The sequence below is a fragment of the Desulfovibrio sp. ZJ369 genome (genome assembly GCF_011039085.1).
Lineage (GTDB): Bacteria > Desulfobacterota > Desulfovibrionia > Desulfovibrionales > Desulfovibrionaceae > Desulfovibrio.
In genome coordinates this window covers 1-97,323 of record NZ_JAAKEI010000010.1, presented here as the reverse complement: position 1 = coordinate 97,323, position 97,323 = coordinate 1, and the positions used below count along the sequence as shown (strand labels likewise).

Sequence of the window (97,323 nt, the reverse complement as noted above, 5' to 3'; positions counted from 1 at the left end):
GAAAGCAAAAACATGTGATGAACTGTATAAATCCATTGGAAAAGCATTAAGTTGTATCACACAAAAAGACGCTGAAGGATGGTTTAAATCCTGTGGATATGTAAAAAGTTAAAAGCAAAATGCTCTAATACAAATCCGCGTCGGCAGGCATTCTTTCCCAGTAAATACGCCCTTTTTTACGATACTTGCGCAAAAGCACATACACGCTGCCCGGGCCGCCGTCATGGGGCTGGGCTGTGCAAAAAGCCAGCACCACGCGCTTGAAGGGCTCCTGCGTCAGCCAGCTTTGCAATTTCTCCCGCAATACTCCCATGCCGTCCGGGGAATTGCGGCCCCGGCCCGGCACCACCAGCACCGTGCGCAAGCCCTTGTACCAGCAGCCGCGCATAAATCCGCGCAAGGCCTCAAAGGCCTGCACGGCATTGAGACCGTGCAGATCGAGATGTGCTTCCGGGCTCAGCAGGCCGGCACGCAGTTTGTCCATGATCATCTGATCCAGGCCTACCACATGCCCTTCCAGATATTCATCAGTGAAGGAAAGAGCAAACTCCAACTTCCCGTCCAGAAAATCCTGCAAGCTCAGTCCGGCCTGGGGCGGCGGCATGGTGCTCGGCGACGGCTCAGGCACAACTTCCCGCCCGCGTGCTTGCAGAGGCCGCACCTGCCGCATGGCGCGCAAAAAAGCCTCAGCTTCCTCGTCTTCGACGGAAAGAGGGTTTTCACTGTCCAGCGGAGAGCGCGGGATGGTCGATCCGGCAGGCGCTGCTTTTTCCCCGACAACGTCTTTGGCGCTGCTGCCCTGCGCTTTGTCCGGCGCAGCAGAAGGGGATTGAGACCCCTCCCGCGCCTTTTTCCGATCTGTGCCTGTGGGCAAGGCACAGTGCTCTGCCAGGGAAAAACCCCGCCTTTTCCTGGATTCGCGCGATGCAGGCGACAGCACGCGGCTCATGGCCTGCAGAAACAGGCGGTTTTCTTCCGCGTCCGGCGCCTGCGGCGCTTGCCGGGCGGCATTGGAAGCCGCTTTGCCCGGCACCGCGCCGCGCCCCCCGCTTTGCTGTTTTGTTCGTTCCAGGGCCGAACCGGGCAAAGACGCCGGAAGCGTTGCGCCGTGTCTGCTCTTTTCGGGAAAGAGTTTGGGGTTCAGGGCTCGAAAAGGGTTTTCCGTGAATGAGGCATTATCGGACATGGCGAGGGGCATCCTGCTGGAGGTAAAGCATTCCAGCGTTGAAAATAGTAAAATACTCTGGTGGAAGCAAGAGGGCGTGCTTCTCTGGCAGCAACTCACGGCGTTTCACTGCGGATTTCTTCCGGAAGAGAAAGAAAAACCGCGGCAATGCCGCGGTTATGACGCCTTTCAAGGACAAGGGATTATTGTGCGCCGCCTGTGCCGTTGCCGGCAGGGGCCGGCGGCGATTGGACGTCAGAGGCAGCCGCGGGCTGCTGAGCCGGCGCAGCCTGTTCGCTCTTCTGTTCGGGCTTGGCAGGCGGTGTCACGGGAGCGGCAGGCTCTTCGATGGTGACGTTCAGAATAGTGGAATCATTGCTGGGACGCGAGCTTGTCACATAGGTATAGCTCAGGGAAGTAATGACAAAAATAACCGCCATCAGGGTCGTCAGCTTGGCCAGGATACTGCCCGCGCCGCTGCTGCCGAAGACGGAGGTGTTGCCTCCTCCGAAAATGACGCCCATGCCTTCCTTGCCAGACTGAAGCAAAATCAGAATGACCAGCAATATGCACACGATAATATGCAGCGTAAGAATGAGAGTTTGCACGATTTCCTCCTGGCTGCCCGGCACTGCCCGACAGCGCCCCGGAAACGGGCCCAGAGCCCGATGTTCATGAAAAAAACATTGTGTATGCAATCGACCCATAAAAAAGCAAGGGCATAAGGCAATGCAAAGTCAACGGAAAACTGCCCTGCCCGCTGAAAAGCCAGAGCATTTTGCCCTTGAAAAGCTCTCAGGCCGGATCGGTGCGGTCCATAGCGTTGCTGTCGCCAGAGCGTTCAGCTAATTTCATTAGCAAACCGCTCTAATTTCATTGGCAAAACGCTCTCAAGGAGCCTAAACCCCTGCGATTTGCGCAAAACTTTGTGCCTCCAGCGAGGCGCCTCCTACCAAAAGACCGTCCACATTGTCAAGTCCGATAAGCATCCTGGCATTGTCCGCTTTGACGCTGCCGCCGTATAAAATGGGCAGGCGGCTCCCGTCCGCTCCCGCAAATTCCGTGAGCAATCTGCGGGTTTCGGCGTGGGCTTCCAACACTTCTTCAGGCCCGGCCACCTTGCCGGTGCCGATGGCCCAAACCGGCTCATAGGCAATGGCCAGACGTCCGGCCAGACGCTCCTGAGCAAGCGGGCCGACGGCTGAGCCAAGCTGGCGGGAAAGTACCTCATGCAGGCGGCCTGCGACGCGTTCATCCAAGGTTTCCCCCACGCAGAGCATGACCTTGAGGCCGTGAGCCAGAGCAAAAGCCGTTTTGTCGGCCACAAAAGCGTCGCTTTCGCCAAGGACGTGCCGACGCTCGGAGTGCCCGGTCAAAACCCAGCTTGCCCCGGCATCGCGCAGCATTCCCGGAGAAATTTCGCCGGTGTACGCGCCCTGTTCCGCAGGGTAGCAGTTCTGGCCGCCTACGGCCAGAACCTCCTTGCCTGCAAAAGCCGCGGCCACGTCGGCGATGGCCGTGAAAGGAGGAAAGACCAGCACTTGCCGGCCTTCAAGATTTTTCTCCGCCAGGGCCGCCGCCAGATCTTTCGCTGTTTGCGCGGCCTCGCCGCGGGTCTTGTGCATCTTCCAATTGGCAGCGATGATCTTCTGCATAAAAAGCCTCTGAGATGTTTGAGACGAAGGCGTACATGAGGAGCTCGTCAGGATGCCAGCGCACAAGCGTAAATCAGCGCGTCTTCGCCGGAATCGGTATAGTAACGGGGGCGCAGGCCGATCCGCTGAAAGCCGCTGCTTTCATAAAGGCTGATGGCGGCGTGATTGCCTGCGCGCACTTCAAGCAGAACTCTATGCATACCCATTTTACGCGCCACTTGCAAGGACAGATGCAGAATGCGGCGGCCCAGACCCTGGCGGCGCGCCTCCGGGACAACGGCCAGGTTAAGTATTTCCAGCTCATCCACGGTATGATAGACGGAAACATAGGCCACAAGCCCCTGCCCGCCAAGCAGGCCAAAGGCTGCGAATGCCGGTTGCGCAAAAGCCGCGCGGCACTGCTCTTCAGACCAGGGGAGCGGAAAACAGCGCCGCTCCAGTTCATGCATCATGCCGACATGACGCACGTCAAGACGCTGGAACTGCACTGCGCCGGAAACAGGATCACTCATGGAGAAAAACCTTTTTTATCCGGATTTGAAAAACGCCCCGCGCTATCTTGAAGTAGTGGACAGGCACAATGCGCCCCTCTGCGTCATGAACTGGGAAGATGTTTTGCGCCAGCGGCTCCGGCATCGCGCCACGGCCCTGCTGATTCGCGACAGCACAGGCAGGGCGCTTTTGACGTTCCGGCCGGGCCTGGGCTGGGGCTTTTCGTCCTTTGGCCTTGTGCAGGCTGGACAATCGTTTGAGGATCGGGCCCGCGCCCTGCTCCGTGATGACTGGGACAGGGCAGGCAGCCGCCTTTTGCCCCTGGGGCTTTGCCCTCCCCATGCGGAAGGCCGCCAGGCCTTTGTGGCGATTTTTGAGGCCCGCTTGCCCGCCGTGCTGGCCGCAGAAAAAATTTTTGACCCTGACAGGCATATGTTGTTGGACTATGACGAACTCAAAGGCTTGAGCGCGCACTTTACGGATTTGCTCTCGCCCTTGCTGCGCATTGCCGTACAAGGGGGCTATCTGCGGCCAGGATAATAATTTATGTGCGCCGTGAAGCGCCGGAGCGAGCGTTTCAAAAGCAATATACGCTACTGAGGGCTGATCCCGGCAAACAAATCCGCCAGAGCATCGTGCAAACGGCCATTGCTGGCCAAGAGCGCATCCCCGAAGCGCAGGGCGCCCTTGCGCAAGTTGCTGACCCGGCCGCCGGCTTCCTCAACCAGCAGCCAGCCCGCCGCCAGATCCCAGGGCTTCAGTCCGGCCTCATAAAAAGCATCCAGACGCCCGCAGGCCACATACGCCAGGTCGATGGAAGCGGCGCCGATGCGTCGCAAGCCCTGGGCGGCAGGCAGGACGACGGCCAGACGGGCCATGATTTCCGGCAGGTGATCGGCCACATCGTAGGGAAAACCGGTTCCCACCAGAGCGTCATTGAGTTGGGAGGCCCTGCTCACGCCCGCGGCTTTGCCGTTGCAAAAAGCGCCTTGCCCGCGTGCGGCCCAAAAGCATTCGTCCAGCATGGGCACGTTGACCACGCCCAGCACGACCCGCCCGCCCTGCCACAAGGCCACGGAAGTGCCCACCTGCGGAATGCGGTGCACAAAGTTGGTGGTTCCGTCCACGGGATCGATAATCCAGCAAAGCTCTCCGGGTTCCTGATCCGCCCGGCTGCTCTCCTCGGCCAGAAAGGTGGCGCCGGGCAGAAGCCTGGCCAGATTTTCCTTTAAAAAGGCTTCCACCGCCAAATCCGTTTCCGTGACAAGATCAATGCTGCCCTTGTGACGTACCTGACTGGCTTGCGACCAGTGCGAGCGGATAATCCCGCCGCTTTGGCGAACGATGGCCACGCACTCCTGCAAAAGTGACGACGCTGGGGACATATTTTTCTCTTTTCAGTTGATGAAGACGGAATGGTACGTCCGGCGGTCGAGCATGGCGCGAGCCGTACCGCGCAAAACTGTCGTGAGCGGATCTTTGTCCACAAAGACTTTCAGGCGGGTTTCGCGGGAAATGAATTGATCCAGCCCTTTGAGCAGAGAGCCGCCCCCGGCCATGAGCATGCCGTTGCGGTAAATGTCGGCGGAAAGTTCCGGCGGCGTTTTTTCCAGAGCGCGCAACACCACATTCAAAATGGCCTGTACCGGTTCGCGCAGGGCCTCGCGGATATGCCCTTCCGTGACAGTGACCACTTTGGGCGCTCCATGGAGCATATCCTTGCCGGAAACCTCCAGCACGGGCGCATGGGGCTGCGGAATGGCCGAACCCAGAATTTTTTTGACATTTTCAGCCGTATTGTCGCCGAGCTCCATGCGAAAGACATCGCGCATAAAACGCTGCACGGCCATATCCATGGCGTCCCCGGCCACGCGGACCGACTGGGAGCCGGCAATGCCGGCAAGAGAAATGACCGCCACTTCGCTGGTGCCGCCGCCGATATCCAGCACCATATTGCCCAATGGCTCATGGATAGGAAGATCCGCGCCGATGGCAGCGGCCATGGGTTCTTCCACCAGGGCCACATCCGCGGCCCCGGCCAGGAGAGCGGAATCAATGACCGCCTTTTTTTCCACCTGCGTAATGCCCGTGGGTATGCAGATTACCATCGAAGGCCTGGCCAGCCGCAGCCCGGTAATGGCTTTGCGCACAAAGTAGGCGATCATGTCGCGGGTCACGTCGAAATCGGCAATAACCCCGTCCTTCATGGGGCGAACGGCGCGGATGCGCTGGGGCGTCCGGCCCAGATACTCCTTGGCCGCGGCGCCCACGGCCAATACTCTGTTTTTCTGCACGTCGATGGCCACCACCGAGGGCTCATTGATCACAATGCCCTGAGCCCTGGTGTACAGCAGGGTGTTGGCCGTGCCCAAATCCATGGCGATGTCTTTGGAGAGAAAGCGGAAAAGACGCGGCAAAAGCATGATCAGAATTCTTTGCCGGAAGGCACGGGCGCGCTGTCGGGATCGTAGACCTGCGGGCCGTGGCTGTGCACCCGGGCTTTGGGCAGCAATGAGCGCAGACGGGTTTTAAGATACAAATTCTCCAGAAAGAGCGCCAGATGGTCCACGGCCTGACGGACAAAGCTGCGCATGGTTTCGTCTATCTGGCGTGGGCTGGTATGGGCAAGGCAGAGAACTCCGCGCGTGCTTTTATTGACCATGACCGGCATGCAGACGGCCGCCTGAAAGTCGGGCATGTCCGGAAGCTTGCCGAAAAGCACTGAGGCGGGGGCCCCTTCCACGCCTTCGGCCACCACAGGCTGATCATTGCGGAAAACCCAACCGGCAATGCCGCTGCCCATGGGCAGAACCAGCGGCTCGCCTTCCGCCAGCAGCAAACGGGTTGATTCGCACTCCACGCAATAGGTTTCGCCGGGCGTGTCCACTGAAGCGAAGGCGCAGTAATCAAAGCCGGTGGCCTCGGTCATGGTGCGCAAATAGTTCTGCAGAAATTGCGGCCAGCGTTTGTAACGGAAGCGCAGATCCTGAATCACGCCCAATTCCGCAAAATAGCGCGGAATATCCCCTGCAAGTTCCTGACGGCCGCGATTGCTCTGCTGGCGAGAGACAAGCTCCGCAAAAAGCTGGAGGATTTTATGATCCTTGTCGGAAAAGGAGTATTGACGCTTGCTGTCCACGCACAACGCCCCGCCCGTGGGCACCGGACAGCCCATGAAGGCCTTGATGCTGGCTTCCTCATTAACCGTGTAATAGCCAAGATTGCTCTGGCACTGATCGAAATTGGGCACCAGCAGAGGTTGGCGGTTGCGGATGATCCAGCCCACAAGCCCCTTGCCCGGCAAAACGGCCGCCGTGGAGGATATTTTATCGCCCAGGCTGAAGAACGCGGCCAGATGATGGGTTTCGCCTTCTTCATCCGGCAGAAAAAGCACGGACGAATACGCGTCAAAAACACTGCAAACAATGCTCAGAATATGTTTTTCAAGAGTGTTGGCGGTCATGGCGCATGGGGTTGAGGGTGATGAGGTGCGACGGACCGAAAAACACTCGCCCGCAAAAAAGATTGTAACAAAGCGGCCCAGGCGTCGCAACTGCTTTTGCGCGCATCGCGGTTTGCGGGCGGACGGCGCATGGCGGGCAAGCCATAAAAATCTTCGGGAGTTGAACAGGCCTTGGCAAGTATTGGCCGAAACCATAAACTGCGCTGGAAGTTGGGGCGGCTTTGCGCAGGCTGCATGCCAACCTTGCGATATTTTTACATATATTTCAGGAGTCCCGGCTCGTTGCGCCGTATCAGGGCTGCCGCATAAGATGCGTCTGCCTTTTGCGCCGGGTCAGGGCTGACGCAGTTAAATATTAAGTACAATAATTTTGCTATGTTATCACAAGCGATGGGAAGAGCCGCTTCGGCGGCGGAGCCGCACTTCGCTCCCACGAAGCCTGCGGCTTCGGGCGATGCTGTCGCATCGCCGCCAGAGCAGACGCATTTTATGCGTCTGCTCTGGGCGCCGGATGGTTCCTACTGGAAAAAAGTTTAAAAAAATGCTAAAAGAGCAAAAAAAGAGGCGCGGGATTTACCAGATGATTAAATGGCAAGAGGTTTTCAGCAAAGACGGTCTGCCCTGGCGGAACGCCATGACTCTCTCCGAGCCTATTGCCGTCAGGGATCTGCTTGAACTCAAACGCTTTCTGGACGCGGTGCACATCCGCTTCTGCCTCGTCAAACCCTATCAGGAAAACAAGAACTATCCCCTTGTGGAAGCGCGCGAGCTTTTGCCCTCCTTTGACAATGACATGTTTGAATACAAGAACCTGCCGGGCTTCGCGCTTGTGGCCTTTCCCCGCCAGCTGGATTATTTTTCCGAAATTTTTCAGTTCGACAAGCTCCATCCCGTGATCACGGAGGGCGATGGAGCCTGCTGCCCGCTGGAACATCAGGTCATTGAGCAGAATCTTCAGACCCTCTCTTCACGGTTGCCCCGCGTGCTTCAGGAGGCGTTCCGCCAGGAGTTTCGCTACACGGACACTGCGCTGCTGGACAATTACCCCGCGCTCATGCCCTATCTTCTGAATATGGACAGGGCTCAGGTTCTGGCCTGGGACGCGGATCGGCTTTTCCACCTGGCCGGGGTCTTCGCTTCTTTCCCTTCGGACATCGACAGCGAGCTGAAGCGCTTTGGCATCCGCATCGGCAAGTTCGTCTATGGCGACAGCGAGCTTTATGAACGCAACCGCATGTTTGTCTATCAATATCTCATGGAGCTTTACGGCTTTCCTGTTGTCTCGGAGCGCCGCACCTCCAGCGCCCTTTTTGCCCGCAAACTGCACAAAATGGGCGAGCGTTTCCTCTTGCGGGTCATAGGCCAGACGGATCGCACCCTGACGACCTATACGTCAACCGGTGAAAACAGGCGCTATCCTCTCCTGGAAAAAATCGCCCTTGTGGCTGTGGATGCGGATCAGGAGGAAGCCCTGAAAAGAATCGGCGATGACGGATTTTTTCTGGACAAGCCCAGGCGGGTGGTCATTATCCGGATTCTTTACAGGCAGCACCGTTTTGACTCCAGCAATGTGCGTCAGGATCGCGCTCTTTCCGTGGCCGGTCAGGAAGTGCTCCACCCGCTCACCGGCGAAGCGCTGCGGGGGCTGAACATCATCAAGGATGCCAGCAATATGTTTCTGCGCCTCAACGACATCGTTCGAGGCGAGTTCACCGGGCGCATCATCTACAAGCGAACCGAGGTGGTTGAAAACACCGACACCGACGAGAAACGCCTTAAATTTCTTTATACCTGGCTGACCAAGCATCAACGCAGGATGATCAGCTACAGCGACGAGTTTTTCTCCAATGTCAGCAAGGTGGTTTCCGGCTACCTGTACGCGCCGGAAAACAGCGATATTTTTGACGGCATGCGTGAGCTCTACCAGGAAGTGCGCACACGTTTCAGCTATATTCAGCAGGCTCGCAGGGTGCGTATTCTTGAAGACCTCTGTCAGCGTGTTTTCAAGGGCGCGCGCATCACCTACCGCCAGATGATGCATGAAGCCGTGGATCTTCTCAACGATCTCAAGTTTGAAATCGTCAACTTTTTTCCCGCCCTTGTGGACGATGTCATTGAATGTATGGAAAAAATCCTCCAAAACCGCTATTTGCGGCGCAACTATCTGGACGTGCCAGAGGAAAACCTGACCAAAGCCGGTATGGAGATACGCAAAAACTACGGGAGGCTGGTCTCCCTGCTGGATGGCTTCAAGGCTGTCCGCAAGGCGCGCCTGGGCCCTGAAACCAAGGCTTTGAAAGAAGCGATGCCGGTATGAGCGTGCCTTTTTTTTACCTTTCGCCCGATGAATGGGGGCAGGAAGTCTGCCTGGAAGGCCAGGAAGCCAGACATCTTGCGCAGGTCTTGCGGCTTGAAGCCGGACGCGAAGTCGGGCTGCTTGATGGGCAGGGCCGTATCGGCCGCTTTGTCATCCGCAAGGTGAGCAAAAAAAACGCCTGGCTGGAGCAAGTGCGCGAGGAGCTTTTTCCCCGCCCGGCTTCGCTGGCCGTCATGGCTCTGGCTTTCAGCAAGGCGGTGCGGCGCGGCTTTTTCATGGAAAAGGCCGTGGAACTCGGCGCCCATGCCGTTTGGCTCTGGCAGGGCGATCACAGTCAGGGCAAATTGCCTGCCGATGCGCAAGCTTCCTGGCAGGGCCAGATGATCGCCGGGGCCAAGCAGTGCGGCAATCCCTGGCTGCCAGAGGTGCGTGCTCTCTCTTCGGGCGTGGGGGAGCTCGTCGCCCTCTCCGCAAAGGCTGATTACCGTATTCTGCCATGGGAAATGCAGACAAATGTGCCCATGCTTACTCCGGATATGGCGGGCAGAGCGGGGATCACCGTCTATGTCATCGGCCCGGAGGGAGGTTTTTCCGGCCGCGAGCTCGCGGCGCTGCGTGAAGCTGGATTTACGCCGGTGAGCCTTGGCGCCCGCGTTCTGCGCTGCGAGACAGCGGCCACGCTCTGTCTGGGCATTCACTGGTGGGCTTCACAGTTGCCCGCAAGAGCCGGGAAAATCAGAGGGAACTAAGCATGGCGATCAGCAAACCTCTGCCGGAGCGCATGCGCCCCGATGATCTGGCGCTTTTTCTGGGCCAGCCGCATCTGGCGGATCGCCTGCGTTCTCTGATGCAGGCCAAGCGCCTGCCGAGCCTGCTTTTTTTCGGGCCGCCCGGCTGCGGCAAATCCACGCTGGCCATTTTGCTGGCCAAATCCACCGACAAAAAATATCTGCGCCTCAGCGCGCCGGAAGCGGGCCTGCAACATTTGCGACGTGCGCTGGCTGGCGTGGAAATTCTGGTTTTGGATGAGCTCCACCGCTTTTCCAAGGCGCAGCAGGATTTCTTTTTGCCTCTGGTGGAATCGGGCGAGTTGACGCTGCTCGCCACCACCACGGAGAATCCCTCATTCAGCGTCACCCGGCAACTTCTCTCCCGCCTGCATGTCCTTCGCCTGCGCCCTTTGGGCCGGTCGGAACTCGTGCAGCTGGCGCGACGCGGCGCGCAGGAGCTGAGCGCCCCCCTGCAGGATGACGTGCTGGAGCTGCTGGCGGGCGTTTCTCACGGCGACGCGCGCACCCTGCTCAATCTGGTGGAGTATGTGGCTGCCCTGCCCGGCGATCGCCAGAATCTTGAGCAGATCAAGGCCGCGTTGCCCGAAGTGCTGATCCGTCACGACAAGGACGGCGACAACCATTATGAGCTGGCCTCGGCCCTGATCAAATCCATCCGCGGCAGCGACGTGGACGCCGCCCTCTATTACCTGGCCTGCCTCCTGGAAGGCGGCGAAGATCCGCGTTTCGTCTGCCGCAGGCTCATTCTCTCGGCTTCGGAAGACGTGGGCCTGGCGGATCCCGGCGCGTTGCCCCTGGCTGTGGCCTGCCAGCAGGCCGTTGAGTTCGTGGGCATGCCCGAGGGCTTTATTCCTCTGGCTGAAACCGTGGTCTACCTGGCCCTGGCGCGCAAGAGCAACGCTTCTTACGCTGCGTACCTCAATGCGGCGCGCGAGGTAAAACTCAACGGCGCGCGGCCTGTGCCCCTGCATCTGCGCAACCCCTCCACACAGTTGCAAAAAGAATGGGGGTACGGCAAAGAATACAAATACCCGCACAACTTCCCCGATTCCTGGATAGAGCAGGCGTATTTGCCGCAGGAACTGGAGGGCCGACGTTTCTACCAGCCGCGCGATAACGGCGAGGAGCCGCGTCTTTCCCAATGGTGGCGCAAACTCCATAAAATCAAAAAGACGGAAGATCCCGCATGATCCCGCATGTTGACGGCGTATTCGCAACAAAGTTTCTCAGCGGCGATTTTTACAGAAGCCCTGTGCTCCACGCGGGCCCGTTCCGCCGTATGTTCCCCTCCCTGAGCTTCTACAGCCGGCTTTTTCTGGGGCCGCTGCGCTGGCTGTGCCGCAGAGCCGCCAAGGGGCAATGCGACGACGCGGCCTGGGTCTATGCCAGTGTCTGGGTGGCCGAGCTGATGGAAAGCCTGGGCTGCCCCATTGACGTGCAGGGCATGGATGCCGTCACTGCCGTGGACGGCCCCTGCCTCTTTGTGGCCAACCACATGAGCACCCTGGAAACATTCATGCTGCCGGGCATGATCCGCCCGCGCAGGCCCGTCACCTTTGTCGTCAAAAAGAGCCTGACCACCATGCCTTTTTTCGGCGCGGTGATGCGCTCGCGCGACCCCATTGTGGTGAACCGGGTCAATCCACGCGAAGATCTGGCCGCAGTGCTGGAGGGCGGCGTGGAGCGGCTCAAAAAAGGCATTTCCATCATTGTCTTCCCCCAGAGCACGCGCTCTGCTGTTTTTGACGCGCAGCGCTTCAACAGCATCGGCGTAAAACTGGCCCGGCGGGCCAAAGTGCCCCTGGTGCCGCTGGCGCTCAAAACCGACGCCTGGGGACAGGGCAAAAAGATCAAGGAACTCGGCCCGATCAAGGCGGGCATGGCCATACGCTACCGCTTTGCAAAGCCCATCCGTGTGCAGGGACAGGGCAAAGAAGAACATGCGGCGGTCAGCGAGTATATCGCCACGACCCTGGCGGCCTGGCAGGAAAAGGACGGCGTGAACCGCTAGAGCATTTTTTGATTGAACCTATTCATTTTCAATCAAAAAATGCTCTGGAAGGACCAGCGGTTGCTCTGCAAAAAACAAGCAAAGCCCCTCCAGGCTTTCAAAAAAAAGGACTTGCGGCAATTGTCGCAAGTCCTGTTTTTCCTGGTCGGGATGGCGCGATTTGAACGCGCGGCCTCAGCGTCCCGAACGCTGCGCTCTAGCCAAGCTGAGCCACATCCCGTTAAGAAGGAGACCTTACCCCACCTCCTTTTTTTTTGCAAGTTATTTTTGTATTTGTCAAAAGTCCGCTCCTGGCGTAACATGCCCTAATCCGCTTGAACGATACGGGGAAACATCATTCCGGAGTGAGCATATTTATGATTCGTGTTCTTGTCGTGGACGATTCAACCTTTATGCGCAACGCTCTTGTTGCCCTGCTGGAGCAGGACCCGGATATCAAAGTCGCCGCCACTGCGCGGGACGGGCAGGAGGCGCTTAAGAAAGCCGCGGAACTGGATGTGGACATCGTGACCCTGGATGTGGAAATGCCTCGCCTTGACGGGCTGAGCACATTGCAGGAACTGATGCGGACCAATCCTCTGCCGGTGATCATGGTCAGCTCTCTTACGGAAAGCGGAGCGGAAACCACGCTCAAGGCTATGGAACAGGGGGCGCTGGATTTTATTCCTAAAACCATGAGCAATGATCGCGATCGTTTTGGTGTGGAATTGCGCCGCAAAGTCAAAGCTGTGGCCCGCAAAAAAACCATCATTAAAATGAAGTACCGCCGTATCAACCATATCGTGCCCCCTGTTGTGCCCCGCCCTCCCAGCCAGCCCGCGGACTATGTGCAGACGCCCTGCCGCGGTCCGCGCGATTTGGTGGTCATCGGCGTTTCCACCGGCGGGCCGCCTGTGGTGCAGAAAGTGCTGGCCGCCCTGCCCGCGGATATACCCGCCTGTATTCTTATTGCCCAGCATATGCCGGCCGCGTTTACCGGGCCTTTTGCCAAACGCCTGGACAGCGTGTGCAAAATTTCCGTTTCCGAAGCGGAGAACGGCGACAAATTCAAGAACGGCCATGCCTATGTCTGCCCCGGCGGCAAGCATATCGGGGTACGGATGCGCGGTCCCCTGCCTGAAGTGGTTGTGACCGAAGAGCCCCGTAAGGCCCTGTACAAGCCCACCGTCAATGTTCTCATGGAAACGGCCGGCCGCGCCATGGGGCGGCGCACCCTCGGCGTCATGCTCACAGGCATGGGCTCTGACGGCTGCGACGGGGCTAAGGTGCTCAGGGAAAAGGGCGGTTGCCTCATTGCCCAGAGCGAAGCCTCCTGCGTGGTCTACGGCATGCCCAAGGCCGTGGTGGACGCGGGACTCGCCAATCTGATTCTGGATGCAGAAGATATTGCAAAAGCCATCATCGCAACGGTCAAAGGCTGAATCGCAGCTCAGCAGGACATGAAATTATGACAGTGGAAACTCTGCAACAAGACGTGGCTCAGATTCTTGCGGCTCTGCAATCCGACGACAATGATGCCGTGCGCAGCGCCGCTTTCAGCGCGGGCGACATGCTCCTCGAAGAGGCGGTGCCCCTGCTTTGCGAACAGATCAAGAGCAAGAATACCGGCGTGCAGGAAGCCGCCGAGTACGGCCTGCGCAAAATCCGGGGGGCGCGGACAGTTGACGCCCTGCTGCCGCTGCTGCGCAGCGACGAGGCGCCGGTGCGCAATGTGGCCATGGACATCTTGCGGGAAATCGGCCTGGACAGCATTGAAAGCATGCAGCCCTATCTGCATGACAACGACCCTGATTTGCGCATCTTCATTACCGATATTCTCGGCCATTGCAGCAATCATCAGGCAGCGCTGCTGCTCTGCGACGCCCTGCTCAAGGATCCGGAAGTCAATGTGCGTTATCAGGCGGCCGTCAGCTTGGGCACTCTGGCATATCCAGAGGCTGTGGGCGCTCTTTGCCAGGCCATGCACGATGAAGAGTGGGTTCAGTTCGCCGTGGTGGAAGCCCTGGCGAAAATCAAGGATCCTTCGGCCACCACTGCTCTTGTGCAGTTGTTGCCGCAATCCTCGCCTCTGGTCAGTTCCGCCATCATTGACGCCCTGGGCGACATGGGCGATATCAAAACCATTCCTCTGCTTTTCAACGCGTTGGAAAACGTCAGCGTGGCGTTGCGCCACAAGATCGTCAAAGCCATCGTGCAGATCCTGAGCGGGCGTTCTCTCTCGCTGCTGGCGGCCAAGTCCCAGGAACGCCTGCGGACCTACTTGCTGGATGCCCTTTCGGACAGTGACGAAGATATTCTGCTGGCCGCGCTGCAAGGCCTGAGCGGCATCGGCAAGGAAGATGCCAGCAGCGCCATTCTGGAGCTGGCCGCGCGCCTTGATCCGGAACGGAAAGCCGAGCTGTACGAAGCCGCCATTCGCGCCATTGCCTCTATCGGCTATAATGATACAGTGCGGGACGCATTGCGCAGCGAGGACGAAAACCGGGTTATGATCGCCATGGAAGCCTGCCAGCTCATGGATGATCGTCGCCCCGTGGAAGAAATTAAAACGGCTTTCTGGCGCGTAAACCCTGATCTGCAACGAGCCGCCGTAGCGGAAGTTGCTCAACTGGGTAATTGCGACGACATGCCTTTTTTCCTCTCGGTCATTGACGAATGCGAAGATACTGAAGTACTGAAGAGCGCGCTGTTTTTTTTCGGCAACCAACACACCTGCCCGGATGTGGAAGATGTGGTTTTCAGCCAATTGGATCATCGCTCTGCGGATGTTGCGGAGATGGCTCTGGAGGCCTGCATCAATCTGCACAATCCCACGCTGAATGTGCGCTTTAAGGAGCGCTTTCACAGCGACGACGCCATGCAGCGCATGATGTCCGTCTATGCCCTGGGCCGTTACAGTGTTGCGGAAAATCTTGCGGAGCTGACCGAAGCCCTGAAGGACGAAGATCCCGGCGTGCGACAGACGGCCGTAGAGGCTTTTTTGAATCTGGGCGGCAATGCGGAACGCTATCTGCCCCGGCTTTTGCCACGTCTTTCTGACGAAAACAAAGACGTGCGCACCGCTCTGGTGAATCTGCTGGGGCAAATCGGAACGTCCGCTGTTATCCCGCATCTGATCACCGCGCTGCGGGATGAAAACGACTGGGTGCGCATCCGCGCCATTGAGGCTCTGGGCGTCAATAAAAATGCTGAGGCCGTGCCTACCCTGTCGCAAATGCTGGAAGATGCAAGCCCCATGGTTGCCTTTAAAATTATTGAGGCATTGGGTAAAATCGGCGGCAATGTCGCTTTCAGCGTCTTGCTGGGCATGATGGATCATGAAGATCCCGAAATTCAGCATGCCGCAGCTGAAGCCGTTGCGGCCATCCAGGCGGAACAGGAGTAGGCATGTCAATCCCCCCCAGTTTTTTTTCCAAAATCCAGACGTCGAAAAACGCCTCTGATGCCGATCCGCAGGCCACACTCAACCCCGGCTCCGTCGGGCAACCGGCGTCCGCAGGTCCGGCCCAGCAGCCCGGCTCCGCATTCAGGCCTGCCGGGCAATCGCCGCTTTCTGCCGGCAGCGGCCTGAATCCCTCGGCATCCAGATTTTCAACACAGCAAACCACGCCCGGCACTCAGCCCGCGTCCACGTTCAGACCCGCGGCGCAAGCCGCGCGCCCGGCTCCCGCATTCCGGCAGCCAGCGCAGGCTTCCCCTGCGGCACAAAATCAGCCGGCTTCCACGTTCCGCTCTTTTGCCCGAACAACCGGCACAACAGAGGCAGGCGCGCAAGCCGCGCGCCCGGCTCCCGCATTCCGGCAGCCGGTGCAGGCTTCCCCTGCGGCACAAAACCAACCGGCTTCCACCTTCCGCTCTTTTGCCCGGACAACCGGCAAAACAGAGGCAGGCGCGCAAGCTTCGGCGTTCGGCACGCCCACAAGCGCGCCGCGCCCTTCGTTCCGCAGTCAGCAGCAGCCTGCTGCGGGCATGAGCCAGACCGGGCAGCCGGCTTCGGCCTTTCGATCGCAGGCTCAGACGGCTCCCAGCTTCCGGGGCGCCTCGCCCTTTCGCAAGGATTTGCAGATTTCCGATGAAGAATTTCTGCAGCTCCGCGACTTTATCTACCAGCAATGCGGCATTTTTATTGCTGAACACCGCAAATATCTTGTGGAAAACAGGCTTTCCATTCGAATCAAGGAATTGAACCTCAAGAGCTATAACGAATATTACAACTTTCTGCGCTTTGATGCTAACCGGCGCAACGAGTTGAACAAGCTCTTTGAGGTGGTCACCACCAATGAAACGAGCTTTTTTCGCAATCCTCCGCAGCTTGAAGTTTTTCAAAAAAGCGTTCTGGCCGAAACACTGGAGCAGTGTAGAAAATCCGGGCGCAAACGGCTGCGGATCTGGTCCGCCGGATGTTCCACAGGTGAAGAGCCCTATACGCTGGCGATCATTCTGCATGAGGTGCTGAAAAGCGACATCCGCCTCTGGGACATTAAGATTACGGCTAACGATCTGTCCGAAGCGGTGCTGGCTGCGGCCAGGCGCGGCGTGTATAATGAATACGCGCTGCGCACCACCCCCAAGGAGATTGTGAACGCCTATTTCACCAAGGAAGGCAATGTTTACAAAGTCAACCCCATGCTCAAAAACCTTGTCTCCTTCGGTCAAATCAATTTGAGCGACAAAGAGCAGCTCAGACGCGTGGAAAAATCGCAGATAGTCTTTTGCCGCAATGTGATCATTTACTTTGACGATGAAATGAAACGAAAGGTGATCAACGCCTTTTACGATAACCTGGAACCCGGCGGGTCATTGCTCATCGGCCATTCGGAATCATTGCACAATATCAGTCGCGCTTTCCAGCTTGAGCATCATAAGGGGACTATTGTCTATCGTAAAATGGCTTGATGCCGGGTGCCCATGAGCGCGAAAATTCTGGCCGTAGCCAATCAGAAAGGAGGCGTGGGCAAAACGACCACATCCCTGACTCTGGGCAGCGCCTTGTCGCGCAAGGGGAAAAGGATTCTTTTGCTGGATCTGGATCCGCATGCCTGCGCTACGCTGCATGCCAGAATTTATCCGGAAGAACTGACTGCCAGTCTGCACGATATTTTTCTGGCCGAGGACGCAGCCTGGCCGGGCCTCTGGCCGACCATAATCCGGCCCAACGCGCTGCAGGGCATGGATCTGGCGCCGGGCAGCATTCGCCTCTCGGAACTGGAGGTGGATTTTGGAGAACGCAAGTCCAAAGGCAGCGTGCTGGCCCGGAGCCTGCAATGTATCTCCGGCCACTACGATTTCGTCGTTCTGGATTGTCCGCCGCATGTGGGCATTTTGCTGATTAATGCCCTGCTGGCGGCTGATTTGCTGATTATTCCCATCCAGACGGATTTTTTGGCACTGCATGGGCTCAAGCTTTTGTTCGATACGCTGCATACACTGAATAAGGTGCTGCCCCGGCCCATTCGCTACAGAGCGGTGCCGACCATGTACGACAAGCGGGCCAAAGCCTGCACGCGGGTTCTGGAACTGATGCAGCGCAAAATGGGTCATGCTCTGTTTTCAACGATAATCGGCGTGGATACGCACTTTCGCGAGGCCAGCGCCCTGGGCTGCACTGTTTATGATATCGACGCTCATTCACGCGGGGCGCTCTGCTATGACGCCCTGGCGGAAGAAGTTCTCAGATTATGGTAAAAACTCCTGAAGAATATTTTGCCGATCAATGCTTTGATCAGCCTGCTTCCCAAGGGTCTCAGGGGTTGAGCGCTGTGGAGCAGGCCTTTGTTCGCAAATATCTGGGTGAAGACGCGTTGCCCGGCTTGCCGGTGCTTGAGCCTGAAGCCGCTCTGGATCCGGAGCCGGATCGGCAATCGACTCCCGCGGTTTTATCAAAAAATCTGCTGCGCAACGAAGCGCGCATCCAGATGGTCTCTTTTTTTGTGCGGGATCAGATTTTTCTTCTGCCCGTGGCGGCTATTCATGAGGTGCTGCGGCATTTGCCGCTGATCCGGCTGCCCCTGGCCCCGCCCTTTGTTGCCGGAGTGGTCAACCTGCGGGGCCGTGTGACCCCTTTGCTGCACCTGGACGCCCTGCTGACCAATGAGCGGCAGTACCGGTATACGCCGCAGCATTTCATCATTGTCTGCGCGGGCGATGAAATGCAGTTGGGCTTGATCGTCGACAAGGTGCATACCATGTACATGGTCGAGCAAAACAAGATCACCTGGAACGCAGAGGCCCAGTTGGGAGCCGGCGCCGAATTTCTCTGCGGCATAGCCGATATTGACGATCGGGTCTGCGGCATTGTGGCGCCAGACATGATTGTGCAAAAACTGTTGGAAAGTTGAGAGGGGCTGCCTCCATCGTTGCCGTGAGCAGTGCCGCTGCGGCATGAGCGTTTTACAGTCAAGATGCTCTGAAGCTGTGGTTAACTCCAGATTTATTGATGACATCCAGACTTTGACTGACAGGAACGGAAATTATGAGCAAACACATTATGGTCGTCGATGATTCCAAAACCATCCGCAACCTGGTGGCCTTCGTGCTCAAGGCAGAAGGCTTTAAAGTCAGCACAGCCGAAGACGGCTTGGACGCCATTGAAAAACTCTATGCTCTGGAGCCGGTGGATTTGATCGTATCCGACGTCAATATGCCGCGCATGGACGGCTTTACGTTCATCAAGACCATTCGCACCCAGGAGGCCTATAAGGACATCCCCATCATCGTGCTTTCCACCGAGGGCCAGGAACAGGACATTCAGACCGGCATGAGTCTCGGCGCCAATCTGTACATGGTCAAACCGGCCCAGCCGGAAAAAATGGTCCGGAATATAAAGATGCTTCTTGGCTAGCCGATAAGGAAAGCAGTATATGCCTGACTTCAGGCGTCTATACTCTTTCAGCCAAACGAAGGTACGAGTATGAGCCAGGAATTCTTTGATCCGGAACTTTTTGCGGATTTTATCGCGGAAGCCAAAGAACACCTCGAAACCATCGAGCCGAATCTCCTGGAGCTTGAAAAAACTCCGGACAATCTTGCTCTGCTCAATGACATTTTTCGCCCCATGCATTCCCTGAAAGGGGCTTCCGGCTTTCTGGGGCTCAATCGCATTAACCAGCTGGCCCATAAATCCGAAAATATTCTGGATGAATTGCGCAAAGGCAGCATGGTGGTGACCTCCGAAATCATGGATGTCATCCTGGCTTCCACGGACGCGCTGCGCCAGATGATCGACAACCTTGAAGCCAATAATTCTGAAGGCGATGTCGAAATTGATCATATCATGGCGCAGATCGATGCCATCATGGCCGGTGAAAGCGCGCCTGCTCCAGCGGCCGCCGAGCCCCAGCCAGAGCCTGAGGCGCCGGCAGAAAGCGCGCCTCCTCTGGCCGCACAGGCAGATCCGGAAGTACCCTGCCCGGCGTCGGCCGAAGAATCTGCCGAAGAATCCCCTGCCCCGGCTCCGGTACCTGAAGAAGGAGAAAACAATGCCGGCCAGGGTATGAGCACCAAGGACTGGGTTGCCGGTCTTCCCGCTACCGGAGCCTATGAGCTCACTGCCTTCGGTGAAGGACATCTCAAAGATTTCATTGATGAATCATCTGAAATCATTGAAAATCTTAACATGGGCCTGCTGGAATTGGAAGAAAATCCCCTTGGCCAAGACGGCCTGGTCAATGACCTTTTCCGTTTCTTCCACAATATGAAGGGCAACAGCGGCATTATCGGCTATACTGAACTGAATGCGCTGACCCATGAAGCGGAAACCCTGCTGAATAAGGTTCGCCAGGGGGAAATTACGCCCAGCCACGAGCTCATTGATCTTCTCCTCCTGGTTGTGGATGTGATGGAAGCGCTGGTGCAGAAAATCGACGTGACCAGCGGCCAGGCATCCCCCTTTGACACCAGTCTTGTCCTTAAGCAATTACAGCAGGTTCTTGCAGGCGGCCCCATTTCTCTGCCCAGGGAAGTTCTGGCGGCCAAGAGCGCAAGCCCTGCCGCCCCTGATCCCACTGCGGAAGTTGAGGCCGCCGCACCCGAGGAGCAGGCCAAAAACCAACCTGTGGAAGTTGTGAACCCCACAATCATCCCGGTAGGTTCCGAAGGCGACGACGCCGATGTCTTTCGCGTAACCGTGCGGCAGCAAATTGAAATTATTCATGCCGCCCTGCAAACACTGAAAAAGGACGGCACGCATAAAGATTCCATTGACGCGGTTTACCGCTGCCTTATTGCCGTCAAGAACGCCTGCAACTTCGTGGGCCAGAACGACATCAAAGTCTATGCCGAGCGCACGGCCGGCATTGTAGAGCAAGGCCGGAAAACCAACCTGGATTTCGGCCTGATGGTGGACTTGCTGCAACAGGAAGTGGGCATTATTGACGATATGGTGCAAAAGGCCTTGAGCGAAGGCAAAATCGGGGCCGCCACCGAGCCGGGAGCCGCTCCTGCCGCAGCGGAGGAACCGGCCAAACCCGCTCCTGCGGCTCAAACAGAGAAAGCCCCCGCGCCGCAAGCTCAGCCGTCGACCCCGGCAAATCCGGCTGTAACCGCGCCCAAGCCCTCGGCCCCGGTGCCGGCTGCCGCATCTGCCCCGACACCGGCTGCCGCAGCTCCGGCAGCCAAGCCGTCGGCCGCTTCCGCGCCTTCCAAACCCAAGTCTTCCACGGCCAAAGCCGCAGCTCCCGCTGCGCCGGCAAACGACGCGCACAAAAGTTCCTCTACCATCCGCGTGGATCACGAGCGTCTGGATCATTTGATGAATCTGATCGGCGAACTGATCATCAATCGCAACCGCTATACCATGATTGCGCGCTCTCTTGAGGACGGCGGGCCTGAAGTGGATATTTCACATGTGGCGCAAAGCCTCTCGGAAACCACCTACGCCATGGCCCGTATTTCCGACGACTTGCAGGATACCATCATGAAAGTGCGCATGGTGCCTGTTTCCTCGGTATTTTCCCGCTTTCCGCGGCTGGTGCGCGATCTCTCGCGCAAAAGCGGCAAGGAAGTGGATTTGATCATGGAGGGTGAGGAAACCGAACTGGACAAGAGCGTGGTGGAAGTCATCGGCGACCCACTGGTGCATCTGATCCGCAATTCCGTGGACCACGGCATTGAATCCGAAGAGGTGCGCGTTGCTGCCGGAAAACCGGCCAAGGGAAAGGTGACCTTGCGCGCTTTCCACAAAGGCAATTCCGTTGCCATTGAAATTGAAGACGACGGCAAGGGAATTGATCCGGAAAAGATGCGCGAAGTCGCGATCCGCAAGGGCGTCATCACCCCTGAAGAAGCCTCGCAGCTGGATGATCGCGAATCCATAGAGCTGATTTTCGCGCCCGGTTTTTCCTCCGCCGAAAAGATTACCGATATTTCGGGACGCGGCGTGGGCATGGATGTGGTGCGCACCAATATCAAGAATCTCAAGGGCAGCGTCAATACCTATTCCGAAGTGGGCAAGGGCACGCGCTTCACCTTGAGCCTGCCCCTGACCCTGGCAATTATTGACGCCCTGATGGTCAATGTCTCAGGGCAGATGTATGCCATACCGCTGGACGCGGTATCGGAAACCACCAAGATCGAGTCTGTGCGGCTTACCGACGTCAAGGGCCGCAAGGCTGTTACCCTGCGCGGCGAAGTCCTGGGCATTGTGGAGCTTTCCGAAATGCTCGGCCTGCCGCGCACCGACCCGCTGCCCGATGTGCTCTCCGTGGTAGTTATTCACGATAATGAGCGGCGTCTGGGCCTGGTGGTGGACCGCCTCCTGGAGCGCCAGGAAATTGTGATCAAGCCTCTGGGCGCCTATCTGGGGGATCTCAAGGGCATTTCCGGCGCCACGATCATGGGTGACGGCTCGGTCATTCTGATTCTGGATCCGCACGAAATTTATGTCATGTCCACCTCCAAGGCCGCCAGCATGGGACCGGACGGCGATCCCGCCAAACCCCAGGCCGGCATGTCTGCTGCGGCAGCGGCAGCCAGGCAGTAACTGCCTGAGGGAGCGCACGCTCCCTTTTTTTACCAGCTCATGGCTTTTTCCGGCATAGAAAAACGGCCTGCATTCCATGTGGAATCCAGGCCGTTTTTTTATGCCTTACTCGGCAATTCAAGCATTCAGCTGGCGGGAACGCTCAAGCGCCTTGCTCTGCTCTTCAAAATCCTTGAAGCCGGATTGATGCAGCGCGTCCAGCACGGTATCGTCCCAGTTCCAAGTGGCATAAATGACGGGTTTATGAAACGTGGAGCGGAAGCTTTGCAGTTCTGCGCGGTAAAAGTCTTCCTTGGGCGTGTCCAAGTGTTCGCGCAACTGTTCATGCCGCCGCTGCAGCTCGCCTTCATACCACTCCTGAATATCCTGCGGCTCGGTGTATTTTTTGAGGATATGCCCGTAACCGGCAGTTTCCATGAGGTCTGCCAAGTGTTTGTGATGCTGCCGGCCAAGCCATTTGCCCAGCTCGGAAGTGGGAATATTTTCTTTTTCCACAGCAGCAATGTCAAAAACGGTCTGGAAGTACGTATCGGGCACCACAGACGCCGAAGTGATGCCGGCAATGGCCACCAAGCCCCGTAAAATAAGGCTGTTGGAAACCCCCTGCCCACAGAAGCCGACCTTTTTGCCGTATTTCTGGCCGGTAAAGATACTCACCAGAATAGCCCAGACAACAGCGGGGTCCTCTTCATCATAGATGTGGGAAAGCCGGGAGTTATCGCGATCCGTCGCCAAAACCATCTGCGTCATGTCATTGGAGCCAATGGAAAAGCCGTCGAATTCAGATAAAAACTGCTTGGCAAGGATGGCATTGGAAGGCAGCTCGGACATCAGAATGATCTTCAGACCGTCCTGCCCGCTCTTGAGTTTGTGCACCTGATCCAAATAGCAGCGCATGGAGCGCGCTTCCTCCAGCGTGCGCACAAAGGGCAGCATCATGCGCAGATTACTGCCGCCATAGACGCCGCGCGCCAGTTTGAAGGCCTCGATTTCCCAATCATGGATATTGCGGGATACGCCCCGGTAACCCAGCATGGGGTTGGCTTCCTGGTGCTCGAACAAGTTGCCGCCCAGAAGATTGCGGTACTCGTTGCTCTTGAAGTCCGTGGTGCGATAGGTGATCGGCTTGCCGTAAAAGGCCATGGCAAAGAGCGCCAGGTTTTGCGCGAGCGTTTGGACGTAGTGCTCCTTGCCGGTACGGAAGCCGCGGGACTTGATGATCCCACGGATCTTTTCCGGCAGATTGCGCACGTCGTCCATTTCTTTTTTCAAGCCGGTGCGCAGGCCCACCTCTTCCCTGAGGCGCGAGATATTCTCCAGCAGCTTGAGCACAGCAGGCAGATCCTTGATCCGCTGCACATGGGCATCAACGCTGGCTTCAATCTCCGCGGCGCGTTTGGCAGACTCGGGATCAGTGGAGGAAAGCAGGGCCAGCTCATCATCGTAGCCCATGATGATCCGCACATGATCCGCGAGATTGGGGGAAGTCTTCAAGATCTCAATGCGGCGGGAAGCTATTTCCAGATGCTGATCGATTTTATGATCCAACTCGCGCATCTTGCGGTGGTGCAGAAGCACATCTTCCGAGCTCTGGCCCTTGTCGGCGTCTGCAAGAGCCGACACTTCCGCCGCCAGACCCGTGACCTCGCCCACATAGTCCCGCAGATTGAAATTAAAGACAATCAGGCCAGCGGCCATCTGCTCGCGCAACACCTTGGAAAGACGATCTTCCAGTTCCTTGAGCTTGGACTGGACAACGCCGTCCAGTTCGCCGTTGTCAAAGGCTTCCAGGGCCTGAGGATGAATGCCGATATTGCCGAGCATGAATTCCGCGCGCAACAGGCCCACTTCAAACTGTTCATAGCTGCGCAGACGGGAAAGAAAGAGCGCCTGGCCCACGTCGGCCAGCACCAGGCCGACCTTGGTTTTGGTCTGCGGCAGTTTGGCCACATCCATTTCGCCGCCCACCTGCTTGAGCGGCAAAAGCCCTCTGTAGACGCGGCCCCGTGTGCCGTCGACGGTCACTTCCACCCCGTCCAGGGCGCGCAGCACTTCCAGGCGCTGAATGCCGATGACCGCTGCGATGCCCAGTTCCCGGGAGGTAATGGCCGCATGGCTGGTGTCGCCGCCCACGTCGGCCATGATCGCTGAGGCCACGCGCATGCCCGGAACCATGTCCGGATCCGTGCGTTCGGCTGCCAGCACGTCGCCCTTGGCAATTTTGTTGAGCTCAAGAGCCGAGCGCAAAAAACGCACCGTGCCCTGCCCCGCTCCGCGCGAAGCGCCGTTGCCTTCCACCAGGATCTCGGCTTCCGCGGCGGCCTTGGGGTCCACTTCGCGGCGGCGCATGAAAATGGTGCTGGGGTGCAGCTCCAGATCTTCATTCCAACGGGTTTCGGGGCGGGCCTGCACAAACCAGAGCTTGTCGTTGGCGTCAATGCAGAATTCCGTATCCATGATCATCCCGCCGTAGGCCTTGCTCACGGCGCGCACGCCCCTGGCCACGCGCTCGGCCTGGCTCAGCGAGAGAGCCCAGCGCAGGGCTTCCAACTCAGGCACCGGCACTTCGCGCGTGCCGCCCTTTTCGTCATAGACGATCTTCATGTCTTTGCAGCCCATCTGGCGGATAACCACCTCGCTGCCGTCATCGCGCTGAAAGACGTACAATTTGTCGGGCGTGACCTTGCCCCCCACCACAGCCTCGCCAAGGCCGTAGCTCGCGTCAATGCTGACCAGATCCTTGCGATCCGTGCCCCGGCAGCCCGTGGCCGTATCCGCTGAAAAAGCCGTGCCGGAAATCATGGGATTGATCATCTGCATCATACAGACCGAAAGAGAGGTGTGCTCAATGGCCCACTCCTGCTTGGCGGTCTCGGCAATGGATTCATCCCCGGTTTCCTCGGCCCTGGCCAGCGCGTCCAGAATGGCTTCGCGCCGGTAGGTCATGGAACGCAGATTGTAGGCCGAGGCGCAGTCCCAGTGATAGGCTTCCGCAACCCTGTCCGCGCCGACCATGTTCAAATAGGTATCCTGCAGGCCCGCAAAGGCCTTTTTGCGCGAATCCTCGCCGGCGGCCGAGGAACGCACGGCCACAGGCGTCATGTCGTCGCTGTTTTCCTCGCAGATGGCCTTGTACGCGCCGCGCACGGCCGCATCCACTTCCTCGGGCAGATCCACGGACAAAATGGCGGCCTGGACCATGACCGAGCGTTTGCGCAACTGGTCAATGCCCTCTGGCGAGGTGGCAAAGCCCTCAACTATATTATTGATAAAGGTGCGGAGTTTGGTATGCGATTGCTCGCCCTCGGCCTTGGCTGCATCATGACTCTGCTTGCCCAGTTGGCGCACGAACTTTTGCAGAAAGTCGGGGTCCTGGTTGATCTCGGGATCATTCCAGTCAATACGCGTGTACTCACGATCCACCACGCTGCGCACCACCCGGCCGTTGACCCTGGTCTCATCCAGCAGGCGATGGAAGGCCACGGAAGAAATGGCGCGAAAGTGCGGGGCCTGGATGCCCTCAATCTGACTGATCAAAGCGGTATTATAGTTTTTACCGCCCACAAGCAGCTCTGCCTCGGGACCGAGCTTTACAATATCCGCGCCGGCAAGCACCAGCTTTTTCTGAATGATTTCAGAAGAATCGGTTTTGGACTTTGCCTGCGCTGTTTTGGCAGCCGGACTTTTAGCCATGACTTCCTCCGGTTTGGCGGGAAAGAGAAGCATTGCAACTGCGATATGTATATACTGCTGCCGGGAAACTGTCCACAGATTCCCGGACTGCGCGGCGGAAACGAGCGCCATGCGCCACAAAAAATTTTCTGTCACGCGGCAGGAGCGCTACGCCGGAAACCGCGGCTAGAGCGGTTTGCTGTTGAAAACGGCAACCGCTCTGGCGGCCGCGGGAGCGGACGCCCGCGCCGAATGAGCCTGAAAACCACGCTTTTCAGGCGAAATGATGGCAGCGCCGCTTTTGAAATTGAATAATTTCAAAAGCAAAATGCTCTATTGTTGCTGACGCTCGCCGTATGACTCCTTCTTTGCCAACAGGGGCAGCCCCCTGAAGGGGCTGCCTCCGCTCGCTTTTCGCGGGCGGCGCTGTACTGAGGGCTGGCCCTGGAACATTTTCTCTTTGAAAATGCTCTAGCAAAACGCTCTACCCCACACGCGAGCCGCAGTAGGGGCAGAATGCCGCATTGTCCATGGGAATGGGTTGTCCGCAGGCTTCGTTGGAGCACACGCGCGGCACCGGACCCAGTTCCACAATCAATTCCCCTTCGCGCACTGAAACCATCTGCTTGTTTTCTTTAAAATCAGCCGTCTTGAGCACGCGTTTGACAATGCCGTCCACCGGGGCCAGCACCGCTTTTTCCTGTTTCATAATGGAAACATTGAAAAGTTCTTCTCCGGCCTTTACCACATCACCGGGGTGCGTGTACATCACCCACAGGTCGCCATTGCTGGGCGCGGCCACATGGTAGGGATTGGCGGGGTCGGCCATCAGCGTGCCTTTGGCGCTTGAGCCTGAAGGCTGGCTGACCTGCACTTCGCAACTCATGATTTCGGAATCCAGCACATAGCGGCATACGGAAACGCCCAATTCATTGGGGCGGGAAATGCTCAGTAAAACCAGATGGTGCGGTTTGCCGCTGCTGTCGTTGAAATAGAGATCCTGCCCCACTTTCAGGCCTTCAAACCAGACATGCAGCGGCAGATTGTTGGGATCCCCGTATTTGGCCTTGAACTGGATAGTTTTCAAGGCATCGCCCGGATGGTTCAGATAAAGAACAAATTCTTCGGCATTGGGCCGCCGCTTGAGGATCTCGGTGCAGCTTTTTTCCTCAGAGGCCAGATTGATTTCCGCCAGGGTATCCAGGGGCGAATTTTCAGTGCGGTTGGCAATGGCGCTTTTCCAATCCAGGCCGAATGCGCTTTCATAAACCCAATCTGCCGGAAATCCCAGAGGGAGTTTGCCGAACTTGCCCAGCAAGAGATTGCGGAAGGCGTCATTGCAATCCTGATAGATGCCCAGACGCGCTTTGCGCATTTCCGGCGAAAGCTCGGCTTCGGGTGTGCGGGTTACTTCGCCCAGCACTTCAAGAAGATAACGCACCTCTTCTTCGCCGCCTCGCCTCCAGGCTCCGCTCACGGCCAGAAAAGCCGTATTCCAGGTAATCTGCGAACCCGGCGTCACATCATGGTAGCGCACGATTTTGCGCGTTCCTTCCAGAAATTTGAGCATGTAGGGCAAGAGGTGGATATAGCCCTGCTTCATGGCTCCTTCCTGGGAGGAGGACGTGGCCCCGCCGGGCATGCCGTGCAGGGTGACGTCATAGTCTATGCCCTGGAAATACGGCGCGCAGTAGCGATCGTAATAGGGCATAATCTGTTTGCAGACAAAATTGGCGTCACGAATGGCGCTTTTGTTCAAGCGGCAGGTGAGCCCCAGCTCGTCTTCCACATAGGCCATCATGGACAGCACGTCTCCCTGCCCGTAGGAGCGCACGGCCGAGCCCAGGCCCACGTCAAGAATGTGCGCTCCTGCCTTGGCGGCCGCGCCGCAGGCGGGCACAAACAGCCCGTCCGTGTAGTGGCGGTGATAGTGGAGCACCAGTTCGGGCCGGCTCTTGCGCAGCGCGCCGACCAGTTCGGCCATGAAGCGCGGCGGGCAAACCCCGCCCATGTCCTTAAGGCCGAGAATGATATGGCGCGAGGCCTCTCCGGGATCCACGCCCATGACGTCGCCCACCATGCGCAGGATCGCTTCCGTGACGCTCAGATAATGGGGAACGTCAAAACCCCTGGCCCACGAGAGAGAAATGGCCGGTTGAAAAATAACGTCGCGACGCGACATGACCACTTCGGCAATGGGCCGCATGTTCTCAACATGGTTGAGAAAATCGAAACAGCGCACCACCTGGTAATAATCGCAGATCATCTCGCCGGTTTTGCGCATCAGATTGCGCGGCTGCGGCGTGTAGCCCAGCACATTGGTGGAGCGGACCAAAAGCTGCTTGAGCGTCTTGGGCGCAAAGCTGTTCCACTCTCTGGCTTCGCTGAAGGGATAGGTCATGTTGGCCATCATGGCCACATGAAAATGAGCGCCGCCGCCGTTTTCAATGGAAAAATAGCCCACATTGTCCAGATAGGGGCCGATCAGCCTGTCCTCGGCCAGGCGGAAGCGGTTGCCGGAATTGGACTGCGTGAAATCACGCGGCGTGGTGTCGGTAAAATGCACATACCCGGAATCGCGAATGAAATCCAGGGTGGCCAGACGATCGCCCTGCGGGTAGGGAGAAGGCAGGCGGCGCGCGGCCGTGCTTATGGCGGGCAAGACAGGCTCAAAAGGCCCGAGACCGGGAGTGGTAGCCGAGCGGTATTCGCCCAGCTGCACATAGGGATTATAGCCCTTGGCCGAAATTTCGGCCACCAGCCGGGCCAGGCGCTCGCCTTCCGGGGCCAGATCCGTGTAGAGCATGAGTTCCGGATGATCGGCAATGAAGTTGGTATTCATCTCGCCTTTCCGGAACACCGGATTTTTGAGCACCTGCCGGAAAAAGGGAATCGTGGTCTTGATGCCGCCGATGATATATTCGCTCAGCGCGCGATCCATGATGCCCAGGGTTTTTTCCCAGTCATGGGCGTAGGCGATAAGCAGGGCCCCGGCCGAATCGTAATTGGCCGGGAACTCATAGCCGGCGCTGATATTGGAATCCAGGCGCACGCCCGGGCCGCCGGGCGAGACATAGCGCGTGATCAGGCCGGAATTGGGCGCAAAGTTGTCCTGCGGGTTTTCGCAATTGATCCGCACCTGCATGGCGCAATAGGAGGGCCGCAGGCTTTCCTCCCGATAGCGCAGTGCAGCGCCGAAGGCCACGGCGATCTGCTCTTCCACCAGGTCGATGCCGTAGCGGGATTCGGTGATGCCGTGCTCCACCTGCAGACGGGTATTGACTTCAATAAGGTAGGGCGAACCGTCGGGCGTGACCAGAAATTCCACTGTGGCCAGAGAATGATAACCCACGGCGCGCACCAGCCTGCGCGCATAATCCTTGAGACGGTCGCGCAGCTCGCGGGTCATGCCGCTCCAGGGGGACGGGGTGATTTCGATCAGTTTCTGGTGATTGCGCTGCACCGTGCAGTCGCGCTCGTCAAAGGCAAAGACATTGCCGTACATGTCGGCAATGACCTGGATCTCGATATGGCGCACATCGGCAAGAAGTTTTTCCACAAAAAGACGCGGATTGCCGAAGGAAGCCTGAGCCATGGTGGACGCCTTGAAAAAGGCATCCTCCAGATCGGCCTCGTTATGGACGGCAAAAATGCCCCGGCCGCCGCCGCCGCCTTCGGCCTTGAGCATGATCGGCAGGCCGATTTCCGCAATCAGTGTGCGGGCCGTGGGGATATCCACCGCGCCGTCCGAGCCGGGCACCACAGGGATGCCCAGTTTGCGGGCCACGCCTCTGGCCTGCACCTTGTTGCCCAAAAGGTTCATGGCCTCGGCCGTGGCGCCGATGAAAGTAATGCCCGCCTCTTTGCAGCGCCGGGGAAAGCGCGTGTCTTCGGAAGCAAAGCCCCAGCCCGGATGAATGCCCACCACGCCGCGTTGCCGGGCCTTGTCGATAATTCTGTCGATATCAAGATAGGCGCGCGGCTCGGAACCCAGCAGCACCAGTTCCTGAGCAGTGGAAGCGGCAGGCGCGGTTTTATCCACGTCAGTGGCGGTCATGGCGGCCACGGCATCAAACCGTTCCCGGATGGAACGGCAAATGCGGCGAGCGGGGATGCCCCGGTTGGCCACCAGAATAACCTTGCCCTTCAAAAATTCCTGCACTTCCGCGAATGTCTTGTTGGCCATGCCTTTCAGCCCTTTACGCTTGCTTCGGTAAGCCTGAGGCTCCCGCTTAAAAATTCTTCAAGCTTTCCATTAACGCGCAGACAGAGACCTCCGGCCGTGCTCAGACCCACCAGCCTGCCGCGCGCAGACTGCCGCTCGTCATGCAGTTCCACCTCTCTGCCGCGCCAGAGCAGCAGTTGTTCCGCGTGGGTTTTCCATTGTCCGGGCTGAGAGAGGCCATTAGTATAGGACGAATGCATGTGCTTTACAAGACGCTCCCAGAGCAATTCAGCGGGAGGGAGCGCCAGGCCCGACGCCGCGGCTGTCTGAGCCAGACTTGCGGCCTCCAGGGCGCTTTCCTTGCGCAGGGCTGTTGCCGGGGGCGCGTTGTTCACATTGACGCCGATGCCGGCCAGCAAGATGCCCCCCCGCTCTTCCAGCAGAATGCCGGCCACCTTGCGCGGCATGCCGCCCATGACGCGCAGCACCAGATCATTGGGCCATTTGAGTTCCACGGGCCAGCCCTCTTCTCTGAGGGCCAGAGCCAGCAGCAGCCCCATAAGCGGCGAAGCTGCGGTGCCGTCGAACGGGGGCGCCGGAGGCAGGCGAAGCGCCGCGTAAATATTGCCCGGCGGCGAGGCCCAGCGTCGCCTGAGCTGGCCGCGTCCGGCTGTCTGGCTTGCGGCCAGAAGGCTGTCCCAGACAATGAGCCTGCCGCGCGAGGCCAGCAGAAAAGCCGCGTCCAGGCTGGATCCGACTTCTCCCAGCCGCCATACGAACGGAGGGCGCGCGCTTGCGCTTTTCCCCTGGCGAGAGCTGTGGCATACTGAAGACATGGAACTCTACCTTGTTGGCGGGGCCGTGCGCGATCTGCTGCTGGGGCGCGCGCCCGCTGAGTTGGATTATGCTTTTGACGGCACAACGGTTGATTTTCTGAAGGCGCATCCCGACGCCAGGCAGGTGGGCAAAAGCGTGCAGGTCTGCCTCTGGCGCGGCCGGGAATACATGCCCTTGCGAGGTCAGAATCTGGAGGCCGACCTTCTGGCCAGGGATCTGACCGTCAATGCCCTGGCCCTGGACGGCCGCGGCATACTGCATGCCCATCCTCAAGCTCTGGCGGATCTGCGCGCCGGCCTGCTTCGCCCGGCTTCCGGCACGGCTTTTCGCGACGATCCGGCACGGATTTTCCGCCTTGCGCGTTTCGCGGCCCAATGGCCGGACTGGCAGATCAGCGATCAGGCCTATGCCCAGATGCGCGCCCTGCCGCGCGACAGTCTGCTCCACATTCCGGCGGAGCGCATCGGCCGGGAATTGCGCAAGGCTCTGGCAGCGCCCGCGCCGGCACGTTTTCTGGAAGTGCTCGCCGCGGGCGAGACGCTCGCGCCCTGGTTTGCCGAGCTTGAGGCGGCTCGCCATATTCCTGCCGGGCCCGCGCCCTGGCACACAAACTCCGTATTGGGGCACAGCCTGCGCATCATGAATCAGACGGCAGGCAATGAACTGGCGGTCTGGATGGCCCTGTGCCACGATCTGGGCAAAATCGCCACAGACCCGCAACTCTTGCCCCATCACTACGGGCATGAGCAGCAAGGCGTGCCCCTGGCGCTGGCCCTGGCCGAGCGGCTGCGCATGCCTTCGCTCTTCGCAAAGGCCGGAGCCCTGGCAGCCGCGGAGCATATGAAAGCGGGCATCTTTTCCCGTTTGCGCCCCGGCACGCGCCGCGACGTGCTCTGGCGCGTGCACCGGACCGGCCTGAGCAAAGCTTTCTGGCAAATGGCCGACGCCGACAGCCAGAGCGCCGTCAGCGCCGAGGCGGCACGGCAATTACAGGCTATCCTGAACGTCAGGCTGCCGGAAGCCGACCGCAACAAAGGCGCGCACTCGGCCCGGATGCTGCGCGAGCTGCAATGCCGGGCCCTGGCGAATCTGCCTGCTGCCGGGGCATAGCCGGATTGCCGCGCTGAAAATCTTCCTTTTCCTGCCTGCCGCCTGCGATCCCTCACGCCCCGGAAAACCCGGCATCATGCGCCGCCACAATTTTTTGCGCGGCTGCCAGGCAGGCCCGGCACTGGCGATCCATGTCCGGACCATGATCCAGCCCGGCCAAATGCCCCATGCCGTGCGCCAGAAGCCGCAGGGTATGCAGCCCCGGCTCCTGACCATAGAGCAGGCACTCGCGCGCCAGGGTATCCGGCGAAAAAAGCAATATGCCCGGCAGATCGCCGCCGCCGGGAAAAGAGAGCACATTGGTCGGACCGGTACAGTCCATAAAGCGGCGATTGGCGGCACTCATGACCGCGTCGTCCACCAGGTGCAGATCCACGCCCGCTGTGGCGCAGGCCTTGCCCTCCGGCAGGGCGCGCAACATGGCCTGCAAGGCCAGGGCAATGGCGGCGCGACTCATGGGCAGCAGCCAGGCCACGGCGGCGTAATGGCTGAATATCCGCACCCTGCCGCCCGTGGGCGCAACCTGGGCAAGTTTTTCCGCAAAGCTCACTGCCCGCGGCCCCCGGCATTGCAGGCCTGATCCGTCTCCGAGGGTGCGGCGCTTTGAGCGGGCTCGGTTTCTTTTGCGGCCGGAACAGGGGGCGCAGGGGGCGACGGATTTTTCGCCTCTGGCAAAGAGCTGTGCGGCGTCTGGCCTGCCCCGGAGGCAGCACGGGGAGCGCCCGGCTTGCCGCCCGCCTGCGCCTTGCCTTCAGCGCCCCTGCCCTCAGGCCTGCCTTTGCCGGACTGGGCCGCATCCTTGATTTTGGCTTCGGGATAGGCAATGCGCTGGTGAAAAATGCCGGTCAGAATCCGCTGGAAGTTTTCGCTCAGGAAGTGCAAATCCTTGAAGGTCAGCTCGGATTCGTCCAACTGCCCTTCCGAGAAAATGCCCTTGATGATCGCATCAATATGATTCTTGATCCGCGCGGGCGTCGGATCGGCCAGCGTACGGCTGGAGGCCTCCACGGAATCGGCCAGCATCAAAATGGCCGCCTCCTTGGTCTGCGGCCGCGGGCCGGGATAGCTGTAATCGGATTCCCGCGGTTTTTCGCCCAGCGTAAGAGCCTTCTGGTAAAAGTAGCGGATCAGGCGCGTGCCGTGATGCTGCCGGATAATGTCCGTGATCTCCTGCCCCAGCTTGTAGCGTTCCGCCAGTTCCGTGCCCTTTTTGACATGCGAAAGCAGGATCAGCGAACTCATGGACGGCGCCAGTTTGTCATGCTTGTTGGGGCCGCCGAACTGATTTTCAATGAAGTATTCCGGATACGAAAGCTTGCCCACGTCATGATACAAGGCCGCCACCTTGCAAAGCAGGCTGTTGGCGCCGATGGCCTTGGCCCCGGCTTCCACCATGTTGGCCACTACCAGGGAATGGTGATAGGTGCCGGGGATGGTCACCATCAGCGCCTGCATCAGGGGCTGCTCAAGACTCATCAGCTCCATAAGGCGGAAGCGCGTGCTGTAGCCGAAGGCCAGTTCCAGCACCGGGCTCACGGCAAAGAGCAAAATCAGAGAAAGCAGACTGTTGACCGCCACGGCGGCGAGCTGCGCGGGCAGTTCCCCGGCTTCCGTCTGCGCCAGAAGCGCCGTGGCGCACCAGAGCAAGGCCTGGCCCACGGCCAGGGGAATGACGCTCCAGACGACATCCTGGCGGCTTTGCGCGTTGGTCACCAGCCATGTGGCCAGCATGCCGGCCAGAAAATGATAAATGAAAAAGGGAAAGTCGGCCCGAAACATGAGCATGCAAAAGAACGAGAGCAAAAGGCCCATGGTGCAATAGCGCCTGGCCGCAAAAACCATGGCCACCAGGCCCACGGCCCCGGCCACGGGAAAACCCACGGCAAAAGCGTTGAGCAGGCTTATGCTGTCCATGCGCAGCCCCAGCAGATCCACGCCCTTGGCTCCCGCGCAGAACAGCAGCAGCACCAGGGAAATGAGCAGCATGTCTTTGCATCGCAGCGGCGTGCCCGGCTTGCCGCTGGGCGCCACGAAAAAACCGATGGAAAGCAGCAGGGAACAGAGAAAAGCCCCCCCTGCCGTGGTCCAGCGCATGGGATCGGCCGCGGATTTATATAATGTCTGCAATTTAATCTGCTGCTCGCGGCTCACCCGCTCGCCTTTGCGCACCACCAGCTCGCCTTTTTGGATCTGGTAATACACCGGCTCCACCGTGGCGACAACGGCGGCCCCGCGCTTTTGGGTGGCTTCGCGATTCAGGGTCAGGGAAGCAGGCATGGTGGCGGAGAGCAGAATATTGATCGCTCGCCGCGATTGCGGGTTCAGGCTCGGAGCCTGACGGATCTGCGAGGAAATTTCAGCCAGAAAGGATTGCACATCCGGCAGGGCGTTGATGTCCGGGCGCAAAATTTCCGTATTATTGTCCAGGTTGCGGATGATCGCTCCGGAACGGCCAACCCGGGCCGAGCGGATGTCCCCCACCAGCCCTTCGGCCATGCGCTCCCGGATCTGGGGCAGCAATTTTTTCAGCAAATAGGTCTGAACTTCCCGCAGGGCCAGTTCCGGCAGGACTTCGTCGGCCACGGCGGGCGTCAGCTCCTCGATCAGGCGCTGCAGCGGCCCGTCAGGCCCCGGTTTGTGATCCCCGCTGTTAAGGCTGCGCAGGGTTTCCAAAATCCTGCCCTGAAACAGCGTATAGGGCTCCAGACTCAGATCGTAGACCGGCGGCTGCAGCAAGAGCACCTGCTTGCGGCGGGCCTTGGTGGCCTGCGTGTCTTCCACCAGGATGTCCCGATCCGCAATGACGTCGTTTTCCGCCACCTGGCCGGCCACATAAAAACGCTGCACAGCCTCGAAGTTGGCCCCGGCCAGCAGAGAGAGCAGCAACAGGGTACCGATCAGCGCACCAAGACCCCAGCCGCAGTGGTGCCGGATTTTCAGCGTCCGTGCAAGCGCCAGGACGCTAGACGGTCGCGCTGTTTTTTTCTGCATGGTCATATGCGCTTACAATGGCTCCTACAAGGGGGTGACGCACGACGTCGGCCTTGCTGAAATGATGCACGGCAATGCCGGGTACGTTATGCAGGATACTGAGGGCATGGATCAAACCGGAACGGGGGCGCACGCAGCCGGGCTGCACCGGCAGGTCAATCTGGGTCGTATCGCCGGTCACGGCCATGCGCGAGCCGAAGCCCATGCGGGTCAGGAACATTTTCATCTGTTCCTGGGTGGTATTCTGCGCTTCGTCCAGAATAATAAAGGCGTCATTGAGCGTGCGGCCGCGCATGAAGGCCAGAGGAGCCACTTCAATGGAACCCACTTCCAGCATGGAAGCCACCTTGGGCTGGGGCATCATATCATGCAGGGCGTCGTAAAGCGGCCGCAGATACGGATTGACCTTTTCGGCCAGATCGCCGGGCAGAAAGCCCAGCCGCTCCCCCGCCTCAACCGCGGGCCGGGTAAGCACAATGCGCTTGACCCGGTGCTGCTGCAACATGGACAGCGCCATTGCCACAGCCAAATAGGTTTTGCCCGTGCCCGCCGGGCCCACGGCAAAGACCAGCTCATTGCGCCGCAGAAGATCCAGATATGTCTTCTGGGCCACATTGCGCGCAGCCACGGTTTTGCGCGGCGTGTTCACAAAAACCGCGTCCCGGTAGATCTGCGCGAGATTCAGCCCCGGGTCGGCCCTGAGCATGGCATAGGCGCGGGCAATATCCTGCTGGCTCAGGGCGAGGCCGCCGCGCAGCAATTCATACAACTGCAGGAAGGCACTGCACAGAGCCTGCCGCGCGTCCTGATCCGGGCTTTCAACAAAGAGGCTTGTGCCGCGGGTGCTGATCCGCGCGCCGCTGGCCGCGGCCAACAAATCAAGATGCGCATTGTGAGGGCCGAAAAGCTGGTTGGCAAGGGCCGGGTCGTCAAACTCCACTGTCTCCAGCATGGAAGAATGTACTGCCATGTGTCATGACTAGCTTATTTAGAGTCTTCTGTCCATCTTTTCAAAGCCCGTTGCGCAGCGCGTGCGCGGAAAGCGTCGGACAGGCCTGGTCTGATCTTTGCATTTTGCCGTGAAAAAGGTCCCTGTGCCCTGCAACGGTAAAATCTGCCGGGGGAAATATGAGCGTATCAGGCATAAGCAATTATAATAATATGATCTTTCAGTGGCAGAACCAGCAGCTGAAAAATACTTCCGCCGGTTCTGCCAAAAGCTCTTCGGCAAGCGGCCTGAGCAGTCTGTTCGGCAAGAATGCCTCCATGAGCAGCCAGCTTTCCAGCATGGTGGAGCTGACCAGGTACGCCATGGACGCCATGGGGCTTTCCAGCGACAGCCGGGTGACGTTCAGCCAGATCAGCAAGTACAGGGAACAGCTCAAAAACGAATTCACACAAGGCGTGAAAGACGGGCTTGCCCGGACAGGCGTCAAGGATCCGGGCGCCCTGACCTTCACTCTCAACAAAGATGGCTCGATCACGGCCAACAGCGACAACGCCTCGGATAAAAAAACCGTGCAGGCCTGGCTGGACGCCAACCCTTCCCTGGGCAAGGATCTTCGTAAAAATCTTGCAGACGCAGGCATCGACGCCAACGCCAGGATTGAAATGCGCATCGGCGCATCCGGCAAATTGAGCGTGGTCAATGCGACCAATGACACTATGCAAAAAGTTTTGGATGGCGACGCGGAGCTGAGCGAGGATGTGCGCAAGGCCCTGAACACTATGGGCGTGGATCTGAGCGCGGGCATTGCTTTTGCGTTCGATGCCGGGGGCAATCTCGTGGTCAGCGGCGAGCATGAAAAGGCGGAGGCGATCAATCAATGGCTGTCGGAAAATCCCGATCTGGCCGACGCGGTCAAAGAGCAGCTGGAAAAGCGGGATGTGGATGCCTCGGCTGTCAGCCTGAAGCTGGGGGCCGAAGGCACGGTGCGGATTACGGTCAACAACTCGGATCTCAAGGACATCCAGAACGTGCTGGACAAGGAAAACGACCTGGGCAAAAAAATCCAAACCGGCATGGATAGCCTGGGCATTGACCCGAACACCGATTTTTCTCTTCAAATAAATCCTGACGGCAGCGTGTCAATCATCAGCGACAGCGCGGATCGCGACAAGATCCAGCAATTCTTTGATGAAAATCCCGCTCTGGTCAAAAAATTCCTGCAGATCGATGTCCTGTCCGGCATCGAGGATGCCCGCAAGGCCATGCAGATTGCTCCCAACGAGATGCGCAAACGCATCCAGATCGAATCCATGGCCGCGTGGTGGGCCGGCTCCAACGATGCCAGTTCCTATTTCGGCATGTATTCTAACGGCAACCTGTCCATGCTGTCCGGACTGAATCTGAATGTGTAGCGCAAGTTCACTTTGAAAATACTGACGGCGCCGGGCGCAGGAGAGACTACGAACTTGTGATGTACATATATTTACCCCTGTCAAAAAAAATTTTGCTTACCTGATTTCTTCTTCTCAAGCAAGAAATCGCTTGCCGTGATGTTATGACTTTCAGAGTGACAAACGATAAAAAAAAGTGTTATCCTTGCATGGCAAGGAGACAATATGGAGCCAACATGTATAAAGTGTGGATCAAGCGCATGTGTCAAAGATGGTTTTCTTCATGGCAAACAACGCTATAAATGTAAGGAATGTTGTTATCAGTTCACAAAAATGACCCCAAGGGGAAGACCGGAACGAGATAAGATATTAGCATTATTGTTTTATCTGTCTGGTATTTCTATGCGCATGACTGGTAAAATTATTGGTGTGAGCACTCAAACAATACTGCGATGGGTTAAAGATGATTATTATAAGTACGCAAAAGAACATGAAGAATTCTTTCAAAAAGCTCAATTTGAAGAAATTGAAATTGATGAAATGCACCATTTTATTGCTAAAAAACACAAGCAATTTGGATATGGAAAGTTATTGACCATACAAGCAGAGCTTTCATCGGGTGGATATGTGGTGATCGCAGTGCCAAAACCCTCCTGAAACTCAGTAAAAAATCAGTATTCTGAAAGAAAAACGTATTGTTACGAATAGATATGTATGCTCTGCCGAAGTGATAGGTTTCCGATCGCTGCGCCAGGGAAAAGCCAATACCTGCCAGATGGAGCAGAATACTTTTTTGCAAAGGCATTGGCTGGCGCAATTCCATCGTCGTACTTGTGTTGTCAGTCGCTCTCAGGAAATGGTGAACATGAGTTTGGCTTTGTTTGCCAGGGTCAGGGTCACTGGAAGTATTGATGAGCTTTTATCACTCCTAAAGTGAATACCTCAAAACGAGAGACATTCCCGCCTTCAATGAAAATAATATTGCAACCATCTGAAATTCAAAACGAATTTTTTAGGAAATCATCGAAAAGGTGAATGTCTCCAAAACGACATGATATTTACAATTCCATTTCGTATGGGCTAAACTCTTTGTGTCACTCATTGTGACCTCCTTTTGATTTGTCGTCGGAATGCAGTTGCCAGACCGCGTCTCCAGTATGACAAATCAAAAGGAGTTTTTATAACATATGTATAGCTGTAAGCTTTTTTGAGCCTCCCGCCTGGCGGGAGGTTTTCTTCATACAAAAACCCGGCAGGCCCGGCGCGGGAGGGCCCCGCGCCGGGTGCCCCTCCCCGCCGCTGCGGGGAAGGGCGGCTTACGCAAGCCCCGCCCGCTTGCGCAAGTCGACGTAAAGGGCGTCCGGGATGTCGACGCCCGCCTGCCTGTTCCGCTCGCGAAGGGCGAAACGCCGTTCTCCGGGAAGGCGCACGCCCTCCTGCGCGAGCATCTGGCCGCACAAGGCCTCAAGGCGCGGCGCAAAGCCGGGATTGAGGGGCGCGGGATCAATAAGGATGAAGGACTGGCCGATGCCGGGCGCGGGGCCTTCGGCCTCGAAGAAGGACGACGCCTCAAAGGCGTAGTTGGCCCCGGGGAGCGCGGCGGCGAGGATTTCCACCATGAGGGCCAGCGCCGAGCCCTTGGCGTCGCCCACGGGGATCATGGTCCCGCCGAGCGCCACCGCCGGATCGGTGGCCGGGCGGCCCTGCGCGTCCAGCGCCCAGCCCTCGGGGATGGACTCGCCGCGCTGCTTGGCGGCCATGATCTTGCCCCGGGCCACCTTGCTCAGGGACAGGTCGATCACCAGCGGATGCCGCCCCTCGCGCGGGCAGCCGAAGGCCAGCGGATTGGTGCCGAAGGAAGCCCGCGAGCCACCCCACGGGGCCATTGCCGCCGGGGTATTGGAGAAGATGAGCGAAACGAGCCCTTCCCCGGCCAGCCGTTCGGCATAGAGGCCGACCACGCCGCAGTGGTGCGAGCGGGTCACGCCGAGCACGGCCACGCCATAGCGTTTGGCCAGCGGCACGGCGCGCGCAAACCCGGCGTCGATGGCCGGGAACGCAAAGCCGTTCCTGGCGTCCACCAGAACGGACGCGGGCGCGGGCGTGGAAACCTCCGGGACGGCGGCGGCATTGACCTTGCCGGAGAGGGCCTGATCCGTATAGAAGGGGATGCGGGAAAAACCGTGCGAGGGCAGGCCGTCGAGTTCGGCCAGCACCAGCGCGTCGACCACGCTTGAAGCCGCCGCCTCGGGCACGCCCGCCGCCACAAAGACCGCCATGCCCAGATCGCGCAATTGTCCGGCGTCGAGGATCATGCGTCACCCCGCAGGGCTTCGGCCACCTTGCGGGCCACCAGGGAACTCACGCGGACGTTGGATTCCTGCGTGACACCCGCGATGTGCGGGGTGAGGATGCAGTTCGGGGCCTGCGCCAGCGGCGACCCGGCCTTGAGCGGCTCCTTCTCGAAGACGTCCACAAGCGCCCCGGCCAGCCTGCCGGACGCCAGCGCATCGGCAAGGGCGGCCTCGTCGGCCACGCCGCCGCGCGCGGCGTTGACGAAGACCGCGCCGGGCTTCATCATGTCCAGCCGCGCGGCATTGACGAGGTGGCGGGTATCGGGCGTGAGCGGTACATGCAGGCTCACGGCGTCGGCCTCGGCGAACAAATCCTCAAGCGCGGCGGGGCGCACGCCGCAGCGTTCCCATTCCGGCGCGTCGGCGGGCAGGAAGGGATCATGGGCGATGACCCGCATCCCGCAGGCGATGGCGCGCACGGCCACTTCCCGGGCGATGCCCCCGAAACCCACGAGGCCGAGGGTTTTCCCGGCGATTTCGCGGCCTGCCAGACGTTCACGGGGCCATTCCCCGGCGGCGACGGAGGCGCTTGCGCCGTACGAGCCGCGCAGGAGCATGAGCAGCCCGGCGAGCACATATTCGGCCACGGCCACGTTGTTGGCCCCGGTAGCCGGGATGACGGCGATGCCGCGCTCGCGGCAGGCCGCGCAGTCGATGTTGTCGAGGCCCACGCCAAGACGCCCGACCACGCGCAAATTCGCGCCGTCCAAAAGCGCGCCGCGCACCTGCGTGCGGTTGCGCACGATAAGCGCCCGGCACCCGGCGGCGGCCTCGGCCAACGCCTCGGGGCGGTCCACGAGCGTTTTGTCGTAGAGGACATCAAACGAAGCGGCCAGCTCGGAGACGGCGGCCCCGTCCATGAATTCGGAAATGACGATTTCTGCCATAACGTGTTCCCCTCATGCGCGCCCCACGAAGAAACGGGGATGCCGAAGAGTTTGATCTTCTATATTATACAAGATAAGAACATGCCAAAGAGTCCCCGGAGGAACCATGACCCCATCACCGAAACTGACGTTCGCCCCCCTCTATGAGCAAGTGAAGAAAGCCATCCTCGACCGCATCATTGCCGGAGAATGGGGGCCGGGAAGCTTCCTTCCCAGTGAAATCGCGCTGGCCAAGGAATACGGGGTCAGCCAAGGCACGCTGCGCAAGGCCCTCAACGCGCTCACCCGCGAAAAGCGGCTGGTGCGCTATCAGGGCAAGGGCACCGCAGTGGCCGTCCTTGACGAGGACAGCGACCTCTTTCCCTTCTTCCTGTTCAGCGACAAGCACGGCAAGCGCGTCTATCCGCTGTCGCAAATCTACGGCCTGCGCCTCGGCCAGCCTTCCGAGGCCGAACGCGCCGCCCTCAACCTCGCGCCGGGGGTGAAGGTCATCCACATCGACCGCGTGCGCATGCTCGACGACTGCCCGGTCATCAACGAGCGGGTCACGCTCTCGACCGCGCGCTTCCCGGACTTCAGCTTCGAGTCCGACAAGGTGCCCAACACCCTGTATGAGCATTACCAGCTTCATTTCGGCGTCACCGTGGCCCGCGCCACCGAGCAGATCGAAGTTACGCTGCCCGATCCCGCGGACATCAAGCGACTGAATGTGGAGCGCAGCCACCCGCTGCTGCTGGTGACCCGGACCTCCTTCGACCTTCAGGAACAGCCCGTCGAATTCCGCATCAGCCACATCAACACGTCACATCACGTCTACCGCGCCGAACTGCGCTGACGCCGCCCGTGCCCCAGCCGGGGCGGGGCCTGCCGTGGGGAAGGCTTCCCCGGCCCTGCCGGGGGGCGCGCCCTCCCGCTCCCTTGCGCCGAAGCCCCGCCTTGCGGCCTTGCGGCGCACGCCGCTTCCTTTTCCGCCAGGCCGCGCGGCAGGACCGCGCCGGGGCAGACGCCATGCCTCCCATCCGCAAAGACAGGATTTTTTTCAAGCCCAGCGCGAAGCCGGAAAAAAAGGCGGGAGGTCGCCCCCCCGCCTCCTTTTTCAATCCGCACGCAGGCGCAGCTTAGAGCAGATTATCTTTGACTTTTTATGAAAGTCAAAGGTGGCATTCAGGCGAAAAACGCGGTTTTCTCCTGAATGTGCGCCGCGTTGCGGCGGCTGCCGCTTTCGCGTCAGCAGAGCATTTTCAAAGAGAAAATGCTCTAGGCGCTTTCGTACAGACGGGTCATAACGAACTGGTTCTGCTTCAGAGCTTCGGCGGCGGTCAGACGACCCGCGATGGTCTGGAACATCATGTCGAGCAGCTTGTCGCCGGCCTGATCAAGATTCATTTCGCGTCGCAGGATGCCGGACACGTCCACGTCCATGTGTTCGGACATGGTGCGGATGGTGCGCGGGTTGGCGGACAGCTTGATGACGGGCACGATCGGGTTGCCGATGATGTTGCCCTGCCCGGTGGGGAAGAAGTGCACCACATAACCGGCGGCGGCCACGAGGGTGATCATTTCAGCCGCGGCCGAGGAGGAATCCATGAACCACAAGCCCGGGCCGGTAGGCGTCACGGCCTTGTCCAGAGTGCCGACGACAGGCGCCTTGGTGCCGATCTTCTGAATGTTGCCGAGGGCCTTTTCTTCGATGGTGGTCAGGCCGCCTTCGATGTTGCCCTTGGTCGGCTGGGAGTCGGAAAGGTCCGAGGTCTTGTGATCGTCAATAACCTTGGCGTAGCGGTCAAAATACGCGGTGAATTCGCTGCGGACCTGATCATTGATGCAACGGGCCTTCACCAGATGCTCGCCGCCGGTGAGTTCCGTGGTTTCACCGAACACCAGAGTGCAGCCTTCCTCGTACAGCTTGTCGAACGCGTTGCCCACGGTCGGGCAGGAGGCCAAACCGGAGGTGGTGTCGGACTCGCCGCATTTGCAGGAAACCCACAGGTCGGAGATGGGGCATTCCACTTTCTGGAGGGCGGAAGCGTACTGCACAAATTCCTTCGCCTTGCGGGAAGCGCGGGCAATGGTGTCGATCTGGCCGTGCTGCTCGATGCCGAAGCCGACGACGGGCTTGCCGGTCTTGGCAATGCCGTCCACCACGTCCTGAGTCCACTTTTCCTCAATGCCGATGACGATGACGGCGGCGACGTTCGGGTTGCTGCCCGCGCCGATCAGGGTGCGGAAATGCAGGTCAAGGTCGGCCCCGAACTGGAGACGGCCATAGGGATGCTGAATGGCAATGGCGCCGCCGATGTTGTTGGCAACGGCGTTGCAGGCGGGCTGGGAAAGGTCGTCGAGGGGCAGAATCAGCACATGATTACGAATGCCCACGCGACCATTATCGCGGCGATAACCAAAGAATGTCTTTTGCATGTGACCTACCACCTTTTGGTCTTGACGTTGTGGACATGGAGATGTTCGCCCTGACGGATGGGTTTGACTACCTTCCCGATATCGGTGCCGTACTTGAAGACGGTATCGCCGACATTCAAATCCTTGAGAGCGATCTTGTGACCTATGGGAATATCATCAAGGACCTTGAACGTAAGGGTCTTGTCTTCCTTCATAACCCAGCCGGTCAGTTCCTGACCCGCCTGCACGCCTTCGACGGTGACGACGCCGACGCTGTCGCCGTCTTGATGAACCAGAAATTGCACTGACATGGTTGCCTCCTTGAAGTTCGTTTCCATAAGTTATGTATTATGTCTTATATAAGACTGTCAACTAAAAAAATGACCAAATGAGGCCGGGCCTGTGGAAAGCGGTTGAGGGTCAGATGAACAGGCCCGTGGGCGCTGGGACGTTGAGAAGCTGCGTGAAGCAGCCCCAGACCAGCAGGCCGAAGCCCACCCCGAACACGAGGGCCGTGCGGGCAAGGTGACCCCATCCCCGGCTGCGGTCCCCGAGGAGAAGGGTCGAACAGACGATGAAGATCATCGTCCCCGTCAAAAAGCCGAGCATGGGCATGGCCACCGCATAGGCGAGGGAGGCCATGCAGATGAGGGCGACCTTGTTCCACGCCACGGGCTCGGCGTCCCCGGCGGGGGCGGCCCCGCGCCGACGCCACAGGCCCTTGGCCATGAAATACGCGCCTCCGGTCCCGATGAGCGTGGTCAGCACTTCCGGGAAGACCCGGCTCACGCCCTCAAGCTCCTCGTACTGCACGAAGAAGGCGGCGGCGATGGCGATGAAGCCGATCCCGGCAAAGAAGTCCGCCGTCCACGCGGGACGGGGACCTTCGGGAAGCAGCGCGGCGTTCTTGCGGTTGCGCAGCTTCAGGAGGAAAGGCGTGGCCAGCGAGAGGATCAGTGCCGCGATGAGCACCTTGTTGATCGAGCCAGCAAACATGGCCGCCGCGAGCCCCCCGTCGAGCGAGCGGGACAGGTCCACGCTCTTGCCGAGGTTCTCTTCAATCATGGGGCCGAGGATGACGCCAAGCGCCATCGCCCCGGTATCCATGCCCACCTTTCCCCCGAAGAAGCCGATGAGCCCGAAGGCGAAGACCACCCAGATCTCCACGAGGCTGTTGCTGATGGCGTAGGCTCCGATATAGGCCAGCACCACGATGCCGATGGCCACAAGCGTCAGCCGGATGCTCAAAAGCCGCGCCATGCACTGGCAGAGCACGAAGCCCACCGGGATCATGAGCAAATTCACGGCGAACTGCGAGACGATGAAGGTATAGGCCAGTTCGCCCGAGGCCGTGAATATCTTGAAACCCGGCTGGATGCCGTGGGCCATGAGCGAGCCGAGGATGACCGCCGCCACCGCGCTGCCGGGGATGCCGAGGGTGAGCATGGGGATGAGCGAGCCGCCGATGACCGCGTTGTTCGCGCTTTCGGAAGCGGCCACGCCCTCAATGCTGCCCTTGCCGTAGCGGGAGGGATCCTTGTCCCAGCGCTTGGACTCGTTGTAGGCGATGATCGAGGCGATCTCGCCGCCCGCGCCGGGGAGCATCCCGATCCACGTCCCGAGGATCGAGGAGCGCACGAGGATGGTCTTGCAGTGCTTGGCGAGGTAGGAAAAGACCTTGCGGAACGCGCCCTTGTGCGGGTGGTATTCCGCGATGAAGGTCTTGTCCGTGCCGATGAGGTAGAGCACCTGCGAGAAGGAGAAGAGGCCGATCATGCAGGGGATGACGGAGACGCCCTGCAAGAGGTCGTAGATGCCAAAGGTGAAACGGGGCACGCCCGTGTTGGGGTCGAGCCCGATGGTGGACACGAGGATGCCCGCCGCGCCGGAGAGGATGCCCTTGCCCATGTTGTCCGGGGTCATCACCGCGATGGTGGAGAGCCCGAAAAGGCAAAGCCAGAAGCTCTCGGGCCCGCCGAAGCGCATGGCGAAACGGGCGAGCGAGGCGGCGAGGCAGAGCAGGAAGAGCGTGCCCACGACGCCGCCGAAGGCCGAGGACAGAAGCGAGGAATAGAGCCCGATGTCCGCCCGCCCCTTCTGGCACAGGGGCCAGCCGTCGAAGGTGGTGGCCACGGAGGAGGGCGTGCCGGGCGTGCAGATGAGGATGGCGGAGTTGGCCCCGCCGTAAATGGCCCCGGCGTAGATCGCGCCGAGCATGATCAGCCCGCTGGTGGGGTTCATGGCGAAGGTGGCCGGGACCATGAGGGCGACGCCCATTGTGGCCGAAAGGCCGGGGAGCGCGCCGATGACGATGCCCCCGGTCAGCCCGGCGAGCATCAGGATGATGTTCAGGGGTTCGAGAAGATGGAGAAAGGCAGGCAAGAGGAATTCTGTCATGCGAAACCTCCTTCTCGGGATTGGGGGCCCGCGCCCCGCCGCGAAGGGGGCGCGGGCCAGGGGCTATTTCTTCAGCAGCCCGGCTTCGGAAAGGGCCTTGCGGGCGTGCTCCGTCTGGCTTTCGATGTAGGCGGCGAAGGCTTCGCCGTCCATGTATTCGTGGGGCTGTCCGGCCTTCTTCATGTCCGCGACGTAGTCGGGGTCGTCGCAAATCTGCTTGAAGATGGCGCGCAGGGTTTCAAGCTGCTCGGGCTTGATGTCCTTGGGGGCTGCGAAGCAACGGCGGATGTCGGAGACCATGTCGATGCCCGCCTCGCGCAGGGTCGGCACGTCGGGCAGGAACTCGTTGCGCTTTTCGGCGGCCACGTTGAGCACGCGGAATTCGTCGATGGAGCGCATCACGTCGTTGATGTTGCCGAAAATCAAGTCAATCTCGCCGCCGAGCAGGGCCGCGTTCTGGTCGGCCGCGCCCTTGTAGAAGACGTGGGTGAGCCTGGAGCCGGGGAACTGCTTCTGCCAGTTGAGGAACATCAGATGATGCCCGGACAGCGGCCCGACGAGGCCGACGCGGAGCTTGCCGGGGTTCTTCCGGGCGTAATCGACGATTTCCTGCGTGGTCTTGAAGGGGCTGTCCTTGCGCACGGCCACGCACTGGGGATCGTTGACCACCTGACAGATGTACTTGAAGCTGTCGGCGGTATACTGGGCGTTCTGGGCCAGAGACTGCACGATGAGGTGCGGGACGTTCAGGCCGCCGATGGTGTAGCCGTCGGGCCGGGCCTTGGCGATTTCGGTAAAGCCGATGATCCCGCCCGCGCCCGGCTTGTAGACGAAGACCCACGGCTCCGGGGCGTATTTGTTCCAGTATTTTTGCATGATCCGGGCCTGTACGTCGCTCGAACCGCCGGCGGTGAAAGCGATGACCATATTGATCGGCTTTTCGGGGTAGGCAGCCGCGGCGGGGGCCGCCAGCGCGACGGCGAGGCAGAAGCCAGCAAAAAGGCGTGACACCAGTTTCATGGAGGCTCTCCTTGGATGAGATGGATGATACGGCTCATCTGACGCAACAGGACGACGCGCCCTCCCTGTCCGGCGCGGCGTCCCTCTCATTGTGAGATATATGTAATATGTCTTATATAAGACTGTCAAGTGAAAAAGAAAACGGCTTTTTTGCCTCAGAATATAACTTAGGGGTATTATTAACTTTTTTAGATCAAAAAAAGCCGCCCTCCCCCTCCGGGGGCTGTGGCGGGGCACATTTTCCCGTTTGAGAGCACAAACCGCGCCTTTCTGGGACATATCCTGTGAAAGTTCCTTTTTCACGCGATGCCCGCACGAAAGATGCCGCCCCAACGTGCGTAATTACCCGTCTTTTTTAGGGAAAACTCAGGGACGCCTTTCACGCCCGGGGAGGGAGCACGCATATAAGAGACTGAAATATCTTGTTTTTAGAGCAGATTACCTTTGATTTTTTATGAAAGTCAAAGGTAATCTGCTCTAAAAAGACGGCTGCTGCCCGACAACGGAACGTCCCGCGCCGCAGGGCGTCGGCAGGCCCGCGCACCCTACGGCGGACGCCGCCGCGGCCCCGCCTCAAACAAAGAAGGCCGCGGAAAATTCCGCGGCCGTAAGGCTGTCTGCCGGTAACTGCTTACCAGCGCCGGGGAGCCGGGCGCTTTTCGGCTTCGTTCACACGCAGGGTGCGGCCTTCAAAGTCGGTACCGTTAAGAGCGGCAATGGCATTGCGGGCGTCGTTGTCTTCCATTTCCACAAAACCGAAACCACGGGGGCGGCCGGTGACGCGATCCATGATCAGATTGACGGAAATGGGCGTGCCGTGTTGGGCAAAAAGGGCTTCAACGCTGGACTGACTGCTGGTAAAGGGCAAATTGCCCACATAAAGAGAAGTGGCCATGATAAGGCTCCAAATGTTGCGGGGAGGTACACTTTCGCTTGAAGCCTTGGCACACGCAAAGTCTCTGGCAAAAAAGAAATACGACACCCAATCAATGAACGAAAATGAAGATACAGGCCGCAAACGGCAAAGTCAAGTCATTTAATTTTTATTTTTTTGTTCTTTTGCCGCTACACTCCGGACAATGCTGCGCGGCGAAAAATATTTGAAGATGCCGTACAGGCTGAACACAAACAAGAAATCTTCCACAAGAAATGCAGATATGTTGAATTTGAAGAGCAATGAAATGCCGATCAGCAGCGAAGCACGAGCGTTAGAAATGGAATAGCGTAACTGTCCGCTTGAAATCCTGCCCAACTGCAACAAAAGATATGTGCCGAGCAGAAGCACCAGCCCGATATTGCCGATAACATCATGAACTGCGTAGTGCATGCGTTCCTCTTTGCAAAAGTCGCTCCCCTCTTGGGTAGCAGTTCAGAGTGCTCTGACAGCAGGCGTCGAATGTTTGTCAGGCGGCCGTGCCGGTCGCGGCGCGGCGCGGGCACATAAGGCGGTAGCCCAGCCAGACCGCGCCGATACAGAGCGCCAGACTCAGGAACGCATAGAGCGCGGCCAGGCCGCCCTGCCCGCCGCGCCAGAGATCAAAAACGTCCAGGGAAAAATGCGAAAATGTGGTGAAGCCTCCCAGAAAGCCGGTCCCCAGCAGATTGTACCCCAGGGCGAAGGGTTTGCCGCTGCGCTTCATGGCGCCCTGAAGCAGACCCATCAGCAAACCGCCGAGCACGTTGATGCAAAGGGTGCCGACGGGGAAATTGATCATGAAGGCATGCGTGATTGCGGCGTCCATCCTGAAACGGGCGAGCGCGCCCAACGCGCCGCCGATCATCACGGCCGCCGCATTTATGACATATCCCACAGCCGCCTCCTACTCAGCTGCCAGCCAGAAGCCCAGCGCAACAGCGCCCAAGCCCGGCACAGCGTTCAAAAAAATGTTCAGCACGCCCGTCCCGGGCTGTCCGTCGCGGAAGGCCGCGAAACTGTCCATGGAAAAGGTGGAAAAGGTGGTCAGCGCGCCCAACAGGCCCTCGCCGATGAAATCATGCCAGGGTCGCGGGGGAATGAGCGCGTGTTGCGTCAAGCCCGCCAGCAGTCCTATGCAGAACGAGCCGAGCACATTGACGATCAGCGTGCCGCAGGGGAAGGCTTTTCCGAACCAGGTTGTGGCCCGGACGGAAATCCGATAGCGGCCGAAAGCGCCAAGAGCTCCGCCTCCGGCCACCCATAATGCGCTTGCAAGTTCCGTGGTCATCACAGCATCCTTATACATCCAAAGGGGAAGGAGCGCCGATGCGCGGCCTCCTTCCCCGGAGTTTCGACTCTTTCCGGCTTACAGCCGGTAGGCGTCTTCGCCGTACAGCGATTCGTCCAGGCCGCGCTCTTCCTCTTCCCTGCTCACGCGGATGTTGCAGATCCGGCTGAGGAGCCAGAGAATGATCAGGGTCAGAACAAAGGCGTACACGGCCACGATCACCACGCCGCAGATCTGCACCCAGAACTGGCGCGCGCTCGCGCCTACCGCATTGATGTGCGGGCTGGCCAGCAGGCCCAGCAGCAGAGCGCCGGTCAGGCCGCCCATGCCGTGCGCCCGCCAGACTTCCAGGGCGTCGTCAAAGGCGAAGCGATCCTGCACGCGCTTGGCGTAATAGCAGATCAGCGAGCCCACCGCGCCGATGACAATGGCCGCCCAGGGCTCCACATAGCCGGCGCAGGGCGTGATGGTGGCCAGGCCGGCCACCGCGCCCACCAGCACGCCGGAAAAGGAAGGCTTGCGACGGGAAGACCAGTCCAGAATCAGCCAGACGAGCATGGCGATGGAACCGGCAATGGTGGTATTGACAAAGGCGTAGGAGGCCAGAGCGTCGGCCGCGTAAGCGCCGCCGGCGTTAAAGCCGAACCAGCCGAACCAGAGCAGGCCCGCGCCCACGGCCACCAGGGGCAGATTGCTGGGGATGGTTCTGGCGCCCGGAGCCATGCCCGCGCGCCGGCCCAGATAGAGCACCGAGGCAAGAGCTGAAAAACCGGCGCTGACGTGGATGACGATGCCGCCGGCGAAGTCGGCCACGCCCAGGCGGGCCAGAAAGCCGCCGCCCCAGATCCAATGGCAGACCGGAATATAGATGAGGATCATCCACAGGATCAGAAAGCCGAGGTAGCCCTTGAAATTCAGGCGGCCGGCAAAGGCGCCGGTGATCAGGGCCGGAGCGATGACCGCGAACATCATCTGGTAGGCGAAAAAGAGGATGAAGGGAACCGTGCGGGCGTAGTGCGCCCCTGGTGCGGCTCCCACGCCGTCCAGAGCGAAATGGAACCTGATGTCGCCGATGACGCCGCCCAGATCCGGCCCGAAAGCCAGACTGAAGCCGCCGAAGATCCAGATCAGGGCAACGACCCCCATGGAGATGAAATTCTGCATCATGATGGTCAACACGTTTTTGCTGGGCACAAGGCCGCCGTAAAACAGGGCCAGAGCCGGCGTCATCAGCAGAACCAGCGCGGTGCAGAGCATCACGAAAGCAGTGTCGCCGGTATTGAGAATATACATGGGTAAACTCCTTGCTGGCGCGCCCGGCCTGTGCCCGGCGCGCGCGTTTCTATTCAGACGGCCGGCCTGGCCGGCTCGCTCTGGTGGCTGGCCGGATGCAGATCAATATTGGGCAGAAGGAAAATCCAGGCCGCGATGACAAAGGGGAAGGTGAGCGTAGGAATGCCGTAGACATGCAGAAGCACGTTCAGCGCGCCCTGCGCCACCACCGTGAAAATGACGCCCAGGAAGGCGTACAGGATCACCCGCCAGCCGGGCTTGTAAAAGGTTGTACTCAGGCCGATGGCGGTCAGCACGGCGCTGAACTGGAACAGGCCGGCCACAATAGCCGTGGAGCCGCCGCCCAGCAGAAGAGCCGTGCCCACGGCCAGAAGGGAGCCGGCAAGGGCGAAGACCGCAGCCCAGATGGAACTCACTGCCAGGCCGATGAGAAAGATCACGCCGGTAACGACGTTGTTGATCAGAAACACCTGGGACACGCCGGTAAAGGCCGCTTTCACAAGCTGCCGCAAGTCCAGGGCAAAGAGATCGCTCAGGGGCGGCTGCACGGCGATGGACGGGCGCGGCAGGCCGTCGATGCGGATGTTGCCGAAATTATAGGCGGCCAGCATCAGAAACCAGGTGGTGATCACAAACGGCCCGGTCATGGCCGAAACCTTCCAGGTGCGCAGCACGCTGGAAATGGCCAGCATCAGTATTGTGGAAAAAACCGCGCCGGCCACGATGTAGGCCCAGAGCAGGGGCGTGGGCGCGAAAAAAGTGGGCAGGGCGCAGCCCACCAGGATGCCGTTGTAGCCGTGCAGCCCCATGTTGATATTGGCTCTGGGCGCTCTGAGCAGACAGGCGGTCAACGTGCCGACCGCAACCCCGACCAGCGCGCCCCAGGCCACGGCGGGCATGTGCGCCCGGTACGCGCCCCAGAAAATGCCGATCAGAAAAAGCAGGCCGGTGAGCGCGTTGTTCTGAAACATCACCTGACCTGCGCCGCGCAGGCAGATATCAATAAAATGCAGCGCGGGATTGCGGGCCGCAAGTCCGGCCCAGCCCCCTGCGGGGGCGCTTGTTGCGTCTGCCGTCATATATACCTCCAGGACACAGGGATTGGCATAGAGCGTTTTAAAAGCAATATGCTCTCATGCGAGAGCATTTCACGTTTGAAGTGCTCTCAAGGCCCGCGTTGCATCGGCGCGCTGCAACCGGGCGGGCCTTGCCCGCGGCGCGGTCAGCGCCACAAAAATTTTTCGGGCAGATCATGCCCGGTCACCGTGCCGCGGGCGATGCGCCAGAACTGGCGGATAGCCTCGCGCACCGCTTCCGAGCGCAAGCCCAGCACCTTGAAAATCAGGCCGCAGTCCTGGGGCAGCAGGTCGGCCCCGTACGCCAGCTCCGGACCCACAGCCGCGCCCGCGGCCTCGCGCACGCGCAGGGCCTTGTCCCGCTCCGTGAGCAGAATGACGTTGCCGAAAATCTCAAAGCCGTTCATGACGCCCGTGCGCGCCAGATCCGTGGCGCCGGGCCTGAGAATGAATTTTTCCGCGAACAGCGGCTGCCCGCTTTCCCGGCGCACGGCCTGCACCGAAGAGGAATAGAGCTCATAGCCGAAGAGCTCGTCCTGATGGTGGTGCTTGCGGCCGGGCAACAGCATTTCGGCGTAGAGCAGGCTGCCGCCCCCGGCAATGGAAATGTCCGTGCGGGAAAAAAAACGCGAGGTGCGGTGCGGGATCATGGGTTCGGGCATGTATTCCAGGTAGCCGCCCTTTTCCACCACCAGATTCTGCCACTGCGCGGCGTAATTGGCGTTCATCATGTGGATCTTGCCGGCGGACTGCGTGGTCACATGGGCCTGGGCGTTTTCGCCCACCTCAATCTCCAGGGCCGTGCGATCGCCCTGAAGAATGCAGCCCGTGGTGCTAATGATGAACACGCAGGGCATCCGGGGCATGGCTTCGTCCCAGTAGAGCGCGCGCTGGGCCAGCAGCGGCACGCGGCGATCCATGAAGGACAGTTCGCTGCGGCCGTTGCGGGCCGTGAACTCCAGGCGCAGATAGCCGTTCTTGCCCACCGCGCCGCTGGGCATCTGGGCCGGTTCGTTCTGAAAAGCGCGCAATTCCGGCGCCTGGCGTCCGAGCCGTTCAAGGTTTTCGCGCGCGCGCCGCACGCGCGAGATGTCCGCACATTGGGTCATGCGACCGTTCCCCTAGAGTATTTTTTGATTGAAAATATCCATTTTCAATAGCAAAACGCTCTATTGTTCCGCGGGCTTGAAATCAAAGAGCGCGTCGCGGATGATCATCTCCGCCAGCGCCTCAATGTTTTTCCCGGTCTTGCAGTTGGTGAAGAGAAAGGGCTTGCCTTCGCGCATCCGGCGCGAATCGCGCTCCATAACCTCCAGGCTGGCGTCCACATAAGGAGCCAGATCCTCTTTGTTGATCACCAGAATATCCGACTGACAGACGCCGGGCCCGCTTTTGCGCGGAATTTTGTCGCCCGCGGCCACGTCGATGACGTAGATGAAAAAATCCGCCAGCGCCGGGCTGAAGGTCAGGGTCAGATTGTCGCCGCCGCTTTCGATGAAAATGAGATCGCTGTCCGGGAAGGCGCGCTCCAGATCCTCCACGGCCGCCAGATTCATGCTCGGATCCTCGCGGATGGCCGTATGCGGGCAGGCGCCGGTCTCCACGCCCACGATCTTTTCCGCTGCCAGCACTCCGGCCAGCTCGCGCTGGACATGTTTGGCGTCCTCGGTGGTCACCACGTCGTTGGTGATGATCAGGGGCTTGATCCCCTTGCGGATCAAGACCGGCGTAACCGCTTCAATAATCGCTGTTTTACCGGAACCCACGGGCCCGCCCACGCCTATGCGCGTTATCTTTTTCATGCGGTACTCCTTTTAGAGCATAGTGCTTTTGAAACGCCGGGCGTTGCAACGTGCATTGCTCTTCCCTGTTGCGCGCGCTTCTCTCCCGCGGCGCTTGCCAATGCCGCCCCGGTCGGCAGAAAGGCCAGCGCGCGCCCTGCCTGCGGCGCGCTCAGCTCATAAACAGCCTGACCCGCGCCCGCAGGTGGTTGGCGGCCAGAATGTCGATCATGGGCGCGTAGCCGTGCATCTCTTCCAGAGGGCTGTGCAGGGCCGCGTCACAGAGTGCCGTGAAACGCGGCGTCAGATCATAGAGGATGCGCTGGATGTCGATGTGCGTGACGCGCATCAGGCGCAGCGCCGCGTTCAAAACAGTCATGGCCGTGCCGTACAACTGCACTGTCAGGGCCTGGCGGATCAGATCGTCCTCCCGGCGGACGGGCAGATCCAGAGCCGCGAAAAGCACGGCCAGCGAGACGGCGTATGTGCCGGGCGCCAGGCCGCCTTCAAGGATCCCGCGCCATTGGCGCACTAAAGGCCCTTCCACGATCTGCGCGCCCAGCTCGGCCAGTTTGCGGCCCATGCGCGTGCTCATCTGGCGGTTTTCCTCGCCGAGTTTGCGGGCATAAAGAGCCTGATCAATGCGGATCAATTCGGCCGTGTTCTCCACCAGCGCGGCGCGCAGAGCCCAGGCCAGGGCCACGCCGTCCGAACGGGCGGCCACTTCCAGCGCGGTAAGCGCGTAGCGGCGCAGATCCTCGGCATGGCGCACCACACCCTTCTGCACCGCGGATTCCAGACCCGCGGAAAAAGCAAAGGCTCCCACGGGCAACACGGAATCCGCGAACTGAAGCGCGCGGGCCAGACTGAGGATTCCGGCGGCCGCCGCGTCCTGTTCCGCCTCCGGCGCGGGGGCCTCAGCCGTTCCGGCGCGCGTTGCCGGCATAATCGCACTCATGGCCGCTTTCCTCGTGCTGGTGGTCCGGATCGCCGCAGTCCTGACAGGCGCGCCGCTCGTGCCGGTGCTCATGCCCGCTCTCTTCCTGCCCGTGAAGGTGCTCGTGGTCATGCGCATGGCTGTGCCCGCCGAGCATGGGGCGCTCGCTGCCGCCGAACAGACGCCGGGCCTGGGAGGGGTTGAGCTTGTCGAGAATTTCCGCGCCCGGCGCGAAATGATAGCTGATGCCTGCGAAATGATGGGTCTGCATCACTGCGTTCATGACCGGACGGTTCACGGCCAGGGGCACATACACGCGGCCTTTCTGCGCCACGGCCGGCCAGTGCTGGTTGCCCAGAGCATGGCCCAGGCGCACGCAGTGCTCCATGAGTTCCACGGCAGGCAGTTCGCGCAGGCCGTCAAGATCAATGACCAGCACTTCGCAGAGATCGATCCTGCAAACCACGGCCCGGCGCTGCGTTTCGTCCCAGAGCAGCACGTCGCCGTCGTGCAGCACGGCGTCGCGATCCAGAGAAACGGCCACCAGCAGGCCGCCGGCCGTTTCCTTGCGCAGGCGGTTTTTCTGCGCGTCCCACTGGCTCAGTTCCAGCGTGTCCACTTGGGCCCCGTCCAGGCATTCTTTCCATGCCGATTCCCGGATGTTGCCGAGAACCTTCTCCACAAGCTGCATGAGGTCTCCCTGGCTCCGCCCAGGGCGGAGGGAAGGCCGGAAGGCGGTCTGGGGCCGCCTTCCGGGCTGAAGGTCCCAAAGCAGTTTCAGGGGGGAAACTGCTCTCGAAGAAGCGTGGATTCAGGAAAAAACGCATTTTCCTGAATGATTCCGATTGAAATTGGCTCATTTCCGTCGGAAAACGCTCTAACTGAAGAAGTACAACTGTCCCAGAGACACCCTTTCGACCGGCTTGACCGTGGCGTGCTCGCCGTCCACCTTCACGGCAAAGGTTTCGGGGTCCACCTCGATCCTGGGCAGCCTGTTGTTGCGTATCATGTCCTGCTTGCTCAGGCCGCGGATATTGCGCACCGCTTCCAGGCGGCTGCGCAGTTGCAGCTTTTCACCCACATTGCAGTCCAGAGCGGCCTGGGAGACGAACGTCATGCGGGTGCGGGGCAGGGCCAGGCCCATGCCGCCGAACATGCGCCGGTAACAGGCGGGCTGGGGCGTGGGCAGCGAAGCGTTGGGATCGCCCATATTGGCCCAGCTGATCATGCCGCCCTTGATGATCAGCTTGGGCTTGGCGCCGAAGAAGCGGGGCTCCCAGAGCACCAGATCCGCGTATTTGCCCGCTTCCACCGAACCGATCAGATGGCTCACCCCCTGGGTGATGGCCGGATTGATGGTGATCTTGGCCACATAGCGCAGCACGCGCTGGTTGTCGTTGCCCTGTTGGTCTTCGGGCAGCGGGCCGCGGGCCGCCTTCATGGCGTCGGCGGTCTGCATCACGCGCAGCCAGTTTTCGCCCACCCGGCCCATGGCCTGCGAGTCGCTGGAGATCATGGAAATGACGCCCATGTCGTGGAGCACGTTTTCAGCAGCCACGGTTTCAGGACGCACGCGGCTTTCCGCGAAGGAAACGTCCGAGGGCACGTTGGGATTCAGGTTATGGCAGACCATGATCATGTCGAAAAGTTCGGCCTGGGTGTTGATGCCAAAGGGCAGCGTGGGGTTGGTGGAGCTGGGCAGCACGTTGGGCTGGCCAGCCACCTTGATGATGTCCGGGGCATGGCCGCCGCCCGCGCCTTCGGTGTGGAATGTATGAATGACGCGGCCGGCAAAGGCCGCAATGGTGTCTTCCACATAGCCGGCCTCGTTCAGGGTGTCGGTGTGGATGGAAACCTGCACGTCCATATCGTCGGCCACGGAGAGGACCGCGCGGATGATGCCGGGCATGGCGCCCCAGTCTTCATGCACTTTGAAGCCGCAGGCGCCGGCTTTGATCTGCTCCACCAGGGGCAGATCGTCGCAGGCATGGCCTTTGGCCAGAATGCCCATGTTCACGGGCATGCCGTCGCAGGCCTCAAGCATTTTGGCGATGTTCCACGGGCCCGGAGTCATGGTGGTCCCGTTGGTTCCGTCCGTGGGGCCCACACCGCCGCCAAAGAAGGTGGTCACACCGTTGGAAAGGGCGGCCAGGGCCTGTTGCGGCGAAATATAGTGCACATGCGTGTCAATGCCGCCGGCCGTGAGGATAAGATGCTCGCCGGTGATGGCGTCCGTGGAGTTGCCCACCACCAGATTGGGGTCCACCCCGTTCATCATGGAGGGGTTGCCGCTTTTGCCGATGCCTGCAATTTTGCCGTCGCGGATGCCCACGTCGGCCTTGACCACGCCCTGCACGGCGTCCAGCACGGTAACGTTGGTAATCACGATGTCCAGCACGCCGGCTTCACGGCTCAGGCGGGCGTCGCCGCCCATGCCGCCGCGCAGGGTTTTGCCGCCGCCGTACATGGACTCATCGCCGTAGTGACGGAGATCCTTTTCAATTTCAATGTAGAGATTTGTATCCCCGAGCCGGATTTTGTCGCCCACAGTGGGGCCGAACAAGGCCGCATGTTCCTTGCGGGAAATGGTTGGCATATAAAGACTCCTTGAAACCGCGCCCAACGCGGTTGCTGCTTACTGCCTGGCGTTTTTGAAACCGAGTTTGTCGGCGCGTTCCTCGTTGATCACCCGCTGGTGCTCATCGCCGGTCCAGCCGTCCACGAGATTGTTGAAGCCGTAGGTTCCGGACGTGCCGCCGATGGCTATCAGAGACACGGTTTTTTCGTCGCCGGGCTCAAAGCGGATGGCGGTAGTGGAGGAAATGTTCAAACGCATGCCGTAGGCGGCGTGGCGGTCGAATTCCAGGGCCCGGTTGACTTCAAAAAAATGAAAGTGGGAGCCCACCTGGATGGGCCGGTCGCCGGTGTTGCGCACTTTCACATCCACTGTTTTGCGTCCGACATTGAATTCAATGGGCTCTTCAGCCAGAATCAGGCCGCCCACAGGCGTTTTTTCCGATGCGCTTGTATTGTCATTGTCCATGATCTTTCCCTTGGAGCATTGTAAGAATGAAATGCTCTAGTTAATGGGCTGGTGAATGGTGATGAGCCGGCTGCCGTCAGTGAACACGGCTTCAACCTGCACGGCAGGGATCATGTCTGCCACGCCTTCCATGACATCGTCGCGCTTGAGCACTTTGCGGGTTTCGGCCATGACCTCTTCCACGCTCTTGCCGGCACGCGCTTCTTCCAGGGCCGTGGCGGAAAGCACGGCCACGGCCTCAGGATGGTTGAGCTTCAGCCCTTTTTCCTTACGCTTGAGCGCCACGCTCGCCAGGGAATGAATCATGAGTTTGTCAATTTCACGCGGGGTGAGATGCATATATACCTCCTTGGCGTCATGATCAGTGCAATGGCGCCATTCGTGTTGCGCAGACGGATATGTCTTCAGGCGCGCAAGCGCGCATGCCTGCTGCAAAAAATGCGTTTCCTCCGCCTTGTGCAGAGCTGAATTTACTCTCCTGTATTGCTTGCAGAATCTTCCTATTTACAGTAATATCAGCTTGTTGATGCAGACTGACAAGCTGTCATGTCTTTTTTATGGAACAAATTTATAGAAATGTCTATAAGGATATAAGGAAAATAATTTTTTATATGCAGGCAGGCATTCTAATTTTTGACTTTCAGGCAGGTACAGTATACAAAAAAGTTCAAGTATTTTCCTGGTGTTGCAATAAGTTATCCGCCTGTTCTTGGGGGATTCACCGTTGCGATGATTTTCGTAAAAAATTCATTTGACTTTTCCATGGTTGAGAAAAAATTTTCCCTCTAAACGTCATGCCTTCTGCCCCATCTCCTGCTTGACGGCCGGCGCGCTTTGGGGTCAAAGTATTCTGTATGCCATCGGACGACACCTCGGCTCCGGCCCCTGATCCGGCCTCCAGCATTGCCGTCACTGACAGCCCTGTTGTGAGCGAGGCTGAAAGCGGCCAGAAACTTCTTCAATTTCTGCAACGCAGGCTCAATCTGCCGCCCGCTTTGCTGCACCGTTGGGTGCGCACCGGCCAGATACGGATCAACGGCGGCCGCTGTAAGCCTTTTGCCCGCGTGCGCCGCGACGACGTGATCCGCCTGCCGCCCTTTGCCCTGAAAATGGCGGCTCAAAGCAATGGGAGCGCGGAACGGGATCTTGCAGGCCGCACGCTTTTACCGGAACGCATGGCTTTTCCGGTCGCGGCTCCCTCGGCTTCTTTGCCGCCGCTGCCTGTGATTGTCCGCGCTGAAGGCCCCATTTGGGCCGTGTTCAAGCCCGCGGGCCTGCCGACCCACCCCGGCACCGGCCACAGCGACAGTCTGGCCACCCGGCTTGCGGCTCACCATGCGGGCGCGATCTTCAAGCCAACGCCCGCGCACCGCCTGGACAAGGAGACATCCGGCATTTTGCTGGTGGCCGCCAGTTTCGAGGCTCTGCGCGAGATACAGCAGGCCATGCGCGAGCGCGCCGTGATCAAGGAATATGTGGCCTGGGTGCGCGGCCGTTGGCCCTATGCCGAGACGCGCCTTTTGCGCCACCATCTGCGCAAAAGTTTTGAGCGCGGTTATGAAAAAATGCGCGCCGTGAAAAGCAGCGACAGTGACCATTCCGCGCGGGAAGCCCTGTGCCTGGCCCGGCCTTTGCGGGTGCAAGAACAGGAAAGCCTCCTGCTGATTCGCCTGCTCACGGGCCGGACCCATCAGATACGCGTGCAGTTGGCAAGCCTGGGGCATCCCGTGCTCGGCGACGCCAAATACGGAATGCCCGAAGACAGCGCGGCGGGCCGCATGTATCTGCACGCTCTGCGCATCGTCCTGCCGCGGGGAGAGGCTTTTGCCTGCCTGCCGGAATGGCCGGGGAGACGCGCGCTGCATGCCTTGCCCGACTGTCTCGATCTCTCCGGCTCCGCCGAATATCCGCAGGTTCCCGACGCCGGGCTTTCTTTTGAGCGGGGATGATGGTAAACAGGCTTTTCGTGATGCCGCTTTGCAAAGCGGCATGGCAGCGCAGATGTTCAATATCCTGTAGTGCAGGTCAATCCTGCCGTTGCGCTGAAAAAGCGTTTATGGCTGAACCGACGCCGCCGTGCGGCGCGGTGCCGTTCAGGCAGCCTGAGCGCGCCTGCGCAACGAAACTCGCTCCAGCGCACACATCCAACACTTTAAAAAGACGGCTTTGCTTCCTGCGCACGCGCGCGGCCTTCCCGACTTCCGGGTTTCCCGTGCGCAGTGAACGATCCGGCTTTTCAAAAAGGCCCTCTCCCTATGTCCCAATCGCTTCCCTGTATTGTCCTGGTGGGCCGGCCCAATGTGGGCAAATCCACCCTGTTCAACCGTTTGATCCGCAGCAACCGGGCCATTACTCACGACAGGCCGGGCATCACGCGCGATCGCATGGAAGGCCTGGTGCGCCGCAAAGGCTTGCCCGCCTTCGGCATTGTGGACACCGGCGGCATCACCCTGGACGCGCACGCCGCCGTCACCGAAGGCCCTGAGGGCATCCGCGGTTTTGAGCAGGACATTCTGAATCAGGCCGAGGACGCTCTGGCCGGAGCCGCGGCCGTGGCTTTCGTGGTGGACGGGCGCGACGGCCTGCTGCCTCTGGACGAGTATCTGGCCGCGCATGTGCGGCGCAAAGGCCTGCCCACGCTCTGCGTGGTCAACAAGGTGGACGGCGCGGAACGCGAGGACGAGCAGACGGCCGAGTTTCACAGCCTGGGCTTTCCTCTGTTGGGCGTTTCAGCCGAGCACGGCCATAATCTGCGCGCTCTGGTCGAGGATCTCGCCGCCATGCTTCCCGCAGAAGCATGCCCGGCCGAGCCCCCGGCCCCTCCTGCCCTGCGCCTGGCCATGCTGGGGCGTCCCAATGCGGGCAAGTCCTCGCTGATCAACGCTCTGTCCGGCGAGCAACGGATGATCGTCTCCGACGTGGCGGGCACCACCCGCGACAGCGTGGACGTGCGCTTTGCAAAGAACGGCCTGGAATACGTCTTTGTGGACACTGCGGGCGTGCGCCGGAGAACCAGAATCACGGACAACGTGGAAAAGTATTCGGTCAACGCGGCCATCAAATCCAGCACCAAGGCCGACGTGACACTGCTCGTGCTGGACGCCGCGGAAGGTGTGAGCCAGCAGGACAAGCGGCTCATGGACATGCTGGATACCCGCAAGACGCCTTTCATGGTGCTGATCAACAAATGCGATCTCGTGCCCCGCGGCTCGCTTGCCCAGCTCAAAAAAAACGTGACGGAGTTGCTGGCTTTCTGCGGGCATGTGCCCATGCTGCTGGTTTCCGCGGCCAGCGGCAAAGACCTTCAGAAAATTCTGCCTCTGGCCCGAAAAATTCATGAGGAATGTTCGATCCGCATCCCCACAGGACAGCTCAACCGGGCCATGGAAGAAGTGCTGACCCGCCATCAGCCGCCGGTCGTCAAAAGAGTGCGGGCCAAATTCTTTTATCTGACCCAGGCGGAAACCGCGCCGCCGACCTTTGTCTTTTTCGTGAGCGATGCCGAAAGGGTGCCGGAAAGCTATACCCGCTACCTGGAGCGCGCGTTGCGCAAAATATTCGGCATCAGCCATGCGCCCATGCGCATTCATCTGCGCTCCAGCCACAAGAAGAAAAGCTGAGCGGCGGCCACAGCGTGATCTTTTGCCTGCCCGGGCCGGACGCACCGCCGCGAAGGGGCGGTGCATGTGCGCAAAACGCATTGACACGGCTTTGGCAATAATGCAATAGAGAGATCTTATCCATGCGCGGATGCGGCGGCTGCCGCTTTCGCGTCAGCAGAGCAGTTTCAAAGTGAAACCGCTCTATCCGCGCACACATTTTTTCCGGAGGATGGGCAAATGAAAAAATGCATGACCTGGCTTGCGGCAATGGCGCTCTGCGTGGCTGCCGCCGCGCCCGCGATCGCCGCGGAATCCATCAAGATCGGCGTGCAGGGAGCCCATTCCGGCGATCTGGCTTCCTACGGCGTGCCGAGCCTCAACGCCGCGAAGCTCGTCATTGATGAAGTCAACGCCAAAGGCGGCATTCTGGGCCGTCAGCTCGAACTGGTCGCCCAGGACGACCAATGCAAGCCCGAACTGGCCACCAGCGCGGCTACCAGGCTCATTTCCGACAAGGTGACCGTGGTCATGGGCCCGATCTGCTCCGGCGCCACCAAGGCCACCCTGCCCCTTTACGCCGAGGCTCGCATTGTGGCCATGTCCCCTTCCGCCACCACCCCGGAGCTGACCGCGGGCGGCAAGAATCCCTTCTTCTTCCGCACCATTGCCAACGATAATGCCCAGGGCCGTCTGACCAGCGACTTCATGCTCAACAATCTCAAGGTCAAAAAAGTCGCCTATCTGCATGATAACGGGGATTACGGCAAGGGCTTTGCGGACATCAACCGCGCCCACCTGGAAAAGGCCGGCGTGGAAACAGTGCTTTTTGAAGCCGTGACGCCGGATGCCGTGGACTTTTCCGCTGTGGTGCGCAAGCTGCGCCGGGCCAAGCCCGATATTCTGGTTTTCGGGGGCTACCAGCCCACAGCCTCCAAACTGATCCAGCAGATGCGCCGTGATCGGGTGACCACCCCCGTGCTCGGCCCGGACGGGCTCATGGACGAAGCCTTCATCAAAATGGCCGGCAAGGACAGCGAGGGCGTCTACTCCTCCTATCCCAAAGACACCCGCAACCTGCCAGAGTTCAAGCACGCCCGCGAAGCCCACGTCAGGCAATTCGGCGTGGAGCCCGGCTCTTTCTACTACAATGCCTATTCGGCCATGCTGGCCCTGGTCAACGCCATTGAAAAAAGCGGCAGCACGGACACGGACAAGATTATCGAAGCGCTGCACACCGCGCCGGTCAAGACGCCGCTCGGCACGCTTACCTTCAGCAAGACCGGAGATGCGGCGGGCATGGGGCTTTCCATCTATCAGGTCAAAGACGGCAAATTCGTGGAGCTTGATCACAGCATCACCCTTGAGTAAGCATTGGGGGGCGCGGTTCGCCGCGCCCCTTTTCCGCTGTGTGCCGTTTTGCGGGGCCTGCCAGGGGGCCGATCCGCCGCTTTCCACCCGCCGTGGACTGCGCGGTCTGAATTTGAATCGCTCTGGACTGTCGGCGCGCCCGACAAATGGGCGGGCGCAGGCCCGCGCGGGAAAATATGGATATACAATTCTTCATAGAACTCTTTTTCGGGGGGCTGACACGGGGCAGCATCTACGCCCTGATCGCCCTGGGCTATACCCTGGTTTACGGGATCATTGAGCTCATCAACTTCGCCCACGGCGAAATCTACATGCTCGGCGCATTCACCGCGCTGCTGGTTGCCGGGGCCCTGGGCGTTTACGGCTTTCCGGCAGGCGGCATATTGATCGTGGCCGCGCTGGTGGCCATTCTGTGGTGCGCGGCCTACGGCTTTACCCTGGAGAAAGTCGCCTACAAGCCCTTGCGCGGCGCTCCCCGCCTCTCGCCGCTGATTTCAGCCATCGGCATGTCCATCTTTTTGCAGAATTATGTGCTGCTGGCCCAGACCTCGGACTTTGTTCCCTTCCCCCGCCTTTTGCCGGACATGGAATTTCTGGAGAGCATCGACTACGTCATGGGGCCCAGCGACTTTCTGATCCTGCTGGTCAGCACCCTGGCGATGATCGCGCTTTCGCTCTTCATCCGCTTCACCCGCATGGGCAAAGCCATGCGCGCCACGGCCCAGAACCGCAAAATGGCCCTGCTGCTCGGGATCAACGCGGATCGGATCATCTCCCTGACTTTCATCATCGGATCGGGTCTGGCCGCGCTGGGCGGCGTGCTGATTGCCTCGCACATGGGCCAGGTCAATTTCGGCATCGGTTTTCTGGCCGGGCTCAAAGCCTTTACCGCGGCCGTGCTGGGCGGCATCGGCTCCATCCCCGGGGCCATGGTCGGCGGCCTGGTCCTGGGCCTGGCCGAAAGCTTTACCACCGGCTATTTCGCCGGCAACTATGAAGACATCCTGGCTTTCGCCATTCTGATTCTGATTCTGATTTTCAGGCCCGACGGCATTCTGGGCAAAGCCAAGGTGCAAAAGGTATAGGCATGCGGCGTTCACTCAAAGCCCTGCTGACGGCTCTCTGGTTCATGCTGCTCACCTTGCCCGTCATGGGCATCAAGCTGAATACGCTTGATAAAAGCGTGCAATGGCGTTTTGACCGCATTCTCTGGCTGGGCCTGGGCGTGTTTGTTCTTGCGCTGATCTGGGACTGGTGTTTTTCACGCAGGGCCAAAGGGCTGCCGCTGCTGTGTCTGCCCGCCGGGCTGGCCGCCGGGCTGCGCTCCCTGCCGGGCGGCAGGCCCTGGCTGAAGACCACGGGCCTTGCGGTGCTCGGCGTGATCATGCTGATCATGCCTGTGCTCGGCTCCTTTTACCAGACCAATATCATGATTTCGGCGCTGCTCTATGTGATGCTGGCCCTGGGCCTGAACATCGTCGTCGGCCTGGCGGGTCAGCTGGTGCTGGGCTATGTGGCCTTTTATGCCGTGGGCGCATATACCTATGCCCTGCTCAACCAGTTTCTGGGCTGGGGTTTCTGGGCCTGCCTGCCCGCGGGCGGCATTGTGGCCGTGCTCTTCGGCCTGGGGCTCGGCTTCCCGGTGCTGCGTCTGCGTGGGGATTATCTGGCCATCGTCACTCTCGGCTTCGGCGAAATCGTGCGTCTTTCCCTGCAGAACTGGACCAGCCTGACCGGCGGCCCGCGCGGCATAAGCGACATTCCCCGGCCCGGCCTGTTCGGCCTGCCGATGGACATCAACGCCTCCACCACCTATGTGTATTATCTGGTGCTGGCGGCTGTGGCGATCACAATCATCGTGATCTACCGGCTCAAGAATTCGCGGGTGGGTCTTGCTCTGCAAGCCCTGCGCGAAGATGAAATCGCCTGCGAGGCCATGGGCGTGGACATCACCCGCGTCAAGCTCTCGGCCTTTGCCCTGGGCTCCTGCTGGGCCGGTTTTGCGGGGGTTATTTTCGCGGCCAAGACCACCTACATCAATCCCTCCAGCTTTACTTTCATGGAATCGGCCATGATCCTCTCCATGGTGGTTTTGGGCGGCATGGGTTCCATATCCGGGGTGGTTATCGCGGCCATGATTCTGATCCTTGCCCCGGAATATCTGCGCGCCTTTTCCGAATACCGGATGCTGATCTTCGGCGCGATCATGGTGGTTATGATGATCTTCAGGCCGCAGGGGCTGATCAGCGGCGAACGCCGCCGCTACCGGATCAGCGGCCTGGAGCGGGCCAGGAACGGAGGCCGGGCATGAAACCGGTGCTGGAAGTCATAGGTCTTTCACAGGATTTCGGCGGCCTGCGCGCGCTGAACGATTTGGATCTGCATGTGGACGCCAATGAGATCGTTGCTCTGATCGGACCCAACGGCGCGGGCAAAACCACGTTTTTCAACTGCGTCACCGGCATTTACACGCCCACTGACGGCAAAATGTACCTCCATGCCGCGGACGGCGAAAGGCAGTTGCTCAACGGCAAAAAGCCGCACACGATCACGGCCCTGGGCATGGCGCGCACCTTTCAGAACATCCGGCTGTTCAGCGACATGACCGTGCTGGAGAATGTCATGGTGGGCCGCCATTGCCGCACCCGCGCGGGCATTCTGGGCGCTGTGCTGCGGGACGGCCGCACCCGTCGCGAAGAGCAGGAAAGCATCGACATCAGCTATGCCCTGCTGGAAACCGTGCATTTGCAGGACCTCTGGAACGAAAAGGCCCGTAATCTGGCCTATGGCGCGCAGCGCCGCCTGGAAATAGCCCGCGCTCTGGCCACACAGCCGCGCATGCTTCTGCTGGACGAACCGGCCGCGGGCATGAACCCCCAGGAAACGCATGAGCTGGAAGAGCTGGTGCGCTTTATCCGGGACAGCCGCCGACTTTCCATTCTGCTCATCGAGCACGATATGAGCATGGTCATGTCTCTTTCGGATCGCATTTATGTCATGGAGTACGGCTCCTGCATCGCCTCGGGCAAGCCCGGCGAAGTGCGCGCCGACCCGCGGGTGATCAAAGCCTACCTGGGGGAAAGTGATGCTTGAACTCAGGGATGTGGATACCTACTACGGCAACATCCAGGCCTTGCGCGGCGTCTCCCTGCGCGTGGACGACGGCGAAATCGTCACCCTGATCGGGGCCAACGGCGCGGGCAAGTCCACCACGCTGATGACCGTCTGCGGCATCAACCGGCCCAGGCGCGGCGAGATCTTCTGGAACGGCGCGCCGATCCACGAGTTGCCGCCGCATGAAATCGTGACCCTGGGCATCTCTCAGGTGCCGGAAGGCCGCCTGATCTTTCCGGATCTGAGCGTGCGCGAAAACCTGGATCTGGGCGCGTTTCTGCGCCGCGACACGCAGGGCGTCAAAGAGGATCTGGACTATGTTTTCAGCCTCTTCCCCATTCTGGCCGAACGCCGCCGCCAGGCGGGCGGCACGCTTTCCGGCGGGGAACAGCAGATGCTGGCCATCAGCCGCGCGCTGATGGCCCGGCCCAGGCTTCTTTTGCTGGATGAGCCCTCCCTGGGCCTTGCGCCGATTATCATTCAGCAGATCTTCGCCATCATCCGCAAGGTCAATGCCGACGGCACCACAGTCTTTCTGGTGGAGCAAAACGCCAATCAGGCCCTGCGCATCGCGCACCGCGGCTATGTCATGGAAAACGGCCGCATCGTCATGGAGGATACAGCCGCCAGGCTGCTTGAGAGCGAAGAGGTGCGCAGCGCCTACCTCGGCATGTAGGGCAGGCAAACCCGGTCCATCAGAGCGTTTTGCTAATGAATTAGAGCATTTTCTCTTTGAAAAATGCTCTGCTGCCGCAACGGCGCAGCCGCGCGATCGTCAATGGCGCGGCTGCCCTGTGCCCTGTTCTTCCACGCCGGGAGCGCCGCTCAGCGGCAGACTGCCGTGCCGGATAAAATACTCCGTCAGGCCAAAAACCAGGTCGTTGCCGCAGAAAGTTCCTCCGGCAATGGCAGCTTTATACCGGGGCAGGTTTTCCTCGAAACGCCGCAACAGGCCTGGTTCCAGGCCGTACATGTCGGCCTGCATGCCGTAGCCCAGGCGTTCCACATACAAGGCATTGAAACGCTGTTCCACCATAGCCTTGAGCGGCAGGGTCAGGATAGGTTTGCCCAGATGCAGGGCTTCGCTCATCAGGGTATGGCCGCCGCCCAGAATAACGTAGGAGCAGCCTTCCAGCAGGCGCAAAAAGCCTTCTTCGCTTTTTTGCATGAAGATCACATTGCCCTCGCGGCCCTCCGTGCGATCATAGCCATACACATAGCAGAGGCGATCCGTGGCCGCGCGCAGAAAATCCACCAGCTTTCGGTGCGTGGAATTGCTTTGGTAGACCAGCACATGCCCGTCATCGCGCGGTCTCAGGGCCAGCACGCTCTCGCGCAATATGGGCGGGGCGATCCGCGCCTTGTAGCGGGGCAGCACCGGCGGCGCATAAAAGGAGATGATCAGGTTTTCGTCCGTTGGCCGGAAAAGATGCCGCGGGGTGAGGCCCTGCGTAAATGCGTCCCACCACATATTGCGCGGCAGATCGTGGCGGCAGCAGGTCAGCACATGCTGATGATCCAGGGTCAGGCAGGGCAGACCCGCGCGTTCGGCGGCCCGCGGCACGAAATATTCGAGGTCGGTCATGCAGACGTCGGGCCGGAATGCGTCCATGATCCGCAGGGTCTGCTCAATATAGCGCCCACGGCGTAGAAGCAGGGGCACGGACCGGGCAATGGTGGCGCTCAAATCCACCTTGTAATTTTTGAATACGGTTCCCAGATTGGGCAGACGGCGAACCTCAAACTCTGGCTCCAGCACCTTTGGCGCGTCGTCGTCGGCCACGAACAGAAATTCATGGCCGGAGAGCCGACGGGCTATGGTCAGGCCGCGCATGGCGTGTCCATGCCCGGTGCCGTGGATGCCGTAAAGTACGCGTGCCATGCTGTTCCTTTGCCGCCGTGGAGGGTGCGCGATAAACCTATCAACGCGCGCTCCGCGCGTCAATGGAAGGGGACAGGCCGGACAGGGCTGCCACATACGATGCGCCAGCCCTGTGCGACACGACGTTCCGGCTTGCTCTCCGAAAATGAATGGGGCATACTTGGAGAATAGCCGAGTGTACGGGAGCCGAATCATGAATATCCGTAAAATCCGCGAAGATTTGGGGCGGGTCAAAACAAGTTGCATGCGCCGCGACTTCCCGCGCGCGCTGTTCCTGGCCATTACCGCCTTGAAGGAATTGGGCGGGATGAACGCGCCCGCGGATGTGCGCAGCGATTTCCGCGAGGCTCTGACAGTGCTGATCTCCACTCCTGAATTCAAAAAGGCCTACAGCCGCCCGGTGAGCTATCAGCCGGGCGCGGAACGCGCGCTGCTCGGCCTGTTCATCGGGCTTTACAAGGAGCTCAAGGGACAGGAGGATCAGGAAGATTACGAGACCACGCTCCAGCGCAAACTCAATCTGGATCGCCTTCTCAAGGAAGGCAGGTTCTATCTTGCGCAGGGCAAAGCCTCGGAAGCCGACGCCAGCTTTGCCCAGGCCCTTCAGTACGTCAAAAACGAAACCGCGGTCTTTGCCCTGATGGCCAAAGCCATGATGGAGGCGGGCGAATATGTGCGCGCCCTGGGCCATATCCGCAACGGCCTGAAAGTCACGCCTCAGGATGCCGAGCTGTTCCGTCTGGGCGAGGAGTGCAAGCGCCTGCGCGCCGAATCCGGCAAGTAAAGGCTTTGGCCACACCGCGGCGGGCGGGGCTTTGCCCTGGCCGGGGCATCGCGCCCGGTCGCGCCGGTAACTGCCGCCCCCGGCAGTTCCTGACGTCTGGAGCGAGCTTTCCCGGACACAGCCCTGGTTCTTCATATCCCGCGCCTGCTCTTGCGCCCCTGAGCGGCCGTCAGACCCCTCGCCTGCGGCGTATGCTTCCTGCCCTTGACAGCCCGGCATCGTTTTTTGCCTGGCTCACGCTCCAGGCGCGCCGATCAATCGTGATCCGAAGACGCGGCGGGAAAATGCCGACTCCCCTATCCCGCGCTTGTCAGATCTTTTGAAAAAGTCTAGATTTTTTACTTCCGTTCGTTCTTCCACCTTCCGCAAGCGAGTTATTGCGCATGGACGTTATTCGGTACATCCACGCGGCTGATCTGCATCTGGATACGCCCTTCCAGGGCCTTTCCCGCGAGGCCGCGCAAGGAAACCATCTGGCCCGCCTGCTGCGCGAAGCCACGTTCACGGCCCTGGAGCGGCTGTTCCGCTTTTGCGAGACTGAAAAGCCGGATTTTCTGGTGCTGGCCGGGGATATCTACAACCAGGAAAACCACAGCGTCAAAGCCCAGCTCAAGCTGCGCGACGGCTGCGAGCGTCTGAAAAGCCTCGGCATCCGCGTCTTTCTGGCCCACGGCAATCACGATCCGCTGGCCTCCCGCCTTGCGGCCGTGCAGTGGCCGGACAACGTCACAATTTTCGGCCCAGAGCCCTCGCGGCATGTCCTGAAAAAAAACGGCGCGCCTCTGGCCGTCATTCACGGCATCAGCCACGCCAAAGCCAGGGAGGGCCGCAATCTGGGCCGCCTGTTCGAGCGAGATCCGGCGCATGACTGTTTTCAACTGGGCGTGCTGCACTGCACTGTGGACGGCGAAGCCAAGGCGGATCGCTACGCCCCCTGCTCCCTGGAGGATCTCAAATCCACCGGCCTGGACGCCTGGGCCCTCGGACATGTCCACGAACGCAAAACGCTCTGTGAAAGCCCGTTTATCGCCTATTCCGGCAATGCCCAGGGCCTGCACGTCAACGAGGCGGGCCTGCGGGGCTGCCTGCTGGTCACGGTCGCGCCCAGGGGCGACGCCTTTGCCTGTGAGGCTTCTTTTCTGCGCCTGGGACCGGTGCAATGGGAAAGGTTCGAGCTTGATCTGGAAAACGTGGAGCATCTGGACGAGGTGGAACGCCGTTTGACGCAATTGCTGGAACAGGCCGGGGAAGCAACCGAGCCCGGCTGCGAAGCGATTCTGGCCCGGGTGACCCTGAAAGGCCGAACCCGGCTGGACACCGTGCTGCGGGATGCCGCCAATCAGGAAGATCTGGCTGAACGTCTGGCCCACCTGAACTCTGGCTCCCCCGGAATCTGGCTCAAGGATCTGCGTGTGGAAACAGCGCCCCTGGGGGATCGCGCCGAATATCTCCAGCGCGAGGATCTGCTGGGCGAGGCATTGCGCCTGAGCGAACGCATGCGCCAAAGCAACGAGGCCCTGCGCGAAGTGAGCGATCCGGCTCTGAACCCGCTTTTCGGGCATAGCCGCCTGCGCAAGGTCCTCAACCGCCCGGATGACGCGCAAATGCAGGTCCTGCTGCATGAAGCGGAACGCCTGTGCATGGATTTGCTGGAGGCCCGCTGATGCATATCCGCTCCTTTCACATTGACGGTTTCGGCATTTTTTCCGACGTGCGGGTGGAAGCCCTTTCGCCCGGCCTGTCTATCTTTCTGGGCCAGAACGAGGCGGGCAAGTCCACATGCCTGGAATTTCTGCGCGCCATGCTCACAGGCTATCCCGATCCGCGCAGCAGGGAGGCCCGCCGCAGCCATGCCCCCCTGCACGGCGGCACGGCCGGCGGCAGTCTGGTGCTGTGCGCCGAGGGCCGCGAGCCCCTGCACCTCACGCGACGGCCCGGCGGCAACGGCGGCGTGCTGACCGTGAGCGGGGCGGACGGCACGATGCTCCAGCCAGAGCTGCTGCAACAACTGCTCTTCGGCGTGAGCCGGGAGGTTTACCGCAATGTCTTCGGCTTCAGCCTGAGCGAGCTGGAACGTTTTGAAAGCCTGAGCGCCGAAGGCGTGCGCAACGCGCTGTACGGCGCAAGTTTCGGACCGGGACTGCGTTCGCCCGGCGACGCCCTGAAGATCCTGGAACGGCAGGCCGAGGATATTTTCAAAAGCGGCGGCGTAAAGCCCCCGCTGAACAAGGCCTTGAGCCAACTGGAAGAGTTGCGCGGCAAGATCCGTGACGTGGAGGAGGAGTGCGCCGGTTTTGACGCCCTGGCTCTGGATCTTTCACAGAAAAAAGAAAACCTCGCGCAACTGCGCCAGCGCAAAAGCGCTTTGGAGGGGGAGCGCCGCCTGCTGGAACGCCGCCTGGGCGTCTGGCGGCAATGGGATGAGTGGCGCATGCTCTGCGCGCGCCTGGAGGGCCTTGCGCCGGTTGACGAAAGCTTCCCCGAGGACGGCGCGGCCCGCCTGGCGCGCGCTCAGGAAGCGCGGGATTCCTGCGAGCGGCAATGGGCCGCGCATTGTGAAAAACGTGCGCGCCTGCGGGCGAGGCGCGACGCGGTACATGTGGATCAAGGCCTGCTCGACGCCCTGCCGCAATTGCGTATTTTATCCGAACGCAAAAGCAGTTTCCGCCAGGCCCTGACGGCCTTGCCCGTCCAGGAGGAAAACTGCAAACGGGCACAGGCGGATCTGGAACGCGAACTGGCCCGCCTGGGCCCGGACTGGAGCTGTGAGAGGATTCGCGCCACGGATCGCTCCCTTTTCGCGCGCGAGGATCTGGAAAAACAAGCCAGGGAAATGGCTGCGGCGGACTCGGCCCACCGGGCTGCCGTGGACGCGCTGAGCAAGGCCAACCGCGCGGTGGAAACAGCCGGGCGCGACGTGGCTGCGGCCAGAGAGTCGCTGGCTCTTCTGCCCGTGCCCCTGGCCGCCCTGCCGGACGAGGCCCGCGACAATCTGCGCCAGGCCCTGGCCCGGCTGGAAGACGGCCGCCGCCAGTTGCCTGGCCGGGAACGCGCCCTGCACAATGCGCGTACCGCCTTTGCCCGGGCCTATGATCCCCTGCGCCTGTCCGTCCAGTCCGCCCCGCAGCCCGACGACGCGCTGGACGCCTTGCTGGCCCGGCAGGAAGAGGCCCTCACCTTGGCCGCTGACGTTCAGGAACGCCTGCGCGAAGCCGCCGAAGCGTCGCTGGCCGTGCAGCAGGCCGAAGAGCAGGTGGAAGCGATCAAGAGCCGCATGGAACAACTGCGCGAGGAGCAGCGCAACGTCAGCGGCCCGAGCCGCGAGGCCCTGGATGGGCGCGCCGCCGCGCTGCGCTCCTTGCGGGCCCTTTCCGCCAACCTGACCACAGAGCGCGAGCGCCTGCAGGAGCTGGACAACCGCATCAGCAACGAGCAGGCTCCCTCGCCGGTCAAAAGCCTGCCCCTGCTGATAGTTGGCGCGCTTTTGATCCTCGCGGGCGCGGGCATTCTGCTGGGCTATTGGCGCTGGGGCCTGACCAGCCTGCCCTTGACCGACACCCTGGCTCTGCCTGTGAGCCTCTGGTCCGGCTATCTGGTGTTGGTCTGCGGCGTGGGCTTTCTGGCCGGAGGACTGCCGCGCAGCGGCCCTGAAGCCAAGCGCCACCGGCGGGAGATGGATCAACTGCGCAACCGGCGCGAAACCTGCGCCCTGCATGTGGCCGAATTGGGCGAGCAGGCCCGCCAGCTTTGCGCGGCCGCCAATGTGGAGAGCATGGATCCGGTGACCCTGGAAGCCACGGAAATGCTGCTGGAGCGCGAACGCGAACAATGCTTCAACGAAGAGCGTTCCCGTAAGGATATGGACGCCTTGAAGCGGGAAATGGGCGCCGCCGCAACCCAGGTCAGCGCGCAGCAGAGCAGACGCCATGAATTGGAAAGCGTGGTGCAGCAGACCCGTCGCCGCTGGCACGAGTTCATGCTCAGCCTGCATGTGAGCACTGTGCCGGCTCCTGAAGGCGCGGCAGCCTTTTTTGCCCGGGCGGAGTCCGCCCGCCTGGCTTTCAGCGGCCTGGCCGCGGCTGAAGCCGAGTTGCGCGCCCTGGAAGAAGACCTGCGGGAGCAGGAAAACCGGATGCGCGCGGTGCCCGCCGTGGCCGAACGCCTTGCAGACCGGACAGACAGCGCCGCTCTGCCCGAATGCGTGCGCCAGGTGCTGGAGAGCTGCCGCGAGGCCGATGCCGCGCGCGAGCAGAGGATCAAGGCCTCTGCCGCGCTTCAGAACCGCGAGAGCGAGCTGGAGCGCGCGCAAAACATGCAAGTCGAGGCTTCGGAGCAATTGCACGCGGCCGAGGAACGCTTGCGTGCGGATCGGGAAATCTGGGGGCAATGCCTTCAGGGGCTGGGGCTGGGCGACGATCTGGACCCGGAAACCGTGCGCGAGGCCTTCAAGTATATGGAAAACTGCCTGGCAGCCGAGTCGGCATTGGAGCGTTCCCGGATGGAGCTTGCGCAGAGCCGGGAAGAACTGGCCGCCCTGCGCGACCCCTTGGCCGGGCTTCTGGCCGGGCTGGGGCGAATGCCCGGCAATGTCAGGGAGACGGAGCGCGAAACGGATTGGCTGGCCGCGCTGGACGCGGCTCTGGCAGACGCGGAAAGCATGGCGGCTGCGCAGGCCGAACGCGCCCGCCTGGCCGCTCTGCTGGCCGAGGAAGAGGATGAGGTCCGCGCCTGCGAGGCCGCTCTCAACAAGGCCGCCGGCAGCGAGCGCAACCTGCTGGCTCTTGCCGGGGCTGCCGACGCCGAGGACTTTCTGCGCCTGGCCGCGCTGCGCGAGGAGCAGCGCTCTCTGAGCCGCCGCTGCAAGGAGCTGGAAGACGCCCTGCGCCTGGCCGCGGACCGCCTCCCTCTGGAAGAATTCCTGGCCTCTTTCCAGGAGGCCGAGCAGGAAAGCCAGGAAAAACGCAGCGTGGCCATTGAGGAGGAACTCAGCGGGCTTCTGGATCAGGAACAGGATCTGGCCACGGCCGTGGCTGGCCTGAGCGCCAGGGTTGCGACCCTGGCCCGCGCCGACGAGCTGGCGGATCTGCGCCAGCAGGAAGCCTCGCTGCTGGAAAGCATGGAGCGCATGGCCTTTGCCTGGAGCCGCCGCGCCCTGGCCCGGGAAATCCTGCTCGCGGCCAAGCGCATTTTCGAGCGCGAGCGGCAGCCGGAAGTCATCCGCCAGGCTTCGGAAATATTCGCCCGGATCACCAACCGCCGCTGGCGGGGCATCAGCGCTTCGCTGGAAAATGCAAGCCTGAGCATTTTGCCTGAGCAGGGGGAACCTGTCGCGCCTGAAGTCTTGAGCCGCGGCACCCAGGAACAGGCCTATCTGGCCCTGCGCCTGGCCTACATCAAAAATCACGCGGCCCAGGCCGCGGCTTTACCCGTGATCATGGACGAAGTGCTGGTGAACTTTGACCCGCAACGCGCCGAGCGCACGGCCCGCGCCTTTGTGGAGCTGACCAGCGGCCAGGATGGCCCGGCCCATCAACTGCTCTATTTCACCTGCCAACCGCATATGGTGGAGATCCTGCGCAAAGCCGAGCCGCATTGCGCCCTGTTCAAAGTGGAACATGGAAGCATTGAGGCCGTGACGGCCTAAGGGCGTTTTGCTCATGAAATCAGCCAGAGCGTTTAGCTAATTTCATTAGCAAAACTCTCTAGAGCAGATTACCTTTGACTTTTTATGAAAGTCAAAGGTGGCATTCAGGCGAAAAACGCGGTTTTCGCCTGAATGTACGCCGCGTTGCGGCGGCTGCCGCTTTCGCGTCAGCAGAGCATTTTCAAAGAGAAAATGCTCTAAAACTTCGCCAATGGCTGCTGCCGCATGACGCACTCACCTTCAGGAGTTTTGCCGCCAGCGGGCGCGCGTCAAAAAAGCTCAGTGGGATAGAGAAAATATTCTGAAAATGAATTTCAATTCTATTGACAGCAGGCCGGACCTGTGCCAGAGTGCCCTCATTCCTGCATTCCAACGCGGAGAAAGGTTATGGAGCACGTCTGCACCGCTGTGCAACTCCCGGCTCTCAGTTACCGCTTCAGCCATGAAAATCTGCATATTCGCGTCAACAAACATTTTGATCTTCCGCAAGCCGGGATTCTGATCAGTCTCTTGCGGCAGTATCACCAGGACTGCAAGCGCATTTTTCTTTTCAGCGACAGCCGGAAGGCAGGGAGATACTGTGCAGAGTGGAGCACGGGGCCTTTGTCAACGCATCCAAAGCGCTTTTTTAGAGCGTTTTGCTAATGAAATTAGCTAACCGCTCTCAATGCTCTGGCAGGGCGAAGCCATGCCCGCCCGCCCGCGTCAGCCGTTGGCGGCACAGCCGCTTTACGGATAAGGACAGCAGGGCTATGGTGCCCGACTGGGGCAAAAAAGCGGCGTCTGACGACACTGCAAGGCAAAAGAGCCAATTTGGAAAGCGTCCGCAAGAGGGCGCCCACCTGTAACAAGAGGAGAACAAGGATGGAGAGCAAGGAAAGAAAGACGCTGGTTCGCTTGAAAAAGCAGTGCATGGTTGCCCTGCTGGCGGCCGGGATGCTGTTGGGCGCGGCCCACGGGGCCAAGGCCATTGACTTCAAGGTAGCGGGCGAATGGCTTGTGGGCTTTGGCGTGGGCGACAGCTCGCTTGTGGACAAAGTGCGGGATGACAGTGGCAAGCATAAGGACGACACCGACGATCTTTTCGCCGCAGGCCAGCGCGTCCGCTTGCAGCTGGACGCCGTGGCTTCCGAATCCTTGTCCGGCACGGTGTTTTTTGAAATCGGGGATCAGACCTGGGGCAAGGCTGATGACGGCGGTGCTCTGGGCGCGGACGGCAACAGCATCATCAAGGTGAAAAACGCCTACATCGACTGGGCTGTGCCGCAGACCGATCTGAAGTTGCGCATGGGCCTTCAGGCTGTGGCCATGCCCAACGTGGCCGGCGGCTCCGCCGTGATGGACGGCGACGTGGCCGCCGTGGTGGCCAACTATCAGTTTAACGAAAACGTCAGTCTGACCGCCCTCTGGATGCGCCCGGTCAACGACAATTACGAAGGCCGGTTCTCCACCGATGAGGTTCGTCAGGCGCACTACCTGGACAATATCGATCTTTTCGCCCTGTCGCTGCCCATGAATTTTGACGGCTTCAGCATCACGCCCTGGGTGATGTACGGCATGCAGGGCAAAAATGCGCTGGACGGCTACCACTCGCCCTGGAACAACAACCCGGATGAGGCTGGCTGGGGCACTGCGGACGGCGCGCTGAACTATACGCTCAACGGCCTGTACCCGGGCTTCGCCGCCGAGGGCCTGAGCAAAACAGGCAAAGCCTACGGCAGCATGCTCTGGGCCGGATTGCCCATTGCGATCACCGCCCTGGATCCCTGGAACTTTGAATTGGATCTCAACTACGGCTATGTGGAAGCCATGGGCCGTTTTGACGTGCTGAAGCGCCTGAATCCCAATGACGTCAGGCGCGGCAGCAGCGAGCGTCAGGGCTGGCTGGCCAAGGCCCTTGTTGAGTACAAGATGGATTGGGGCACGCCCGGCCTTTTCGGCTGGTATGGTTCGGGCGACGACGGCAACGTGAAAAACGGCTCCGAGCGTATGCCTTCCGTGGCCGCTTCCGGCAACTTCACCTCCTTCATGGGCGACGGCAACCTGGCCTGGGGACCCAACGGCGACTGGTACGACCGTGATCTGAGCTATACGGGCACCTGGGGCATCGGCCTGCAAGTGAAGGACATGAGTTTTCTTGAGGATCTCACGCATACCTTCCGCGTGGCCTACTGGGGCGGCACCAACGCGCCTTCCATGGTCAAATACATGGACAGCGCCACAGCCTGGAGCGACAGCTACGGCACCAATGACGGCCCGTACATGACCACCAACGACGGCCTGCTGGAATTCAACCTGGTCAATGCCTGGCAGATCTATGAAAATCTGCAAGCCAATCTGGAACTGGGCTATATAGTCAACATGATGGATGATGACACCTGGAAAAAAAGCTGGATGGCCGATTCCTACCAGAAGCAGGACGCCTGGAAAGCGCAGCTGGTCTTTGCGTATTCGTTCTAGAGCGTTTTCTCTTTGAAAATGCTCTAGCTAGAGCGGTTGCCGTTTTCAACAGCAAACCGCTCTAGAGCATTTTGCTTTTGAAATTATTCAATTTCAAAAGCGGCGCTGCCATCATTTCGCGTCCAGGCTTCAGCCGTTGCGACGAAGGAAGCTACGGATGAAGACAGCAACTGGTTACTGTGGCAGCCAGCCAACGCAACCGCTGTCGCTATCCGTAAGCAAGCAAAGCTTGCTAACGGCTACCGCAACGCGGTCTGGACGCTCATTCGGCGCGGGCGTCCGCTCCCGCGGCCGCCAGAGCGTTTTGCTCATGAAATGAGCTAAACGCTCTGGCTAAACGCTCTCAAAATGGTATCCGGGAAAACAATCAATTTTCAACGTCCTCGGTGTCGCGCACCACTTCCAGAATAGGCGGCAGAGCGCGGATGGCCTCAATAAGCTGGTACAACTGCGTGGTGTCGCGCACTTCCACGGTAAAGCGCAGCCGGGCGCGGCCGTTCACCAGGGTTTCCATGTTCAGGCCGGTAATGTTGACGCCGTTCGTGCCCAGCACCTGGGCCACTTCGGCCAGCACGCCATGCTCATTTTTGGCGATGATGAAGATGCCCGCCTCGTAGGGCTTTTCCTCCGCGCCGTCCCAATGCACGGAAATCAGCCGCTCAGGCTCCATATTGGCCACGTTGGGGCAGTCCGCGCAATGCACGCTGACGCCCATGCCCCGGCTGATATAGCCGATGATCGGATCGCCCGGCACCGGGTTGCAGCATTTGGCAAAGCGCATCAGCACGCCGTCCACGCCGGAAATGCCCACGCCCTCGGTTTTGCGGACAGCTTCTTCCTTGCTTTCCTTGACGCTGGGCGCGGCGGGAGCGGCCGGAGCGGGTTCATCGGGATGCAGCACAGCGTACAGGCGGTTCAGAACCCTGCGCGGCGTCAGGTGGGCATAGCCCACAGCCGCGATAAGATCATCCACGCTCTCGAAATTCAGATCCTGGGCCACCAGGGCCAGGTGCCCCTCCTTGAGGGCCTTGCCCACGTTGATGCTGACCTTGCGGCCTTCTTTGTCCAGCATGTCGCGGCCGAGCGTAACGGCGTGAGCGCGTTCCTCGGTGCGCAGATAGCGTTGGATGCGGCTGCGCGCCCTGGCGGTTTTGACGAGCTTGAGCCAGTCCCGGTTGGGATTGCGCGAGGGGTCGGTGACGATTTCCACGACGTCGCCGTTTTTCAGCTCCGTGCTCAGGGGCATCAGGCGGTCGTTGATCTTGGCTCCGGCGCAGTGCTGGCCCACCTTGGTGTGAATCAGAAAGGCAAAATCCAGGGGCGTGGCCCCTTCAGGCAGTTCCTTGACGTCTCCGGCCGGGGTGTAGACATAGACCTCGTCCTTGAAGAGATCCATTTTCAGCGAGTGCATGAACTCGCGCGAGTCCGCCTCCTCGCTCTGGCGCTCGAAAATTTCGCGCAACCAGGAAAACTGTTCCAGATCCTTGCTGTTGACCCGGCCTTTTTCCTTGTAGAGCCAGTGCGCGGCCACGCCGTGCTCGGCCTGGCGGTGCATCTCTTCGGTGCGGATCTGGATTTCGATGCGCTCGCCCTCAGGCCCGATGACCGTGGTGTGCAGGCTCTGGTAGCCGTTGGCCTTGGGCATGGAAATATAATCCTTGAAACGCCCGTGCACCGGCCGCCACTGGGAATGGACCAGACCCAGAACCGCATAGCAGTCCCTGATGTCCTTGACCAGCACGCGAAAGGCCATGATGTCGTGCATTTCGTCCAGGCTCAGGGATTGAGACTGCATCTTCTTGTAAATGCTGTATTTGTGCTTGATCCGGCCGTAGACCTGCCCTTTGATGCCGTTGGAGGCCAGCAGATCCTCAATGAGCCCCACCACTTTGCCGATGATCTGTTTTTCCACCACCTGATGGTTGTCCAGCCAGTGATCTATCTGGTTAAAGACATCCGGCCGCAGGTATTTGAAGCTCAGATCCTCCAGGTCGCGCTTCAGGCGGTACAGGCCCAGACGGTTGGCCAGGGGCGCGTAAATATCCATGGTTTCCCGGGCGATGCGCTTCTGCTTGTGCGTCTTCTGAAAATCCAGGGTGCGCATATTATGCAGGCGATCGGCCAGCTTGACCATCAGCACGCGCATATCGTGGCTCATGGCCAGGATCATCTTGCGGATATTCTCGGCCTGGGCCTCCTCCTTGTTTTCAAAGGGGATCATACTGATCTTGGTGACCCCGTCCACAATGTCCGCGGCTTCCTCGCCGAAATTCTCGTCGATTTCCTCAATGGTGACCCTGGTGTCTTCCACTGTGTCGTGCAGCAGGCCCGCGACCACGGTGGGCTCGTCAAAACCCATTTCGGCCAGGGTGTCGGCCACGGCCAGAGGATGCGAAAGATAGGGCTCGCCGGAGAGACGCGTCTGCCCGGCGTGAGCTGTGGCGGCAAACACATAGGCCCGCCGGATCAGCTCCAGATCCGCGTCGGGATTGCTGGCCGCCACCTTGTCGAGAATTTCTTGAATGCGGATCATCGGATCAACCCTGCCGGAGATAGGGACTCGGAAGAAAACATTTTTTTGACTATGTTCCGACAAGAGCAGGCTTGTCAACGGCGGAAAGGAGACGCCAAAGCTGCCGGCCGGGGCTGACCCTGGCGGGAGAGCCCGGCTGCATCATTGCTCCGTTATCTCAAAGCGCTGCAAAGCCCTGGGCACCCACCACTTCTCAAAATTGTACATAATCCCGGCCAGGGCCGGTTTGATGCCCATGAAACGGCGCTGCACCACAGGCAGGGCATAGGGCACGAACAAAAAGCAATAGGGCTGATCCGCGGCCAGGATTTCCTGAATGCGGGCATACAGGGGCGCGCGCGCCGCCTGATCCGGCGTGGAACGCGCTTCTTCCAGCAGGCGATCCAGTTCGGGATTTTTGTAGCGGGTAAAGTTCAGGCCCCCGTCATGGGCCTGGGAAGAGTGCCAGATCTGAAAAATATCCGGGTCCTGGGGAATGGTCCAGCCCAGAATCACGGCGTCAAAACGCCTCTTGTTCACGAACTCGCGGATAAAGGCCGCCCACTCCACGGTACGGATACGCACGTCAATGCCCACGTCCCTGAGCTGGCTCTGGATCACCGTGGCGGTCAGAATACGCTGCTCGTTGCCCTGATTGGTCAGAATGGTGAAGGCCAGAGCTTTGCCGTCCCGATCCAGCAGGCCGTCGCCGTCCGTATCCCGAAAGCCGGCTTCAGCCAGCAGGGCGCGGGCCGCGGCACTATTCTGCGCAACCGGCCTGAGCGTGGGGTGATAGACCCAGGAACCCGGCTTGTACGGGCCGAAAGCCGGCACGCCCTGCCCGAGCAGCACGCCCTTGACGATGTCGTCGCGGTTGATGGCCTGGGAGATGGCCCGGCGCACCCGCACATCCCTGAAAAAGGGATGCTCCAGGTTAAAGCCCAGAAATACATAGACCGAGGCCAGGTAGCGGTATTTGTGAAACTGCTCTTCCCAGCGGGGCCCGGAGGTCTGGCGCAAATACTGCAGGGGGCTCAGATCCATGACATCCAGACGTCCGGCCCGGGTTTCCATGAACATGGTGGCCCCGTCGGGGATAATCCTGTAGACCGCCTCGCTGATGCAGGGCCTGCCGCCAAAATAGGTGGGCGAGGCGGTGAGCGTGATCCGGCTGCCCGGCTCCCAGGATTTGAGCCGGTAGGGCCCGGCGCCCACGGGTTTGCGGGCAAAGGGCGTATGCCGGATGTTCTGCCCTTCCAGAATATGCCTGGGCAGGATGGGGCTCATCCAGGAGGACACGGCCCTGGCGAAAAACTGCTCGTAGCGCGCCTCAAAGCGGTAGCGATCCAGCACGCGGAATTCCTTGATCCGCAAAAAATCCTCGGCATAGGGGCTGCCTGTGGCCGGGTCCGTGACGAGCTTATAGGTGAAGGCCACATCCTCGGCGGTGAGCTCCTGCCCGTCCTCCCATAAAATGCCCTTGCGCAGGGTAAAGCGCATCAGCCGGCCCTGGTCCTCAATGCTGTAGGACTCCGCGGCCCAGGGTTCGGGCTGCAAATCCTTATTGTAACGCAATGGGGCCACATAGAGCAGATCCGCCACCTCATGCGAGGCCGAGTCCGAAGTCAGATAGGGTATCAGGTTGGAAGCCTCGCCGATGCTGCCGAAAAGGATTCTGTCCCCGTACGCCGGGCTGTCTTTCAAAAAAACAGACGCCGCGTCGCCCGGCGCGCTTTCCACCGGAACCGCCGCGCCTGCCGCGTCCTGGGGCGCGGCCAGGGCGCGCGCCGGGCAAAAACTCAGGATCGCCCCTGCCATCAAAAAGTTGATAAAATAACTCGAAAATATTTTTTTCATGCCTTTGCGCGCTTGTTATTGCTATCGTCCCGGAACCTGTGCTATTTATCTCTAATCTCATAACAGCGCCCCAGAACTGGGATTTTCCGGGCATGTCGCCCGGAGCGGGGCTTTATCCGGGGAAGCCATGAGCCGATCAGAACAGAGCGTCGTCCGCGAAATGTGCCAGACCTTCCTGCACGACGCCGTGCCGGAATATATCCGCGACGCGGCCTACTATATCCTGTCCGAGGGCGGGGCGCAAAAAATAAATATCCAGGAAGGCGAAACCTGGGACGTGCAGGGAGTGATCCAGGGAGAAGACCTTCAGGTCTATACGCCAAGCCTGAGCTTTACCATCACGGATCGCAGCACGCGCCACCAGTGCAACTGCTCGGACGCCTTCAGCGGCATCTGCCGCCATGTGGCGGCCCTGGCCCTGCGCCTGGTGGAAGAATTGCGCAAGGAACAGGGCGACCCGGAAGAAATGCCCTTGCCCGTCACGGACTGGAAGCAGAGCTTCCGTAACTTTTTCTCCACGGACATGGAGCCAGAGCCCGGCCGCCACTATCTGATTTTTCGTTTCGCGCCCGAACAGGGGCGGCTGCTGGTCTCCTTTTTCCGGGGCCGCCAGAACAAATCCGGCCTGTCCACGGTGCACACGGAAGTAAGCCTGGAGCAGATCATCCATAACCCGGACTGGTGCGAGTTCTCGCCGCAGTTGCCGCATGTGGCCCGCCAGATCGGCCAGCATCTCGACTACTACGGGCACAGGGTGGAAATTCCCGACGGCCTGACCTCCTGGTTTTTCTGGTCCGTGCGCAAGGAATACTATCTGCTCTGGAAAGACACGGACAAACCCTGCCGCATCGAAAGCGCGCCCTTTGCACTCAAGCTCAAGCCCAGGCTGGACGACGCGGGCTTCAGCTTCGAGGTGCTGCTCAAGCGCGAGGGCCGCCCGCCCCTGCCCATCCGCGCGGGCAATGCCGCCAACACCCACAACGACGAACAGGCCAACCCGGAAGACGCTCCCATCACCTTTCACGGCCAGATGCCGCTCTGGGTCTGCTACCAGCATAATTTCTACCCGGTGCAGACCGGCTTGTACCCCTCCCTGGTGCGCAACCTGATCTACGAAAAACCCGTGGTGCCGCATGAGGAAATCTCGGAATTTCTGGATCGCGTCTGGACCCGCCTGCCCGCCTCGGAGCTGTACGAGCCGCAGGAATTTCTCAAGCTCATGGAGCCGGTCTTTCAGCCCGCCACCTATAATCCCAAACTCTTTCTGGACGAGGAAGGCAGCCTGCTGACCCTGGAGATCGACAATATCTACGAGACGCGACACGGGGAATTCACCCTCAACGGGCCCAACCCGGATTTCCAGACAGGCAGCTACACCTATGAAGGCCAGACCTACCTCGTGCGCCGCCATCAGGATGAAGAAGCCCAGCTCATGAACGATCTCTCAGGCATGGACTTCCAGTCCCGTTCCAGCAAGCTCTGGTTTCTGGAGCCGGAGGAGGCCATAGCCTTTCTGCTCGACTCCTATCCCAAACTGGTGGAAAACTACCGGGTTTACGGCGAGCGGGCCCTCTCGCGCTACAAAATGCGCGCCGCCAAATCCACGATCACGGCGCAGGTGACCAGCAACGAAAAGGAAAAATGGTTCTCCCTGGACATCAGCGTGGATTACGAGGGCCAGTCCCTGCCCCTGGAAAAAATCTGGAAGGCCTGGAGCCGCGGCAAACGGTATGTGCAGCTCAAGGACGGCTCGTATACCAGCCTGCCCGAAGCCTGGCTGGAAAAGCTCTCGCACAAGCTCACGGCCCTGGGCCTGGATCCGAGCAAGCCCCCCCAGCAGAAATTCAAGCAGTTCGAGGCCCCGGTACTGGACAGCCTGCTGGAAGATTTGCCCGGCGCGGCCACGGATTCCTTCTGGAACAACCTGCGCGAAAAAATCCGCTCCTTCCGCGAGGTGCGGCCCATTGCCCCGCCGCAGGGACTGCATGCCAACCTGCGCGCGTATCAGACGCAAGGGCTTTCCTACCTTAATTTTCTTTCGGAATACGGTTTCGGCGGCATCCTGGCCGATGAAATGGGCCTGGGCAAGACCGTGCAGACCCTGGCCTTCATTCAATACATGGTGGAGCGCCGCTATGAGGGCCCCAATCTGATTGTGGTGCCCACCTCGGTGCTGCCCAACTGGGAGCGCGAGGCCGAAAAATTTGTGCCCGGCCTGAAGCGCCTGACCATCTACGGCACGCGGCGCGAGGGCATGTTCAAACACATTGCGGGCTCGGATCTGGTCATCACCACCTATGCTCTGCTGCGGCGGGATCTGGAGGAGATGGAGAAATACGAGTTCAACACCGTGATTCTGGACGAAGCCCAGAACATCAAAAATCCCAATACCATCACGGCCCGGGCCGTGCGCCGGATCAACTCCCGCATGCGGCTCTGCCTCTCAGGCACGCCCATTGAGAACAATCTCTTTGAGCTCTGGAGCCTGTTCGAGTTCCTGATGCCCGGCTTTCTGGGCTCCCAGCACGCTTTCCAGCGCGGCATCGTCAAACCCATCAAGGACGGCGACGCCGAAACCCTGGACTATCTGCGCACCCGCGTGCGGCCCTTTATCCTGCGCCGCACCAAGGCCGAAGTGGCCAAGGATCTGCCGCCCAAGGTGGAAAGCGTCACCTGCTGCGCTCTGGAAGAAGCTCAGGCCGAGCTCTACGCGGCCCTGGCCCGCAAGCTGCGCGCCCAGGTGCTGGCTGACGTGGACCAGAAAGGCCTGGCCAAGAGCCAGATGTCCATTCTGGACGCCCTGCTCAAACTGCGCCAGATCTGCTGCCATCCCCGCCTGCTGAAGCTGGATCTGCCGGGCTTTTCCAACAATCTGCCCTCAGGCAAGTTCGACGCTTTCAAGGACATGATCATGGAGATCGTGGAGGGCGGGCACAAGGTGCTGGTCTTTTCCCAGTTCGTGCAGATGCTGCAGATCATCAAGCAGTGGCTGGAATTTTCCCAGGTGCCCTTCTGCTACCTGGACGGGGCCAGCAAGGATCGCTTCGAGCAGGTGGATCGCTTCAACAATACCCCGGAGATTCCCATTTTCCTGATCTCGCTCAAGGCCGGGGGCACGGGCCTGAACCTGACCTCGGCCGATTATGTGATCCATTATGATCCGTGGTGGAACCCGGCTGTGGAGAGTCAGGCCACGGACCGCACCCACCGCATCGGCCAGACCCGCCAGGTTTTTTCCTACAAACTGATCTGCCAGAACACGGTTGAGGAAAAAATCCTCAAACTGCAGGAAGCCAAGCGCGGCGTGGCCGAAGCGATCATCCCAGGCCAGGACACCTGGAAGTCATTGACCCGCGAAGATCTGGAAATGCTGTTTGATGTTTAGAAGCAGCCGAGTTTTTCCGCTTCCGCAAGAACGAGGCACAGAAGCGCCTTACCGAAATCCGCGAGGCGGTCTCGCATTGGAGGCAGGAAGCCACCCACGTCAAAGCGCCTCCCTCCGAAATTCGGTTTATGCGCGATGCCTTTGAGTATTTGTAGGCCCGCTCATTGGCAGATAAAATAGGGGGAAGAGGCGACAGCTTTTGAACTCTTCGGGATTTCCGAAAGGTTGACCGTCATGGACGGCAAAGAGCGAAAAAAGGAACGTATTGGGCCGCGTCCCAGGTCGCAAAAGCCGTGTTCCGCGAGCAGCGATCCTCAAGGGCAGCCCCTCTTGTCAGGGGTTCGCGTCGTTTGCCATTCTGTTCGCATGAGCTATATTGCCGCCCGTGAGCGCGGGCCATTTTCCCCCTCATAGGTAAGCCTAAAAATGAATGATGAGGTGGCATCAGTTATGGCTATTCCCGATTTTCAAACCCTCATGCTACCGGTTCTCCGCGTGGCGGCCAGCAGGCCTGTGAATACAGCAGAAGCGGTTGCCCACGTTTCCGCTGAATTTGGCCTGTCCGATAATGACAGGCGCGAAATGTTACCGAGTGGCAGGCAGAGCCGGCTTGCCAACAGAGTGCAATGGGACTTTCAGTATCTTGTCAAGGCAGGCTTATTGAAGCGAGAATCCCGTGGCGTATATGGCATCACAGATGCCGGGCGACAGGTTCTTGCCGAGAATCCTCCCCGCATAGACATACATTTTTTAAAAGCCCACTCAGAAAACTTTCGCCAGTTCAGAGAGGGAAGCGACACTCCCGCCGAAGGCGAAAATGTGGTGCCCATCGGCCAGCCTCGTGAGGCGGAGGAAGATACCCCGGAAGAACGTATCGAGGGGGCATTCAAGGATTACAATGCCGCCTTGCAATCCGATATTAAGGAACGAGTCCAGGCTTTGAATGATACGCAGTTTGAGCAGTTGATCGTCAAGCTGATGTTGGGGCTTGGTTACGGCGAGGGCGGCTCTGGGAAAAGAACAGGGGGAACCGGTGATGGGGCCATAGATGGCGTCATCACCGAGGATGTGCTGGGCCTGGACAAAATCTATCTTCAGGCAAAAAGGTACAGTCCGGATTCTGCCATAGGACCCGACAAAATCCGCGAGTTCGCGGGTGCCATGGATGCGCACGGCATATTAAAAGGGGTATTTGTGACCACAAGCCGTTATACCAGGGCGGCAAAGGAATATGCAGAGCGCAGCCATAAGCACTTGCGTCTGATTGCTGGTGATGAATTGGCTGAGATTATGGTGCAACATGGCATCGGCGTCAGGGGGGAGAGAAAGCTGGAGCTGAAACGTGTGGACGAGGATTTTTTTGAAAATTTGGGAGAATGAATAAAATAAAAAGGTATGGTCTGCGGCAGAGGCGGTTCGGTTATGGCCGAAGCGTGGTATAGGGGGTCTATACTCTATACAGTACATAGCCCCGCGAGGAGTGCCGATGAATGAGAGCTTCCAATTCCTAATATACCGCTCTGCCGAAGAGGATGTTTCGGTCAACGCCATAATCCGCAAACAGTGGCTGGAATTTTCCCAGGTGCCCTTCTGCTACCTGGACGGGGCCAGCAAGGATCGCTTCGAACAGGTGGATCGCTTCAACAATACCCCGGAGATTCCCATTTTCCTGATCTCGCTCAAGGCCGGGGGCACGGGCCTGAACCTGACCTCAGCCGATTATGTGATCCATTATGATCCGTGGTGGAACCCGGCTGTGGAAAGCTAGGCCACGGACCGCACCCACCGCATCGGCCAGACCCGTCAGGTTTTTTCCTACAAGCTGATCTGCCAGAACACGGTTGAGGAAAAAATCCTCAAGCTGCAGGAAGCCAAACGCGGCGTGGCCGAGGCGATCATCCCGGGCCAGGACACCTGGAAGTCATTGACCCGGGAAGATCTGGAAATGCTGTTTGATGTTTAGAGCATATCGCTTTTGAAACGCTCGCTCCGGCGCTCAACGGCGCAAGGAAATTTCGCCCGCGCCTGGCTCTAGAGCATTTTCTCTTTGAAAATGCTCTGCTGACGCGAAAGCGGCAGCCGCCGCAACGCGGCGTACATTCAGGCGAAAACCGCGTTTTTTCGCCTGAATGCCACCTTTGACTTTCATAAAAAGTCAAAGGTAATCTGCTCTAAAGAGGCCTGCCCCCTCAGGACAGCACGGCGCGGGCCTCGGCCAGACGCGCCTCCTCTTCCCTCTTCAGGGCGCGCAGGGCGCGGGCCAAGGTCTGCCAGGCTTCGGGCTGCTCATGCAATCCGGCGCTTTTGCGGGCCAGCAACTCGGCCATGGCCGGATCTTCATTGCCGTCCAGATACAACTTGGCCAGGAGCAACATGGCCGCCGCGTCATTGGGATTGCGCAGCAAAGCCTCGTGCAGCAACTCGCGGGCCTCGCCTCCCCGGCGCTGGCGAACGGCCACCCGGGCCAGATGCCGCCGGGCAAGGCTCGGGCCGTCGGGACGGGCATCTTCAATGCCTGCCGCCCGCTCGTAACAGGCGCGCGCCTCGCGGCGGCGGCCCGCTTGTTCATAGAGCTGGCCCAGCCGGATATGCGCGAAAAGATGCTCGGGCGCGCGTTCGACGCAACGACGGTAGTAGCGGGCCGCCGCCCGCCGTTCGCCCAGCCCGTGACAGACCGTGCCCAGATTGTAATAAATCTGCTCGGTGCCCGCATCCGTGGGGCAGTGCTTGAGAGCCTCGAGAAAATGCCGGCGCGCCTCATGCCGACGCCCCAGAGCAGCCATGCAGACGCCCAGAGAATTCCAGGCCATGACATTCCCTTTATCGGCCAGCAGAGCCAGCTTGTACTCTTCTACCGCGCCGAACACGTCGCCCAGGCTGTACCGCCGATCCGCGCTGATGTTCAGGGCCAGGGAATTGCAGATCCCGACCCTGGGCTCCGGCAGCAGGAGCGCATACTCCAGGGCCTTGAGCGCGCAGTCCTGCATTTCAGCCTTGCGAAACTGGAGGAAAGGATAGCCGGCCAGCCCGGCCGCCGCGCAAAGGCCCTCCTTTTTCAGGCCCTCGCACAGCCGCGCGTAGGCGGGCAAGAGTTCCTGCCCGTTGGCGCGGGGGTGGAAAAAAATCAGGCTGTTGCTGCCGTAACATCCGCCAAAGGCATTGCCGCCTGGCGCTGCTTCTTCGGCGGCCGGGGCCGGAAAGAGAGCGCGCCACAAGGCTGCTGCCCGCGCACTATCCTCTGCCGGATCCTGTTTGGCGCGTTCGGATGCCGGAGTCAGGCGCACAATAGCCAGCACAAAGCGGGCGCACTGCTCCCTCTGGCGCGCGAAACGCTTGAGAAAGCCGCCGTGGCCGTAAAAATCGCCATGCCCGGGCTCCGGCGCGCCATCTCTGTGCGCATCGGGCTGCGGCGCGGCCGCGGCAACGGCCTCGCCAGGCTTGCCCCCGGAAACCGCAAGCGGCTTCAAGCCCCCATTCCGCGCGATTGGGGCGGACGTTGCAACAGGCCCGGCCTTTTCCAGCCTGTCCGACCCGGCTGCCTCGGCGGCGGCCCCAGACTTCTGCCAGGCGTTCGGCCCGGCTGCCGTGCTGATCTCCGCGTCTTCAAGATCCGCTGATTCCAGAACCGGAAGCTCGTCCAAAAGCGCCAGACTGTCGCCCGGCCCAGGCAAGAACGCCGCATCGGCCAGATGCAGGATTTCGGCTATGGAGTCAGATTCCCGGACATGCAGCAGTACGATTTCGCCCTTGTAGCGAGCCCCTGTGCCGCTTCCGGCTGCCCAGACCGCAAAGCGCAAGCCCTCGCGGGCCTTGGCCTGCCGGCCCAGGCTGATACGCAGGCGGCCAAGGGGCAGACTTTCCAGAACCAGACCGCCATCCTGAAGAATACGGGCAAAGGGCATGATGCGGCTTTCCCCGCCCGCGGCCGCTCCGCTTCCGGCCGCCTGGCCCGCCACATCCGCCGCCAGCCGCGCTCTGGCCATAAGCTGGCGGGCCTGCTCGAACATGGGCAGCACCAGCTCCGGGCCCTGCATATCCTGCGGATAGAGCGCGTGCCCGGCACAGAGCAAAGGGCGCACGGGGCGGCGGGTCAAGGGCCCGGGCAGGCTTACGGCCTCCATGCGGGCCAGGGCCGCGCGGGCCAGCTTGTGGCAGGCGCCGCGCCCGCTGGCCGAAAGCAAAAGAGCCAGCTCATGGCGTCCGGCGCGCGCGGCCAGCACATCCGAGGGCAGATCCGTGCGGCAGGCGGCCGCCAGCGCGCCCAGAAAGTCCCGGGCAAAGGCAAAACCCGCCTGCCGCGTGATTTCCTCCCCATTGCGCAGCCGCAGCAGCACAAGGCCCATGCAGAGCCTGTGCAAAGGCGCGGGCCTGTCGTCCGGCCGGGCGGGATCGTCCAGATGGGCCCGCACGCGCGCCGCTTCGTCCTCCATGCGTGCAAACAGCGCTTCTTCCGTGACCAGGCCGGTGACCGCATCCGTGCGGCAGGCTTTGGCCCGGGCCAGATTTTCCAGGCAAAGCCCGGCAATGGCGGGCAATGAGGCGAGCAAGGGCCTGATTTCACGCGCGCGAACGCCGTGCAGCATGAATACTCCCAGCAGGCGCCCGCCCCAGATCAACGGCAGCAGAAGACGGCGCTCATGCGGCAAAAGCAGAGGCGCATCCGGCGCATTCCGGGTGGGGAAATACAGCGCATGCCCGCTGAAGGTAAAAAAAGCGGCAAGGCTTTGGCGCAAAAGCCCTTCCATCTCCATGAGATCGCCGCGCTCAAGCTCAAGATGCTGTGCTGTCCGGTTCATCTCTTCAGTGTAGTAAGGCGGCGGCCAATTGTCCAGACTCAGTCCTCAGTACCCCGGGGCTGCCGCATCTTATGCGCCTCCCCTGCGCCCCACCCGTCGCCTGCTTGCTCCTGCACAGCGCCTGGTATAAAATCCGCGCGCCGGAGCAGATTTTCTTTGAAACGCGCCGCTTTTCCACAGGCGACAGACTCCGGCCATCACTTGCCATCACTTACAGTGCAGAGGAAACAACCATGCCCGTAGCCACTTTTCCCCTTGGCCCGCTACAGACCAACAGCTATCTTATCCATGCAGACAACCGGGCCGTGGCCGTGGATGTGGGCGGCCAGCCCGCCCCCATGCTGGACTACCTTGCCGAATACCGGCTCTCTCTGACTGCGATTTGCCTGACCCACAGGCATTTTGATCATCTGTACGGCGTTGCCGAGCTGGCCGCGGCCACCAGGGCCCCGGTGTACGCGCCCGCGGGTGACGACAGCCTGGCCGAGACCGAATCGGGCCGAGGCGGCATCTGGGGTTTCCCGCAGGTGACGCCCTTTGAAAGCCTGCCCATGCCCACGGGCGAGACCAGCTTCGGCGGCATGGGCTGCCGGGTGCTGGAAACGCCGGGGCATACGCCGGGCGGCGTCTCCCTGTATTTTCCGGCTGAAAGCCTGGTCTTTACCGGCGATGCGCTCTTTTACCGCTCCATGGGCCGCACGGACTTTCCCGGCGGCGATCACGCCACGCTGCTGCGTTCCATCAACGACGCGCTCTTTGCTCTGCCGCCCGAAACCGTGGTTTACCCGGGCCACGGCCCTGCCACCACCATTGGCGACGAGCGCAAAAACAATCCCTTTTGCGGCGAGTTCAGGGCATGACCCAACCGGTAGCGCTGCTCTGCAGCCCCAGGCCCGAAGGCGTTTCCGACACTCTGGCCCGGCTTTTTGCCGAGGGCGCGGCCGAAGCCGGGGCAGACATCCGGCTGGTGCCGTTGCGTGACTACCCTGTCGCGCCCTGCATCGGCTGCGGCGCCTGCGCCGACCCCCCGCACATGTGCATTCTCTCGCGCGCGACCGGGACCGGAGCGCAGGATCAGGCCGAAGAACTTTTCGCTCTTCTGACAGCCGCCCCCCTGGTGCTGCTGGCATCGCCCATCTATTTTTACGCCCTCCCGGCCCGGTTCAAGGCTCTTATCGACCGCGGCCAGCGCTTCTGGGCCGCGCGGGCGCATACCCGCAAAGCCTGCGCCGCTCTGCCCCAGCCGCCCATCAAGCCCGTGCTTGTGGGGCTGGTGGCGGGCAGGCCTCGGGGCAATCAGTTGTTTTCAGGCTCCCTGCTCACACTCAAGTATTTTCTGGCCCCTCTGGACGCGGGCATATGTGAAACCCGGCTGTTACGCGGCCTGGAAAAACCGGCCGACATTTACCGGCGCCCGGCCGTGCGTAACGATCTGATCGCCTGGGGACGCGACTGGGGCCGCCGCCTCGCGGCCCAACCCGTTGACGCAAACCCATGATGCCCTGCAAACCGCGGATTTGGACCTCAAGCCTGGGCCACTGGCTGTGCAAGAAATTTTTGCCTGCCGCGTCGGCTTGTTTTTTGGGCCGGGGTCAAGGCATCCGCCCGGAACAAAAGCGCCGGGGCCTGCTGCTGCGCGCCGCTTCCAGGGCATGCGCGGCGCGGGATGCCCTGCATGTTCTGGGGCTGGCCCAGACGCGTTGTTCTCACTGCCTGCGGCCCTTCAGTCCTGCCGAAAATCCGCAGGGCACTCCCCCGGCCCTTCCTCTGAACGGACCGGCCGGTCTTCTTGCGCCGCTCTGCCCCGAATGCTGCCTGCTTTTTGCTCCGTACACAGGGCCGCGTTGCCCGCGTTGCGGCGTGCCCCTGGCCTGGAGCCGGGCCGAAGCCGGACTTGCGGGCCCGCGCACCCGCACCGCCCATATTCCTTGCGGCCGCTGCCTGAGCCAGACTCCGCCCTGGGACGGTCTGGCCTATTACGGTCTTTACCAGGGCGCATTGCGCGACGCGCTTTTGCGGCTGAAATTCGGCGGCGAACTCTCGCTGGCCGCGCTGCTCGGAGCCTGTCTGCTTGAAGCGGCGCGCTGCCTGCCCCGGCCCGACGCGCTCACGGCCATGCCCCAGCATCCGGCCCACCTGCGCCGTCGCGGCTTCAATCAGGCCCATGAGCTGGCCAAGGCCCTGCGCAACCTCACAGACCTGCCGTTGCGCCCGGATCTCCTGCGCCGCTCGATTCAGGGCGCGCCTCAGGCCGGACTTTCGGCTGCGGAGCGGGGCCGCAATGTGCGACGCAGCTTTCAGGCCTCGCGCAAGGCCGAAGGCCTGCGAATCTGGCTCATCGACGACGTGATGACCACGGGCAGCACGCTTGCTGCGGCCGTTCTGGCTCTGCGCCAGGCAGGCGCGAAAGAAGTGAGCGTCCTTTTCGCGGCCCGAACGCCGCGATATTTCTGAGCAGTTGCCTTCTCGGGCGGCAGCGGCGTCCCCTGCGCGGAGACAAAGCCGCAGGCCTCGTGGGAGCGAAGTAAAGAAATACTCTGCATTTTCAATTCCGCCGTACTTGCCGGGCTTTACACCTTTAACATACTGATTTTTAAAAAAGAAAAATCTTTCCGGCGAAAACTCGCCGCAGGCCGCGCATGACAAGCCCTGCCCCTTTTGTTATGTTCCTCCGGGCGCGGCTTTCCCTTCCGGAATCGAACGCCGCCCGTCCGCGGCAGGCAGCTATCCCGGCTGCCTCGCGCGGGTTTGCACCATGCCTCCAGTGTTGTGGCAAATGACATGCGCCCCGTCCACAGAGGCGCACGCTGTCAAGGGCGGCGCGCAACAAAAACCGCCTTTTTTACTGTGCTGTTTTCACGCCCGGTATCACAGCACCGGCGTGGCGTATCACCAGATTTTGCCGGGAGCCTTCATGTCACGCGCCTGTTTTTCGCGTTTTCGTCTTTTCTTGGGGCATATTGCACATGAACCGGCCGGCCGTACTCCGACGCGGCAGACAGGCGCGGCGGCACTGCTGCTGGCTCTCTGCTGCCTGTTGCCCGCGCCCGGCGTCCGGGCGCAGGTCACTCTGCTCGTGCCGAGCCAGCCCGGCATTGAGGCTCCGGCCAGGACGGAAAGACCCGATCCCCCGGCCAAAACCAGGGAAGAGCAGAAAAAACAGGCTTCGGAACAAAATCCCGCCCGGGCTGTTCTTCCAACCCTGGCCCGGCCCGCCACGCCGCCCGCGCCCGGAGTCATCGACAAAAACGCCACAAGCCCCGCGCCCGGCGCGGCGCAACAGCCCGCAAAGAGGCCCGGACAACCCGCCATTGCCGAGGAAGTGGATGTTTTGATCACCATGATGCGCCCTTTCCAGCATCAGGGTCTGGGCATGGACATGCCGCAGCTTTTCAGCGTGCTGCGCTATGACGACGCTACTCCCGCCAAAGACGGCGTATTGCAGCCGGAGCGGCGCGACCTGCTGGGCGATGTGGAAGAAATCCGCTATCTCGATCAAAAAGCCTGGGGGGCCAATGTGGCCCTGACCAGCCCCGGCCTCTACCAATTCATCATTGAGGCCCGGCCCTGGTGGGACGCGGCCCGGGATCGCTTCGTGCAGCACTATGTCAAGACGACGCTGCCCGTCTATGGCGTGGAGCGGGGGTGGCATCTGCCGGTGGGCCAGCACTTTGAAATTCAGCCTTTTACCCGGCCTTTCGGGCTCACGGCGCCTGCGCTCTTTTCGGGCCGGGCTCTGCTCAACGGGCAGCCATTGCCCGGGACGTCCGTGCGCATGGCGCGGATCAACACGGACAAAAGCAACGCGCCCACGCCCTGGCATGAGCAGTTGGAAGCCCGCACCGACAGCGCGGGGCAGTTCTCTTTTGTGCTCAATCAGGCGGGCTGGTGGTGCTGCATGGCCGTTGCGCCCGGCGATCCCTTGCGCGGGCCGGACGGCCAGGCCAAACCCCTGGAACTGGGCGCGCTGTTCTGGCTCTATGTGGATAGTCCCGCTGCGGAAACCGGCAAACGCTGAGCAGCGCGGCTGCGGCAATGCCGCAGCCGTGCTGCCCCATGTGCGCAAAGCACGGCTCGGAGCGCAACGAAGGACGGGCGCGCTAGCTGTAGCCCGTAAGGGCGTACAGACAGCGGCGGCCGCTTTCGCGACAGCAGGGCAGCTTCAAAGGGAAACTGCCCTGAGGAAGGGCCGACCTAGAGCAGATTACCTTTGACTTTTTATGAAAGTCAAAGGTGGCATTCAGGCGAAAAACGCGGTTTTCGCCTGAATGTACGCCGCGTTGCGGCGGCTGCCGCTTTCGCGTCAGCAGAGCATTTTCAAAGTGAAAATGCTCTACTGTACCCAGCGGACTACGGCCTCTTCCGGGCGGCGCGTTTTGGGCCGGGGCTCCTTTGCGCGGTAGCCGAAGGCCAGCATGCAGGCCACGCCCCAGCGGGCATCGTCCAGCAGATCCTCGCGGCTGAGCACTGCTTCGAGATCCGCTTTGCGAAAACCTTCGATGGGGCAGGAATCAATGCCCAGGAGCGCAGCCGCGGTCATCATGTTGCCCAAGGCGATGTAGCACTGGCGCGCGACCCATTCAAATCCGGCCCGCTCATTGCCCGCCAGGGCAAAATCCTTTTCCAGAAACTCGCGATACTTTTCCGTGCGGGCTTCGGCGACATCCTCCGGCAGAGCCTGCGTCTCGCGCATGATGGTTTGCTGGATGTAGGGCGAATCCGGCTGCATTTCATGGGGCTTGCATGCCAGAATGACGATAACGTGGCTGGCTGTGGGCAGTTGCTGCTGCGCGCCCCAGCTCACGGCGCGGATTTTTTCGCGCAGGCCGGGATTCTGGACCACCAGAAATTGCCAGGGTTCAAAGCCGAAAGAACTGGGAGAAAGGCGGCCTCCTTCCAAAATGGTCTGAAAGTCGGCATCGCTGATTTTTTTATGGGGATCAAACTTCTTGCAGGCATGGCGAAAACGCCAGGCGCGCATCAGCATATCGGGTATGGAAGACATGGAAAATGCTCCTTTGTGCATCCTATGTTAGGGCACTGCCCGGTGAGGCACAGTGCCGGAACTTTTTTGTACCGCATCCAAAGCGCTGAGAAAAGCGAAAAGTTTCACCAGCCCCTGGCAGACGCATCTGAAAAAATATATTCATAAATATGATTATATCGGCATGGAGTCTTGCAAAAGCCGCACTCCGTTTCTTTAGAGCATAGTGCTTTTAAAACGCTCTAAAGCCCGCAGCATGGGGCAATGCGTTCGCAGTGCCGCTATGACAGAGGCCCGCGCCGCGCCTGCCGCGACCTCGCCCGCGGAGGGATTCACCTTTAAGATGATTTTCGTAAAAAATTCATTGTAATTTTACATGGTTGAGAAAGGAATTTCACTCGAAAAATGAATCCCTCCACCCGCGAGCGGCCTTGCTTTTTCCCTGCAAAACATTATAGTATTTTCAGTATGCGTGGACAAACGTGCCCGCGCATATTTTTATTCACCCCCGGTATAGGGAGTTTTCCATGAAACTAAGCGCTCTTTTGACTATTGTACTCCTGCTTTTCGGGGCGGTGAGCCTGACTCTCTTCACCCCCGGAGAGGTTGAGGCCGCCCGCATGGGAGGGGGCCGTTCCTTCGGCGGCAAGCCCTTCATGAGCCGCCCCGCGCCCGCGCCGACCATGCGCCAGCAGACGCCCAACGCGCAACGCCAGCCCATGAATCAGGCCCAGGCCGCAGCGCCGCGTGCCGGTCTGTTCGGCGGCATGGGCGGCTTGTTCGGCGGCCTGCTGGCAGGCACACTGCTCGGTTCGCTGCTCTCCGGCAACGGCTTCTCGGGCGGCGGCCTGATGGATATCATTCTGATCGGCCTGCTGGTCTTTCTGGGGCTCAAACTCTTTGCACGCTTCCGCAGCAGCCGGACCCCGGCGCCTGCCGGTGCACGCGGCGTTTCGCCCCAGATGGACGAGCTGCGGGACGATGCGCAGGATCAGGCGCCTCTGCGTCGCGATCAGACAACGGGCTGGGATGTTCTGCGCGACAAAAGCCGTGACGCCACGTCCAGCGGGCCGCAGAGCTTTGCGGCCGATTCCGGCGTGAATATTCCCCCGGACTTTGACGCCGACGAATTTCTGCGCGGCGCAAAAATGGCTTATAACCGCCTGCAAAGCTCATGGGACAAGCGCGATCTTGACGATATTGCGCAGTTCGCCACTCCGGCGGTGCTGGAGGCCGTGCGCGAGCAACTGGCCGCAGAGCCGAATCCGAGCACAACGGAAATCCTTCTGGTCAATGCCCAATTGCTCGGCGTGGAAAGCGAAGGCGATCAACAGCGGGCTGAAGTCTTTTTTGACGTGCTGCTGCGTGAAAGCCCGGATCAAGACGCTCCGTCCACTGTGCGCGAGATCTGGCATTTTCTGCGTCCGTCCTCCGGCGGTACCTGGAAGCTGGACGGCATTCAGCAGGTGGAGTGACGCGCGCATTCGGCGGGCAGCGGGCAGCAGCGGGGCAAGATTCCCGCAGCATGGCATGCCCGCTTTTCAAGGCAGACCGGGACAGAGGCAACGGCGCACGGCGTGCGCAGCAAGCGTTCTCCGGCCCGCGTTCTGCGTTGCTCCGGTTCTTTTCTCCGCTGCTTTTCCGGATGAGAAGGCCGGCGGCAGTCTTTTTACAGGCCTTTTTTCCAACCTTTGACGCGGGCTGAAAGCTCAGGCTTTTGGCCCGTTTTTGCGGAGAATTCCGGAGCAAAATATGGAAAACTACGTCGCAAAGCACGACAAGTTGGTGCGCCATCTGCAAATGAACATAGAAAGCGCGAGCAGGGGCTACGCCAAAGTGACCATGCCGATCACCGAAAACCACAAAAACGGCATGGGCATGGCCCACGGCGGAGCCATCTTCTCCCTGGCCGATGTAGCCTTCGGCGCGGCAGCCAACGCAGGCTCGGAAACCGGCGTGGTCAGCCTGTCCACCACCATAGAATTTCTGCGGCCCGGCAAAGTGAGCCCGCTCACGGCCGAGGCCAGGGTCGTGCGCGCGGGCCAGCATATTCTGACGTATGACGTGGAAGTGTTTGACGGTTCCGGCGCCCTGGTGGCCAAGTGCATGTCATCGGGCTTTCTTACGGATGTGCCGTTGCCCAAGGTCAGCCCTCATTAGAGCATTTTTTGATTGAACATATCTATTTTCAATCACTTCGCCGCCATCATTTCGCGTCCAGGCTTCAGCCGTTGCGACGAAGGAAGCTACGGATGGAGACAGCAATGAGTTACCACAAAAAACATTCAACGAAACCGCTGTCGCCATCCGTAAGGCTCGCAGACTCGCCAACGGCTGGCGCAAGCAAGCAAAGCTTGCTAACGGCTACCGCCGGCGCGGGCGTCCGCTCCCGCGGCCGCCAGAGCGGTTGCCGTTTTCAACAGCAAACCGCTCTATGAAAAACAGGCGCGCCGCCTGCGCAAGCCAGAAAAAAAACAGACGTGAGCCGGTTGGGAAGGGCGCAGGCGCATTGCCCGGCGCGAGAAAAACGATCAGGCAGCCCAGGCAAACGCCTGCCGCTCCGGCCACATATAGAGCGTTTTTGCTAATGAAATTAGCTAAACGCTCTGGCAGGGCGAAGCCATGCCCGCCGCGCGCGTCAGCCGTTGGCGGCTGTGCCGCCTTACGGATGACGACAGCAGAGATAGGCGCAGGCGAAATTTACTTTCGCCGTTAAGCGCCGGAGCGAGCGTTTTAAAAGCAATATTCTCTAAGGCCAGACGCCCCCCGCTCTGCTTGCGGCCGCAGTAAGAAAAACAGGCGCAGGCAGCCGCGCTCAGCAGAGCGCACAAAATGATCGGGAGACAATCCCCCAAGCTCAATCTCGGCTCTTCCCAAGGCGTTTTCTCCTCCAGGCCAATGCACGGCGGCCGTTGCCCTTGGCGAGTGCGACGAGCCTTACGGCAGCAATCGCCCGCCCCTGGAGGCTACGGCTGCCGCTCTCGCGGACCGGCAATTCCTTCCAGCAGCAGGCAAACCTTTTTCCACAAGCCTCTGTTTTCAGCGCACAATTCCCGCCATTCCTCCTCAAGAGCCGTCAGGCGTTTTTTCAGCTCCGCGCACTGCGGGCAGGAACACTCCCTGCTCGCTTGCGGAGCGGCGGCCGCGGTCTGTTCCGCCTGATTCGCAGGGGTCGGGCACGGGGCGAGCTTGCGCGCCGGTTCTCGGGAGGCGGATTCCGCGCCGGTCAGCAGCCAGTCAAGCGAAGCGCCTGTGAAGGAGCAGATTTTAAGAATAACGTCGGATTTGGGCAGATTTTCGTCCCGCTCATAAAAGCCCAGAGCGCCCTTGCTGATCTCGAGCCTGGCGGCGAATTTTTCCTGTGATTCCTTGCCGCGAGCCATTTTGATGCGTGAACCGAGAGTGGTCATGGTGTCCTGTTTGCGCAAAAAGGAATATCCAGTCAAAAGGCTTCTTTTCTGCTCAAGCTAAAAAATAAAACATTTTTCTGCTTTTTTTGCTTGATTCAAACAGAAAATTAACCTAAAAGGACTGTTAGCCTCGTTCACTCTGCGAAACAAGAACTTATAGGCCTCACCGTAGAAAAGCAATGCGCTGATTGCGGTCCCGGCCGGGAAAACCTCATGCCGAAAGGGCGGCATGACTGTTTGTATTTTTGATAGTATTAACTAAATAATGTTTTAATGTCATCCAGAGTTCCATTCACATGAAACCTGGCAAAAAGAGCCATCGTCAAGTCAACCATGTGCAGACTTCGTGAAACAACGACCGACTTTCGGCGGAATCTGGCAAACCAGTGACGCTGGCGACAATTGTTCCTTTCTATGCGGACTGTGCCACTTTTCCCCTGAAGCAGATCGTTTTCGGCTATCTCCAGAGGATAAACCTTCCACTTGTCCGTACAGTAAAACCAGACTTTCCACTTTTTCAATCGCTCCATCAATCTGTGGAGGGTAGCCTGATCACGCCCTCCACATTCCCAGTCGATGAGTTGACCGGTATCACGACAATAGGCTTTCCAGAGCCAACGTTTGTTTTTTTTTGACTTTAGAAAATGCCACATTTCATCAAGCTCAACAATGATGGGCTCACCAGGTTCAGGCTTTTCATAAACACGTTCCGCAAAATTTCGTACCCAACGTAAAACAGCGGGGGGTGAAACATGAAAAATTCGGGCAATGGCGGACAGGGACAGACCCATGGTATAAAGCGTGACGGCAAGGGCTTTTTCACTTGCCGGGCGGCCGCGTGGAGTGGTGCGAGTAAATTGAAATCCACAATTCTTGCAGCGATACCTTTGTTTTCCCAGAATCTTTCCGCTTCGATATACCGTGCTGGCATGGCACTTGGGGCAGTCGGGCTTTGCTTCCATGGGCTCCTCCGTTTGGAGGGATATAACACATTTACATCATATTGTTAATACTCTCAATATTTTAATGTCATCCAGAGTTCCATTCACATGAAACCTGGCAAAAAGAGCCATCGTCAAGTCAACCATGTGCAGACTTCGTGAAACAACGACCGACTTTCGGCGGAATCTGGCAAACCAGTGACGCTG

Annotated in this window: 76 protein-coding genes, 1 tRNA gene and 1 pseudogene; 38 read left to right on the top strand and 40 right to left on the bottom strand. The window is 60.1% G+C overall.

Features of this window, described 5'->3' with window-relative positions:
* Window positions 1–124: 124 nt before the first annotated feature.
* From G7Y51_RS05410 to rimI, 4 genes are all read right to left on the bottom strand, one after another.
* Entirely contained in the window at window positions 125–1,186 is a 1,062-nt protein-coding gene (locus tag G7Y51_RS05410) for a Smr/MutS family protein (protein ID WP_165175347.1), read from the bottom strand.
* Between the two features lie 182 nt (window positions 1,187–1,368).
* Window positions 1,369–1,773, bottom strand: coding sequence for a preprotein translocase subunit SecG (gene secG, locus G7Y51_RS05405; protein WP_165175346.1), 405 nt, complete (start codon window positions 1,771–1,773; stop codon window positions 1,369–1,371).
* Window positions 1,774–2,064: 291 nt separating this feature from the next.
* A complete protein-coding gene (gene tpiA, locus G7Y51_RS05400) occupies window positions 2,065–2,820 on the bottom strand; it encodes a triose-phosphate isomerase (protein ID WP_165175345.1) in 756 nt (251 codons plus the stop codon).
* Window positions 2,821–2,867: 47 nt separating this feature from the next.
* Window positions 2,868–3,332: a ribosomal protein S18-alanine N-acetyltransferase gene (rimI, locus tag G7Y51_RS05395; protein ID WP_241160143.1), complete on the bottom strand. Its 465-nt coding sequence runs from the start codon at window positions 3,330–3,332 to the stop codon at window positions 2,868–2,870.
* Between rimI and G7Y51_RS05390 the strand changes: the two genes are divergently transcribed.
* Complete coding sequence (locus tag G7Y51_RS05390; RefSeq protein WP_165175344.1) at window positions 3,331–3,852, top strand: NUDIX hydrolase; 522 nt, start codon at window positions 3,331–3,333, stop codon at window positions 3,850–3,852. The two genes, rimI and G7Y51_RS05390, sit on opposite strands and share 2 nt — an antisense overlap.
* A 53-nt stretch (window positions 3,853–3,905) precedes the next feature.
* Here the strand turns inward: G7Y51_RS05390 and G7Y51_RS05385 are convergent, their stop codons facing one another.
* Genes G7Y51_RS05385 through G7Y51_RS05375 form a run of 3 tightly spaced genes read right to left on the bottom strand, consistent with a single transcriptional unit; the run spans window position 3,906 to window position 6,775 of the window.
* Window positions 3,906–4,697: an inositol monophosphatase family protein gene (locus G7Y51_RS05385; RefSeq protein WP_165175343.1), complete on the bottom strand. Its 792-nt coding sequence runs from the start codon at window positions 4,695–4,697 to the stop codon at window positions 3,906–3,908.
* Window positions 4,698–4,709: 12 nt separating this feature from the next.
* Window positions 4,710–5,735, bottom strand: coding sequence for a rod shape-determining protein (locus tag G7Y51_RS05380; RefSeq protein WP_165065692.1), 1,026 nt, complete (start codon window positions 5,733–5,735; stop codon window positions 4,710–4,712).
* Between the two features lie 2 nt (window positions 5,736–5,737).
* Complete coding sequence (locus G7Y51_RS05375; RefSeq protein WP_165175342.1) at window positions 5,738–6,775, bottom strand: GAF domain-containing protein; 1,038 nt, start codon at window positions 6,773–6,775, stop codon at window positions 5,738–5,740.
* A 580-nt stretch (window positions 6,776–7,355) separates the two neighbouring features.
* On the opposite strand from G7Y51_RS05375, the gene G7Y51_RS05370 reads away from it, so the two are divergent.
* From G7Y51_RS05370 to G7Y51_RS05350, 5 genes are read left to right on the top strand one after another with little or no spacing between them, the layout of a single operon-like run.
* Window positions 7,356–9,092, top strand: coding sequence for a hypothetical protein (locus G7Y51_RS05370; protein WP_165175341.1), 1,737 nt, complete (start codon window positions 7,356–7,358; stop codon window positions 9,090–9,092).
* A complete protein-coding gene (locus G7Y51_RS05365) occupies window positions 9,089–9,841 on the top strand; it encodes a 16S rRNA (uracil(1498)-N(3))-methyltransferase (protein ID WP_165175340.1) in 753 nt (250 codons plus the stop codon). The genes G7Y51_RS05370 and G7Y51_RS05365 overlap by 4 nt, the downstream gene beginning before the upstream one ends.
* 2 nt (window positions 9,842–9,843) lie before the next feature.
* Window positions 9,844–11,073, top strand: coding sequence for a replication-associated recombination protein A (locus G7Y51_RS05360; RefSeq protein ID WP_165175339.1), 1,230 nt, complete (start codon window positions 9,844–9,846; stop codon window positions 11,071–11,073).
* Window positions 11,070–11,894, top strand: coding sequence for a lysophospholipid acyltransferase family protein (locus tag G7Y51_RS05355; RefSeq protein ID WP_165175338.1), 825 nt, complete (start codon window positions 11,070–11,072; stop codon window positions 11,892–11,894). Before G7Y51_RS05360 ends, G7Y51_RS05355 begins: the two co-directional genes overlap by 4 nt.
* Window positions 11,895–11,902: 8 nt before the next feature.
* Window positions 11,903–12,058, top strand: a complete 156-nt coding sequence (locus G7Y51_RS05350) for a hypothetical protein (protein ID WP_165175337.1) — start codon at window positions 11,903–11,905, stop codon at window positions 12,056–12,058.
* Here G7Y51_RS05350 and G7Y51_RS05345 read toward each other — a convergent pair.
* A tRNA-Pro gene (locus G7Y51_RS05345) sits at window positions 12,037–12,114 on the bottom strand. The two genes, G7Y51_RS05350 and G7Y51_RS05345, sit on opposite strands and share 22 nt — an antisense overlap.
* A gap of 136 nt (window positions 12,115–12,250) precedes the next feature.
* Between G7Y51_RS05345 and G7Y51_RS05340 the strand changes: the two genes are divergently transcribed.
* From G7Y51_RS05340 to G7Y51_RS05310, 7 genes are all read left to right on the top strand, one after another.
* The gene (locus G7Y51_RS05340) at window positions 12,251–13,315 is read left to right on the top strand and encodes a chemotaxis response regulator protein-glutamate methylesterase (protein WP_165175336.1); all 1,065 of its coding nucleotides are present in this window, start codon (window positions 12,251–12,253) and stop codon (window positions 13,313–13,315) included.
* Window positions 13,316–13,341: 26 nt separating this feature from the next.
* Window positions 13,342–15,279: a HEAT repeat domain-containing protein gene (locus G7Y51_RS05335; RefSeq protein WP_165175335.1), complete on the top strand. Its 1,938-nt coding sequence runs from the start codon at window positions 13,342–13,344 to the stop codon at window positions 15,277–15,279.
* Between the two features lie 674 nt (window positions 15,280–15,953).
* A complete protein-coding gene (locus G7Y51_RS13720; RefSeq protein WP_241160144.1) occupies window positions 15,954–16,790 on the top strand; it encodes a protein-glutamate O-methyltransferase CheR in 837 nt (278 codons plus the stop codon).
* 12 nt (window positions 16,791–16,802) lie between these two features.
* The gene (locus G7Y51_RS05325; RefSeq protein WP_165175333.1) at window positions 16,803–17,579 is read left to right on the top strand and encodes a ParA family protein; all 777 of its coding nucleotides are present in this window, start codon (window positions 16,803–16,805) and stop codon (window positions 17,577–17,579) included.
* The gene (locus tag G7Y51_RS05320) at window positions 17,573–18,232 is read left to right on the top strand and encodes a chemotaxis protein CheW (protein ID WP_165175332.1); all 660 of its coding nucleotides are present in this window, start codon (window positions 17,573–17,575) and stop codon (window positions 18,230–18,232) included. The genes G7Y51_RS05325 and G7Y51_RS05320 overlap by 7 nt, the downstream gene beginning before the upstream one ends.
* 134 nt (window positions 18,233–18,366) lie before the next feature.
* Entirely contained in the window at window positions 18,367–18,735 is a 369-nt protein-coding gene (locus tag G7Y51_RS05315; protein WP_165065656.1) for a response regulator, read from the top strand.
* Between the two features lie 69 nt (window positions 18,736–18,804).
* The gene (locus G7Y51_RS05310) at window positions 18,805–21,873 is read left to right on the top strand and encodes a chemotaxis protein CheA (protein ID WP_165175331.1); all 3,069 of its coding nucleotides are present in this window, start codon (window positions 18,805–18,807) and stop codon (window positions 21,871–21,873) included.
* A gap of 117 nt (window positions 21,874–21,990) precedes the next feature.
* Here G7Y51_RS05310 and G7Y51_RS05305 read toward each other — a convergent pair whose 3' ends face one another.
* From G7Y51_RS05305 to G7Y51_RS05290, 3 genes are all read right to left on the bottom strand, one after another.
* Window positions 21,991–25,566 (bottom strand): PEP/pyruvate-binding domain-containing protein, encoded by a 3,576-nt coding sequence (locus G7Y51_RS05305; RefSeq protein ID WP_165175330.1) that lies wholly within the window; start codon window positions 25,564–25,566, stop codon window positions 21,991–21,993.
* Between the two features lie 463 nt (window positions 25,567–26,029).
* Window positions 26,030–29,731, bottom strand: coding sequence for a pyruvate carboxylase (locus G7Y51_RS05295; protein WP_165175328.1), 3,702 nt, complete (start codon window positions 29,729–29,731; stop codon window positions 26,030–26,032).
* A gap of 5 nt (window positions 29,732–29,736) precedes the next feature.
* The gene (locus tag G7Y51_RS05290; RefSeq protein WP_165175327.1) at window positions 29,737–30,546 is read right to left on the bottom strand and encodes a biotin--[acetyl-CoA-carboxylase] ligase; all 810 of its coding nucleotides are present in this window, start codon (window positions 30,544–30,546) and stop codon (window positions 29,737–29,739) included.
* On the opposite strand from G7Y51_RS05290, the gene G7Y51_RS05285 reads away from it, so the two are divergent.
* On the top strand, window positions 30,545–31,657 hold the full coding sequence (locus G7Y51_RS05285) for an HD domain-containing protein (RefSeq protein WP_165175326.1): 1,113 nt from the start codon (window positions 30,545–30,547) through the stop codon (window positions 31,655–31,657). The genes G7Y51_RS05290 and G7Y51_RS05285 overlap by 2 nt on opposite strands.
* Window positions 31,658–31,709: 52 nt before the next feature.
* Here the strand turns inward: G7Y51_RS05285 and ybeY are convergent, their stop codons facing one another.
* Genes ybeY through G7Y51_RS05270 form a run of 3 tightly spaced genes read right to left on the bottom strand, consistent with a single transcriptional unit; the run spans window position 31,710 to window position 35,618 of the window.
* Entirely contained in the window at window positions 31,710–32,207 is a 498-nt protein-coding gene (gene ybeY / locus G7Y51_RS05280) for an rRNA maturation RNase YbeY (protein WP_241160142.1), read from the bottom strand.
* Complete coding sequence (locus tag G7Y51_RS05275) at window positions 32,204–34,648, bottom strand: HDIG domain-containing metalloprotein (RefSeq protein WP_241160141.1); 2,445 nt, start codon at window positions 34,646–34,648, stop codon at window positions 32,204–32,206. Before G7Y51_RS05275 ends, ybeY begins: the two co-directional genes overlap by 4 nt.
* Window positions 34,620–35,618 (bottom strand): PhoH family protein, encoded by a 999-nt coding sequence (locus tag G7Y51_RS05270; protein WP_165175324.1) that lies wholly within the window; start codon window positions 35,616–35,618, stop codon window positions 34,620–34,622. The genes G7Y51_RS05275 and G7Y51_RS05270 overlap by 29 nt, the downstream gene beginning before the upstream one ends.
* A 158-nt stretch (window positions 35,619–35,776) precedes the next feature.
* Here G7Y51_RS05270 and G7Y51_RS05265 point away from each other — a divergent pair, with 158 nt between their 5' ends.
* A complete protein-coding gene (locus G7Y51_RS05265; protein WP_165175323.1) occupies window positions 35,777–37,009 on the top strand; it encodes a hypothetical protein in 1,233 nt (410 codons plus the stop codon).
* Between the two features lie 204 nt (window positions 37,010–37,213).
* The gene (locus G7Y51_RS05260) at window positions 37,214–37,645 is read left to right on the top strand and encodes a helix-turn-helix domain-containing protein (RefSeq protein ID WP_165175322.1); all 432 of its coding nucleotides are present in this window, start codon (window positions 37,214–37,216) and stop codon (window positions 37,643–37,645) included.
* Between the two features lie 659 nt (window positions 37,646–38,304).
* Here the strand turns inward: G7Y51_RS05260 and G7Y51_RS05255 are convergent.
* On the bottom strand, window positions 38,305–39,303 hold the full coding sequence (locus tag G7Y51_RS05255; RefSeq protein ID WP_165175321.1) for an Ldh family oxidoreductase: 999 nt from the start codon (window positions 39,301–39,303) through the stop codon (window positions 38,305–38,307).
* Window positions 39,300–40,229 carry a hydroxyacid dehydrogenase gene (locus G7Y51_RS05250; RefSeq protein WP_165175320.1) on the bottom strand — a complete coding sequence of 310 codons (930 nt, stop codon included), beginning with the start codon at window positions 40,227–40,229 and terminating at the stop codon, window positions 39,300–39,302. Before G7Y51_RS05250 ends, G7Y51_RS05255 begins: the two co-directional genes overlap by 4 nt.
* A 106-nt stretch (window positions 40,230–40,335) precedes the next feature.
* Here G7Y51_RS05250 and G7Y51_RS05245 point away from each other — a divergent pair, with 106 nt between their 5' ends.
* Window positions 40,336–41,064 carry a GntR family transcriptional regulator gene (locus tag G7Y51_RS05245; RefSeq protein ID WP_165175319.1) on the top strand — a complete coding sequence of 243 codons (729 nt, stop codon included), beginning with the start codon at window positions 40,336–40,338 and terminating at the stop codon, window positions 41,062–41,064.
* Between the two features lie 422 nt (window positions 41,065–41,486).
* Here G7Y51_RS05245 and G7Y51_RS05240 read toward each other — a convergent pair whose 3' ends face one another.
* From G7Y51_RS05240 to G7Y51_RS05160, 17 genes are all read right to left on the bottom strand, one after another.
* Complete coding sequence (locus tag G7Y51_RS05240; RefSeq protein ID WP_165175318.1) at window positions 41,487–42,647, bottom strand: UxaA family hydrolase; 1,161 nt, start codon at window positions 42,645–42,647, stop codon at window positions 41,487–41,489.
* A 5-nt stretch (window positions 42,648–42,652) separates the two neighbouring features.
* Entirely contained in the window at window positions 42,653–42,937 is a 285-nt protein-coding gene (locus tag G7Y51_RS05235) for a UxaA family hydrolase (protein ID WP_165175317.1), read from the bottom strand.
* Window positions 42,938–43,046: 109 nt separating this feature from the next.
* Entirely contained in the window at window positions 43,047–45,023 is a 1,977-nt protein-coding gene (locus G7Y51_RS05230) for a tripartite tricarboxylate transporter permease (RefSeq protein ID WP_165175316.1), read from the bottom strand.
* 63 nt (window positions 45,024–45,086) lie between these two features.
* On the bottom strand, window positions 45,087–46,043 hold the full coding sequence (locus tag G7Y51_RS05225; protein WP_165175315.1) for a tripartite tricarboxylate transporter substrate binding protein: 957 nt from the start codon (window positions 46,041–46,043) through the stop codon (window positions 45,087–45,089).
* Between the two features lie 631 nt (window positions 46,044–46,674).
* Window positions 46,675–46,938 (bottom strand): RNA-binding protein, encoded by a 264-nt coding sequence (locus G7Y51_RS05220; RefSeq protein WP_165175314.1) that lies wholly within the window; start codon window positions 46,936–46,938, stop codon window positions 46,675–46,677.
* A gap of 141 nt (window positions 46,939–47,079) precedes the next feature.
* Window positions 47,080–47,370 carry a hypothetical protein gene (locus G7Y51_RS05215; RefSeq protein WP_241160140.1) on the bottom strand — a complete coding sequence of 97 codons (291 nt, stop codon included), beginning with the start codon at window positions 47,368–47,370 and terminating at the stop codon, window positions 47,080–47,082.
* Between the two features lie 76 nt (window positions 47,371–47,446).
* Window positions 47,447–47,854 (bottom strand): fluoride efflux transporter CrcB, encoded by a 408-nt coding sequence (gene crcB / locus G7Y51_RS05210; RefSeq protein ID WP_206214254.1) that lies wholly within the window; start codon window positions 47,852–47,854, stop codon window positions 47,447–47,449.
* A gap of 9 nt (window positions 47,855–47,863) precedes the next feature.
* Window positions 47,864–48,247 carry a fluoride efflux transporter CrcB gene (gene crcB / locus G7Y51_RS05205; protein WP_165175313.1) on the bottom strand — a complete coding sequence of 128 codons (384 nt, stop codon included), beginning with the start codon at window positions 48,245–48,247 and terminating at the stop codon, window positions 47,864–47,866.
* A gap of 78 nt (window positions 48,248–48,325) precedes the next feature.
* Window positions 48,326–49,540, bottom strand: coding sequence for an ammonium transporter (locus tag G7Y51_RS05200; RefSeq protein ID WP_165175312.1), 1,215 nt, complete (start codon window positions 49,538–49,540; stop codon window positions 48,326–48,328).
* A 53-nt stretch (window positions 49,541–49,593) separates the two neighbouring features.
* Window positions 49,594–50,619: an urea transporter gene (gene yut / locus G7Y51_RS05195; RefSeq protein ID WP_165175311.1), complete on the bottom strand. Its 1,026-nt coding sequence runs from the start codon at window positions 50,617–50,619 to the stop codon at window positions 49,594–49,596.
* 143 nt (window positions 50,620–50,762) lie between these two features.
* Window positions 50,763–51,725 carry an urease accessory protein UreD gene (locus G7Y51_RS05190; RefSeq protein ID WP_165175310.1) on the bottom strand — a complete coding sequence of 321 codons (963 nt, stop codon included), beginning with the start codon at window positions 51,723–51,725 and terminating at the stop codon, window positions 50,763–50,765.
* A gap of 60 nt (window positions 51,726–51,785) precedes the next feature.
* Window positions 51,786–52,418, bottom strand: a complete 633-nt coding sequence (gene ureG / locus G7Y51_RS05185; protein ID WP_165065604.1) for an urease accessory protein UreG — start codon at window positions 52,416–52,418, stop codon at window positions 51,786–51,788.
* Between the two features lie 151 nt (window positions 52,419–52,569).
* Window positions 52,570–53,355 (bottom strand): urease accessory UreF family protein, encoded by a 786-nt coding sequence (locus tag G7Y51_RS05180; RefSeq protein ID WP_165175309.1) that lies wholly within the window; start codon window positions 53,353–53,355, stop codon window positions 52,570–52,572.
* Entirely contained in the window at window positions 53,315–54,025 is a 711-nt protein-coding gene (locus tag G7Y51_RS05175; protein ID WP_165175308.1) for an urease accessory protein UreE, read from the bottom strand. Before G7Y51_RS05175 ends, G7Y51_RS05180 begins: the two co-directional genes overlap by 41 nt.
* A 186-nt stretch (window positions 54,026–54,211) precedes the next feature.
* The gene (locus tag G7Y51_RS05170; protein ID WP_165175307.1) at window positions 54,212–55,930 is read right to left on the bottom strand and encodes an urease subunit alpha; all 1,719 of its coding nucleotides are present in this window, start codon (window positions 55,928–55,930) and stop codon (window positions 54,212–54,214) included.
* Between the two features lie 39 nt (window positions 55,931–55,969).
* Complete coding sequence (gene ureB / locus G7Y51_RS05165; RefSeq protein ID WP_165175306.1) at window positions 55,970–56,377, bottom strand: urease subunit beta; 408 nt, start codon at window positions 56,375–56,377, stop codon at window positions 55,970–55,972.
* A 36-nt stretch (window positions 56,378–56,413) separates the two neighbouring features.
* A complete protein-coding gene (locus tag G7Y51_RS05160) occupies window positions 56,414–56,716 on the bottom strand; it encodes an urease subunit gamma (protein WP_165065589.1) in 303 nt (100 codons plus the stop codon).
* 515 nt (window positions 56,717–57,231) lie between these two features.
* On the opposite strand from G7Y51_RS05160, the gene G7Y51_RS05155 reads away from it, so the two are divergent.
* The 7 genes from G7Y51_RS05155 (at window position 57,232) to G7Y51_RS05125 (ending at window position 65,137) form a co-directional block, all read left to right on the top strand.
* A complete protein-coding gene (locus G7Y51_RS05155; protein WP_165175305.1) occupies window positions 57,232–58,326 on the top strand; it encodes an RluA family pseudouridine synthase in 1,095 nt (364 codons plus the stop codon).
* 306 nt (window positions 58,327–58,632) lie between these two features.
* Window positions 58,633–59,997: a ribosome biogenesis GTPase Der gene (der, locus tag G7Y51_RS05150; protein ID WP_165175304.1), complete on the top strand. Its 1,365-nt coding sequence runs from the start codon at window positions 58,633–58,635 to the stop codon at window positions 59,995–59,997.
* Window positions 59,998–60,216: 219 nt separating this feature from the next.
* Window positions 60,217–61,347 (top strand): branched-chain amino acid ABC transporter substrate-binding protein, encoded by a 1,131-nt coding sequence (locus tag G7Y51_RS05145; protein ID WP_165175303.1) that lies wholly within the window; start codon window positions 60,217–60,219, stop codon window positions 61,345–61,347.
* 176 nt (window positions 61,348–61,523) lie between these two features.
* Window positions 61,524–62,432: a branched-chain amino acid ABC transporter permease LivH gene (locus G7Y51_RS05140; protein ID WP_165065577.1), complete on the top strand. Its 909-nt coding sequence runs from the start codon at window positions 61,524–61,526 to the stop codon at window positions 62,430–62,432.
* Between the two features lie 2 nt (window positions 62,433–62,434).
* Window positions 62,435–63,658, top strand: coding sequence for a branched-chain amino acid ABC transporter permease (locus tag G7Y51_RS05135; protein WP_165175302.1), 1,224 nt, complete (start codon window positions 62,435–62,437; stop codon window positions 63,656–63,658).
* Window positions 63,655–64,440: an ABC transporter ATP-binding protein gene (locus G7Y51_RS05130; protein ID WP_165175301.1), complete on the top strand. Its 786-nt coding sequence runs from the start codon at window positions 63,655–63,657 to the stop codon at window positions 64,438–64,440. Before G7Y51_RS05135 ends, G7Y51_RS05130 begins: the two co-directional genes overlap by 4 nt.
* Window positions 64,433–65,137, top strand: coding sequence for an ABC transporter ATP-binding protein (locus G7Y51_RS05125; RefSeq protein ID WP_165175300.1), 705 nt, complete (start codon window positions 64,433–64,435; stop codon window positions 65,135–65,137). Before G7Y51_RS05130 ends, G7Y51_RS05125 begins: the two co-directional genes overlap by 8 nt.
* Before the next feature lie 99 nt (window positions 65,138–65,236).
* Here the strand turns inward: G7Y51_RS05125 and G7Y51_RS05120 are convergent, their stop codons facing one another.
* The gene (locus G7Y51_RS05120; RefSeq protein WP_165175299.1) at window positions 65,237–66,343 is read right to left on the bottom strand and encodes a glycosyltransferase family protein; all 1,107 of its coding nucleotides are present in this window, start codon (window positions 66,341–66,343) and stop codon (window positions 65,237–65,239) included.
* Window positions 66,344–66,536: 193 nt separating this feature from the next.
* Here G7Y51_RS05120 and G7Y51_RS05115 point away from each other — a divergent pair, with 193 nt between their 5' ends.
* The 5 genes from G7Y51_RS05115 to G7Y51_RS05095 all read left to right on the top strand — a co-directional run bounded on the left by G7Y51_RS05115 (window position 66,537) and on the right by G7Y51_RS05095 (window position 75,231).
* Window positions 66,537–67,127: a tetratricopeptide repeat protein gene (locus tag G7Y51_RS05115; RefSeq protein ID WP_165175298.1), complete on the top strand. Its 591-nt coding sequence runs from the start codon at window positions 66,537–66,539 to the stop codon at window positions 67,125–67,127.
* Between the two features lie 383 nt (window positions 67,128–67,510).
* Window positions 67,511–68,791 carry a DNA repair exonuclease gene (locus G7Y51_RS05110; protein ID WP_165175297.1) on the top strand — a complete coding sequence of 427 codons (1,281 nt, stop codon included), beginning with the start codon at window positions 67,511–67,513 and terminating at the stop codon, window positions 68,789–68,791.
* On the top strand, window positions 68,791–72,771 hold the full coding sequence (locus tag G7Y51_RS05105) for an AAA family ATPase (RefSeq protein WP_165175296.1): 3,981 nt from the start codon (window positions 68,791–68,793) through the stop codon (window positions 72,769–72,771). The genes G7Y51_RS05110 and G7Y51_RS05105 overlap by 1 nt, the downstream gene beginning before the upstream one ends.
* Window positions 72,772–72,845: 74 nt before the next feature.
* Window positions 72,846–73,076 (top strand): hypothetical protein, encoded by a 231-nt coding sequence (locus G7Y51_RS05100; RefSeq protein ID WP_165175295.1) that lies wholly within the window; start codon window positions 72,846–72,848, stop codon window positions 73,074–73,076.
* 559 nt (window positions 73,077–73,635) lie between these two features.
* On the top strand, window positions 73,636–75,231 hold the full coding sequence (locus tag G7Y51_RS05095) for an outer membrane homotrimeric porin (protein ID WP_165175294.1): 1,596 nt from the start codon (window positions 73,636–73,638) through the stop codon (window positions 75,229–75,231).
* A 367-nt stretch (window positions 75,232–75,598) separates the two neighbouring features.
* Here the strand turns inward: G7Y51_RS05095 and G7Y51_RS05090 are convergent, their stop codons facing one another.
* Window positions 75,599–77,764 (bottom strand): bifunctional (p)ppGpp synthetase/guanosine-3',5'-bis(diphosphate) 3'-pyrophosphohydrolase, encoded by a 2,166-nt coding sequence (locus G7Y51_RS05090; protein WP_165175293.1) that lies wholly within the window; start codon window positions 77,762–77,764, stop codon window positions 75,599–75,601.
* A gap of 141 nt (window positions 77,765–77,905) precedes the next feature.
* Complete coding sequence (locus G7Y51_RS05085; protein WP_165175292.1) at window positions 77,906–79,600, bottom strand: peptide-binding protein; 1,695 nt, start codon at window positions 79,598–79,600, stop codon at window positions 77,906–77,908.
* A 127-nt stretch (window positions 79,601–79,727) separates the two neighbouring features.
* Here G7Y51_RS05085 and G7Y51_RS05080 point away from each other — a divergent pair, with 127 nt between their 5' ends.
* From G7Y51_RS05080 to G7Y51_RS05070, 3 genes and pseudogenes are all read left to right on the top strand, one after another.
* Window positions 79,728–82,985 carry a DEAD/DEAH box helicase gene (locus G7Y51_RS05080; RefSeq protein ID WP_165175291.1) on the top strand — a complete coding sequence of 1,086 codons (3,258 nt, stop codon included), beginning with the start codon at window positions 79,728–79,730 and terminating at the stop codon, window positions 82,983–82,985.
* Between the two features lie 450 nt (window positions 82,986–83,435).
* The gene (locus tag G7Y51_RS05075; RefSeq protein ID WP_165175290.1) at window positions 83,436–84,365 is read left to right on the top strand and encodes a restriction endonuclease; all 930 of its coding nucleotides are present in this window, start codon (window positions 83,436–83,438) and stop codon (window positions 84,363–84,365) included.
* Window positions 84,366–84,471: 106 nt separating this feature from the next.
* Window positions 84,472–84,948: pseudogene (locus tag G7Y51_RS05070) on the top strand (C-terminal helicase domain-containing protein).
* 226 nt (window positions 84,949–85,174) lie between these two features.
* On the opposite strand, the gene G7Y51_RS05060 reads toward G7Y51_RS05070, so the two are convergent.
* Window positions 85,175–87,781 (bottom strand): tetratricopeptide repeat protein, encoded by a 2,607-nt coding sequence (locus G7Y51_RS05060; RefSeq protein ID WP_165175288.1) that lies wholly within the window; start codon window positions 87,779–87,781, stop codon window positions 85,175–85,177.
* Between the two features lie 233 nt (window positions 87,782–88,014).
* Between G7Y51_RS05060 and G7Y51_RS05055 the strand changes: the two genes are divergently transcribed.
* The 4 genes from G7Y51_RS05055 to G7Y51_RS05040 all read left to right on the top strand — a co-directional run bounded on the left by G7Y51_RS05055 (window position 88,015) and on the right by G7Y51_RS05040 (window position 91,799).
* On the top strand, window positions 88,015–88,641 hold the full coding sequence (locus G7Y51_RS05055) for an MBL fold metallo-hydrolase (RefSeq protein WP_165175287.1): 627 nt from the start codon (window positions 88,015–88,017) through the stop codon (window positions 88,639–88,641).
* Window positions 88,638–89,279 carry an NAD(P)H-dependent oxidoreductase gene (locus G7Y51_RS05050; protein ID WP_165175286.1) on the top strand — a complete coding sequence of 214 codons (642 nt, stop codon included), beginning with the start codon at window positions 88,638–88,640 and terminating at the stop codon, window positions 89,277–89,279. The genes G7Y51_RS05055 and G7Y51_RS05050 overlap by 4 nt, the downstream gene beginning before the upstream one ends.
* A gap of 83 nt (window positions 89,280–89,362) precedes the next feature.
* Window positions 89,363–90,235: a ComF family protein gene (locus G7Y51_RS05045; protein ID WP_241160139.1), complete on the top strand. Its 873-nt coding sequence runs from the start codon at window positions 89,363–89,365 to the stop codon at window positions 90,233–90,235.
* Window positions 90,236–90,695: 460 nt separating this feature from the next.
* Window positions 90,696–91,799, top strand: coding sequence for a DUF4198 domain-containing protein (locus G7Y51_RS05040; RefSeq protein WP_165175285.1), 1,104 nt, complete (start codon window positions 90,696–90,698; stop codon window positions 91,797–91,799).
* Window positions 91,800–92,114: 315 nt separating this feature from the next.
* Here G7Y51_RS05040 and G7Y51_RS05035 read toward each other — a convergent pair whose 3' ends face one another.
* Window positions 92,115–92,786, bottom strand: a complete 672-nt coding sequence (locus G7Y51_RS05035; RefSeq protein WP_165175284.1) for an NAD(P)H-dependent oxidoreductase — start codon at window positions 92,784–92,786, stop codon at window positions 92,115–92,117.
* A 506-nt stretch (window positions 92,787–93,292) separates the two neighbouring features.
* Between G7Y51_RS05035 and G7Y51_RS05030 the strand changes: the two genes are divergently transcribed.
* Complete coding sequence (locus G7Y51_RS05030) at window positions 93,293–94,240, top strand: TIM44-like domain-containing protein (RefSeq protein WP_165175283.1); 948 nt, start codon at window positions 93,293–93,295, stop codon at window positions 94,238–94,240.
* Window positions 94,241–94,517: 277 nt separating this feature from the next.
* Window positions 94,518–94,925, top strand: coding sequence for a PaaI family thioesterase (locus G7Y51_RS05025; protein ID WP_165175282.1), 408 nt, complete (start codon window positions 94,518–94,520; stop codon window positions 94,923–94,925).
* A gap of 806 nt (window positions 94,926–95,731) precedes the next feature.
* Here G7Y51_RS05025 and G7Y51_RS05020 read toward each other — a convergent pair.
* The gene (locus G7Y51_RS05020; protein WP_165175281.1) at window positions 95,732–96,175 is read right to left on the bottom strand and encodes a helix-turn-helix domain-containing protein; all 444 of its coding nucleotides are present in this window, start codon (window positions 96,173–96,175) and stop codon (window positions 95,732–95,734) included.
* A 254-nt stretch (window positions 96,176–96,429) separates the two neighbouring features.
* Window positions 96,430–97,137: an IS1 family transposase gene (locus tag G7Y51_RS05015; protein ID WP_165175280.1), complete on the bottom strand. Its 708-nt coding sequence runs from the start codon at window positions 97,135–97,137 to the stop codon at window positions 96,430–96,432.
* Window positions 97,138–97,323: the final 186 nt, after the last annotated feature.

What these genes read in the sequence shown, in the direction of transcription:
- G7Y51_RS05175 (WP_165175308.1), bottom strand. Translation starts at nt 54,025, where the DNA reads ATGCAGCTTGTGGAGAAGGTTCTCGGCAACATCCGGGAATCGGCATGG.
- G7Y51_RS05250 (WP_165175320.1), bottom strand. Translation starts at nt 40,229, where the DNA reads ATGGCAGAAATCGTCATTTCCGAATTCATGGACGGGGCCGCCGTCTCC.
- G7Y51_RS05015 (WP_165175280.1), bottom strand. Translation starts at nt 97,137, where the DNA reads ATGGAAGCAAAGCCCGACTGCCCCAAGTGCCATGCCAGCACGGTATAT.
- G7Y51_RS05370 (WP_165175341.1), top strand. Translation starts at nt 7,356, where the DNA reads ATGATTAAATGGCAAGAGGTTTTCAGCAAAGACGGTCTGCCCTGGCGG.
- G7Y51_RS05025 (WP_165175282.1), top strand. Translation starts at nt 94,518, where the DNA reads ATGGAAAACTACGTCGCAAAGCACGACAAGTTGGTGCGCCATCTGCAA.
- G7Y51_RS05080 (WP_165175291.1), top strand. Translation starts at nt 79,728, where the DNA reads ATGAGCCGATCAGAACAGAGCGTCGTCCGCGAAATGTGCCAGACCTTC.
- der (WP_165175304.1), top strand. Translation starts at nt 58,633, where the DNA reads ATGTCCCAATCGCTTCCCTGTATTGTCCTGGTGGGCCGGCCCAATGTG.
- G7Y51_RS05340 (WP_165175336.1), top strand. Translation starts at nt 12,251, where the DNA reads ATGATTCGTGTTCTTGTCGTGGACGATTCAACCTTTATGCGCAACGCT.
- G7Y51_RS05275 (WP_241160141.1), bottom strand. Translation starts at nt 34,648, where the DNA reads ATGCAGAAAAAAACAGCGCGACCGTCTAGCGTCCTGGCGCTTGCACGG.
- G7Y51_RS05180 (WP_165175309.1), bottom strand. Translation starts at nt 53,355, where the DNA reads ATGAGTGCGATTATGCCGGCAACGCGCGCCGGAACGGCTGAGGCCCCC.
- G7Y51_RS05385 (WP_165175343.1), bottom strand. Translation starts at nt 4,697, where the DNA reads ATGTCCCCAGCGTCGTCACTTTTGCAGGAGTGCGTGGCCATCGTTCGC.
- G7Y51_RS05120 (WP_165175299.1), bottom strand. Translation starts at nt 66,343, where the DNA reads ATGGCACGCGTACTTTACGGCATCCACGGCACCGGGCATGGACACGCC.
- G7Y51_RS05235 (WP_165175317.1), bottom strand. Translation starts at nt 42,937, where the DNA reads ATGTCAGTGCAATTTCTGGTTCATCAAGACGGCGACAGCGTCGGCGTC.
- G7Y51_RS05170 (WP_165175307.1), bottom strand. Translation starts at nt 55,930, where the DNA reads ATGCCAACCATTTCCCGCAAGGAACATGCGGCCTTGTTCGGCCCCACT.
- G7Y51_RS05290 (WP_165175327.1), bottom strand. Translation starts at nt 30,546, where the DNA reads ATGTCTTCAGTATGCCACAGCTCTCGCCAGGGGAAAAGCGCAAGCGCG.
- G7Y51_RS05160 (WP_165065589.1), bottom strand. Translation starts at nt 56,716, where the DNA reads ATGCATCTCACCCCGCGTGAAATTGACAAACTCATGATTCATTCCCTG.
- G7Y51_RS05035 (WP_165175284.1), bottom strand. Translation starts at nt 92,786, where the DNA reads ATGTCTTCCATACCCGATATGCTGATGCGCGCCTGGCGTTTTCGCCAT.
- ureG (WP_165065604.1), bottom strand. Translation starts at nt 52,418, where the DNA reads ATGAAAAAGATAACGCGCATAGGCGTGGGCGGGCCCGTGGGTTCCGGT.
- G7Y51_RS05230 (WP_165175316.1), bottom strand. Translation starts at nt 45,023, where the DNA reads ATGACAGAATTCCTCTTGCCTGCCTTTCTCCATCTTCTCGAACCCCTG.
- G7Y51_RS05060 (WP_165175288.1), bottom strand. Translation starts at nt 87,781, where the DNA reads ATGAACCGGACAGCACAGCATCTTGAGCTTGAGCGCGGCGATCTCATG.
- G7Y51_RS05085 (WP_165175292.1), bottom strand. Translation starts at nt 79,600, where the DNA reads ATGAAAAAAATATTTTCGAGTTATTTTATCAACTTTTTGATGGCAGGG.
- G7Y51_RS05075 (WP_165175290.1), top strand. Translation starts at nt 83,436, where the DNA reads ATGGCTATTCCCGATTTTCAAACCCTCATGCTACCGGTTCTCCGCGTG.
- G7Y51_RS05375 (WP_165175342.1), bottom strand. Translation starts at nt 6,775, where the DNA reads ATGACCGCCAACACTCTTGAAAAACATATTCTGAGCATTGTTTGCAGT.
- G7Y51_RS05255 (WP_165175321.1), bottom strand. Translation starts at nt 39,303, where the DNA reads ATGATCCTCGACGCCGGACAATTGCGCGATCTGGGCATGGCGGTCTTT.
- G7Y51_RS05390 (WP_165175344.1), top strand. Translation starts at nt 3,331, where the DNA reads ATGGAGAAAAACCTTTTTTATCCGGATTTGAAAAACGCCCCGCGCTAT.
- G7Y51_RS05380 (WP_165065692.1), bottom strand. Translation starts at nt 5,735, where the DNA reads ATGCTTTTGCCGCGTCTTTTCCGCTTTCTCTCCAAAGACATCGCCATG.
- G7Y51_RS05095 (WP_165175294.1), top strand. Translation starts at nt 73,636, where the DNA reads ATGGAGAGCAAGGAAAGAAAGACGCTGGTTCGCTTGAAAAAGCAGTGC.
- yut (WP_165175311.1), bottom strand. Translation starts at nt 50,619, where the DNA reads ATGACGGCAGACGCAACAAGCGCCCCCGCAGGGGGCTGGGCCGGACTT.
- G7Y51_RS05130 (WP_165175301.1), top strand. Translation starts at nt 63,655, where the DNA reads ATGAAACCGGTGCTGGAAGTCATAGGTCTTTCACAGGATTTCGGCGGC.
- G7Y51_RS05145 (WP_165175303.1), top strand. Translation starts at nt 60,217, where the DNA reads ATGAAAAAATGCATGACCTGGCTTGCGGCAATGGCGCTCTGCGTGGCT.
- G7Y51_RS05020 (WP_165175281.1), bottom strand. Translation starts at nt 96,175, where the DNA reads ATGACCACTCTCGGTTCACGCATCAAAATGGCTCGCGGCAAGGAATCA.
- G7Y51_RS05410 (WP_165175347.1), bottom strand. Translation starts at nt 1,186, where the DNA reads ATGTCCGATAATGCCTCATTCACGGAAAACCCTTTTCGAGCCCTGAAC.
- G7Y51_RS05310 (WP_165175331.1), top strand. Translation starts at nt 18,805, where the DNA reads ATGAGCCAGGAATTCTTTGATCCGGAACTTTTTGCGGATTTTATCGCG.
- G7Y51_RS05200 (WP_165175312.1), bottom strand. Translation starts at nt 49,540, where the DNA reads ATGTATATTCTCAATACCGGCGACACTGCTTTCGTGATGCTCTGCACC.
- G7Y51_RS05225 (WP_165175315.1), bottom strand. Translation starts at nt 46,043, where the DNA reads ATGAAACTGGTGTCACGCCTTTTTGCTGGCTTCTGCCTCGCCGTCGCG.
- G7Y51_RS05155 (WP_165175305.1), top strand. Translation starts at nt 57,232, where the DNA reads ATGCCATCGGACGACACCTCGGCTCCGGCCCCTGATCCGGCCTCCAGC.
- rimI (WP_241160143.1), bottom strand. Translation starts at nt 3,332, where the DNA reads ATGAGTGATCCTGTTTCCGGCGCAGTGCAGTTCCAGCGTCTTGACGTG.
- G7Y51_RS05125 (WP_165175300.1), top strand. Translation starts at nt 64,433, where the DNA reads ATGCTTGAACTCAGGGATGTGGATACCTACTACGGCAACATCCAGGCC.
- G7Y51_RS05295 (WP_165175328.1), bottom strand. Translation starts at nt 29,731, where the DNA reads ATGGCCAACAAGACATTCGCGGAAGTGCAGGAATTTTTGAAGGGCAAG.
- G7Y51_RS05325 (WP_165175333.1), top strand. Translation starts at nt 16,803, where the DNA reads ATGAGCGCGAAAATTCTGGCCGTAGCCAATCAGAAAGGAGGCGTGGGC.
- G7Y51_RS05265 (WP_165175323.1), top strand. Translation starts at nt 35,777, where the DNA reads ATGAGCGTATCAGGCATAAGCAATTATAATAATATGATCTTTCAGTGG.
- G7Y51_RS05315 (WP_165065656.1), top strand. Translation starts at nt 18,367, where the DNA reads ATGAGCAAACACATTATGGTCGTCGATGATTCCAAAACCATCCGCAAC.
- tpiA (WP_165175345.1), bottom strand. Translation starts at nt 2,820, where the DNA reads ATGCAGAAGATCATCGCTGCCAATTGGAAGATGCACAAGACCCGCGGC.
- G7Y51_RS05365 (WP_165175340.1), top strand. Translation starts at nt 9,089, where the DNA reads ATGAGCGTGCCTTTTTTTTACCTTTCGCCCGATGAATGGGGGCAGGAA.
- G7Y51_RS05040 (WP_165175285.1), top strand. Translation starts at nt 90,696, where the DNA reads ATGTCACGCGCCTGTTTTTCGCGTTTTCGTCTTTTCTTGGGGCATATT.
- G7Y51_RS05140 (WP_165065577.1), top strand. Translation starts at nt 61,524, where the DNA reads ATGGATATACAATTCTTCATAGAACTCTTTTTCGGGGGGCTGACACGG.
- G7Y51_RS05285 (WP_165175326.1), top strand. Translation starts at nt 30,545, where the DNA reads ATGGAACTCTACCTTGTTGGCGGGGCCGTGCGCGATCTGCTGCTGGGG.
- G7Y51_RS05115 (WP_165175298.1), top strand. Translation starts at nt 66,537, where the DNA reads ATGAATATCCGTAAAATCCGCGAAGATTTGGGGCGGGTCAAAACAAGT.
- G7Y51_RS05090 (WP_165175293.1), bottom strand. Translation starts at nt 77,764, where the DNA reads ATGATCCGCATTCAAGAAATTCTCGACAAGGTGGCGGCCAGCAATCCC.
- G7Y51_RS05055 (WP_165175287.1), top strand. Translation starts at nt 88,015, where the DNA reads ATGCCCGTAGCCACTTTTCCCCTTGGCCCGCTACAGACCAACAGCTAT.
- G7Y51_RS05335 (WP_165175335.1), top strand. Translation starts at nt 13,342, where the DNA reads ATGACAGTGGAAACTCTGCAACAAGACGTGGCTCAGATTCTTGCGGCT.
- G7Y51_RS05105 (WP_165175296.1), top strand. Translation starts at nt 68,791, where the DNA reads ATGCATATCCGCTCCTTTCACATTGACGGTTTCGGCATTTTTTCCGAC.
- G7Y51_RS05110 (WP_165175297.1), top strand. Translation starts at nt 67,511, where the DNA reads ATGGACGTTATTCGGTACATCCACGCGGCTGATCTGCATCTGGATACG.
- G7Y51_RS05270 (WP_165175324.1), bottom strand. Translation starts at nt 35,618, where the DNA reads ATGGCAGTACATTCTTCCATGCTGGAGACAGTGGAGTTTGACGACCCG.
- G7Y51_RS05260 (WP_165175322.1), top strand. Translation starts at nt 37,214, where the DNA reads ATGGAGCCAACATGTATAAAGTGTGGATCAAGCGCATGTGTCAAAGAT.
- G7Y51_RS05305 (WP_165175330.1), bottom strand. Translation starts at nt 25,566, where the DNA reads ATGGCTAAAAGTCCGGCTGCCAAAACAGCGCAGGCAAAGTCCAAAACC.
- G7Y51_RS05360 (WP_165175339.1), top strand. Translation starts at nt 9,844, where the DNA reads ATGGCGATCAGCAAACCTCTGCCGGAGCGCATGCGCCCCGATGATCTG.
- ureB (WP_165175306.1), bottom strand. Translation starts at nt 56,377, where the DNA reads ATGGACAATGACAATACAAGCGCATCGGAAAAAACGCCTGTGGGCGGC.
- G7Y51_RS05320 (WP_165175332.1), top strand. Translation starts at nt 17,573, where the DNA reads ATGGTAAAAACTCCTGAAGAATATTTTGCCGATCAATGCTTTGATCAG.
- G7Y51_RS05030 (WP_165175283.1), top strand. Translation starts at nt 93,293, where the DNA reads ATGAAACTAAGCGCTCTTTTGACTATTGTACTCCTGCTTTTCGGGGCG.
- G7Y51_RS05190 (WP_165175310.1), bottom strand. Translation starts at nt 51,725, where the DNA reads ATGACCCAATGTGCGGACATCTCGCGCGTGCGGCGCGCGCGCGAAAAC.
- G7Y51_RS05245 (WP_165175319.1), top strand. Translation starts at nt 40,336, where the DNA reads ATGACCCCATCACCGAAACTGACGTTCGCCCCCCTCTATGAGCAAGTG.
- G7Y51_RS05050 (WP_165175286.1), top strand. Translation starts at nt 88,638, where the DNA reads ATGACCCAACCGGTAGCGCTGCTCTGCAGCCCCAGGCCCGAAGGCGTT.
- G7Y51_RS05240 (WP_165175318.1), bottom strand. Translation starts at nt 42,647, where the DNA reads ATGCAAAAGACATTCTTTGGTTATCGCCGCGATAATGGTCGCGTGGGC.
- G7Y51_RS05215 (WP_241160140.1), bottom strand. Translation starts at nt 47,370, where the DNA reads ATGCACTACGCAGTTCATGATGTTATCGGCAATATCGGGCTGGTGCTT.
- crcB (WP_165175313.1), bottom strand. Translation starts at nt 48,247, where the DNA reads ATGACCACGGAACTTGCAAGCGCATTATGGGTGGCCGGAGGCGGAGCT.
- G7Y51_RS05220 (WP_165175314.1), bottom strand. Translation starts at nt 46,938, where the DNA reads ATGGCCACTTCTCTTTATGTGGGCAATTTGCCCTTTACCAGCAGTCAG.
- G7Y51_RS05135 (WP_165175302.1), top strand. Translation starts at nt 62,435, where the DNA reads ATGCGGCGTTCACTCAAAGCCCTGCTGACGGCTCTCTGGTTCATGCTG.
- G7Y51_RS05355 (WP_165175338.1), top strand. Translation starts at nt 11,070, where the DNA reads ATGATCCCGCATGTTGACGGCGTATTCGCAACAAAGTTTCTCAGCGGC.